This is a genomic window from Janibacter sp. CoH_79_TC_3 (genome assembly GCF_058197955.1).
The window spans coordinates 57672-173014 of record NZ_JBXWIV010000002.1 but is presented as its reverse complement, the minus strand read 5'-3'; the positions used below and the strand labels follow the sequence as shown (position 1 = coordinate 173014).

Genomic DNA, 115343 nt, shown 5'->3' with positions numbered 1-115343 from the left:
AAACCTGCGCAAGAGCTGATGGCAAAGATTTATTTGCGTCCGAGCAACAAAGAGGTGCTCGCGGCACATACAGGTACTTTAAAAGATATTCAAACCTTTGAGCCGGTTGCCGTGTTTGGAGATTGGGACAGTATCATGGAGACTTTCTTTGTCGATGGTGGGCGTTTTGATCAGTTGGCGCGGGTAAAGTAACGGACAGCGCTTAAGTCATTTATTAGCTGCTTTAACCCTTTTAAAGCTTTCTAAAGCAGTTTATAAATCGTTAAAGCGCTAAAGGACGATGAATAACGATGAATAAAAACCTTGAAAGCAAAGTCTTAATTTATAAAATTTTTAAGGTTATCTATTAATTATCGTATTTAAGTGATTGATAACCTTGTCTTTATAAACTCTATATTCCGTTTTGGCAATAACATACGCATATTCATCATTAAACATAATAAGCTGGCGCTGTTAGCATACTTGCATTCACTAATTAATCCCTTTTGAGGCTGCCATGACATCATATACCACAGGTTATAAATATAAAAACAAAACGCTTAGCGTACTAAGTATCGCCGGTGTGGCGCTCACTTTGGGTATCGCAGGCTGTAGCAATAGCGAAAAAGCTGAGCCAACTTCAAATACAGAAGGCACACCAGCCGCTACTGAAGGTCAAGATATTGAGCTGTTAAACGTCTCTTACGATGTGGCACGTGACTTTTATAAAGATTACAACCCATTATTCGTTGACCACTATAAAGCTGAGAACCCAAACAGCAATATCTTAATTAAACAATCTCATGGTGGCTCAAGTAAGCAAGCATTGTCGGTGGCTAATGGTTTGCAAGCCGATGTCGCGACCATGAACCAAGGCTCAGATATCGAGTTACTTGAGAAAAAGGGCTTGGTTGAGGCTGATTGGGAAAGCAAATTCCCAGACAACGCTGTACCTTTTACCAGTACCATCGTCTTCTTAGTGCGTAAGGACAATCCAAAAGGTATTAACGATTGGCAAGACTTGACCAAAGAAGGCGTTGAGATTGTCATGGCCAACCCAAAAGTGACGGGTAATGGTCGCTATGCTTTCTTAGGCGCTTATGGTTATGGTTTGCATGCCTTTAATAAAGATGAAACACAAGCCAAAAACTACGTCAAAGACATGCTTAAAAACGTCAAAGTCTATGAGAATGGCGGGCGTGCAGCGACAACGACTTTCGTTCAACGCGGTATCGGTGATGTCTTAGTGACCTTTGAGAATGAGGCCAACCTTGCCGCGACCGATTTTGGTTTGGGTAAAGTAGATATCGTTTATCCTAAATACTCTATCAAATCTGAAAGCCCAGTTGCTGTTGTGAAAACAGTGACCGATAAAAAAGGTACGACTGATGCGGCAAAAGCCTATCTTGATTACTTATGGAGCGAGCAAGCTCAGCAATTAGCAGCCAATTTATATCTGCGCCCAAGTGTGAAAAGTGTGCTTGATAAAAATAGCGATAAATTGCCACCTATCGATACTTTCCGTCCAAATGATGCTTTTGGCACGTGGGATGAAATCATGGCTACTTACTTTAGCGATGGCGGCGTGTTCGATCAGCTAGCCATTAATGCACCAAAGTAAGCCGCTAGTACGCTGACTGCCTAAACCATTTATGATTTTTCTTCAATAGCGTTTAAGCAGTCAGCTTTAGAGTAACGTCCAAGCACATAAAGGACATGGCGGCTACCCACGCTGTGTCCTTTAGCGCTTAAGTAGACCAATAATAAATACATTTGATATCACGTGGTACTTACGATCAGTAGTTAAGTGCCATCAGTTAGGCAATAGGACATCACTATGAGTGCAACAACTTCTCCTGCCAGCAAACCCGTCAATAAAAAAGGTTGGCTGACGCGTTTGCGCCAGCGTAATGTGTTACCAGGGTTTGGGCTAAGCATGGGCATCACTGTCTTTAGCTTATCATTACTGGTGGTGCTACCGTTTGCCATGATGGCCTATACCACGACACAGATGGGCTGGACGGGCTTTTGGGAAACCATTACTCAGCCGCAAGTCACCGCTGCTATCAAACTCAGTTTATGGATGTCGTTTTTAGCGATGCTGACCAATATGGTGTTCGGTACGCTAGTCGCTTGGGTGCTGGTGCGCTATGAGTTTTGGGGTAAGTCGTTGATTAATGCCTTGGTTGATTTACCATTTGCACTACCGACAGCGGTTACGGGTATTTCACTAGCGACGCTTTATGCTCCTAATGGCTTGATTGGCCAGTGGTTTGCTAAGTTTGATATTCAAGTCGCCTTTACGCCATTAGGTATTTGGCTAGCATTAGTGGTCGTCAGCTTTCCCTTTATCGTCCGTGCGGTACAGCCCGTACTCGCTGAGCTATCAGTTGAGTTTGAAGAAGCAGCGGCAGTATTGGGCGCCAATCGATTTACGACCTTTCGTAAAGTGATTTTGCCTGAGTTGTTACCAGCTTTACTGATGGGCGCTGGCATGATGTTTGCCCGCGCCACTGGCGAATATGGCTCGGTGATTTTTATCGCCGGCAATATTCCGATGCAGTCTGAAATTTTGCCATTAATCATTATCAGTAAGCTTGAACAGTTTGATGTTCAAGGCGCATCAGCCGTCGCACTCTTTATGCTACTGATCTCATTTGTGATTTTATTGACAATTAATATCGTACAGTGGAAGCTGTCGCGCCGCGTAGGAGCCCGCTAATGCAAATCTCTAATAGCTACGACTACCAAAGCAACCCAGCAACCAAAGACACGCCATGGATACGCCGTACCTTTATCACCATCGCCGTATTATTTATGGTCATCATGTTGGTCGTGCCACTGTTCGCAGTATTTTATGAAGCCTTTAAAAATGGTTGGCAGTTGTATATTGCCTCACTGGTTGACCCTGAAGCCTTACAAGCGATTAAATTAACCTTAATTACTGCTGCTATCGTCTTGCCGATTAATATGGTGATGGGTATTGCAATTGCCTGGCTAGTGACCCGCTATCAATTTAAAGGTAAGCAGCTGGTCACGACCTTGCTTGATTTACCGTTTTCGGTATCGCCGGTGGTCGCCGGTTTGATGTTTGTCCTATTGTTCGGGCTGAACTCTACGATTGGTGGCTGGCTTGAAAGCATGGGTTTTCAGGTGATTTACGCCGTACCAGGGATTATTCTAGCAACGTTATTTGTGACCTTTCCGTTTGTGGCACGTGAGCTGATACCACTGATGCAAACCCAAGGCGATAGCGAAGAGCAAGCGGCACTCACTTTGGGTGCGACGGGTTGGCAGACTTTTTGGCATGTGACGCTACCCAATATCAAATGGGCGCTGCTGTATGGCCTTATTTTGACCAATGCGCGGGCGATGGGTGAGTTTGGCGCGGTCAGCGTGGTATCCGGTCATATTCGCGGTGAAACTAACACTATGCCGCTACTGGTTGAGATTGCTTATAACGATTATAACTTTACCGCCGCCTTTGCCTTATCGAGCTTACTTGCTGCCTTGGCGCTGGTAACGCTGCTGATCCAACAAGTAATGACCAAGCTGCAAGATCGCAAATTTGCCAAGTCTGAGCGTTTAGCAAGTGCGCCTGAGCTGCCGGTTAGCGCCAATTCTGCAAACGCTACAAATGCTAAGAACGCTGATAAAGAGGCAACGTTGGCAGAAAGCACAGGTCGTCTATAAGTAATAGCTTCATAAAGCAGACATCATAAAACCATCTGCCGCCCACATTAAGACGTTAAGCCGAAAATATAATAAGAGAACCCATTATGAGCATCGAGATTCGCAACGTTAATAAAAAATTCGGTAACTTTACCGCTTTAGATGATATCAATATCACCGTGCCAACGGGCAAGTTGACGACCTTGCTCGGTCCTTCAGGCTGCGGTAAAACCACCTTGCTGCGCATCATTGCTGGTCTTGAGTATGCAGACTCTGGACAAATATTGTTTGATGAATTAGATGTCACCAATACGCCCGTGCAAAAGCGCCATATCGGCTTTATGTTTCAGCACTATGCGTTATTTCGCCACAAAAACATCGCCGATAATGTCGGATTTGGCTTGACCTTGCTACCAAAAAATGAGCGCCCAAGTAAGGCTGATATCAATAAGCGCGTTGCTGAATTGCTAGACTTAGTACAGTTGCCGCAAGTTGCCAATGCTTATCCGCACCAATTATCAGGCGGTCAGCGTCAGCGTATTGCGCTGGCACGTGCTTTGGCAGTAAAGCCAAAACTACTATTACTCGATGAACCATTTGGGGCGCTAGATGCCAAGGTACGTAAAGAGCTGCGTACTTGGCTAAAGAATATCCACCACGAGCTTGGTATTACTAGCATTATGGTAACCCACGATCAAGAAGAGGCTCGGGCGGTATCTGATGAGATTGTGGTGATGAATCATGGTCGCGTCGAGCAAGTAGGGACGTCAGAGGAGCTGATACACCAGCCAGCCAATGCTTTTGTGAGTGATTTTTTAGACTTGGTATAATGCCGAATTAAAGGCGTATTTTAAGACAAAGTTTGAAAACAAAAAAAGACCTATAAATGATAGGTCTTTTTTTATGCGCTGAATTATTTGTTATAAATATCTCTTAAGTCCGTGCTTTTAGTATTAAATTAAGCAGGCTTTGGCATATTGATGTCTTTGGTCGATATCTGTTTATAGGTGATTTCCAAAATATCTTGGCACCATTCTGGCAGATTATCAGACACCTCGTACCACATCCATGTTCCATCACGAACACAGCTTAAGATACCCAATTTTTTCAAATGATTCAAGTGACGCGAGATGGTCGGCTGCGGTTGATCCAGTATTTCTACCAGCTCACCAACACAGCGCGACTCTTTGTTAAATAAGATTTGAAAAATCTTTAAGCGCGTTGGGTCAGACAATACTTTAAATAACTCAAGCGGTTGTATCGTAGAATTATTATTAGACATAGAACAATTCCAATATAGATTTAGTTAATAGGGGGTCAATATAACAGCAGTCATCGGTAAAATCGATTAAAAAATGAGCAAATTTACAGTTCGTCGCCATTTTACTACCTTTGATACTTTGTGGTTACACCTAACGCTATATGCAGTTACATGGATTAAGTAAGCGTAATATAAATATTTAGAGGTAACTGCTATGACTGATGAATATTTTAAATACTATTGTAAATGGTAATAATTATCGTTATTATAAAGAATAACAAGTTAGATATTCACAGTAGGAGCTAGCACATGTACGTATGTATCTGTAACGACGTCAAAGAAAAACAAATTAAAGCCGCTATTGCCTCAGGCATTGATACGTTAGACGGTTTAAAAAATACCCTTGATGTAGCGACTTGCTGTGGCTGCTGCGAACCTATGGTCAATGATTATCTTGATGAACATCATGCCAAACTTGATGTTTTAGCCTACGCCGTTTAACTGGGTTCGATTCAGACCTCTAGCGTCTCAAATCATATTCTCTATTATTAACGACCAGATCGCTAACACGCCCTAACACCAATTATATTCACTATTGCGCACTTATCCTTTCATTATACCCAAAGGATAAGTTGTGAGCGTCCATATAACTTCAGTCATCCACCGACTGCAAGCATATTTAGCAGCACCATCAGTAATTTTGCCTATAGGCTGTGACGACTCATAAGGCGAGCTAATTATAGTTCTCAATTAGCATCTTATTCTTAGTTAATATCGTTACAAGCGATATAACGTCTGTATGCTACTATATCTGCCTAACTTTGTAAGACATTTCGTTGGTTTTAGTCCTTACTGAGTAGTTTACGAATAGTACTTTCTATATATGTATTATTGTGAATGTATCAGCAAATAAATGAAAATACAGGAGTATAGGTGATGATAGGCAGCCCAAAGGTAATTGACTATTTGAATTTTTTATTAGGGGGTGAGCTTGCGGCTCGTGACCAATATTTCATTCATTCTGAGATGTACGCCGAATGGCATTACGGTAAATTGTATGACCGTATCAGCCATGAGATGCAAGATGAAACGCTACATGCCCAAGCGATTATCCGCCGTATTTTGATGTTAAGCGGCACGCCTAAGATGAGCGTCGACGAGATTAAAATTGGCACAACGGTTCCTGAAATGCTCCAGCTTGATTTGGATTTAGAATATCAAGTACAGCAGCACCTTAAAGACGGCATTGCGCTTTGTGAAGCAGAGCATGACTATGTCACCCGTGAGATGTTGGTCGAGCAGCTTAAAGATACCGAAGAAGATCATGCTCATTGGCTAGAGCAACAATTGCGCCTAATTGACATGATTGGTCTACCCAATTATTTGCAAAGTCAGATGGCGGAAGTGTCCCCTGATATTGTTTAATGTTTTATTCGCTAAGCGCCTTTAACCGTTATTAAAAGTCATCGATAATAAAATAATATATCAATACAGGGAGATAAAAATGCAAGGGGATAAAGAGATAACGCGTGCCCTTAATAAAGTGCTGGGTCAGTCATTGATAGCCATCAATCAGTATTTTTTGCACGCACGTATCGTACGCCACTGGGGCTTAGAGTCGTTAAATGATTCGCTATATAAACAATCAATTGCTGAGATGAAATGGTCAGATGACCTCATTGCGCGTATTTTGTTGTTAGGCGGTCTACCAAATTTGCAAGAATTGGGTAAAGTCTTGGTTGGTGAAGATGTGCCAGAGATAATCGACTGTAACCTGCGTTTAGAGAAACAGAAATTCGATATCATCACCGATGCAATCACTTTGTGTGAGAGCAAGCGTGACTACGTCTCGCGCCAGTTGCTAATCACCCTAAAAGACGGTAACGAAGAATATCAAGACTGGTTAGAAACCCAAGAGGACTTGATTAAAGATATTGGCGTTGAAAACTATATTCAATCGCAAATGGATGATGATAAAGCGCCTTAAAATTATAAAAAAGTGCTCATACCTGCCAGCGTATCCTAAGATAAGTTTTGGATTAACTGACTTTAGGATACGCTGGCATTTTTATGTTTAATGCTTTTTTAATAGTTTCAATATCAACGATTAATATAAGCCGCGGCCATCTTCAGGTTTTAGGCGTAAAAAGTATAAGCCTGAGAGAATAGTCAAGATACCAAGTATCCAATACGTGGTCTGAAAGGCGACCAAAGTATCAAGCTCAAAGCGCTCACGTAGCAGATTCAATAATGCCGCACCAAAGGCGATGCCAAAGCTAATCGCCAATTGCTGATTGACCGCCATCAAGCTATTACCACTACTGGTTTGCGTGCCTTCTAAATCACCGATGGTGATGGTATTCATGGCACTAAACTGCATTGAGTTACAAGCACCCATCACAGTCAAGATAGGAATAAACCATATCCAATTTGCCGCATCATTAAACTGCGCCAAAATGATAATAAGCACACCTATCAAAAAGGTATTAGCCACCAACACCTTACGGTAGGTAAAACGCTGAATGATTTTACTCACCCAAGGTTTGATACCAATTGCACCAACGGCAATGGGCGCTAGCAGCCAACCGGCTTGCGACGGTGAGTATTCAAACACTACTTGTAGCAACAGCGGCAGTAAGAAGGGTACGGCGCTGATGCCTAAGCGGGTGAATAAGTTACCAGTAATACCAATACGAAAGGTGCGAATATTAAATAAGCTCAATGGAAATAATGGCGCAGCGCGGCGTTTGGCATGCCAAACGTAAGCGCCTATCAGGATACTGGAACCTAATGCGAGCAGCAAACTGTAAAGCCCTCGACCTGTCTGTGAGCCAAATTCTACCGCAAGGGTAAAACCACAAGCGGCGGCGGCAAACAATGCAAATCCTGTCCAGTCTAGACGCTTAGTATCTTCAAATAATGCTGGTACCAGTTTTTTGCCCATGATAAAACCAAAAACACCCATCGGTATATTGATCAAGAATATCCAATGCCAACTGGTATATTGCACAATATAACCACCCAATACTGGTCCAACTAGGGGCGCGATTAACGCTGGTATTACTGCGAAGTTCATGACGGTTAACAGTTTATTGCGTGGATAGGACTTGACCAATATCAAACGCGCGACAGGGGTCATCATCGCGCCACCAATGCCTTGTACGACGCGCGAACCAATCAAGAAATCTAACGTTGGTGAGGCGGCACACAGTAGCGAGCCAATACAAAATATGATAATGGCGTATAAGAATACGCGCCGTGTGCCATATTTGTCCGCTAAAAACCCACTAATAGGAATAAAAATTGCCAAGGTCAGCGCGTAGCTGATAACGGCCCATTGCATTTTTAACGGTGATTCACCGAGAGCTTGCGCCATCTGCGGCAGAGAGGTATTTAAGATGGTGGCATCTAAAATTTGCATAAATAACGCCACCGCTAGGACATAGGGTAGGTATTTATCTTGGGTTGGGGTTAGGGTTACCATATTGACATCACCATATCTTACGATCATTTTTGCTAAGAGCGGTTTTCTAAAAGTGTCTTTTTAAGAGTGCTTAAAAAAGCCGATTACAGCGTCTAAAAAGACTCTAAGTTGTGCGTAGTATAAAAACAACTGTCTTTGAGTTAAAGAGTAGCAAAGTAACGATATGCGCCCAGTTCTTATAAAATTACCTTTAAGCCAATTAGCCGCTCTTAAAAAACAGGTTACAAGACAGGGCTTTAATCAAAGCTTTAATCTTCGTTATAGTAGGTGGCTATCTAGTAAAAACCGATAAAGCAGAATGGTTTTAATAGGAAGTTTTTTTTGCAGAAACATAAGTGGAAATACAGCTAGCAAAGACTTCAGTTATTAAAGAGCATTCAAATAACAAATAATAAAACGACAAAAAAAGCAGGTAATCTTATGAGTAATGACAATAATCAATCAAACAAGACCAGCGCATATACTCCGCCTAAAGTATGGAAAAACGACAGCGAAAACGGTGGTAAATTCGCCAGTATTAATCGCCCAACGGCTGGCGCGCGCCATGAGCAAGCACTGCCCGTCGGCGACGCACCTTTACAGCTATACTCATTGAACACGCCGAACGGCGTGAAAGTAAATATTTTGTTAGAAGAGCTTGCTGAGCTGAATATTAAAGGGGCTGAGTACGACGCCTATCAAATCGATATCTCTGAGGGTGATCAGTTTGGCTCAGGATTTGTCGCTATCAATCCCAACTCAAAAATCCCTGCGCTGGTAGATTATTCTGCTACTGTAAATGGCTCAGATGCTGGCGAGCCTATTGCACTTTTTGAGTCGGGTGCTATCTTATTATATTTAGCCGAAAAGTTTGGCAAGTTTGTGCCGCTTGCTGATGGCTCGCAAAACAAAGCGCGGGCAGAGTGTCTCTCTTGGCTCATGTGGCAGATGGGCAGTGCGCCTTTCTTAGGGGGCGGTTTTGGGCATTTTTACGCCTATGCCCCTGAGCCGATGGAATATCCTATCAACCGCTATGCCATGGAGGTCAAACGCCAGCTTGATGTCTTGGATACTCATCTCGAAGACCATGAGTATATGTGTGGCAACGCTGAGTCTGACTACAATGTTGCCGATATGATTATCTGGGCATGGTATGGTCAACTGGTACTAGGTAAGCTTTATGATGCTGGCAAGTTCTTACAAGTAGATGATTATAAGCATGTAAAGCGTTGGGCACAAAAAATAGCTGAGCGTCCAGCGGTTAAACGCGCCGTAGATTTAGTGCTTGAGCCTATTGTTTAAGCCCATTACTGAATCTCATCACTTAAGCATGTATTTTAAGCTGTCTATTTCAACGATTATTGACGATAGCTCGCTCATAATATAGCTCAATAAAAAGGTTAATAGGCAATTTGCTTATTAATCTTTTTGCTTGCTATATTCCGTATAATATATTCTTTATTCCAAATATATTTATCGATATATCACTTTTTGACTATACTTTTGTCATTACAGAATGATACATTAGTATAACAGATAGAAACATTAGTACGTTAAGATAGCAGCCACCTCCTTGATGGGTAGGTGTTGATATTTCTTCTATTGATGAGTAATGACTATGAAGAATAATAAAACTACATCGTTACCTGTATTAAGTGAGATGGCTTTTTCGCTTCCACAGACCATTAGCCACTACCACTACCACTACCACTACCACTACCACAAGAAGTTTAATCTTCTAACAGACAACGCTCATATCAAAATACATTCTATAAAAATAAAAAAGTTGCCCTTATTGATGACAAAGAAAATTTTATTACCCTTATTTGCCGCCATTAGCACGGCTTTATTTGGTTCAGTGACACAGGCTGCCACGCCCGTTGATTTTAGCAATCAAGATTGGGAAGTCGCTTGCGATAATACGCGCACTTGTAGGCTGGCAGGTTACCAAGCAGAGAACAATAGTGATTTACCCGTATCTGTATTATTGGTACGCCGTGCAGGAGCCAATGCGACAGTCGATGGCAAGGTAAAACTTGGTGGCGCCAAAGAAAGCTCTGCCAAGGCACTGATGCAGCTTGGTAGTCGTCATCGTATATCCTTGTTTATTAACGATAGAGATTACGGAGAAACCAAACCTTACTCAGTATCAGGAGGTCATGCGGAGCTAACCTCAGCGCAGGTAAGCGCGCTACTTGAGGCGTTAACCAAATCAAGCAAAGTTGAGCTAGTGATTCGCAACACGCGCTGGCAACTATCGGACAAAGGTGCCAGCGCTGTCATGCTTAAAGCCGACGAAGCACAGGGACGAGTAGGGACATCGAGCGCCTTTATCCGTACTGGTAGTTCTAGCAAATCTAGTAGCAATGTCTTGTCACCACAAGCGGCACTGTCATTAAGAATGGTAATGCCCAACCCTAAAGCCATCTCTATCAGTAAGAAAAAATTTGCCATGCGTTCATCACAGTTATCAGAGCTGATGAAAAGCACCATGAGAGATGTAGAAAGCGACTGCCCAAACTTAACGGATAGCTCATCTTGGCGTGTCAGCCGTCTGAATAACAAGCAGCTGCTCGCTCAGCATGATTGCTGGACCGGCGCTTATAATGCCGGCACGGGTGTTTGGGTACTTAATGACACTAAACCTTATCAACCGACATTAGTGACGACCAGTGCGACAGACTATAGCAATGGCAAATTGACCTCGGTGCAAAAAGGCCGCGGGATTGGCGACTGCTTATCTAAAACTGACTGGGTATGGACGGGCCGAGCCTTTGAAAAAAGCCATGAAAGCACCACAGGCATGTGCCGCTTGATAGAGGCGGGCGGTGCTTGGCAATTGCCAACCTATGTGACGGAAGTAAAAGTGTCACGTTAATCATTAAATTTTCTTAAAGCTTTAGCTTCCTTAAAGGCTAGGTTTAATATCAGCTTTTAAGCATATATTAGCGCTTATACTGAATATTTTACTAATAAACAGAAAAATAGCTACAGCTTAGCGTTTTGTTGTGCTATACTGCGTCGCCACGTTAGCATAGACTAGCGTGAATTATGAGATTGATAACATCGCCTGCGATTTTGGGTCTAGGATGACCATAAGTAATTGTTGCCGATGATTTTGTGTACTTAAATAACCCTTCATATATATTGAAAAACACGTTATTTTTGACTCATATCTTATCTACTGACCCATGTATGGGCTAGATTGGTTGTTACCAGCCTTTATCTGCTTTGGACAAAGCATAGATAATGCGCTTTTAGCAAACAAGGATGAGACACTCGGCACTACCACCAAAATACGTCAGACAGCACGAACGCCTTTATAATATCGACAAGCTTTAAAGCTTGGCTTTTGATTGTTAAACCTTTTTAGGGTAAGACAATTATTTTATAAATGCAGCGTGGTGAACGGTTATCAGTGGTATGCATCAAGCTTGCTGAATTTACAGCAGCTTATACTTACCAAGGATTACTATGACTGACATCTTATCTGCTATCGCCGCTGAAAACGGCATCATCGAAAGCACTGATACTGCAAATACCGATACTAATAATCAAGCAGCTACTACTGACGCTGCTGAAGAAAACAAAATCACTTTTGCTGAACTTAATATTGCCAAGCCAATTTTAACCGCGCTTGATCGCAGTGGTTATACCCACCCAACACCTATTCAAGAACAAGCCATTCCTTTTGCTCTAGCGGGTCGCGACTTATTATTGTCAGCGCAAACCGGTAGTGGTAAAACGGCGGCATTTGTTATCCCAGTACTTGACCGTTTAAGCCGTGCCACTAGCTTTGACAAATTAACCAAAGCCCTTATTTTAACGCCAACGCGTGAACTTGCTCAGCAAGTACATGACAGTGTGCGTACGTATTCTAAAGATATGCGCGGTTTGTTTTGTGTGCCATTAGTAGGCGGCGCACCTTACAACGGTCAGATTACGGCTTTGAAAAAAGGCGTTCAAGTGATTGTTGCGACCCCTGGTCGTTTACTTGACCATATCAATGCCGGTCGCGTTGATTTATCAAGCCTTGAAATATTGGTACTAGATGAAGCTGACCGTATGCTAGACATGGGTTTTGCTGATGATATCAGTGACATCTTACGCGCCGCACCGACTGATCGTCAGACGATTATGTGTTCTGCAACTTGGGATGGTCCTGTTGGCAAGATTGCTGCCAGCTTCACTAAAAACCCTGAGCGCGTTTCAATCAAAGTTGAATCAGCGCACATCGAAGAAAAAGTGTATTACTGTGACGATTTTGATCATAAAAACCGTTTGCTTGATAAAATTGTTTGCGATAAAGAGATGGAACAAGTCATCATCTTTGCTGCGACCAAACGTAGTACTGAAAAGTTAGCCAAATCTCTACAAGAGCAAGGCCATAAAGCCAGCTTCCTACATGGTGACTTGCCACAAAGCAAGCGTAACCGTATCGTTCAAGACTTGCGTAATGGTAAATGTAAAATCTTAGTAGCGACTGACGTTGCTGCTCGTGGTCTTGACGTGCCAGCACTATCGCACGTCATTAACTATGACTTGCCACGTCAAACAGAAGACTACGTGCATCGTATCGGTCGTTGTGGCCGTGCCGGTCGTACGGGTATTGCTATCAGCCTATGTAGCATGGATGATCGTCCACAGTTAAACGCTATCAACCGTTATTTAGATCGCAAAATGGAAGTATCGGTCATCGAAGGTATGGAGCCTAAGAAGACTTATGTACCTAGCGAAAACAAAGGTAATGGTCGTGGCCGTGGTCGCGGACGCTCAAGTGGCGGCGGTAACGGTCAAGGCCGTGGTCGTTCAAGCGGTGGCTATCAAGGCAATCCTGCTAATGCTCGTGGTCGTTCAAGCGACAGCGCACCGACTGGTCAACGCGCGAGCAATGACAGCGGTTATCAAGGTAAGCCACGTGACGCGTCAGGCAAACCAAATGAGCGTTCAGGTGGCAAGCCATATCAAGGCAAACGCACTGGTGCTCCTAGCCGTGGTGATAGCACTGGCGTTCCACGCGGTGAGCGTGCTGCAACGGGTCGTGGTCGTCCAAGTGGCAGCCAAGGTCGCCCAGCTGGTCGTGCTGACAGCCGTGGTCAAGGTCGTTCAAGCGGCGGCAACCGTAGTAACAACTCGTAATATTGTTATCGTGACTGCTTAATAATGGTATTTTATCAAATGCCATTAGTCTAGCCAGTTAACCTAACATTAAAAGCCAGATACTTGTTATCTGGCTTTTTTGTGCGTCATGGTTTTATAGTAAGGCTTATCTATGCGTATGATAAAAGGTCGGGAATAGCTGATCGTTGCTTGCGCGTCTTTTTCACCTTGTCTATACTGACAAGCTTTTATTCATCATGTGCTGCGGAGCCATCTGATGCCCGACCTCTCTTATTTAGCAATTGACAGTCTGCCATTAGCATTTGGCATCATCATGGCCATTATCGGCTTGGTTTTTTATACCCAAGGGCTACCCGGTAAGTTTTGGCGACGCTTTTATGCGGTATTGCCGGGTATTGTGCTGTGCTGCTTTATCCCAGCAACGTTAAACAGTCTAGGTGTTTTCGCTGATGGCATCGGCTCACAGATTTATGGCTTTACCGCTACCTATCTGTTGCCCGCCAGTTTGCTACTAATGACCTTATCGATGGATGTCCCTAAAATCTTAGGCTTAGGCTGGAAAGCCATTGCGATGTTTTTTGCTGCCAGTATCGCTATCATCATTAGTGGTCCAATCAGTTTAGGTATCGCTAAGTGGATATCGCCTGAGATGTTTACCGACGATACCCTATGGCGCGGGTTTTCAGCGGTCGCGGGTAGTTGGATTGGCGGCGCCGCCAACCAAGCGGCGATGAAAGAACTGTTTGGCGTCAGCGATGATTTATTTGGCATGATGATTTTGGTTGATACTACCAATGCTTCATTATGGTTATTGGCTATTTTGGTCATGGCCAAGCATAGCGCTAAGATCGATCGGTTTTTACGAGCGGATAGCAGTAGCATTGATAAGGTTATTGCCGCGGTTGAGAGCTATGAGCGTGACCATGCGCGTCCAGCGACCTTAAATGATTTGATGGTGATGTTTGGCTTGTGTTTTGCTATGGTTGGGGTGGCACATTTTGTGGGTGGGCAAATTGCAGGTTTCTTTGCACCTTATAGTTGGGCCGTACAATACAGCTTTGCCAGCGCATTCTTTTGGATGGTGGTGATTATTACTATCATAGGTGTCATATTCTCTTTCACCAAAATTCGCCGTCTTGACCATGTTGGTGCCTCCAAATTCGGTACGGTATTTATCTTTATATTGATTGCTGCTATCGGTATGCAAATCAATCTCGCCGGTATTGTCTCACAGTGGCGATTGCTATTAATTGGTCTATTATGGATGAGTATCCACGTCGTGATTATTTTTGCGGTTGCTAGGATGATTCGTGCACCGTTTTTCTTTTTGGCGGTCGGCTCCAACGCCAATACCGGCGGCGCGTCTTCTGCACCGATTGTCGCCACGGCATTTCACCCATCACTCGCGCCAGTTGGCGTGTTCTTGGGTATTTTAGGCTATGCGGTAGGCACCTTTGGCGGTTATATCAGTACGCAGATGATGCGGCTAGTAGTGGGGTGATAGCATTTTTATCAGTATTGACAGCTTTTATTCAAATAATCACCCAACCACCTCAAAAACTCATCGCTTGTTGTTGATACATTTAGGCGTAGATGGGTTGAGGCGCGGGCATCTGGATAAAATAATTGCCCCGGTGCGACCAGCCAACCTTCGTTATAGGCATCTAATGCCAGTTGGCTGGTATCTTGCCCCGTGTCCACCCAAACAAAGATACCTGCTTGTGTATGCTCAGGGTAGATAAGTCCTATCCTTGATAATGCTTTGCGCATTCGTTCATGAGCGCTATATAAATGCTGCTGTACTTTTTTAATCTGCCGGCGATATTCACCATGCGTCCATAAATGATGACAAACCCGTTCGCCAAACTCTGGCGTGTTTGAATTGCTTAAGGTTTTAATACGCAATACATCATCGATATAGTTATCAGGACAGACCAACATCCCGACGCGCCAGCCTGACGCCATTGACTTTGAAAACCCTGTCGCATAAAAAACCCGTTCAAACTGATCAAGACTGGCATAACGCAGCACTTGACCACCTGGTACGAATGCAGCGTATAAATCATCCTCAAAAATATAAGCATCGTACTCATGAATAAGGTTAAGTACTTGGTGCGCACGCGCAGGATGCAGGTTACAAGAGGTCGGATTATGCAGCACGCTATTGGTTAAATAGAGCTTGGGACGATACGTCGCAAACAGCTTTTGCATCTGTTCAATATTAGGCCCTTGATGGTCACGTTCTACAGAGACGACGTTTAATCCTTGTTGTTGCAAGCAGCTCGATAGCCAATACCAGCCCGGCCCATCAACGACCACCGTATCCCCAGCTTGAGTAAGAAGCCGCGCAACCATGGTCACGGCTTGCGATACCCCAGCTGTAGTAATCACATGGTCGGCATGGGTTTGCATACCCAGTGTATGCAGATGTTGAACCAGCTGCTGACGTAGCGGCAGATAGCCGTGAACACTACCATAATCATAGATAAAGCTATCAGCTTGCTGAGTTACCTGCCGTATGGCCCATTCCATCTTCTCATTACGTACCCAGTCTCTCGGTAATGTTCCCACCCCTGGCGAACGATTATGCGGGATATCACTAAAAACTTGCTGTATCAGCCAGCGCGTATCTATTACTGGGTACTTAAATACCGTTCTTTTATCATCATTGGGCTGAACTAAACTTGCCTGCGTATTGACATAATAGCCCGAGCTGGGCTTAGCGATTAGCACACTGGTAGCCACCAATTGCTCATAAGCTTGTACCACCGTAAAGCTTGATACATCTAATAATTTCGCTAACTTTCGCACCGAGGGCACGCGCTGATTGGGCAGGTAAATCTGCCAGTCAATACGCTGCTGTAGCCATTCAGCGACGGCGGCAGTCTTGGTTAAATTGGAATTAAGCGTATAGGTTTCGACCATAATAAATGTGCTTATCTCTTCACTGTAATGATTAATTGTAACGTTAAAAGCGACTATACACTTTGTTCACCATTAGTGAAACTGTATCGGGTCTGTTATGGGTATTTAAACTATAGTTGAGTATATCTAACAATAGTTAGAATCATACGGATGGTAGACAGAATGAATTTAATCGCAAACTTTGACGGCAGCATAACGGCATAGGCTGTATTTATAATGGTCAATTCCATCACGTCCAAATACAACAATTTAATGTCAATAAATAATCATTATTTAGGATAATCCTATGACTCCAATCCACATTGCCTTAGCTGTATTGGTTGCCTTTATCTGGGGTGTAAACTTTACCTTTATCGCATGGGCGCTTGAAAGTTTTCCGCCACTGATGTTAACTGCACTACGTTTTTTCTTTACTGCCATGCCATTGGTTTTGTTCCTTAAACCGCCCAAATTCAACCTTACCTTATTTATCTATGCTATCGGTACTTTTGTTATTCAGTATGCCTTTGTATTTACCGCGATGCACCTAGGTGCATCGGCAGGGTTGACGGCGCTCTTGTTGCAAGTCCAGATTTTCATCACCGTCTTATTAGCCTATGTCATTTTGGGCGAGTCTGTGGGTCGCATGCAGATCATCGGTATGGTGATCGGTGTACTAGGGCTGGGTGTGATTGCCTTTAACCTTGGTGGTGACATGCCCTTGGTTGGCTTTATCTGCATACTGATTGCAGCCATAGGTTGGAGCTTTGGCAATATTGCTTCAAAACAGGCCTCAACGCAGAAAATTTCTAGTATGTCCGGTGCCTTGTCTGCAAATAACAACAACAAAGCATCGGCACTGTCTGCGCTATCACTAGTAGTATGGGGCGGTCTGATTGCCTGTATAGTTTTGACTCTATCTTCTCTGCTATTTGAAAATGAGGCATGGACGCTTGCAACATTCACACAGGCATCTTTCAAGTCTTGGTTATCGCTTGGATTTATCGTCTATATCTCAACCCTGATTGGTTTTGGATTGTGGGCGCATTTGCTTAGTCAAAATATAGCCTCTAAGGTTGTGCCATTTGCCTTACTGGTGCCCATATTTGGTATGGCGACTTCAGTGTTGTTCACAGGCGAAATAGTGACATGGTGGAAGATGCTAGCAATGGTGCTCATCTTATCTGGATTGATATTGGCTAATGTGAAGGTAGGACTGGGAAGAAAGGCTGCTCACGCATAGTAGTAAATAACTGATAAGCCAGATAAAGCGCGCTCTGAAAGTTAAGGATAAATGGTCATATAGACCGGAATATTATTTTATTGCCTCTATAGGTCTTATTACCTTATCTGTCGTACGTGGTCCCTAATTAAAAACCAAAAGCTACGTAACCATCGATGAAGTGGCGCATAGGGTCGGTTATAGCGACCAAGATTACTTTGCACGCATTTATAAGCAGCATTTCGGTTATACGCCGCGAGATACGCCAAGTACAAGATATTCATTGTTATGTACTCTGTCATGCAGTCGCTGTATGATTTGCCTATTAAGAATAATAACCACAGCGCAAGCATATATACTGGGATTAGAATTAGGGAAGCTGAGATGATAGATGCTATGAGTGATAAAACAGCAAAAGTAGAGATATATGAAAGCGCTGATGGACAGGCACAGATAGAGATACGCTTAGAACACGACACTCTATGGCTCTCACAAGCCCAATTAGCAACACTGTTTGAAAAAGACTCTGATACCATAGGATTGCATTTAAGGAATATTTATAAAGAAGGTGAGTTAGACTCACAAGCAACTACCGAGCAATCCTCGGTAGTTCGTCAAGAGGGAAATCGGCAAGTTCGACGCAACATTCGCTTTTACAATCTAGATGCTATTATTTCTGTGGGTTATTGGGTTAATTCTAAAAAAGGTACTCAGTTCCGTATATGGGCAACTCAGCGCTTACGAGAATACTTGGTCCAAGGCTATACACTCAATCAAGAGCGCCTTGATAAAAACTCGAGCGAGCTACAACAAGCGTCAAATTTAATTAGAAAAACTGCGCAAAGTCCCGAGCTTAAAACCGATGAAGGACGCGGGTTGGTTGAGATTATCAGCCGTTATACACAGACATTCTTATGGTTACAGCGCTATGATGAAGGTTTGCTTGATAATCCCGCAGGGCAAGAGGGCGGTATCTTATCGAGTCCGACTGAAGCTATGGCAGCACTAACGGATTTAAAAGCGCAGCTTATAGATAGATAGAGGCGACTGAGCTATTTTCTAAGCCTCGCGGTGATGGTTTGGACAGCGTGCTAGGTACTTTAGGGCAGACGGTGTTTGGTAAGCCTGCGTACCTGACCATCGAGAGTAAAGCGGCGCATCTGCTGTACTTTATGGTCAAAAACCATCCCTTTACCGATGGCAATAAACGCAGCGGCGCTTTTTTGTTTGTGGATTTTCTGCATCGTAATAATCGACTGCTCAATGATAAAGGTGACATGGTTATTAATAACACGGGGCTTGCCGCATTAACTTTGTTGGTTGCCGAGTCTGACCCCAACCAAAAAGAAACCTTGATTAAATTAATTATGAATATGCTGTCGTTAGAATCTTGATAAGTAGGCTTATTGTCAGCACCATTTAATCCCTTAAAACACATAACGCTAATAATAAAAAGTACAGTCTAACGACAAAATTAAAGGAAATTTAATATGTTTAGCATGATAAAAGACTGGCGCGAGCAGCGCATATTGGACAACAGCGAGTTTATCCATGCTGACTGGCTGCAAGCGGCTCAGCGTATTGTCATACTTGATAGGCTAAATAAAGATGAGCTAACACGCTTGTTTGAGCTGGCGACGTTGTTTTTGGCGGATAAGTCGATTACTGGCGCGCAGGGTTTCGAGATTACCGATGCGGTTAGGCAATCTATCGCCTTACAAGCTTGCCTGCCTATTTTAAACCTAAGTCTTGAGTGGTACGCTGGCTGGTCGGCCATTATTATTTATCCAGGTTCTTACAAAAGCGAAACCACCACTGTTGATGAGCTGGGTATCGTCCATGAGGGCAGTCAACACCGTAGCGGAGAAGCGTGGCTGCGCGGTCCTGTTATTCTGTCGTGGAAGGATGCCAAACACTCAGGTGAGCGCGATGGTCACAACGTTGTCATTCATGAGTTTGTACATAAGCTTGATATGCTAAATGGTCGCGCCAATGGCTTTCCGCCGCTGCAACCGGATATGGATCCTGTGCGCTGGACTGAGATTATGACGCGAGACTTTGAGGATTTTCAAAGCCATCATAAATCAGGTCTCGATCGTTATGGCGCCACCAATCCAGCGGAGTTTTTTGCGGTACTGAGTGAAGTATTTTTTGAGACGCCACAAAAGCTGGTCGATGCTTATCCTGATATTTACGAGATTATGGTGAAGTTTTTTCGCCAAACGCCACTTTAATCAAACGCTTTAATATTAATATTTATGTTAAATAATGAATATATAAGCAAAAAAGTTATGAAAAGGGCAGTGTATCGATTTAATTACACTGCCCTTTGTTGGTTCTTATGACTATAAATATCTGTTTTTATAGGTAAAACTCTTTAAACCGTCCATTGTTCGTTGACTATAGCCACCAAATAACGTTTGCCTTGGTACTCTTCAAACACCAAGCGCAGGATACGCCAGTCCATACCAGAGTATTGCTCTGAGCCTTTATGATAAAACTCAACAAACTCGGAATTTGGGTATGTCTCTTTTAAGTTATTAATCATATTACCGCTGTGTTTAAACTCATTAATGCTGATACTGGCATTGTTATATTTATCGCCATCAACCCATGTATCTAAATATTCTGGTAGTGGAATTACCAATGAATCGCCAGTGCCGTCCAAATCTCCCCAAGTAAAGCGGATTTTGGCTTGTTGTAAGTACTGAGCAAATTGCTCACGGCTAAAGACTTTATCAGTCTCAGGACGCACATAGGCATACATGGAAAAACGCACGCCGCGCGTCGGATGGATATCGTTGGTGATGCGCGCAAAGTCATTGTTCGCCAGCGCACGCTGGATACGCAATGCCTGCTGCCTGAGCGTCTGCTGGCTCATATCAGAGATAGTAGGCGCTGAAGTGTTACCACTTTGTTGACTGGGTATTTTGACCGTAGACTCAGCGGAAGATGAGCAGCCAGTCGCGACAAGTATGGAAGCAAAGCACGCAGCAGTCGTTAATTTATACAAACCTGACTGAAAAATATTAAAACGAGATGATGACATCATAAAAATATCCTTATCGTAGCTTATTAAAATCAGAATAACTTGAAACCTAGATAATTACTGGTTTACATCGGTGTTTGCTTATAAATAGCGATTATTCATGAATAGTACTAATAACTGTTCAACGTTCATAATGGTGCTGTGTAAACGGGATTTTTGCTCGATAAACCTAACCAACATAAGTATGCAGTAAAATAGTAGTTTATATGACTTTTTATGAATATAATACATAAAAAGTCATAGCAAATGGAGGACACCATGCAGAAAATGACATTTTCCATCATGATGTTAATCATAGGGTTTTCTGCTATGGCTGCGACCGCCAATCTAACAGAGACCTTGCAGACGACGTTTGCCATGAAAGTTAAGACAATCGCTGATATGTACCAGCAAGATGTGGATAATCAAGGTCAGGATTATCCGATGGTTTTGCAACAATATGGCAGCCAAGAGCTACAGGCGGCAATGCAGCTTGAGCAGGATTATTTTGCTAGAGAGCAAATGTCATGTCATATTGGTTATGACGTGTTATGGAGTTCGCAAGATCCTGACTATGAGCAAGATAAGCAGTTTTCAGTGACCACGCAAGGATTGGTGCAAGTCAGCTTAACGCAAGGCAATGCTGTCTATTATGAGTTGTCATGTAAGAGCATTGATAATGAAGTGGCTTGCCAAGTGACAGATGTCATTCTAGATGAGGACGGCAAATCTTTACGAGAGCATTTGCTAAAGAATTGTCGTTAGTTGAAATCTGAGATATTGGTATTGATATTAAAAGTATTGAGGTTAAATGTTGGTATAAGCGATATAGATATTTAAGTTCTACTAGAAACGAATGGAAAGATTCACAGATTAAAAATATTGCGTACTCAACTCTTAAGTCCGTTGGTTTGTTTTCGCATAATGTATATTATGTTAAAGGGACGGTACCCGATGATAAGTTCATAGTATATGTTTACCTCCTTGTATATCAAGTATATAAGAGTTAAATAAACTAAAGCTATCTTGCCATTATATTTATGAATCACCAATAGTAAGTGTTTAAGTTTGAGGTTCACTAGTTTCAGCTATATGATTGATGCCCATTCTAATCACTCATTTGCTTAGCTTATATGACTCTTACTTATCTTCCTCTCGATATAAGATATTTTTAGCTTCTACTCTAAAGTCCTGTTGATCCATCGTTGGCTGACTTATTACTACAAAGCGCGCACTATTACTTTCTAAGTCATGAGAATCTGAATCACGGAATAACGTATTTTGCGCCGCTCGTTTAAAATCATCTTCACTCAGCATTGTTTTAACCTTTATCATACCTATTTCTCCATCACTATTTTGCATCTCATTTTGAGTTTCAATAGACTGATTAATGGAATTAGGATTGGGTGCGGCTGTTGCATTCACTTGATTGGCTGATACACTATCAGTTGCTAGTGATATATTAGAATTTTTTGCGAGTAAATAATCGAAGGCAAATACAGCAAGTAAGAAAACAGCGCAAAAAACACTAATGACGCTGAGAAATTTGGCGTTATTAAACGACCTACTCTTGTTAGTTTGAGCGGCGTCGATATAGATCTGAGGTTTTGAGTCGTTTACAGCCTTTTGCGTGGTTTGATGCATCATTTGCTGCATATAGTGCTCGTATGGGCGACGCATACGCTTACGACCCTCGACATTTAAAATAACGTCATTACTATTAAGGCTACTACTAGGCAGCTTTGTAGCGATATCAGGATTCATGTCATTACTCGAAGGGCTCATCAGTACCGTATCCATATATGTTATTAGCAGTATATATCCGCGTCTATATCTGATGATACGTAACCTTCGATACGATGCAACGGTTTTTGGTATGAGCGTTAAGATTACCGGATAAACGGTATCAAAACACTGATTTAGGGCATTTTTAGTAAATTAGGCATGGTTAATCATTGGTCTCACGAAATAATGTACTTTGTGACTCTTCTCTAAAATCTTCATAGGTAATGGCAGGTTCAGACTTTGATTCATTCTCAGCGGTAGTCTTATCCTCATCGCTAGAGTTTTTATTATTGGTACTTGGCGCAGTGATTTTAGAGTCTACAGTCGATTGATTGCTACTATCAGCAGAAGCTTGATTAGGGTTTTTGTTTTCTTGTCCATTATTAGCAACAGGCGTCTCATTTGCTGTATTTACTTTATCGCTATTATTACTAACATCTGTATCAGTAGCATTAGGTGTGGTTGAAAGTACACCAGCAAATATGAGCGTCAATACCACTGCAGCAATCAATACCGAACCAACAACCATCCCAATGATAAGCGGTTTTTTGCTACTTGCCAGCTTAGTATTTTTTGCTGGGATAAGTTTGGTTGGGCTTTGTGCAGATAAATCATCGATGTTAATCTTTTCTTGATCGAGATCTTCAACGTTGTCATAGCTTTGTTTCGTACTATTTAAAGGCGCCTTATCTAAGGACTCTATAGGAGAAAACGACGCAGAATCTCTTGCTGTAGTGTTGTTAGCCTTATCTGCATAGTCATCATTTTCATCGGAGAAATCTAAATGAACGCTCGTACTTGAGGCGTTTGTTCCCTGTAGATTAGCCTCTTGTTGCCAATCATCTTTCTGGCTGGCAAATAATTCCAGTTCTGCGGCGCTCAACGGCTCGTATGATGACAGCTTATCAGCATTTTTTAGCGGTTTTAATGGCGCCAGCCTGCCCTCGCCATTAGCTTGTTCGCGATTGCCATCACTATCAGCACTATCTACATTTTCGACACGCGTGATAAAGCGCTCATAAATATTGTCTTTACGAGAGCGTCTTCGTGGCTTAGCATTAGCAATTTTCGCTAAATTTGCCTCTAGATCATTGCTTTTATTGCTTTTTTTATCGCTCATGAAGTGATACCAGAACAGTGAATGCCACGAAAAATAGATAATTGCTAAAATGAGGGTAAATGCAGCTTGTTTGCACGCTTTTTTAGCATGGCTAATTTACATCAATTGTTTGCTAAATTGTAACACTATCGTTACCACACAATATAGTGGGTCGCCTCCTCTCCTTCAAGTATAATTTTACGCTTGTTTCTCCTATTCATATAAAATAGCCACAATATTAGCTTAAATAAGCGTCATAGACAGATGAGCATGACAATATGGATTTAAAACAGCTCAATGCTTTTATTGCTATAGCTGATTGCAAAAGCTTTAGCGCCGCTGCCACTAATACTGGATTATCACAGCCGACGCTTAGCCGGTTGCTCAAGCAGCTTGAGACTGATATGGGTGTAGAATTGGTTGACCGTTACCATAGACCGCTTCATCTGACAGAAGCGGGTGTATTCTTTTACGATAAAATCAGTACGATACTCACAGAGATTGACACCGTCACCAGCATGACCCAACGCTTATCAGCGCCAAGCACGGCTTTAAATATTGGCTTTGTACCATCGGTGCTGTACGGCTTACTACCCGAAGTCATCGCTAAGCTCAAGCAATCTAATCCTGATATTGAGGTCAATCTCAAGGACATCAGCTCCTATCAGCAAATTGATGCCTTAAAAACGGGTGAGATTGACATAGGTTTTGGGCGCTTTGCCCATCAAGATCCTTGGATTCAGCAGATATTATTACGTCATGAGCGGTATTTGGTGGCGCTTCCCAAAGCGCATGCGCTCGCCCATATCACTGAACAACGCCTGATTGATTTGGCAAATAATCGTTTGATTTTATATCATCAAACTCACCTGCCTATATCGACGACAGCCCAACCTATTAACTCTTCTATTAGGAGTAGCTCTACTAATAACGCTACTAAGCCTCTAACTGCCAACGATAAAAGCCGTGACCAATATAAGCAGTCTTCTACCGAGCAGGCTTCTTTTGAGCCGGTAACTGAACCTTTGCTGCATCTATTTGCTCAATATGGCATCTCACCATTTATGACCACCACCGTCAGTGATTTACAAGTGGCACTCGGCTTGGTTGCCGCTGGTGAAGGCATTACCTTGGTACCTGCCAGCCTAAAAACCGTACGCACCGAGCAGATCGTCTATCGAAGCCTGCTGCATGAAAATGCCACCTCTCCTATCTACCTGCATACGCTTAAAGACTTTGTCCATCCTAAAATACCTGACTTGCTTGGCGCAATTTATCAAGTATATGAGCGCCGCGGTATCACTTATCGTAAGCAAAGTTTTACCTTACAGCGTTAAAGCGCATTAAACCGTTGTAAATGGCGCCAAGTGGCAGATATCGGTGGCGGATTGTGTTATAAAGAACCGGCAAAAAATACATAGCCCTAACCCTTGATATTTACAGCATATTATGCTAACTATCGAGAATAGGCATGCAAACTATTAGTAATAATAATTAGAATAATCCTTATCCTGTTTAGCAGCATTATGCTAAAGTCGATACAAGATGAATCGTTTTATAGTTTTCTTTTAAATATCCTATAAATCACTTCTCTCATGATCATTGGCAAGCTGACACAGGTAAGTGATAATTTGCCGTTTTAACCATTTCGAGGTATTCATGACCACACAACCACTTAACAACCTAGGCGCTACAGACGATGGCGCTACCGTTAATGCTGTCCCGCAGCAAGAAGGATTTAGCTGGCGAATTTTTGGACCCGGTATTTTAATGGCGACTGCTGCTATCGGCGGCTCACATCTAATCTCGTCTACGCAGGCAGGTGCACTATACGGCTGGCAGTTGGCAATTATGATTATTCTAGCCAACGTCTTCAAATACCCTTTCTTCCGCTTTGGTACTGATTACGTCTATGATACTGGCGAGAGTCTAATTGCAGGCTATGCCAAACGCTCAAAAGCCTATCTATGGGTTTATTTTATTCTATCCATTTTATCGGCGGTGATTAGTACTGGCGCAGTGACATTGCTTGCTGCAGTAATACTGGGTTTTATGCTCCCAGCTTCTGTAGGATTATCAAGTATTACCTTAGCTTTAATCATCGTTGCCGTATGTTGGTTTTTCCTGATAGCCGGTCATTATAAGCTGCTTGATGGTGTGACTAAGTGGATTATGATTGCGCTTGTATCTGCAACCGTGTTAGCCGTGATGATTGCTGCTGGCAAGCCGACGGTGATGGTTGCTGATTTTGTCCCAGCATCTCCTTGGAATTTAGCGACTTTGGGTTTCATTGTGGCATTGATGGGTTGGATGCCAGCACCACTTGAGTTCGCTGCCATCACATCGATGTGGACATCAGCCAAGAGAAAGGCTGACAACACAACGCATCGTCAGGGTTTGTTGGATTTTAATGTTGGTTTCTTAGTCTCTGCTATTTTAGCGCTGTTTTTCTTAGCGTTAGGTGTTTTCGTACAATATGGCTCTGGTCAAGAGATTCAAACCGCAGGTGTCGCTTATATTGATCAGCTTATCAATATGTATACCGCCACTATCGGTGAATGGTCAAGACTACTCGTCGCCTTCGTCGCCTTCATGTGCATGTTTGGCACCACCATTACCTGTGCGGATGGTTACGGGCGTGCCAATGCTGAATGCTGGCGTTTGATTAAAGGTGAAGACGAGATTAATAAGAAACAAATCGCCTTTTGGACCACTTATGCTATCGGTGGCGGACTGGTGATTATTAGTTTCTTTGCCGGACAGTTAGGCGCTATGCTGAAGTTCGCGATGATATCGGCATTTATATCCGCACCTATCTTTGGTTGGTTAAACTACTCGCTCGTGAAAAACCATAAAAAACTATCAGCCGGTATGAACGCTTATTCGATTGCAAGTCTGGTGTTTTTAGGGGGCTTTACCCTATTATTCCTAGCCAACCTTGCTGGTATCCTTGGTTAGTGCGGGTTAATTTTGATTAAAATCTCGTTATAAAGTCTTTTATCATAAAAGCCCTTTTAGCTAAGCTATCAGGGCTTTTTATTGCTGAGTGCTATGGTCAGCCTTAATAAAGGTGGAATAGGTTAAAATAGAGGTATTTGTAACTAAGTGTAAGTAATGGTAGGGTAAATATTTTATGAATTTAACTATATGAATAGTAATCTCAGTAAATCTCTAGAAAATGGATATTAATATTCATAATATGAATTATTTTATTAAAACTAATAAATATATTAAATATTATTAATTAATAGTAGTAAAACACCGCTTTGCAACCATGGATAAATGGGTATAATCAAACACAACAATCTTATCTTGCTTCATTTAATAAGATTATCCCTCCACGTAAGGACTACGACATGACCTCATCAGCTGGCGCTCGCTTTCGCAGTGCAATGAAACAAAAAAACGATAATAACCAACCACTACAGATTGCCGGTGCGATTAATGCTTATACGGCTATGATGGCAACCCAAGTCGGTCATCAAGCTTTGTACCTCTCTGGTGCGGGCGTAGCAAACGCTTCATTTGGTCTGCCTGATTTGGGTATGACAAGCCTTGATAACGTCTTAGAAGATGCGCGCCGTATTACCGATGCGGTGGATACGCCGTTATTGGTCGATATCGACACCGGTTTTGGTGGTGCATTTAATATCGCTCAAACGATTAAGAAAATGGAAAAAGCCGGCGTTGCAGCGGTGCATATCGAAGACCAAGTGGCGCAAAAACGCTGTGGCCATCGCCCAAATAAAGAAATCGTTAGCATCTCAGAGATGGTTGATCGCTTAAAAGCAGCGCTTGATGCCAAGACGGATAAAGACTTTGTGGTGATGGCGCGTACGGACGCCCTATCTGTAGAAGGTCTTGATGCGGCTGTTGAACGTGCCGTTGCTTTTCAAGAAGCAGGTGCCGATATGATTTTTGCCGAAGCATTGACCGATATCGAGATGTACCGTAAGTTTACCGATGTATTGGATATTCCAGTCCTCGCAAATATGACTGAGTTTGGTCAAACTGATTTATACACCACCGAGCAGTTATATGCGGTTGGGGTTAACATGGTACTTTATCCATTATCCGCCTTCCGGGCGATGAACAAAGCGGCATTAAACGTTTATCAGCATCTGCTTGATGATGGCACGCAAGAAAAAGTCGTCGATACCATGCAAACGCGTATGGAGCTTTATGACTTCTTAAACTATCATGAGTTTGAGCAAACGCTAGATAAACTATTTGCTGATAACAAGTAAAGCACTATATTTACAACAGTTGTTCAAGTAAAGAATTAAAGCTTAAAGCGTTGGCTTTGTCATAGATGACTACAACCAGCGCTTTATTTAAAAACTATCAATACCGTGCAACACTTCTTATCTAACCAAAGCTACCAACAAAAGGAATTTATCATGGCAGCACAAAACCAATCAGCAAAAGTATTGTCAGGCGCAGGTCTACGCGGTCAAGTCGCAGGCAAGACGGCTTTATCTACCGTTGGCAAATCAGGCTCTGGTCTGACTTATCGCGGTTATGACGTATCAGAACTTGCTGACAAATGTATTTTTGAAGAAGTCGCTTACTTATTGCTATATGGCAACTTGCCAACCCAAAGCGAGCTTGATGCTTATCAGACCAAATTAAAAAGCTTACGTGGTTTGCCACAGCCATTAAAAGAAGTGCTGGAACGTATACCTGCTGCAGCGCACCCAATGGACGTGTTGCGTACCGGTTGCTCAATGCTCGGTAACTTAGAAACTGAAATGAGCTTTGATGAGGAAAACGACCAAGCAGATCGTATGCTGGCGGCATTCCCATCAATCATTAACTATTGGTACCGCTTTAGCCATGACAATGTCCGTATTGAAACAGAAACGGATGATGACACGATTGGTGGTCACTTCCTGCATCTGCTTAAAGGTGAAAAGCCAAACGAGCTCCATACCAAGGTCATGAACGTTTCTCTTATCCTCTACGCTGAGCATGAGTTTAACGCCTCAACCTTTACCGCTCGCGTTTGTGCCTCTACCCTGTCTGACATTCATTCTTGTATTACCGGTGCGATTGGCTCACTACGTGGTCATTTGCATGGCGGCGCGAATGAAGCGGCGATGGATATGATTGAAGGCTTTAGCTCACCTGACGAAGCCGAAAAAGAGATGATGGCGATGCTGGCGCGTAAAGACAAAATCATGGGCTTTGGTCATGCTATCTATAGTGAATCAGACCCACGCAACGTCGTCATTAAAGGCTGGGCTGAAAAACTAGCTGCTGACGTTGGTGATGAGGTGTTATACCCAGTATCAGTACGCTGTGAAGAAGTGATGTGGCGCGAAAAGAAACTGTTCTGTAATGCTGATTTTTTCCATGCTTCAGCCTATCACTTCATGGGTATTCCAACCAAACTGTTCACGCCAATCTTTGTTTGCTCGCGTCTAACTGGTTGGGCAGCACATGTGTTTGAGCAACGCGCTAACAACCGTATCATTCGCCCAAGTGCGGAATATATCGGTGAAGAGTTGCGCCCAGTACCAGAGATAAGTGCGCGTTAATCTATATAACCTATATAGATTAACTATATGGCATAAGGACTTACGCCATATAAACCGTACTTAGTATAGAGAATTTAGCGGTTAAGTCAGCTATGTTGACTGGCTTAACCGTTAAACCTTCTTATAAGTTTAGACTGACTTTTATTCTAGTCTAGTCAAATCCCGTTTTTTTAGTAAAGCTAAGTTTTTCGCGTTTAATAATAAGTGCTAGGTAGCGCATAGATAATGCTTTGCTAAAAGAACCGCCCTTTTATAAAAAAATTATCAACAATCCTTTTATAAATAGCCCTCATTGCAACCAGCCAATAGCCAAAGGTGACTTATGGACAACGCCCTCGTACAACCGATGAATGAACAATTCAAAAAGCCATTACCTGGCACAGATTTGTATTACTTTGATACCCGCGAAGCGATTGAAAGCATTGAAGCGGGTGCCTATGACAAACTGCCGTTCTGCTCAAAAGTATTGTGTGAAAACTTGGTACGTCGTTGCCTTCCAGAAGACTTAACGGCGGCGTTAGAACAGCATATCTATGGTAAACAAGATTTAGATTTTCCTTGGTACCCTGCCCGTGTCGTTTGTCATGATATTTTAGGTCAGACGGCGTTTGTTGATTTAGCAGGTCTACGTGATGCCATCGCTGAGCAAGGCGGTGACCCATCAAAAGTCAATCCTATCGTGCCAACGCAATTAATTGTTGACCATTCATTGGCCGTTGAACATGCAGGCTTTGAAGAAAACGCTTTTGAGAAAAACCGCGCCATTGAAGAGCGTCGTAACGATGACCGCTTCCACTTTATTAACTGGTGTCAGTATGCCTTTGATAACGTCAACGTCGTACCGCCTGGTAACGGCATCATGCACCAAATTAACTTAGAAAAAATGTCGCCGGTTGTGCAAGTGGTTAAAAACAAAGCCGGTGAAGAAGTTGCCTTTGCCGATACCTTAGTAGGTACCGACAGCCATACGCCGATGGTTGATGCGTTAGGCGTTATCTCAATCGGTGTTGGTGGCTTAGAAGCTGAAAGCGTGATGTTGGGTAACCCATCATACATGCGCCTACCGGATTACGTTGGTGTTAAGCTAACGGGTAAACTACAAAAAGGCATTACTGGCACCGATTTGGTACTCGCGATGACTGAGTTCTTACGTGATGCTGGTGTGGTTTCAACCTATATTGAATTCTTTGGTGACGGTGCGCGCCAACTGAGCGTCGGTGACCGTGCATCTATCTCAAACATGACACCAGAATATGGCGCAACGGCGGCGATGTTCTATATCGATGAGCAAACCATCGACTATCTACGCCTAACTGGTCGTAGTGAAGCGCAAATCAAACTGGTTGAGCAGTATGCCAAGCAAACCGGTCTATGGGCTGATGGCATGGAAAATGCGGTTTATGACCGTGTGCTTGAGTTTGATTTGTCAGCAGTCGTCCGTAATATGGCAGGTCCTTCACGTCCGCATGCTCGCGTTTCAACCACAGACTTAGTTGCCAAAGGCATTGCTCACGCTCCTGAAGATAAATTACCAGAACCAAAAGATGGTCTGATGCCAGATGGCGCGGTTATTATCGCCGCAATTACCAGCTGTACTAATACTTCCAACCCTCGCAATATGGTTGCAGCGGGCTTGGTTGCTCGTAATGCTAATGAGAAAGGCTTATTACGTAAGCCTTGGGTGAAATCGTCTTTAGCGCCTGGTTCTAAAACGGTAAAAATGTACTTAGAAGAAGCTGGTCTGATGTCTGAGCTACAAGAAATCGGCTTTGATGTGGTTGGCTTTGCTTGTACCACTTGTAATGGTATGAGTGGTGCGCTTGATCCTGACATCGAGAAAGAAATCATAGATAACGATCTGTTTACTACTGCGGTATTATCTGGCAACCGTAACTTTGATGGTCGTATCCACCCGTATGCCAAGCAAGCATTCTTAGCATCACCGCCATTAGTGATTGCCTATGCTATCGCCGGTAATATCCGCTTTGATATTGAAAAAGACTCGTTAGGTAAAGACCAAAACGGCAATGACGTTTATCTAAAAGATATCTGGTTCGATGATGATGAAGTTGATGCCATCGTTGCTAAAGCCGTGAAGCCTGAGCAATTCAATGCTGTCTATATCCCTATGTTTGATGAAGCCAAAAAAGACACAGGTAAAGCATTAAGCCCGCTCTATGACTGGCGTGAGCAGACTACTTATATCCGTCGTCCGCCGTATTGGGAAGGCAAAATGGCAGCGATGAATAAGCTAAAAGGTATGCGTCCATTGGCGGTATTAGGTGACAATATTACTACTGACCATTTATCGCCATCTAATGCGATTTTGGGTGATTCGGCGGCTGGCGAGTACCTTGATACCATGGGTTTACCGGCGGAAGACTATAACTCTTACGCAACCCATCGCGGTGATCATTTAACGGCGCAGCGTGCAACCTTTGCCAACCCTAAGCTATTGAATGAGATGGTACGTGACGAGAAAGGTGAAGTCATCCAAGGTTCACTTGCTAGAGTAGAGCCAGAAGGTCAAGTCATGCGCATGTGGGAAGCCATTGAAACCTATATGAACCGTGAACAGCCGCTGATCATCATCGCAGGTGATGGCTATGGTCAAGGTTCAAGCCGTGACTGGGCTGCCAAAGGTGTGCGTTTAGCTGGCGTAGAAGTCGTCGTCGCAGAAGATTTTGAGCGTATCCATCGTCAAAACTTGGTCGGTATGGGCGCACTACCTTTGCAATTTAAAGAAGGTGTCAATCGTAACACCCTAAATATCGATGGTACTGAAATATTCGATATCGAAGGCGAAGTGTCTGCTGGTGGTGAGATGACATTGGTCATTAACCGCACAGATGGTACTGTCGATAAAGCCCTAGTGAAATGTCGTTTAGATACCGCTGATGAAGTTAAAATGTATAACGCTGGTGGTATGCTCCAGCGCTTTGCCAAAGAGTTTATCGATGGCACGTTAGATATCGCGTAATCATCATGAGTTTTGAATAATCGAAGAGCCGATGTTGTATAGAGTGTCTATATAGCATCGGTTTTTTAATCTTTAGCTATGACGAATAATGATCTTAGCGCTTTATCACGATAGTCAAAGTATTAATTTAACATCACGATAAAAATTCTCATGTGTGCCAATCATTAATAAGGTGAGGACAAGCTGACCATTATCAATTTGATAGGCTAATAAGGTTAGCTGCTTTAACATCTTAAACTTATGGATACGTACAGAGGATAAATCACCTACTTTCTGTATCCCTAAATTAGGATTATCTATTATGGTACGTACAGCAGCATCTAGATCGGCTTTCTGATTTTTATGTAATTTTTTAACGGCTTTCTTAAAGCTATGTGATTGAATAACACTTAAAGGCTGGGTCATCATCTATCCAAATTCGTAAGGCTCGACCATACCGGCATCGACTTCTGCTTGTGCTATCAATAGCTGACGAACAAATTCATAGGATAGATCAGGATTGTCTTCCATAATTTGGCCAATGGTTGCCCAATGTTCTATTTGCTTTGGCGGGGTACGATGTTGTGCTTTTGAGATTGCATAGGCTTTATCAACCAGCGCTTTATTAAGACGTATGCTTGCGGTGGACATAAGATTCTCCATATTCAAAAATATTAACCTTTGTGGTATTTTACCACAACTCTAGAGTATTAACGAATATCATTCAGATAACTCGATATAAGGAATAAAAAATGACCCAGAAAAAACCAACATTCGCTCCACAAATCTCTGTCCCTGCTACCTATATGCGTGGCGGCACCTCAAAAGGCACCTTCTTTAAGCTCTCCGACCTACCAGAACGTTGTCAAGTTGCTGGCGAGTCGCGCGATAATTTCCTATTGCGTGTCATCGGTAGCCCTGATCCTTATGGTAAGCAAATTGACGGCTTAGGTAATGGTAGCTCTAGCACTTCTAAGACGGTGATTCTCTCCCAATCTGACAAAGCAGACCACGATGTCAATTATCTGTTTGGGCAAGTGAATATCGCCAAACCAATGATTGATTGGGCAGGTAACTGTGGTAATTTAACCGCCGCCGTTGGCGCTTGTGCGATTAACATGGGTTTAATTGATGCTAATAAAGTCACTAATAGCGCAGAAAGTGGTATATGCGAAGTGCGTATTTGGCAAGAAAATATCAGTAAAACTATTATTGCCCATGTGCCTGTCTATCTAGACGCACAAGGCAAGGTACAAGTGCAAGAAACGGGCGATTTTGAATTAGACGGCGTGACCTTCCCAGCTGCCGAGGTTAAGATTGAATTTATTGATCCGGTAGACTCGTCCAGTGATATGTTTCCGACAAACAATCTAGTCGATGACTTTGATGTGTCTGGCTGTGGTCTAAACACTGATAGCGTCAAAGCAACCTTTATCAGCGCTGGTATCCCAACTATTTTTATGAAAGCAGAAGATTTGGGCTTTACGGGTACGGAAATGCAAGGCGATATCAATAGTAATAGCGAAACCTTAGCTAAGTTAGAGGCAATCCGTGCCAAAGGTGGCGTTGCGATGGGACTGTTTAAAGACGTCAGTGAGGCGCAAAGCAGTCAGCATATTCCAAAGATTGCTTGGATTGCTCCTGCGCAAAGTTATAACGCCTCAAGTGGCAAAGCCGTTAATGCAGCAGATATTGATTTAGTGGTACGCGCGATGAGTATGGGTCAATTGCATCATGCCATGATGGGCACAGCAGCGGTGGCGATAGCAGCAGCAGCGACTACTCAGGGAACGTTAGTTAATGAGGCAGCAGGTGCAGGCGAGTTAGGTGAAGTACGTTTTGGTCATCCATCAGGGACCTTATTGGTTGGCGGTAAAACCGAACAAGTCGATGGACGCTGGCAAGCCAAGAAAGTCTCGATGAGCCGCTCTGCTCGCCGTATTATGGTTGGTGAAGTATTCGTAGCAGCAAATGCTTTTTAAGGTTAAGTAATACCCGTTAAATAATGTTGATTATAATCTATAATATAAGCTAAAAATTGAACCAGAATTTAAATTAGGTTTTTATATTAGGTTTCTATGCCAACAACTCCCCAGCTTAGTAAATCCCCACTTGATAAGAAGCCGCCGCTCAAAAAAACGGAGCGGCGGGCTTTGCTGTGGGATATCCTCAAAAAGCTTGCCGTCTTTGCTCAGCCTTACCGCTTAATAATCATTGCTACCTTGATATTGACGGTGCTTGGCTCCTTTACAGCTCAGGTTAATGCCTTCGTGCTGCGCTATGCTGTTGATACCTTGACTGAAATCGCCACCCTTACCGAGCCTTGGGAAGCTGGCGTGCGCATGCTCACTATTATCAGTGTGGTATTGCTGACTAAAGAGATATTGTCGATATTCATCTCGTTTGGACAGCGATTTTATGGTGAAAAGATTCGTATCAACCTCTCGCGTGATTTATCGCAAAAAATCATCGAGCGTATCTTAACTTACCGTATGGCGTTTTATACCAGTAGTGAGAACGACAGTGGCAAACTGCAAACCCGTATTGATTATGGGGTTAGCAGTCTTACAAGCCTAGTACAGAACTTCTTTATCGATATGCTACCGCTGTTTGCCAGTGCCATTGTATCGCTGATTATTATGTTTTCGACCAACGTTTGGATCGGCTTAGTTGGTCTGATTATCATCCCGATTTACTTTTTTATCAGTCAAAAACAAGCAAAGCGTTTGCAGGGTTTTCGCCGGCAGATGCGCGGCTTTAGAGAAGCCAAAAGTGGTCTTGTCATCTCGCTGATTAACTCAATCAGTGTGGTAAAGTCCTTTGTGCGTGAATCTATCGAGGCTGAAAAGCATTTAACCATTCAAAAAGATATGACTGATAACCAGCTACGTATTCGTAGTATTGGTTTTATTTATGATGCAATAAAGACCTTTATAGAGCAAATAGGCGTGGTGGCGATTATTCTACTGACCTCCTACTTTGTGCTAAAAGGTCAAATGACCATTGGTATGATTTTATTTCATGTCATGCTGTTTCAAAACGTCGCTGCCCCTATCCGTCAATTACATCGCATATATGACCAAATTAACAATGCGCTTACCTATGCCGAAGGCTTTTTTGAGATTTTAGAGGATGACGAACAAGTTGAAAATATCACTGGTATAAGTAGCAAAAACCTAAAAGGTCATATTGAGCTTAAACATGTCGATTTTACCTATCCTAATGGCACTCAAGCGCTAAAAGACGTCAGCTTTACCATCAGACCCAATCGCATTACGGCGCTGGTGGGCTTAAGTGGTGCTGGCAAGAGTACGATTATCAATCTGTTGGTAAGGTTTTATGAGCCTGACGCCGGCACGATATGGTTAGATGGTCAGAATCTAGCCGACTACGATACCCATGAGCTGAGGCAAAATATCGGTTTGGTATTACAAAGCAACCATATTTTCTCGGGGACGATTAGCGAAAATATCCGTTATGGCGATATGAATGCAAGTGAGGATGATATTGTGGTTGCAGCTAAGAAAGCTTCGATTCATGAGCAAGTCATGTCTCTAACAAAAGGCTATGAAAGTAGTGCAAAGTCCCTATCAGGCGGACAGCAGCAACGTATTGCATTGGCAAGAATGTTTTTAAAGGATCCACCGATTGTGTTTTTGGATGAACCAACGGCGAGCCTAGATGCCATTGCCAGTCAACAGGTGAAGAAAAGCCTAGACTTGATTAAAAAAGATCGCACCGTAATTATGGTCTCGCACAATATCGCCCAAATCATCGATGCTGATGATTTAGTGGTGATAGAAAATGGTCGCGTGGTTGAGACAGGTACTCACGAAGCACTATATGAGCAGCGCGGTAAATACTTTGAGATATTCAGTGCGATGTCAGATAGTTTGAATTTGGATAAAATCACTCAAACCTTAAATAGTTAATGTAGGGTGAAATCGTTATAATGCTCAGGCATTGATACATTATTTCTGTATTTAAAATATTTAAAATATTTAGAATATTTATAATTTATGTTGTTACCCTATATAAGCCGTTTAAATTGTTAGAAGCTATTTAACTATGACCTGTGAATTTTCTATAAAAACCTTTGATGAGCTGACCACCGTTGATCTTTATCATATCTTAAAAGCCCGCTCACAAGTATTTGTGGTGGAGCAAAACTGCCCGTATCAAGATATGGACGAGGTAGACTTTGACTGCTTACATCTGGTCGCCCATCAAAACGAAGCCTTGATTGGTTATTGCCGGATTATCCCGCCTCAATTTAATCATAAAAAATCCTCGGTCAACCCTTCAGGCCCCATACCAGCGATTGGCAGGGTTCTGGTGTTAGCAGAGCACCGCGGCAATGGTGTCGCCCGTCAAATAATGCTTGAGGCCATCAAGTACTGCCGCAAAAAGTATGGTAAAAAAACCATTATTATCTCCGCACAGACTTATTTGCTAAACTTTTACGAATCACTTGGGTTTATCGTTGAGGGTGAACGCTATCTTGAAGACGGTATCGAGCATGTCATCATGGTTTTACCCGTCATTAAGAAAGTAAAAGTACAAAAAGAAAGCTCAGGGATGATGAGTAGTATTCTCAGTTTTTTACTCTTAATACTGGCGCTTTTATTTATTGTTGGTTTGGTTTATCTCATGGTTTAAATCATTAAACGATAAAACAGTCTTACACGACTTCACTGTTGTTCGATATTGAGTATGCTATTTTTGATGTGCGGCTGATGAATAAATGTCTAAGACGACTTTATTAATCACTCAAATATTCGACTCAAGGAAGAGGTAACGACTATGTCTACAACTCAAAACGCCACGGTTGAGAGCAATATTCGTCCAGAGTATGACGATGAAATTCAAAAAATCGCCGACTATGTGCTTAACTACTCTATCGATGCAGACTCGCCCAATAGTACTGATGCTTGGAATACCGCCCGCTACTGTTTGATGGATACGCTAGGGTGCGGATTATTAGCACTGCGCTTTCCTGAATGTACCAAGCACCTAGGAGCCGATTGCGCTGATCAAATCACCCCTAACGGCGCGCGCGTACCCGGTACACCCCATAGACTCGACCCTATTAAGGCCGCTTTTGATATTGGCTGTATGGTGCGCTGGCTTGATTATAACGATACGTGGCTTGCGGCTGAATGGGGTCATCCTTCGGATAACTTGGGTGGTATTTTGGCAGTGGCAGACTATATCAGTCAGAAAAATGTCAGCCAAAATAAAGCATCGCTCACGATGCACGACGTACTAGAAGCGATGATTATGGCGCATGAGATTCAAGGGGTGCTTGCCTTAGACAATTCATTCAACCGTGTAGGCCTTGATCATGTGTTCCTAGTCAAATTAGCCTCAACGGCGGTGGTCGCTAAACTCTATAAATTACCACGCGAGCGCATCATGGCGGCGATCTCGCAAGCGATTGTGGATGGTCAAGCGCTGCGTACCTATCGTCATGCACCTAATGCTGGTAGCCGTAAATCATGGGCGGCAGGCGACGCCACCAGTCGTGCGGTACGCTTAGTCGATATTACTCGTCGCGGCGAGATGGGCATCCCTGGGGCATTAACCGCTCCGCAATGGGGCTTTTATGATGTGTTGTTTAGCCATACCAATAAAGATTTGGCACTCAAACCTGAAGGTGAGCGCCGTTTTACCTTTCAGCGCGAGTTTGGTAGCTACGTGATGGAAAATATTTTGTTCAAGATAAGCTTCCCTGCCGAGTTTCATGCCCAGACTGCTTGTGAAGCAGCAGTCATTTTGCATCCACGTATCGATGATAGAATTGATGAGATTGAGAAAATCGTTCTGACTACTCATGATTCAGCCATTCGAATCATCTCGAAAGAAGGTGCGCTTGCTAATCCTGCTGATCGCGATCATTGTTTGCAATATATGGTTGCAGTGCCTTTATTGACCGGCGACTTGATGGCAGAGAATTATGAAGACGATTACCACGCGCAGCATCATATCTTGATTGATGGGCTGCGCCGTAAGATGGTTGTTGTCGAAGATGCCAGCTATTCGAAAGACTACCATGACCCAAGCAAACGCTCGATTGCCAATGCCATTCAGATATTCTTTAAAGACGGCAGCAGTACCGATAAAGTCGCTGTCGAATATCCTATTGGTCACAAACGCCGCCGCGCTGAAGGCATCCCTGTATTAGAAGCGAAATTCCGAGCAAGTTTGGCGACGTGCTTTATTGACAGTCGCTGTGCGGATATTTTTGCTCTATGTGATGATCAAAAGCGTTTGGAGCAAACCCCTGTTAATGAGTTTATGGATTTATTCATCACTAATTAGTTTTAAAGCGTATCAATAATTCAGGCGCCTTTTTGCTTTTATTAATAGTGTTTTTACCAATCTTTTACCAAGAAATGGACTCACCTGCCCAATCGACGAAACAACCAGATTGGGCGGCAGTTATACTATTAAGCACTTCTATTAAATGTTCAGCGCTATAGGCTGGCGAGAATAAATTTTCGTCAGCCACATTGCTTTGAAAGGGTGATGATAACTGGGTATCAACCGTACCGGGTTGCATGACGACCACGCAGACATCCTTTAGCGACCGACTCCATTCAATACTCAAATTTTTCATACCCATATTCAGTGCCGCTTTACTCATACGGTAGCTGTACCAACCGCCAAGCTCATTGTCACTAATACTACCCACACGAGCCGATATAGTTGCAAAGACTGCAGGGTTGTCAGCGTCACGTTCAGCTTTTGCAAGTAGTGGCTTGATATGCTTGGCAATAAGCAGACTGGCTAAGGCATTAATCTGCATATTCTGTAAAAAGAAGTCAGTCTCTAGTTGTCGTAGCGCTTTTTCTGGTTGATTATTTGGCGTATGCAATAACCCCACACAGTTAATCACCCAATCGATATGAGTGGCTTGCTGCTTAATCTCAGTAACGGCTTGTTCAATGCTTTTCTCATTGCTGACATCCATCGGTAACCAGTGCAAATTATCGGCGGTAAAGTCAGGCTCATTTGTATGATAAGTGGCAAATATTTTTCCGTTGCCACTGCTTTTATTATTAGCAGTCATCTCTATTAGCTGTTTAACAATCGCTTGACCGATACCACCGTTAGCGCCAACGATTAAGTAGTTTTTTTTATTCATAAAGCACTCCTTATTGCTATCTGTATTATGAGCTGTTGCTAACCTGCATTCATTTTGGCGTATTTACTTTACATTTACTATGCTAAAACGCTAAGAATAATAGAAGTTATCGCTATTCTATATAGGCTACAATAATCACTGACGGGTAAATACTCGACATCTATCAATTGAGATGTCTAAATGCCGTTAACCTTTTAACTTTAACAAACGCCTTTATACGGATATCATCGCCCTATGCTATCGCCCCAAGACCAATTGACCGAGCTGGTACGGACGCTTGAGACGCAGCAACATGTCTTTGCCACTGACCCGCTACTCATCACAGAAAAGCTGCAAGGTGAGGATGGGAAACCCATTCAAAAGTTGCATCGCCGCGCCTCGCGTATAGATAGTAACGGTGCGCTGGCACGTGTGCTCGGTAAAATTGATGGTCGTATCAAAGGCATTATGCTGATTATGAGCGTGGTGTGGTGTATCTCGGGGTTTTTGGGATTGTTTACCCTACTACAGACCAATGTAGTGAATTTCTTTTATGTGCTGGTCTGTCTGCTTGGGTTTCATACGATTATGCTCTTAGGACGGCTAGTCATGACTTTGATTAATCAAGGTAAGCAGTCGTCAAATTGGTTTGCCAATTTTGTCAGTCCTAGCTATCTTATCCGTGGTAAGGATGATGTTACCAAGGCAGCAGTTGACTTGTACGAGCGTCAATTACAACATAGCGGTATGCGTTGGTATCTAGGACGCTTTAGCCATCAATTATGGCTTGCTACCTTGACCGGTATGCTGCTGGCGATCATATTTTTGTTGATTGTGCGTCAGTATAGCTTTAGCTGGGAGTCGACATTACTCTCTGATCAGGCGCTTATCACTTTGACTCAAGTACTCGGCTGGTTGCCAAGTATGGTAGGATTTACGGTGCCGGACAGTGCCGCTATCGTTCAGAGCCGTTTAGTGACTGACGCTACTATGCCCTTATCGATGGCGCGGCAATGGGCCGGCTTATTGGTCGGTAGCTTGCTGATGTACGGTATTGTACCAAGGGCGATTGCTTGGGCATTTTGCGCATTGATGTTCCGCCGTAAAAAGATGCGCTTGGATATCAAGCAGCCGTATTACCAAAAGATTCTGAACTTTTGGCAGCGTCATGTGGTCGATGAAGATGATTTTAAGGCAGCGCCCGCTCCTATCGCGCCAAAAGCGACGGTTAGTATTGGTAAGAAACTGGTTGCTTTACTTGAATACCCATCACAGCAGGATAATTGGTGGCAATCAGGACTTAATACCGATATTAGTAACGTTAGTAATGTTGAAAACTTCGGTATTCTTGACGACCGTGATGATATGGATCGATTAACGACTTACTTGGATAGCCATCCCGTTCAAGTACTATTAGGTATTCATAGCAAGGCTTTACCCGACCGAGGTACGCTGCGTAAACTTGATCGTATTGCCGAACATGCCGCAGACGGCCTTATTGTACAACTGCTCAGTGATATCAACACTGCTAACACTAACTTGCAAGAGCAAGACTCGGAAAACCAAGACGTTCGTTATCAGCAATGGCAAACCGCCCTTGCCGCTCGGAAAATTGGTCTAGTGACGTCCTCTAATATCGATACTCAATAATATTAATAATAAGATTCTATTATGAATAATCAAAATAATAACGATCAAAACAACAATCAAGATAATGCTAAACCTGGCGGTCTCTTTGCCGATAAAGCCTATGAGCCAACACCCGACTCAGAAAACGATTCAAAGAATACTAATACAGAGCTATCGTTGAATAAACAGACATTGGAAAAACAAGTATCAGATGAGCAAGCGCTACCTGTTAATACTGCCTCTAAAAAAACCATTGCCAGTGGCGAAGCACTGAAACTAGCAGTCGTTGGTCATACCAATACGGGTAAAACGTCACTATTACGCACGTTACTACGTGATGTTTATTTTGGGGAAATAAAAAACGAAGCAGCAACCACCCGCCATGTAGAGCGAGCAAAATTGACCGACAGTCAAACGGGCGAAGTATTGGTGGTGCTTTATGACACACCGGGTTTAGAAGATGCTTCAGGGTTAATGGATTGGCTAGAAGACAACACTGCCAGTCGCCGTGATGGTATTGAGCGTTTACAGCAGTTTTTGGCAGCCGATATTGCCCAAGGCGGCGATGCGCTAACTAGCAATGAGGACTACAGCCAAGAAGCCAAAGTTATCCGTCAGCTGCTGGCAAGTGATATGGCCATCTATGTCGTCGATGCGCGTGAGCCAGTACTCGGTAAATATAAAGATGAGCTGGCTATTTTATCTTGGGCGGCGATACCTGTTATGCCGGTATTCAATTTTACCGACAGTCAAGATGCCAATATCGACGAATGGCAGACGATGCTGGCAAGACGTAATTTGCACATCTCAACGCGTTTTGATTCCGTGGCTTTTGAGTTTAAAGATGAGATGCGCTTATGGCAAAATCTTGCCACTATGCTTACCCATTCTGAGATGCTTGAGCAATTAATGGCACGCCGTACGGAAAACTGGGCGCAGCTCTATGAAGAGGCCAATATCATCATTGCGGATTTTTTATTAAATGTCGCATCATTTGTGCGTGAAATTAGTGAAGATGATGACCCAATGCCCGTACTTGCACAAATGCAAGAAGCGGTCAGACAGAGTGAACGGGCAATGCAGCACAATCTGCTTAACTTATATAAATTTTATGATAACGCCGTGGCAGCTACGCCGCTTGAGTTACAAGCCTATCAGCAAGACCCTTTTGACCCTGAACTGCTCAAAAGCTATGGTATTCGCACGACATCGGGTGCAGCAGCGGGCGCATTATTAGGCTTGGGCATTGATGCTGCAGCATTGGGTACCACTTTAGGTTTGGGCGCTGCCATAGGTGGTATCGCAGGCGGGCTATTATCGAATACCAGTAGTATCGCTGATAGACTCACTGGGATAAAACGTTTGTATATCGACCCTGCTACCCTAACCTTGCTCGCCACGCGAGCGATAGATTTACTCACCGCCTTGCGCCATCGTGGTCATGCGGCAACCGATGCCACCCAACTGATATATAGCGGCGCAAAAAATGATGCTGAAATGTCAACTAACGACAATGAAGCTAATGTCCTGACGCCATGGCCGCCACATAAATTACCAAGTGAGCTTAAAAAAGCTCGCGGCAAACCGCAGTGGTCGTCGCTTAGTAGCGGTAAGTCCGAACAGGCTCAGCTACTGCGTACAGATATGGCATGGTCGCTGGCAAGTAAATTACAATTATATAAGCCTGAGCATTAACAGTCGATTTATTATATTTTTCAAATAACCTTTACGATGATGGGCGTAATAGCATACTTAATGCTTCAGTACCGCGTACGTCTGTTTGCTGCAAGTAGATTGGATACAGTGGATAATTGGTAAACGTGTTTTCAATATCCTGCAGCAATTGCTGTTGCCGCTCGGCACGAAGACGCCAAAAATCATCTGACTGCGCGGGTGCTATCAGCTGATTGATGACTACCGCGGCTGGTGTGAGTTTACTCTCTTCCAGTTGTTCGATAGCGCGTTTGGTTTCTGCTAATGGTAATATGTCGGCAGTCATCACTAAAACAATCGCTGTCTTTGTACGGTCATGGAGTAATATACCTGCTTGTCGAAACAGCTGTTTACGTTTTTCTAGAACTGCTACCGCTTGCTCCCAGCGGTCAAGCTTTTTTGGGGCAAACGGATTGGCTATATCATACTTCTGATTGCTGCTCTGATTTTTATCTCTTTGGTTATGAGTATCTAGATGGTTTGCGACTGAGCGTAATTTTGCCTGTCGCCGTTGCTGTGCTAGCAGCCCATCTGTCCACGCGCCCATCATCTCTGGCAATACGAGCAAGCGCAATGTATGCCCAGTTGGTGCGGTATCAAATATGATATGTTCATAATTGGCATCTGCTGCCTTGATTAAATGCTGACACATAGATTCGAGCATAGCTGCTTCTTGTGCGCCAGGTGCCGACTTTGATAGCTTTAGGTGCTCACGAATTTTGGGCATCATATCTGGATTGGCATAAGATTTAATGGTGGATTCAACTTGAGAAAAATGCACATCGACGATGACATCGGGGTTGAGCTCAATTGCATCAAGATACGGCGTGATGGCAGTTTTTTCGTTATTGAGCCGTATATTTAACACATCACCCAAGCTATGCGCTGGATCGGTTGAGACAATCAAGGTCTTTTTTTGCTGGCTCGCATAATAACTGGCCAGTGCCGCGGCAGTCGTGGTTTTACCGACTCCGCCTTTGCCGCCAATAAATATGATAGGTTGCGTCGATAGTTGGTCTACTAATCCATGTAGAGGATGTAATGCCATATTGGTATCTCAATTTTAATTCACATGACTTTTAATCATTTATCTTTTATCATTTTTTTCTATAAAGCGTACTAACAGCAACCGACGTGGTCAAAGGGGCATTTGTCCATACCCATGCGTGTATGCCATTCATGGAAGTTTTCTAAAAATAGCGGCTGTAACTCTAAGGTATAAAAGCTGGCAGGATTATCAATGCCTAGGCTCTCTGCAAACATCAGCAGCATAAAGAAATCTTCTTCATCACGTGCCGCGCGTGCCATCGTCTGGCGATAAGGGGCATGATAAAACTCATTTAATCCTGCCGCAAAACGTTGCCACCATGGTGCTTTGTCTTCTAATTGCTTTGCCTTGCCTTCTAGCTCTTTTGGTATCGGGTTATCTTCCATCATTTACTCACTTCTGCTTATTTCTTACCATCTATCATGCCTACCTCATACAAAAAACGCCAGCAATTGCTGCTAGCGCTTTTTATTGATACAAGTGTATATGATATCTTTTAATCTCAATTAGGAATCCGTTTTACCTTTATGTAATGTCCATTCTTTACGCAGTACAGATAGACTCTCGAACGTTACTAGAATCGTTGCGATCAAGATAATAATGTCCATAATGATAAGCAGCCAATTGCCATCTGTAAAAAAGGTTTTTAGCTGAATCAATAAGGCAAAGACAGTCATAACGAGCAAGAATGATAAGGGCGCTAAGGTGTACCAAACTGGCTTACCTTTACGTAATAATATAACCGTGACAATCATGAGGGTTAAAGCCGCCATGAGCTGATTGGTAGTACCAAATAATGGCCAAATAATCATGCCGCCCGCGCCATCAATACCACCGGCGCCAAATGCTAATAATAGACAGCTTCCGACGGCAAGAAAAGTGGCTACGACACTCTTACTTAGCACTGGAATATTATAAAACTCACCAAACTCTTGGAATATATAACGTTGTAAACGGACGCCAGTATCCATTGTGGTGCCGGCAAATAAGGCGGCCATGACAGTCAGCATCGTTTGTGAAAGTACCATATCGATACCAACGCCTGCATTTAATATGGTCGCACCACCATCAATAAAGGCACCGATAGAACCGTCGCCAAATTTTTGATAAACCGCTTGCCAATCGCCAAGTGTCGCAAAACCTGCGGTGGCCGCAAGAATGGCACCCAATGCGAGCATGCCTTCACCCATGGCACCAAAATAACCAACAAAGCGCACATCGCCTTCTTTATCAATCTGTTTAGAAGTCGTCCCGGTCGCCACTAAGCCATGGAATCCTGAGATAGCGCCGCAAGCAATAGTAACGAACAATAATGGCATTAATGAAGGCGTACCGATGGGCAAATCGTGATTAATCGCTGGCGCAACAATGTTTGGCGTCGCAATAAATACGGCTGCATACAATAAAATCAAACCAACAAATAATTGTAGCCCATTAATATAATCGCGCGGCTGCAGTAGCATCCATACTGGTAATAATGAGGCAATCGCGGCATAGGCAAATAAGATAATAATCCATATGGCGTTATCAGGTAGTCCCATAAAGGTCTCTGGTAACACTACTGGAAACATGGGACCGAGATAGATAAGCCCATATAAAGCGACGACGCCAATGATGGATACCCAAACCAGATTCATCTTATAACGATAAATACACTGACCGATAATAAAGGCTACAACCAATGCGCCCCAGACAGGTAACACAGAAGACGGCGTTTTTATCATCATATTGGCAATAGCGACGCCAAATACCGCGTTCACCATTAATAATAATAGAAAAATAACCACCATCATTAAGCTACGCACACGTGTGCCCATGACGGTACCAGCAATCGAGCCAATAGATTGACCTTTATTGCGCATACTGGCCCAAATGGCTGACATATCATGTACGCCTGCCATAAAAATGGTGCCTAAAACTACCCAAATAATGGCGGGCACCCAGCCCCAAATAACCGCAATCGCAGGACCGATAATTGGTGCCGCTCCTGCTACAGAGGTAAAATGATGCCCCCACAATACATATTTATTGGTGGGAATATAATCTACCCCATCTTTCATCGTATGGGCTGGCGTGGGACGACTGTTATCCAAGGCCAAAATCTTAGTGGCGATAAATTTTGAGTAAAATAGATAACCGCAAAGCATTGCGGCCACACCAACCACCAGTACAATAGCACTATTCATCTTATCTCTCCCTAGACAAGTATTAGATAGCCTTATAAGTTCAAGCTTTTTAAATCAAAATCTTAAAAATATGCTAGATTAGTGAGCAGTGAGTGACTCGGCTCACTGTTTTTCGAGAAACAGTTGTTAAGAAAACAGCTATTAAGGAAATAACAGCACATCTTCTTATCATTAACGGCTAACAAAGCATTGCATTTTAAGATTCAGAAACCTGGCTAATTAGCCATAAAGTATGATGAGTCTTTACTTATTCTGTGGTTTAAATAGTAACTTATTTAACAGTGAATGTAACGTTGGTGAAACATTAAAAACAATAAATACAGGGATTAAAATGACACATTATTTTGGATTCGTACCTTCAGATGAACTAAAAGCATTGATTATTGAGGCAGAACAAGTCGTTGAATCAAACGACAAAACAGATTATTACCCATATCGTGACGCCCTTACCCATCAAACGGCGCGCGACCTTACGGATAAATTATTGGTTGGACTGGTAGATATTATTCCAAATCCTGAGCGCCAAGCCTCTATGCGTAAAATCGTTGGTACGATTGAACGGGCGACGGATACCCTACTCAATATTCTATTGGGTAAAGAAAACAACGAAGAAGTGATGCCAAGCTTTCATTTTTTGAGAGATCAAGCGACCTTTATTGATAACGAAGGTGTGAAGCGTATCGGTTTTAAATTGTCAGATGCAGACGCTAAAATCATTGATGACGGTTTTGCAGCGATTACACCCGAACACGTTGACAGAGTGGCATTTAAAAAAGCACTTGAGACCGTAAATGAAGACACATTAACGCATTTTATCAGTCGCTACTCTGAAACGTTGAAACTTGGCATGATTAAGCGTAAGTCTGTGCCAATGGCAAAGGCAGCTATCGATAAAGGTATGAGCATGGCATTAAATAAACTGCTACCTGACCTACCTGATGCATCACTAAACCGTTTGGCGAATTATTATCGCCCTTTTATCGTAAAAAAGCCTGAATAACGACTATTATGTTTTTATTAAGACTGTAGTGTTGGGCAAATTTGCTAAAATTTGCTAAAATAGGCGGCACTTTTATCAAAGGCGCAACTCATGACCCAAATTAGTAATCAAGAAATCGAAAAAACCCTGCGCAACTCAGAGTGCCTAATCAGCAGTATCGAAGTAGCCGCTGCTTATGAGCGCCTTGCCGCCCAGCTCAACCTACATTATGCCGGTTTAAACCCAATCGTGATGGTGGTTATGAACGGTGGGCTTATCCCAGCCGGTCAACTACTGACTCATCTAACGTTCTACCATCGCATGCATTATATCCATGCGTCGCGCTATCGTGATAACGCCGGTACCAATGAGCTTGATTGGAAATTCAAACCTGATGTGAGCATCGAAGGCGAACACGTCTTATTGATTGATGATATTTTTGACGAAGGTATTACCCTAAAAGCCATCGTTGAAGAATTGGGTAAAGAAAATCCGTTATCTATTGAGTCTTGTGTGCTGCTAAATAAAGAGCACGATCGCAAGGTTGCAGACTTTGATGTTGATTTCGTTGGTATCAATGTCGCAGACCGTTATGTCTATGGCTGTGGTATGGATTTCCATGGTTACTTGCGCCATTTGCCTGGTATCTATGCTATTAAAGAAGACAAAATGTAAATCTGAAAATTCAAGTTTAAAAAAGCATCCAAATCGGATGCTTTTTTTTACGCTATTTTTTTACCTTTTTATAACCTTCAACTAACTGATAATCTTAAACGGTAGAATCAACCGCCTACTCTAGCAGTTTTTCAAACTGTAAGCTTAGTCCAGTTTGACGCATCGTTGGTGTTGATAATGCAGAGGTCAATGCCGAGGCAGTGCTAAAAATGGAAACTTGTTTTTTAGCGCGTGTGACAGCCGTATAAATTAACTCTTGGCTTAATAAGCGTGCATTATTATCATCGAAGCTAATCGCTACATGGTCAAATTCCGACCCTTGGGATTTATGAATGGTCATCGCATACGCAGTCGCAATCATCTCATCACTTAGCATATTGATATTAACACCCTGCTTTTTGTTCTCAAAAAACACCTGTAGTCGTCCCTTTTCCACTTGCAGGCATATACCGATATCACCGTTAAATAGCCCTAGCTCATAATTATTTTGCAATACCATGACTGGACGACCGTGATACCAAGTTGATTTGGAAAGTGGTAGCTTTAACTGAGTCTTATGCTGCTCGCTCAGATAATTATTGATGTAATGATCACCGCAGCGGCCATGATGCCCAGCCGTTAAAACTCGAAAACGATTAAGTAGTTCTATAAGCTCACCAAACTCAGTAAGATATTCTTTAGTTGGTATGGATTTCGCTACTTTAATTTTAGTTAGTATTTTGCTGGTTTGGCTGAAGTATTTAAGGTAATTATTGGATAGTATTTTTAGAAACTTATAATTGCTTAGGCTATTTTCTATCTTATTATTAATTCTACTGCTGTTAGTTTCTTCATTATTGCCCGCTGTTAGATGATAAAAACTTAATGCGTCATCCTTTTGAAAAAGCTGCCACACAGCGTCCATATTTTCGCTGCGGTTCTGACTCCTATCTGTTTGATTAATCAGTTTAGCAAGCTTACCAATGCCTGAGTCCTCTTTAAACCGGCGACTGGCGATTAAACGTTGGTGCACGTCTTGTAGCGCCTCTATACGGCACAAATCTGCCAATACAGCCCCCGCATCGACCGCTGCTAGCTGATTGGCGTCACCAAGTAATATCAGCCGCGCATTGGGCTTTATGGCGCTCACTAGATGATTGGCAAGCTCTACACCAAGCATCGAAGCTTCATCAACGATGACGATGTCTTCACTGAGTGGATTATCTTTATAGTAGCGTGGGCGCCCGCCCTGCCCGATGCCGAGCAAGCGATGTATGGTTTTCGCCTCTGGCAGTTGCATAGAGACACCTGCTTGCTGTATGGCATTCTGCAACGACTCTTGCATACGTTGCGCCGCCTTACCCGTCGGAGCTGCTAATGCTAAATTGGCCTTTGACTCACTACCTTGCTCGTCTGCCGCTTGTTCTTGCTGTAGTGCCATGACTAACTGGGCAACGGTAAAGGTCTTGCCGGTCCCTGGCCCACCAGTAATAATACTAAATGCCGAGCGATTGGCCATATGGATAGCATCTTGCTGCTCATCAATTAGCGACGAACTTAGTTTAATCGGTAGCTCAATAAGGCTTTGATTTTTAATACGTAGCACATGCTGCGCCAGAGCGAATTCTGCTTGCCAAGTACGATGCAGCCATAAGGTTATTTTTATAGATTGATTGTCTAAGTCCTCGTTTATCTGAAAGACAATGGGCCTTATAATATCGTTTCTATCTTTTGTGTTGTTGTTAAAAAGTGGGTGTTTATTTAATAATTCACTAAAAATGCTTAGGCTATTTTTTATTGAGTCAGTACTACTAGCTATACGTTTTAGCGAATGATAAAGCTTCACGCAGGCTTTTCGGCGCTGTTTTAATATTCGTTTTTCATAGGCTGACAGTGTGGATTGACGCATCGCTGTCTCCCATAATGACTCGTCTTCTAGCAAATCTGCAGCCGATATTTCTGCCATATTTGTGTTGGCGAATGCCGACCACAGTGGCTGTACTAAAGGTTGTAATAGCTGTTGCTGCCAAGCAAATAGCCCATTATCGGCATTCATAGCCTCACCGCTTGCGACGTTATTAAAAGCATCAAGTACTAGGACGGTATGCCCTTCCTCTAAACGCTGCACCAGCACTTCAAATAGCGTCTCAAACAACCAATCTTGCATATCACCCGACTCATCTGAGCTATTGGGTAGCAGCTGACTTTGATAGGCAGTCTGCGTTTGTGCACGGCGCTGCAATAAATACTGGCTAATCGTCGTCGCCCAACTATTGCCAGCGTCATCACCGACAGTATTTTGAGCACTACTGGTTGCTTTTGCTGGCCTGTTCACGCTGTTCATACTTTTAGCATCGCTCATTATTTATCCATTTTTATCATTATTTTAAGATTATTAATTTAAAAATTATAAAGCGCTAGGGCTACCAAACATCTCATCCAACGCTTTGACCAGCTCAAACGGTATTTGCCAATGAATCCGGCCATAATTCTGTGCACCTTGTGAGTCAATACCACGCAAGAATACATACTCTATTGCGCCTAAATACTGTGTTTCATTACCGACGTAATCCTTTAAACGCAAGCGTAAAAACCGATGCAAAGCGACTTGATAAATGGCGGCTTGCAACCAGTAACCTGCTTTATTCATAGCGGCGCTTAGATTTTCGTTATTATAATTATTTAGGCTATTTCCTAAATAGTTACTTTTATAATCAACCACGTAGTACTTGCCAGCGTACTCATAAACGAGGTCAATCTCACCGCGTAAGTACCGATAAATATGGTTAGCATACTGCGGAGTGAGCTCAATATGTTTCTCTGGCTCATCAGGTAAATACTGCGCAAAGATGCGGTTGATACCTTCAGGAGTAAAGTCTTCTGACAATCCCATGTTAAAGCCAAGCTCAGCGATACGGTTTTTAGGCGCTATTGCTTGTAAAGGCTGTCCGGAGGCCAATAATGGAGCGGCCAATACATCAGCTACCCAAGCCATTAGCTCTTCATGAGCAACACCTAGCTGACTTGTCTCAGTCAAATCGATATTGTCGGCATCAGGCTCGACAGGCAATGTCTTGCCTTGTTGTAATCGCTGCTGAGCGCTAGCGCTGGCATAACTGATTGGTAGCTGATACTGACGAATACTTTGATCAATAATAACGGACCATTTACTATTATCCGTAAAGTCTATCTTTTCAAAAACCTCATGCAAAAATGTACCGGCATTCGCCCCCTTAACAAAGCGGAAGCGAATGTCGTCACTGGATATTAGATTGCCCTCATCATTGATACTATCGGTTAGGTCTAAGTCATCCTCTATCGCATCATCAAACACCGCTAATGCTTGACTTTTTTCACCAAGCTGACGCGATAGTGCGGTAAAGCTGGTCTTAGCCCAGCCTTTAAAAGAGTTTAGTTGTATCTGGGCATAAGCGCTTTGGTAATCGATACGTCGCGCTGTATCGGTAATCGATATAGATTCAGTAACGTCAGATTTGGCAATCTTGCTCATATCGGTCAGCGTTTTAGCAATAGGCTCGATAGCGGCGTATTCTAGCCAGCCGACATAAGGCTGCAGTCTATCCGGTAGTACAAACTTATGATCGGCACAGCTTAGCCATTGTAGGCTTGGCTTACGCTCGGCATCGGTTTTGTTATAGCTATCTTTCAACACCATATATAACTGTTCACTGGCACGCGTAAAGGCAACGTAGCCCAGTCGTCTGAGTTCTTCATAGTTTTCTGTGGTTTCAAACTGGGCATAATAGTCAGTTAGTTTTTCGCCTTTAGCAGATTTACTATAGCGCTTGCCCTTACAGGCAGACATGCGGCGTTCTGTCATGTTTTCTTGTGATTCATGGTCATATAAAAACAAATTATGATTACTACGACCGCCCGCTTTAGGGCTAGCGCTATCCATACCAACGACATAGACAATCGGGAACTCAAGGCCTTTAGATTTATGAATGGTCATAAGCTGCACACCTGACTCTGTCGGTAGTGGCTGCTGCTGCGCCCATTCTGGCGTACGGCTACTATTGATATTTTTCTTATACCAAGCGAGCAGCTCATGCTCACCGATATGCATACCATGCTGCGCTAAGATGTCGAGCAAATGACGCAAGTCCATCAAGTAGCGAGCACCGTCTTCTAGGTCAGCAAGCCCCACCCACACATTTTGGCTCTTTGCTTGTCTATCGGATGACAAGCTATTTGCGCTAACCATAGGGTTGCGAGCAAACAAATAATGCAATGCCGATAAAATACCATTGTGCTGCCAATGCGAAGCCGCAGTCTTTAAATATAACTGGAAGTCTTGATAGCGTTGTTTTAATTCTGCTTGCTCGGTATCTGTTTTTCTGTCCGTTTGAGCAACATTAGTAAGAGCATCGCTTTCACTGCTTTCACTGCTTTCGTTTCTTTCATCGTCATCGAGCATCAAAGCTTGTACGTCATTGAGACTCATCTGATAAAAATTACTGGTCAATACGCGGTTAATGATGTCACGGCGATGTGGTCGCAGCATGGCTTCTAACAAGGCGGCTAAGTCAGCAGCGATAGGCGTATCAAAGACATTTTTTTCAGCGGTTTCTAGCGTTGGGACACCAAGCTTGCTGAGCATATCTTCAACTTGCTTTAGCTCATGCTTACGGCGACCCAACACACCAATATCACTTGGCTTAATAGGTCGTCCTTCTATCGTTTGCTCACTTGCCAGCAATGCCGCGATATGCAGCGCGGTAAGCTCAAATGCATTATGCTTGGCTTGTTTGTCATAAGGTAGATGAATCACACTAACAGGGCTATTAGATAAGATATCAGTATTTTCCGCTTGCGCCTTTACCTGCCCTTCTATAGACGCTTGCCATGAAAGTCGGGCGTTAGTATTAGCGGCGGTTATATGCTGGTAGTAGATACTCTTACCCAACTGCGCCAATTGACTGGCCTTATCAAAGCTTGCATCTTGCAATTCTGAAGTCGGTCTGCCAAACCAGTGGTTCAGGGCAGTAATCAAGCGCTCATTAGAGCGGCGATTGACATCAAGCGTCATAATCCTGTCTTTGGCAAACATGGACTTCATCGCATTATAGTTGGCAACGTCACCACCACGAAACCCGTAAATCGCTTGTTTTGGATCACCAACGAGCAATAGGAAGCCGCGATTGTTACTCTGGTTCACACTATCACTACTCTTAGAAAGATAAATACGCTCAATCATGCGCGCCTGCTCACCATTGATATCTTGTGACTCATCAATCAACGCCACCGGATAATGATGGCGAATATAACGTGCTAGCCGTTCGCCTTGCTTACCTGACAATGCTTGGTTTAAGCGTACCATTTGTAGAGCAAAAGTAGTCTCACGACGCGCTTCTAATATCGATGGCAGTTTTTGGCGCACTTTGAGGGCGATGTCGCGGTTAAGGCTTTCGACAAGCGAGTCAAGATACATCTCTATCTGATTGGCGTAATCACAGACTGTTTTTAAGGCTTGAATACTAGGTAAACTGATAAACGTTGCCCGCTCTTGTTCTTTATTGGCATTAAAACCTTTACCACCTTCTTCTTTGGTTAAAAAAGCGAGGGGTAACGCATCATAAAACTTCTGTGTATCCTCATCTAAATGCGCAAAAAACAAGGTGCCGTTTTTTTCAATAACAGACTGAATATGATAAATCCTATCAATTTTAGCACCAAGACCCGCGGTACCATGAAACCCTTGTGCCTTGCGATAGTCTTTGCTGAAATATGGCTCGACATCCTTTAAATCACAATTTTTAAACGCATCTAACGCTTGCTGATAAGCGCTAAAGTCTATCTCCTCACCCATATCAACATTCTCGATAGGCGTTGAGATAAATTGCATGGATTTTTGCGCGACGCCAATGTGATCAGCAGGCGCAGTCAAACGATTGGTATGCTGCAATAACTGATAAATCTCGTGCTTTTGGTTAAACAGATAGCTGTGATGTGCGCGTACGGCGTCATGAATTATGCTTTCTATCACTATTTGCTCTTGGTCGCTTATCTGTACGCCTTGTTGGTACCCAGTTTCGGCACTATATTCAGACAGCCATTTTTGTGACAAGCTATCCAAAGTACCAACAAACAGTTTATCTAATGTCGTTAGTACTAATGCACAGCGCCTCATAGCATCTGCTAATGGATAATCTTCGGTATGATCTAATAAATATGTCAGCAGGTGGCTATTGATAGAATCTGCCATCAAGTCGGCGTTACCTGAAAGCTTAGCCTTCTCTTCTAACCATTCTTTACGTGCCTGACGTTGCTCTGCACTAACTTTTTCATGCGACTGCTCGTTCTTTAACGAGCTATTATCTGATGCTTCCGTATCAGTAATGTCTTTACTAATAAAAAGCTGCGGGTAAAGAATAGAATGCGTGCTTGGGTTGGCTTGGACGTTATTGAGCCATTGTAATAATTGATAAAAATCAACCAAGCGGTCATGGATACGTTGGCGCATCTCCGCAGCAGCGGCGCGAGTAAAAGTGGTGGCAATAATATGCTCAGGCGCACGTTTTGCTTCGATAAGTAGCCGCAAAACAATACCCGTCAAAGTCCACGTCTTACCCGTACCCGCTGAGGCTTCTATCAAATACTTACCGTTTAACTTGATACGAATCGCAGGTGGCTCTTCTGGCTTATTAGTACTCTTTTCAGTTAAATCACTAACTAAATAATCGGGGCTAGCATGACTATAATCATCATCATTATTATAATCACTACTATAGCCATGACCGACATTATCTAAGCCATTAGCAGTATTGATAGCGTTGTTATATTGATCCATAAAAATCACTTGTTCAAAGTCGTACGATTAACATCATTATTATTCATTAGTCATGAAACGCTTAGCACTAAACGCCTTTATAATGCTATTAGCGCTTCGTCCATTGCCGCAAATAAAGGCGCTGATAAGGCTGGTAGAGCATCTTTTAACTTGGCAAAAACATCTTGTTTATAAAGAATATATTGCCATAGCTCATGCTGTGAGCAAGTGTCATAGATAACATCGCTGTTAAAGCTCGGCCATAACCAACTTTCAAAGTCACTACGCTTCGGCTGATAATCGCTATCTTTTGCTTTGGCTTCATTGAGCTTATCAAGGTAAGAAAGCGCATAAACAGGCAGCACCGTCATCGGTATCTTGCCAGCCATATGTGCAAACCTTACCCATTTAAGCAATTCTGCCAAAGCTGTATCATAAGCAATAGGTGCAAGCTCAAAGGTGGTTTTACCTTTAAACTTTTTATACTCATCGCTGCCTTTATTGAAGCGCCAAATACTTCTACCGTCGCTAGCAGCAACTTGCGCGTCAGTGGTATGGCGTGCAACCTGCCAATAAACATGCGCCAACCAAAAATGCAGTAAATATTGCGTACGCGCGCTATTAGACCGAATATTTAACCACAGCTCAGGCGAAGATGACTGGTATTGTGATTTATCAGGGTTAGAATCAAGGCTAGAATTATGATTATGATTGGCAACGGGCACCATACCTTTAATCTGTAATTTGCCTTGTGGATTTATATCTGGGGTCACAACCGTGGTCATGGTCTCAGCACAAGGACTTAGTAAGACTCTACTATTACTAGCACTACCATGAGCCTCTATCCCTAATGACGATAGCTGGTCGGCAAACTCTTGGCATTGCTGTTGCAGTTTAAGCTGCTGATACTGTAGCGTTGATTGCCGCGCCACGCCAGCTGGCATGACTGGGTCGTATAGTAGTTTGCTGAGAGGTTTCTTAGTCTGGCTACTGATACTTGCTTTATCATCTACCTTATCAGTAACGATATCGCTCTCTCTATTCAATTCATCAAGCAGCTGCGTATTCACGGCATAAGCGCTTAGACCTGATAATGACAAAGGCTCTTGATGCGCCATTTCATCTTCAGGTAAGACCACGTGTACCTGTTGCTCGCGTAAAAACTGCTTGGCAGGATGACGAACTTGGTAGTAGAGCGACTGCATATCGACTTGGTTAATTTCAAACCGCTCTTCTATACCCGCTACCGCGTCATGTGGCGAAGCGCTATTTAAAACAATACGTTGAGCAATATGTCTATAATCCTCGCTACTAGGTAGATTAACCTTGATGGCTGGCAAGCTGGCGTCATCGTGAGTATGCAAGCGCTCAAACACCTCATGCCATATTTTGGCTGGGGCGTTGATACTTTGTTGGTACAGCTTTTCTTTTTGCATAGCGCGAGCCAGCAAATCCATCAATGCTTGGCCATCCTCTTCGCTAGCTGTTAGGTCATCTGAGCCAACGGCATCAGCCGCTGATTGCACAAATACTTCTTCGGCAAAAGGCAACGCGGGATGACGGGTCACTAACCACTGTTCAATCAGCTTGGGCAGATAACGCTGTACTTGCGCTGCCAACGCCGATTGTTCATCACCATTAGCAGTCGTTAAATATTTACTCTTAAGCTGCTCAGTTTTTAGCGGATCCCACTGCCATTGCACTTCACCTTGTAAAAACTGCAATAACTCACTTACCGGATTGGCAGGCAAGTGCTCATGAGCATCGGTCAAGCGCTGACCATTATAAAAAATCCAGCAGGCATTGCGCGCACACAATAAAGCATCCAAAAACGCCCCATTATCATCATCTTCGCTAAACCTATCGCCGCGACGTGCCAGCCCAGACTTCATCAAATCATAACGGTTGTCACGGTCACGGTTGGGGAACTCAGCCAAATCCATATTCAGCATCACCACCAATCCAAACGGTACGTTACGCAATGCGCCAAAACGCCCAAAGGTAATCACGCCTGTCGGCTCGGCACTAACCTGTTGGCTCTCTAGCTCGTCTTCAATACTATCGAGCATAAAGCTCAGTTTTAATGGCAGATTGCTGACTTGCGATAATTTTGATTCTACTTGGCTGGCTTCGAGTTGTAATGAGCTTGATAGATTCTCTGGCGTTTCATTGTCGACTGTCGTATGCGGCTGATTGTCGTTTTCGCTATGGTAGCGCTGATAATGACGGTTGGCACGTAAACTACTTTTAAAACCGTTCATGGCATTAAAGATAGCGCGCATCGGACGCGTTTGATCAAGGGCGCCAAAATACGGATGGATGATATGGTTTTCAATATTATTGAGCCATTTCTCGGCATTATAACGGGCTTCAAACTCGTAACGGCAGTGATGTAAGCCATTATAGACGCGGCATAAGGCTTCAATAATCGCCGCATCTGCCAAACTAATCGCTGACATAGGCACGGTTTTTTCCGCTAAAGCATTGTCTTGCCAGTTATCAGGATAGAGGCAATCGCTAATCTGCGCCTCGGGCATGACCAAACCTAGTGCCACTTTATCTAACGCATGAGCAAAGCTAAACCGATAATCATAATCGTCCACGTCAAGCGTTTGCTGCAAATGCGCTTCATCAAAACCGCGTACGAATCCTGCTTGCTCTAATAAATCACAGGCGCGGCTCATCTGTTCATGCGTTAAGCCGAGGCTTTCATATAGCGGCGGCAGCATCAACCAATCAAAAACTGCAGCCGCTTCAAAGCGAGCGCTATCGCTCCCTAATAGGCCATAAAAACCTCGTATCGCCTCCCATAACTGGCGAATCGACTTATCGACGACACCGGTGACTTTAGCCGGTAGCGTCAGACCATCTTGCCCTTCGCCATTAACAAATACCGAATTAATCAATTCATGATGACGATCGACATCAGGGAGTAATACCACGACATCAGACAGATGACGCGTGCTACCATCTTCGTTCGGCTCATTTAACCAACGTCCAATCATACCGCGTAACACTTCAAGCTGACGCTGCAAATTATGGCAAGAATGAATGCTTAGGCTATTATCATATTGCAATAATTGCCATTGGCGCGGCTGATCATAACGCTTGCCTTTTAAGCTATCATCGCTATACCATGAGTTAGAATTATTATATTTGCTTAGGCTATTATTATCACTAGTCTCTTCATTGCTCGAAGTGCTATTAGTATTGGTATTTGAATCATTCTGCATTTGCTTGCTCAGCGCAGCACTTAAACGCCCAGCAGTCGTTTGCTGCGTTGCGCTTTCATCCAGCATAAGGACATCTTGTTGCAGGTGCGCGAGTAGACTGAGCGGACGCTCGGCTTGTGCGTCAGTTTTAGGCTGATAGCCGACATCAAACTTATCTTGCCAATCAAGCTTAAAACCTTTTTTGTCTTCATTACCCGATAGGCTTGCCAGCATGGCAAAAGTCTCACGCGACTGCTTACCCAAACGTGACAATAGCGTGTGCCCATAATCTCGTAGAAACACGCTTTCAGGGTTAATCACTTGCTGACGCTGTAGCCACTGTTTATCAACGATATCTGCCCAAAAAAGTTGCGACGGATTGTAATGCAATAAAGTAATATCCATGTAAGTGGACAAACGCTGCAAGAAGTTCAGCTCGTTTTGCGGCAATTGTTGAATGGTAAAAATGTGCAGTTGGGTTGGCAGTATCGCTTGTATATCTACTCCACTATCGGCTTTATCTTGCGACATAATCTGCCAAAAGCGCGTCTCAATAGAGGCGCGATGCTCATACACCGAAGCAAACAATAACCGCCATAAGTGCCGCTGAGCGACTTCAAGCTCGGTATAATGCGCAACCAACCATTCAGGTGTCTTGCCAGCATTTTTATCAAACTCTATGGTTAGCTTATCTTTTTCAGCGACGAGCAGCTCGACATCAACCGCTTTATTATCAGACCATAAGGTCAGCCAGTCCTCACGGTGTGTCAAATAACGGCTAAATACCCGCGAAAAATCTGTCGCTAATGACCACAATCGCACATCTTGCTGACTACGATCAGCCCCTTCATCGAGTAACGCTGATAGCAGCGGATACAAAGGATGCTTATCATCGGCCATAATCTGCGCTTGATAATAGGTAAAGTAACCAAACAGCCGCCACTGCATCACAGCCCCAGTCAATACCGCAACCTCAGGTACCGTCACAATCTCTTGCGCGCGTTGATTGGCCTCAAGCCAGACATTATGCTCAGCCAAGACCTTTTGCATCAAGGTCCACTGATACTGACCCCAAAACTTGGTGGTCACCAAGGTACTGATACCCGCTTGACTGGCAATCGATTTGTCCAGCCAATCGCCCAATACCATCGATGGCACAATGACAATAAACTCTTCGAAGATAGGCAGGTTTTTAGACTGATAAGCAGTCAGTAATTGCTCAACTAAGTGTTCGGTACGGTGCGACTGAATAATGGTAAACATAAAGGATAGTCTGATTGAGTTGATAAGGTGAATGCTAAGAGGAAAACTTATACCCTCAGAACGCTATTTTGAACTGACTATAGATTCTTAATGCATATTGATAGTTATTAAGAAACACACTAAAGGATACTCACCAATCCATGTTTCGCAGTCGTTACTACTCTGTATTTCTGCTAGCATAATGACCGTAATTCAATACTAAACATCTTAAATACTAAGCATCTTAAAATAATGCTAACAGCTAACGATGACTGGCTCATTACTTATAAGCTTGAGAGATTATAAAACAAGCAAATATGAGTGTGCCATTGATACTGGCTATTTACCAGTTTATTCACTGCGCTAGCATGACCTCACGACAGTAGGTGTCGCGCTGTTATACCGCTTATCGTTGCTGAAAGATTATTGAGCTGCAAAACAAGGTAATGTTATTTTCATTATGTCGCAGTTTGCCGTTGTTGCTACTTAAGCGTTCAATCATTTTCTATATTAACGAGATATTATAATACTATGCCTTTGCGTCCCATTGATGCCATCTTCGTTCATCCTAAACGGCGATTATATGTTGTATATTATCGCGGTGAGCTGTGGGAATTACCACGCATGAAAATTGATGATAAGTCTTGGCAAAATAGGCAGCCCTATACTGATAATAGCAGTTCGCTTTATCTAAGCATTCATCAAGCGATTAGTGACCCCGTGCTCGCACAAAAACTACGTACTTTGAACTTGCCAGCGGCAGTTCGCGGCAGCACGTTACCACGCTTTGAGGCCTGGTGGGAGACAAATGGTTTTAAGTGGCTCAAAGACAAGCTTGCGACAGGTGAATCGCCATTAGCCGCTCACCAAACGATAGCGCCTAAAATAGCGGAAACAAAAGCGATTGACAAGCAGACGGCTTCCCCTTCAAACTACCAACCTGCGCCATTAAATAACGATAGCGCCATTAAGCAAAATAGCACCATCGAACAACAAGGTAGTGAGCAACCAACAGCGGCTGTAGAAGCGACAGATATTTTTGCTGATATGCTCGCAGATTTGGCGGACGAAGTGTTAAATCAACACGAATAAATCTGCTACCATTCATCCTCTATACAAATCATTGATGACATTAACCAAGAAAAGAACGATAACCTATGAAAGATTACAAGCTGCTATTAGCGGGGCTTATTTTACTGCTGTTGATTATTTTTATTGCCATCTTTACTTGGTTATGGACCAGTAACCGCAAAAACATGGATCCTCTGCCCATTTTGGCAAACAACAATGATTCATCGACTGCGGATAATGACGAAAATGCCATTGCTAAAAGTACCTTGCATATACAAGCAGAAGACAAGCTAGAAGCGCCTCTAGACGCCGTTATCGCAAGCTTTCAATCACGCTATCCGCATGTGCAGATAGCGACTAACTATGTCTCTTCTGCTGCCATTCTTACTTTATCTGATAGTGACTTTAGCGACAGTAATCGCACTGACGATGAGCGTGCGTCTTATGTCATTAATACCGATTTGATTATTGCCAATGGCAAGCTGTCAAAAGAGCGCTTATCACCATTGCAAGAAAAAATAAAGACGGCTCAAGATAAGCACAATCGAAGCAAAGTGAATAATAGTATGGTAGAAGACGGGGTTGGTGAAAATGGTAAGACTGATGCTGATGCTGAAGTTGCTGCTCAAGCCAAAAGCGATAATACTAATACCCGTAGCATTAGCTCTTTTAGCTATGCCTTACAAGATACGCAAACAGTAGATGGCGTTGTATTAACGCAGAACCCTGCTGCGATTAACTTTAGAAACTTTTTGCTCTCAAGTACCGGTCAAGATATTTTAAGTCAGTATAACTATAACAATATCGACGGTTATAAGAACGATATGGCTGATTTATTCAAACCCAGCTCACGTGCCAAACAAGCAACAGGTAAGCACTCAGTAGATATGAGCGACGCGCTTAGCAATGGTAAATAATCATAAAGCCCGATGCCTAATGATTACTCATTGCTTTTATAAATCATTTTTTCTACAATGGCACTCCATTATGCGCTTATAGCTCAACAGGATAGAGCAGTTGCCTCCTAAGCGATCGATCGGGGTTCGAGTCCCTGTAAGCGCACCAATCATTGTATTTAGACATAACCTCGCACTACCTCAATCCTTCGATTACCTCTTGCGTTGCTTCCTCTTATTTTGCGATACCTTGTTATCTGCTTTTTCATATTTAGCTATATATCCTCCTAAGCTTAAAACAAACCCTACGGTTCCTCACACACCATAGTCAAACTCTTACCAAATAATGTTTTATTCAGTTTTTGCTGATTGCTAAATACTTTTTGAGAGTCGGCATGATAAATCTGGTCATTTAAGCAGTTGCTAAAGCCAAAGGTCAGCAAGCTTATTTTGGCATAGTTGGCAGGGTCGCTGGCTCTTTCTTCCTGATAACGCTCTGTCTTTAGAGTGCGATAAGACTGACCTCGATCACTACTGATACGCTCTTGCTCCTGAATTTGCTCCTCCACAAACTGTTGCCATTTGCGTTGTACGGCGGCCTCGCCTTTAAAAAAAGGCGCAAGGTACTGCTTACACATCGGTGGACTCTGCCTCATCGCTTGTACAGGAGCCAGATAAGCCAAAACAGATAATTTATCGTGGAAGTATTCGCCGTCGATAGATTTTAACAACTCACGCTTATAGGGTTGCGCTTCTATTACGACCTTTAAGGATTCCACTTTACGCTTGCGCAGCTTATACTCTTGATCTAAGTTATCTAAATCTGCCGTTGTTACCTTATCTATATCTCTGAGGTTCATAGGGGAAGAAGTGCTATTTAACTGTACACTAGTTAAATTATTTAACATGAAATGGGCGTTTTCGATTTGCTTGGCGGTGTATTTTTTATTATCGAAATTGCCTTGGATATCGCATAGCTCATCTTGCCATTTATAGACCTCTGCTTGTGCGATAGTGGGCACTGCCATTGAAGCCAGTAGAGATGCTATGGTAACTGCTTTCATTACTTAAGTCCTTTTAAGTATTTAGATATTTATTGATGAAACAGTAATACGCTTGCCAGTCTTCATAGAGGTTTTTTTAAACACACATTAAACGCCACCACATTTCTGCAGCATGTACTGCCTTACATAACCCTTACTTGCGTAATAGTAACATCACTTGCAATGGCAACAAGTGACAATTCTGATATCAGGCTAAAAACCATCATCTTTTGAGTTACATTATGTCTTAACACTAGGAACCGCATCGTACTTCGTCTTGACCAATGTTACTATGATAATTGTTGTAGTGGTCGTTAATTTAAATGACTATAAAGGAATATAGCGATGACTAAAAAAAATGGCCTTTATCAATGTATTGTCTGTGGACAAAATTATCCTATAAAAACCCTTACCCCTATAGGAACAGTAAGGAAAACCATTACCGAAGAAATTTTACATGATTTTCCCGAATGCTTGCCTAAAGATTATATTTGCCAAACCGATTTAAGCAAATATCGAACGAAGTATGTCAAATCATCGCTAAGTTCTGAAAAAGGCGAGGTGACAGATCTTGAATCTGAATTGATTAAAAGTATGCAACAGCATGAACTTATCACCAAAAATATTGATACAACCCTAGAGCAAGAATGGACACTTGGTGAACGATTGGCAGATAGAATTGCAACCTTTGGTGGTAGTTGGACATTTCTCATTTGTTTTGCCATTTTTCTAGCCATTTGGATTATCGTTAATACCGTGATAATGGTTGCTCGTCCTGCGGATCCCTACCCGTTTATTCTATTAAATTTAATACTGTCCTGTATCGCTGCTATTCAAGCACCTGTAATTATGATGAGCCAAAATAGGCAAGAAACCAAAGACCGATTGCGCTCAGAAAATGATTATCAAATTAATTTAAAAGCTGAGCTTGAGATTCAACACTTGCATGAAAAACTGGATCACCTTTTAATGCATCAATGGGATAGATTGGCTGAAATACAAGAAATTCAACTCGATTTATTATCTGAAATGAGCAAAAAGCATTAGGACAATCTCTATATTTTCTATAAATAGAGTTATCAAATTAGTCGTCAAGTATGGTCGTCAAATATAAATTTCACGTGATACTAAAGAGATTGCCGGATATCCCCACAAAAAACCGGTTAAATAATAAAAGCTATAACTCTCCCGAAAACTGATAACGCTCACCTGCGTGCCACATTTTGACAAAGGTCAATACTTGACCTGCTGAGTAGGTTTGGCGACAAAGCACCAATGTCGGCGACTGCGGGGCAATCTGTAGTAGCGATGCTATCTCATCGGGCGCAGCTAGTGCTCGAATGGTATAGCTACCACGTTCCAATGGGCTTTTGGCAATGAGGTAATCGCTAGTATTAACCACGCTAAAATCTTGCTCGATAAACTTAGGAACCTTTAAGGCATCCACCCAACGCTCTTCAAATTGTATTGGCTGACCATCAGCAAAATGAATAATCTTAACCTCGTATAAAACAGCAGCTTCGCTATCGTCATTCTCGATACTTTCAATATCAGCAACGTCTTTTAACTCAGAGGATTCAATCACCTTCTCAAGACCAAATTTACGCCGTAGCTCATCATTGAGCTTAGCAGCAGTAATGCCACGCTTACTGACAACTTGTGCTTGATAATCACGATTGGCAGACTTTAAGTCTTGCGCGATATTACGCACTTCTACAAAGGTATGATTAAACTGCTGCTGGGCAACAAACGTCCCCGACCCTTGGCGGCGCTCCAATACTCGCTCTTCACTCAATTCCTTTAAAGCGCGGTTGACCGTCATACGAGAAACACCAAACTCTTCTGCCAACGCCATTTCTGTAGAAATCGCATTACCCGCCTGCCATTTACCCGAATGAATATTGTCCAGTATTGCGTTTTTAATCCGCTGATATGCTGGAATTGCTTTTGTCATGTCACGCTTCACCTTTGTCATGCTTGTCTTCAACTGTCTATTTCAACTATGCAACTATGCAACTATAAAAGTGCTGACATAATATCACGACCATTATCATAATCACCATGAGATAGCCTTTTCAACCCATCAACCGCCTAAATAATTCGACGACTTATAAAAAAATGCTTGCATGAAAAAATAATCTTTGATAATTTGTATATACAACTTATTGTTTACACCAAATAATACTACCAACAACATAACATTAGCAAGCTGTACAGATAATCAAAAGGATATGAGCATGACTACTGATAATGGATTGAACAAAACCCCTGCATATACTCGCCGTGATGAGAGTCGCAATATCGCCGCGCCAACTGGCAGCACACTACATTGTAAAAGCTGGCTGACCGAAGCCCCTTATCGCATGCTGCAGAACAACCTGCATCCTGATGTGGCTGAAAACCCAAAAAGCTTGGTCGTCTATGGTGGGATTGGACGCGCAGCCCGTAACTGGGAAAGCTATGATCAAATCCTAGAGTCACTCAAAGAATTAGAAGACGATGAGACATTGTTAGTGCAATCTGGTAAGCCTGTTGGCGTCTTTCAAACTCATGAAAATGCGCCGCGCGTATTGATTGCCAACTCTAACCTTGTACCGCGCTGGGCAACGTGGGAGCATTTCAATGAGCTAGATCGTAAAGACTTATTTATGTACGGTCAGATGACTGCGGGTAGTTGGATCTATATCGGTACCCAAGGCATCGTTCAAGGGACTTATGAAACCTTCGTTGAAGCCGGTCGTCAGCATTATGATGGCAGCTGGGCAGGACGTTGGATTTTGACTGCTGGTCTTGGTGGTATGGGTGGCGCGCAGCCACTAGCGGCTACCTTTGCCGGCGCGACCTCTTTAAACATAGAATGTCAGCAATCTAGTATTGATTTCCGCTTGCGTACCGGCTACGTCGATAAACAAGCTGATGATTTAGACCATGCTTATGAACTCATCAAGCAACATACCGCAGCTGGTGAAGCGGTTTCTATCGCCCTACTTGGCAATGCCGCCGATATCTTGCCTGAGATGGTCAAGCGCGCCAATGCAGGTGAAATCAAACCCGATTTGGTCACTGACCAAACCTCAGCACATGATTTGATTAACGGCTATCTACCAAGTGGCTGGACGGTTGAAGCATGGAAAGCCGCACAAGAAGACCCAGAGCAACACGCTGCCTTAACCAAAGCCGCTGCTCAGTCTTGTGCCGTACACGTACAGGCGATGCTAGATCTACAAGCCATGGGTATCCCAACAACCGATTATGGCAATAACATTCGTCAAGTTGCTTTTGATGAAGGGGTTAAAGATGCCTTTAATTTCCCAGGTTTTGTCCCTGCATATATTCGTCCGCTGTTTTGTCAAGGTAAAGGTCCCTTCCGCTGGGTCGCATTATCAGGGGATCCAGAAGATATTTATAAAACTGATCAAAAAATCAAAGAGCTGTTCCCTGAAAACCAGCACATTCATCGCTGGCTTGATATGGCAAAAGAACGCATTCAGTTCCAAGGTCTACCGGCACGTATCTGCTGGTTAGGTCTTGGTGAGCGTGATAAAGCAGGTCTTGCTTTTAATGAGATGGTCAAAAATGGCGAGCTTAAAGGTCCTATTGTCATCGGTCGTGACCACTTGGATACCGGTTCTGTTGCCAGCCCAAACCGCGAAACAGAAAGTATGAAAGATGGCTCAGATGCGGTGTCAGATTGGGCATTATTGAACGGTATGCTAAATGTCGCAGGCGGTGCCACTTGGGTATCCTTGCATCATGGCGGTGGCGTAGGTATGGGGTACTCGCAGCATTCTGGCATGGTCATCGTCGCTGATGGTACTGATGCGGCAGCCAAACGCTTGGCAAGGGTATTAGTCAATGATTGTGGTTCTGGCGTTATGCGTCATGCAGATGCAGGCTACGAGCTGGCGATTAAAACTGCCAGAGATTATGGCTTAAAGCTACCGATGATTAAATAACTTGCCCTTGTCCTTAAACGATATCAGTCGACATAAGGACATCATCAATACTTTATCAAGGATGATAATATGTCTAACCAAGATCTTATGCCACCAGCTAGTCCAGTACCTGACATACTACTAAGCATTCCAACACCTGATATGACGCCGCCTGAAAAGTTGCTATCAAAGCCTATGGCGCTGATACAGCTTATTGTATTTAGTGCCATTGGTCTGGTGATGTTTTTTGTTCCTTTCACCATTGGTGAAAAAAGCACGATTTTGTTCGATCACGGCGCAACTTATCTCGTCAATCAGCAACATACTTTATCTGTTATTTTACTGTTTATGCTGATGATATTTGGCGTAAGTAAGCCATTTATCGATGGCTCATGGCGCAAAAATATCACCCACAAAATCCTAACCGTTTTTAAAGTGCTGGGACTGATATTAGCAGTGATGTATATCAGTGGTAACGCGCCCGCCTTTATGATGGAAAAGGATATGCTGCCGTTTCTGTTTGAAAAACTGGCGCTACCGGTTGGCATGATTGTCCCGCTTGGAGCATTGATTCTGGCATTTTTAGTCGGTTTTGGCTTGCTTGAGATGGTTGGTGTGCTGATGCAACCGATTATGAAGCCTATCTGGAGAACACCTGGCGCATCAGCCATTGATGCGGTTGCTTCTTTTGTTGGTAGCTATTCAATTGGGCTATTAATTACCAACCGCGTTTATCTACAAAAGCAATATTCTGCGCGTGAAGCTATCATTATCGCTACTGGCTTCTCTACAGTATCGGCAGCGTTTATGGTAATTGTTGCCAAAACACTGGGGCTGATGGAATTTTGGAATCTGTTTTTTTGGTCAACGTTGGTGATTACTTTTATTGTCACCGCTATTACTGCCCGTATTCCACCGATTAGCCGGTTTGATAATGAGCTGGACCGTCCAAATTTAGACTACAAAAGAGGCACGCGTCTAAAAGCGGCGTATGAGCTGGGTTTATCCACCTCACGCCGTGCATCGGATTTTAAACAAATTCTATGGTCTAATTTTCGCGATGGTTTGACGATGGCAGCGGCTATTGTGCCTTCTATCATCGCCGTTGGACTTACTGGTTTATTACTAGCCAAGTACACGCCGGTATTTGACGCTCTAGGGCTGCTGCTCTATCCCTTTACTTGGTTAGGCGGTTTGCCAGAACCGCTCGTCGCTGCTAAGGGAATGTCAGCTGGATTGGCTGAGATGTTCTTACCTGCCTTATTGCTCAGTGAAGCGGATATGTTGACCCGTTATGTCGCCGGTGTCATCTCTATTAGTAGCGTGCTGTTCTTTTCTGCCATGATTCCTTGTGTACTAGCAACCGAGATTCCTATCTCTGTTGGCAAAATGGTCATCGTTTGGTTCCAGCGCGTGGCACTTAGTATCTTATTAGCAGCTGCCTTTGGACATTTAGCGATGTCTCTTGGCTGGATAAGTTAAGAAAACTCAAATAACATCACTATATATAGTGTATAGACAACCAATAATATAATTAATATAGCACCTAAAGTTAGGATTACCCTTATGACTGATATCAAAAAAATAATACTACAGCCACGTCAATTAAGCTTTGCGATGCTGCGCGATATTTACGAGCAACCTGTTGTATTGACGCTACCTGACAGCGCTTATGAAGCGATAGATGCCTCACACGAAGATGTACGCACCATCATTGCGCGTGATAAGAGCGCTTATGGTATCAATACCGGTTTTGGTCTATTGGCAAAAACTCGTATCAGCGATGATCAATTAGAATTACTACAGCGTAACCTTATCGTCTCTCATTCGGTTGGTACTGGTGAAGCATTACCCGCCAACGTGGTTCGATTGATTATGGTCATGAAAGTTGCCAGTTTGGCTCAAGGCTTCTCTGGCGTACGCCGTGCCGTGGTTGATAGCTTACTGGGCTTAATCAACAACCAAATTACCCCAAATATTCCTGCCAAAGGCTCAGTAGGTGCTTCTGGTGACCTCGCACCTTTATCGCATATGACATTGGCAATGATGGGCGAAGGCGACGTCTATGTCGCTGGTAAAAAAGTACCCGCCGCTGATGCATTAGCGCAGCATGGTCTTGAGCCCATCACCCTAGCAGCAAAAGAAGGTCTGGCACTTATCAATGGCACTCAAGTATCAACCGCGCTAGCATTGCGTGGTTATTTCTTAGCACGTGATTTGCTTGAAACCGCAACTATCGTCGGCTCACTATCTATAGATGCTGCTAAAGGCTCAGATGCGCCATTTGATGCGCGTATCCACGAAGTACGTGGTCATCATGGTCAAATCGAAATTGCTCAAGCGCACCGTCAGCTGATTAAAGGGAGTGCCATTCGCGCCTCACATGATGGCGAGCAAGATGATAGAGTACAAGATCCTTACTGCCTGCGTTGCCAGCCACAAGTGATGGGTGCTTGCCTTGATATCATCAATCAAGCAGGCAAGACGCTATTGATTGAATCGAATGCCGTCACGGATAACCCACTTATCTTTAACAATGAAGACGGTCCAGTAGCTATCTCAGGCGGTAACTTCCATGCTGAGCCAGTGGCTTTTGCTGCTGATATTTTAGCCTTGGCAATTGCTGAGATTGGTTCTATGTCTGAGCGCCGCATCGCTTTGCTAATCGATGCTACTTTATCAGGTGGCTTACCCCCATTCTTAGTTGACAATGCAGGGTTAAATTCAGGCTTTATGATTGCTCATGTCACCGCAGCAGCGCTTGCCTCAGAGAATAAATCTATCGCCCATCCTGGTAGTGTCGATAGCATTCCAACTTCTGCCAACCAAGAAGACCATGTGTCGATGGCAACGTATTGCGCACGACGCTTGTATGAAATGGCACAAAACACTGCCACTATTATCGGTATTGAGTTATTAGCTGCCGGTCAAGGAATCGACTTCCATCGCGGATTAGATACCTCAGAGCCATTGACGACTGCGCATCAGAAATTGCGTGAGCAAGTGACCTTTTATGATAAAGACCGCTACCTAGCGCCTGATATCGAAGCGGCAAAGCAGTTAGTATTAGCTGGCACGCTTGCTGAACATTGGCAGTCATTGCGTAGTAATTGGTATGATTCTAAATAAAGGCTAATTGATAAAAGCTGATCGCATAAAGACGGATTTAAAAAGGAAGCTGGCAATGACATCTTTGACAAATGAAGCAGCGATTACGCTTACTCATACAGAAGCCGTGAGCTATACGGCAGCTGATATGAGTCGATGGACAGGACGTGCAGAGCCGTTTGAATCTGATCGCGCCTGCTACTGGTATCAACTAGCGCAGCCTTATGCGTTTGATGATGCTATACCAAGGGTAGGACAGCATATTGGGCTAGTCGGTTTCGCTTGTGACCAAGGTGTCAGACGTAATCAAGGACGTGTCGGCGCAAGAGCAGCACCGCCATTTATTCGTCAGGCATTTGCTGCGCTACCAGTCATCGCTGAGCTACAACAGCGCTTTGATAATCAACTGGCAACCTTATTAGGTGACGCTGGCGATATTCATTGCCATGATCATGATGATTTTGCTGAGAATACTTTAGAACAAGCACAAGTAAAGTACGCCAATACAGTGAGTCAGATTATCGAGCAAGGCGGCTTACCCATTGGTCTTGGCGGTGGTCATGCCATCGCTTACGGTAGCTTTTTAGGATTATGGCAAGCATTACAGCAAAAAAATGCTACCAAGGATAAAGACTCACAGCCGCGTATTGGCATTATCAACTTTGATGCTCACCTTGATATCCGTCAGTCTAATGTTGCCACCTCGGGTACGCCATTTCGACAAATTGCCGAACACCTTAATGAGCAAGGTCAGCCATTTAACTATTGCTGTATCGGTGTTAGCCGGTTTTCTAACACTGCAGCACTCTTTGATCGTGCTGAGCAATTAGGTGTACATATCATCAGTGATGAAGATTGTACCAATAAGAAATGGAAAAAAATTGCTACTCAAATAACAAGTTTCATCGATAACGTTGATATTGTTTATTTAACCATTGATATGGACTGCTTGCCATCGAGTGTTGTTCCGGGTGTTAGTGCGCCAGCCGCCTATGGTATTGAACTCAGTTTCGTTGAGCGCGCGGTCAAACTTATTTTGTCTTCTAGCAAGGTAAAAGTAGCGGATATTGCTGAGATTAACCCAACCTTTGATATTGATTCGCGTAGCTGCAAAGTTGCGGCAAGACTATTAGCGACTATTGTAGAACAGCATTTACTGAACTTATAGATAAAGGATGATAAATCAAACTTTAAAAATGAATTTGATATATTTACCTGATAATCATCATTAAGCAGGAGCTTATTATGAACAACTCTAGCAAACAGATAATTGACGACGACTCTATCAATAATACAGACGCTATGGATAGCTTGATAGACTTTGACCACATCATTATCAATGCCAATCTCGCAACCTTTTCAGCGCAATATGGGTTTAATATTAATAATGACAACCAAAACGACAGTCAAAACACCAATACACCTTATGGTCAATTAGAAAATGCTGCTATTGGTATTAAGGGCGGAAAAATTGCATGGATTGGGGCGCATACGCAAATAAAACCCCATCTCACGCATTATCAAAACCAACAAATCACAGACGCTGATGGTCATTGGGTAACGCCTGGATTGATCGACTGTCATACTCATATCGTCTATGGCGGCAATCGCAGCAATGAGTTTGAAGCGCGTCTACACGGTGCCAACTATCAAGATATCGCCGCTCAAGGTGGCGGTATTGTCTCAACGGTTCGTTCCACTCGTAGTGCCAGTAGCGATGAGTTATTTGCACAAAGTGAGAAACGCCTGCTTGCTCTTATTAAAGAAGGCGTAACCACTATCGAGATTAAGTCGGGCTATGGCTTAGATTTAGATACTGAACGTAAAATGCTCATAGTCGCGCGCAAGCTTGGTGAAAAACATGACATTCATGTCAGCACCACTTATTTAGCCGCTCATGCCTTGCCACCTGAATATAAAGACCGTGCTAGCGACTATATCGAGCAGGTCTGTGCATGGCTACCGATTTTACATGCGGAAGGTTTGGTCGATGCCGTCGATGGCTTTTGTGAAAACATTGCTTTTAGTACTGAGCAAATCAAACAAGTCTTTGAAGTTGCGCGCTCGTTAGACTTACCGGTAAAACTGCATTCTGAGCAGCTATCAAATATCGGTGCTAGCGCTTTGGTAGCAGAATATAAAGGATTATCAAGCGATCATCTTGAACATTTAGTAGAAGACGATATCAAAAAAATGGCAGCAAGCAACACCGTTGCCGTACTATTACCGGGCGCGTTTTATACGCTGCGCGATACCAAGTTGCCACCGATTGAAGCATTGCGTAAACATCAAGTGCCTATGGCGATTTCAACCGATTGTAATCCTGGCACCTCACCGCTCACGTCGCTATTATTAGCAATGAATATGGGCTGTACACTATTTTATTTAACCCCTGAAGAAGTATTGGCTGGGGCAACCGTTCATGCGGCACAAGCATTAGGTCTTGTCCAAAAAGGCAAAATAGAAGTGGGTTACGATGCTGATTTGGCATTATGGGATATCACCCGCCCTGCTGATCTTGCTTATCAAATGGGATTAAATCCTATCGCAGGTATTATGGTTCAAGGCCAATGGCATACTTAAGCAGGGCAAGAATTTAACTTATAACCCCTCCTCATCAAAACTGTCTTTAAAAAAACAACCAATATACTTGCATTCTTATTCTCTATAAACGCAGAAAAGAACATCAAGCATATTGATTTTTTCGTTAACGATTAGGAAGGTTATTAAGTGCTAGTAGTTTTAAGTGTTATTAATAGCATCATCAAAGGACTCAGCCAATATCACATCGCCATCTTCTCGCGTAATCATCACCGTCGCTGAGCGTGGGGTACTGCCGCCGGCGACGGCGCCCCAGCTATTGCCTGGATGCTGAATATTGATAAACAACGTTTTGAAATCTGGCGTCATCGTAATACCAGTCACCTCACAGCCCTCAGGACCGACGAAAAAGCGTTTGATATTGTCATTACTGGCAGGCATGCCTACTCGGGTTTGTTGCCCTACCGAAGTGGTTTTAAGGGTGCCATCGCTGACTTTTCCCGGTAGTGCCGCTAATAACATACAACTGCTGGTATCCGTATAAGCACCATCATCTGTCTGAATCCACAACACCCCACGTGGATCAAAATACAGTCCGTCTGGCGATGATAAATCGTTGTTGTCATTTAGCTGCGATAAGTTCTCTGCTGACAAATCACTTGGCGAAGCAAACAAATAAATATCCCATTCAAAACTTGTTGCCGCATGATCGCCGCCTGTTTCTGCCCAGCGAATGATATGACCATTATCATTACCAGCCGCCTTGCCGCCGACTTGATAGCTGCGTGGGTTGGACGCTGAAAGCGGTTGATCATCACTTACGCCGCGATACTTGTTATTGGTCAAGGTCACATATACCTCACCAGTTATGGGGCTGACCGACACCCATTCGGGTCGATCCATCTTGGTTGCACCGACTACATCGGCAGCGGCACGGGCGAAAACCAAAACTTCATCTTGTCCATGAAACGGCAATATACTATTAGAGGTATCCAGTCCATTTTTACCATGGATCAGCGCTTTCCATTCACCGCGACCATTTTCATGGAATATCGCGACATATAGTGTGCCCTCATTCATATATTTATCACCCGCTTTTAAGCCACCACCGATATCCGCATTTGACCACGTGGCTTTGGAAACGAACTTATAAATATATTCGCCGCGGGCATCATCGCCCATATAAAAGACCACAGGTTTGCCTTGCTCAACAGGTGCATAGGCACAATTTTCATGGGCAAAACGACCTAGTGCGGTACGTTTTTGAGGTACAGAGTGTTGGTTAAAAGGGTCGATTTCGGTGATATAACCAAAGGTATTAAAGGCATGACGGTAGTCATCGGCAGCACTGGCACCGACGGCTGTTATATCCCAACGTGAAAACTCGTCGGGGATGGCAGCATCTTTGGCGTCAGGTGTATGCCACAGATATTCAAAGCCAGGGAAATTCTCCGTTGCCCCGTAGCGCTCGCGACCGTAGTTATGTGCAGCACTCAATTGAGGGGCATCTTGCCCACGGGCAAATACGCCTAAAAAATTCTCTTCGGTAGTCAGATAGGTGCCCCAAGGTGATAATCCAGCACCGCAGTTATTATTAATACCGCGAGTCTGAAATCCTGTCGGATCAAACTTGGTCTTAACCAAATCAGAGCCAGCAACAGGGCCTGCTAATTGGGCAGTCGTACTGCTGGTGATACGGCGATTGTATTTCGAATTGGGCACCATCTCATAACCCATACCGTCAGCGCGTCGGCTCATCTCAACCACAGCAACTCCATGACAGTTGACCTCGCGGCGCACGTCGCTCGCGAGGCGACGGTTTTGGAAAATTGGCGCGGCACTATTATCTTGGATGACATGGTAACCAAATGGGCTAAGCTCACTACTGTTTACATATTCGTGGTTCATCACCAACAGACCATTTTCTGAGGCCTTGGCATCGTACGTATTGCCCTTTTTGCCAAAGAACCACATACCATCATGGTTGTCACCCATACGCCATTCAAACGACTCAGCGGATTGCTCACGATTGTCCTCCCAATCCTCGATACCAGATATCAGCGGCGTGCCTAGTGGTAATATCATCTCGGCTTTATAGCCTGCTGCTACGCTCATCGTCTCAGCCGTTGAATGCGGCACTGCTGTAAACTTTAAGGTTTCGGGGCGTTTTAAATCGCCTTGGGCGGGAATAGCAGCGCTGTTATCGTCGCTAGGATTAACAGGCAAGCTGCTATCATCATCGTCACTACAACCAACTAAAGGTAATGCACCAAAAAACGCCGCCGCCGTCAATCCTGTGCCGCCTTTTAAAATACTGCGGCGATTCATACGGCGATTCATACGGCGATTGATTATAGTTTGAAAGTCGATATTATCAGTTGGGTTAGAGTCTTCAACAAATTCGTGCGTTAGCGTTTGCTTGTTATTCAATGAGGTCATGTTCAGTCACCTTTTAGGCTGGATTGGCATAAAAAATATCACGGCTTTATCGTTACAACCACCAAAATACGATTTACGCTTGAGTCTACTGAAACTCCATGACAACTTGATGACAAATTTTTAGATAATAATCGATGAAAGATTATCCTATTTCTAATATGAACTTGAAGCTACACACTGTTTATCTTTACGCCTTAAGAGCAACCTTCGACCAGATAGATTGCTTCTGGTATACCGATATCAATAGTTTCTACCTCACCTCTTAATAAGCTTAGCCTGTCTGCCGTCCACTCTGTTGCCTTTATTTTATAGCCATCAAGCTTTTGACCGCCCGTGATATGATATTCAATTTGTATGGGCAACTCATCTTCTTTATTATTCATTTTAATATTTTCAGTTTTTAACGACTCTCCGAGTTGGGACTCTTTTATCACCTTAAAATTAACGTTAGCAATCAAGCTATAGTAGTCGCCATCAAGCGCATATTTATCGACCTCATAAGTCAGCTCGTTATTATGCGCTTTCATGACTTCTGACACTAAATCGCCAACATAGATATCTGTATAAAATGGTATGTTTGGAGCTTGAATAGCAATAAGAGCAACTTTGTTATTTATGATTTGATATAGCACAGAGGCACGTTTACCGTACTCTTTATCCATATAGCTCAGTGCTGGATTATTGACGTAATAGCACTGCTCGTTGTCAGTTTCTTCCTTGATTAATCCTAAATTATTTAGTAATTCAGGAGTAATGCTTTGTCCAAAACTTAGCTTTTGGTAGCCTGATGGATTGACAGTTTTATCATTAGACGGCGCTGCTATTTCGTTAGCCTGTGCTCTATCCGCAGTAGCGGATTTTATGGGTGTAGGATTTATAGGGGTTTTATTATCTTCAGGCTTGCTTTTATGTACATCATCCGTTTGCGCCGTGACGTTACTATCTGAAAGTGAAGACTGCGAGTCACAGCCTGTTATTAGTTGCGCCGTAGCGAGCAAGACAGTGGTAAGTAGTACCGTTTTAATAGTTACTAAAGATAAATCTTGGGTAAAATTTAACATAGCAACTCTCCTAAATTTGGATTATCTATATTAATAAAGCGTACAAGTCTATCACTACAAAACTGGCGTACCCTGCGTACTAAAAGCAAAGCCTTTATTGCTAAAATTACCAATCATCACCGCCTCAATAATGGGCTTGACGGTTTCATCTATGCCTTCAACTTCAATGATAAATTTTGCCCCAGAACCCCCTTTATCCTCTTCTTTTTCGACGATGTAATTTAACGTCGCCATGGCGGGCAGCTCAATAGTCTCTGTTAAATATGATTTTACTAGGTCGCCATCGGTACTGTAATAATCTATCTTATTAATATAGAGCGATTTTTTTAAAGTGGTGTTGCGCACGCTTAATGTCGCTGACAGTAAAACCTTACGATTATCTCTATCGGTATAGATATCTGAATAAATCGGTACATAAAAGGTTTGTTTATAACCAAACTGGCTGTGATCGACTTTTTTAGACCGCTTCTCAAGTTCTTGAATCGGGTCTTGGTGCTTCTCTGAAAACATAACATTTGGGTTTTGTTTCGACTCATCACAGCCGCTGAACAGCATGAGACTGGCAAGACATAGCACGGATATGCAGCACTTATTCATAACGTTATCCCTAGCGATTAGTGTACTTTAACCCCTACACTACGTAAAAAATTATTGATATGTTTGTTAGCGCCATAAACCACCAATACATCATTTTCTTGCAGTACTTGCTCTGGTGTGGCCAATCCCTGAATACTAGGTTTGCTCTGCTGACGGCCAAAGCTGTCTTGGTAATGCTCATAGTGCATGGTACTCAATAGCTTAATATTAAACCTATTTTCTAGCTGTAATGTCGCTATTTGTTTGCCAATTAAAGGAGTAGGAATAGCAATCTCGACAATACTAAAGTTGTCAGTTAATTCAAAAGAGTCAACGAAATAACGCAATGATAGCCGTTTTGCCCAGCGCATGGCCGATTCTTTTTCAGGATGAAAAATATCGTCGACCCCAATCGCTTGTAGTACTTTTTCATGTAAGGGGTTGATACTACGGCTGATTAGACGCTTGGCTTTTAGGGTTTTAAACAGCGCCGTTGCCATAATATTGGCTCCTTCGTTTTCCCCAATCGCTACAACCACTATATCGGTATCCATAATAGGCAAGCCATTGACGGTATATTCGTCGGTGGCATCCATGCAGATAGTATGAGTAATAGCTTCTTTATACGCTTCAACTTTTTGCATGCTGCTATCAATGGCGATGACTTCATGACCTTGGCTCGTCAGCGCCATGCCTAACGAAGACCCAAAACTGCCCAAACCTGCAATGATGTATTTCATAATATTCCTTGTCACTCATGCCACCATAAAATCAGCAATTGCGACGTATTTAGTTAATACCTGTTTAGTTAAAAAAACTAGTTATAAGTTATTTTTTTAATTAACCTTAAGTTAATTGATAGTAATCTCTTCAGTCGGATAACGATAGTTACGCTGGTATCTGTTTTTAAGTAAGGCGACAAATATGGTCAACATCCCCACCCGCCCAACAAACATAATCACTGAGACAACAAGCTTATTAAAAGTCGATAGCTCAGCGGTTAAATTTAAACTCAAACCAACCGTACTATAGGCAGAAAAGCATTCAAAAATCACTTTAATCAAATCAAGCTCGGGCTGATCGTAGCTGATAAGGGTAACACCCATGCCAATGACAAATAACGACAGCCACATAATGGAAAACGCCCGACGAATAGAGATATCAGCAATCTCGCGCTGAAACACTTCAACCTTGGTCTGACCACGGGCTAAGCTCAAGGTATTTAACACCGCAATGGCAAAGGTGCTGGTTTTTATACCGCCGCCGGTAGAGTTTGGTGAAGCACCAATCCACATCAAAAAAATCGTCAGCATAATGGTCGGAAATGCGAGCGCATCCATATCGGCAATATTAAAACCTGCGGTACGCGGTGTGGCTGCTGTAAACAACCCTGTGATTAGCTTCGCGGAAAAACTCTGATGCTCAGCAAGTATGCCGTTGTATTCAAACAGCATTACCCCAATCACACCAATTAACAATAAAGCGCCAGAGGTAATTAACGTAATGCGGCTATTGATACTCAGCAGCCACGGCTGATAGCCATAACGTGGATCATTCTGAAAAATCGCCCTTTGGGCACGGTGACGCAGATAGCGCAATAGATTGACGACAATAATAAAACCCATACCGCCAAATAAGAAAGTGGTGCTAATAATGAGCTGTAAAGGATAGTTAAAGCGCAGTGACTCATCGTATAAGCCGGCACTAAAGGTAGAAAACCCTGCATTACAAAAAGCGGAGATGGCATGAAATATCGCGAAAAACAGCCTTTGTGTAAAGCTCATCCCCGGTAAATCATAGATACTTATATAAATTAAAATAGCAGCAAGCGCCTCAACCCCAAAAGTCACATATAAAATGGACTTAAGGGTAGTGACCATATCGCCCATCCGTCGTGAGATGTTCATTTCACTGATACTAAGCTGCGTCTCATAACTGACGCCGCCCTTAAAAAAGTAACTAAAGTAGGTCACAAAGGTCAAAATGCCCAAACCACCAATTTGAATCAGCCCGATGATAATCAGCTGGCCAAACGTGGTAAAACGGGTCGCCGTATCCACGACTATCAACCCTGTCACACAAACCGCACTGGTGGCCGTAAATAGCGCATCGACAAAGGATATCGGCTCAGTGGTAGCATTAGGCATCATCAGCAGCAAGGCTCCGACCAATACCACAGATAAAAAACTTAAGATAAAAAATTGACCCGGATTCAAAAAAGTCCGATTAAGACTGAAATTATTGTCCGATATCTCACGGATAAAGGTGACAAAAACGGCAATCTTAATCGCAATAAAACCATCTACCGGCATTGATAATCCGGAGCGCGCCAGCTCAAAGAAATGCACCGCCAATAATATAAAAATAGCGACACTGGCTAGCAAATCGAAAACGGCGACTTTGTTAACAGACAATCGCGACTTTGAGCGAATATAGCGCCCTACCGTGGCCACAAACCCCAATAGAATAATCGCCAAATAAAAAATATGAAAAATATGCTGTAGCCACGTCGTGAGCGTAAAACCACTATCGACTAAGGCAATCCCAACGCCAATGGCGCCAATAACAATCGTGAACTTATTCAACAGCCGATACGGTAGGGCTGGATGCATAGCCTAATTCCATGAGAGGAGTAACGATAATACTTATACGCCTTTTTTTTGCCATCCCCTAAAAATTTTTTAAAAGAATCGTAACCAGTTATGATGATTTTAATGTTAAGAAACTTTAAGTATAGAACGAGCTAACGCAGTGCTTTATGCCTGCTATCTAAAACCAGCTGAACTATGCTATCGACTCAGCAGCTATTAGCTTTAAAGCGCTTAATCAAAAATTCTTATGAAACGTCGTTACAGCAGTAAGTAAGCTGTCAACGAATAAAGTCGGTAATACTTATAATCTTTCATTTACAGTGCAATAATCGTTCAAAATTAATATGGTGTCATTCCAGTCTTATCTCTATACAATCGCTTTATCTTCGTTTAGCAAAACTATTGTAAGAAACTTTGAGATATATCAGTGGGGTTATCTATTAACCTTAGAGACGTTAAATATAAGATAGGCACTTAAACCCTAGTAATCATTATTCTAATTCAATAGTAAAGATATTACCTTCCCCCTAAACCTTTTTAACAGAGAGTATTCAATTCAATGATAGAGCTTCTAAGCGATCCTTCGATATGGCTTGGTTTCTTCACACTGGTTAGTCTTGAGATTATTTTAGGCATTGATAATCTCGTTTTCATTGCCATTCTCGCTAATAAGCTCCCCCCGCACCAACGTAGTAAAGCGCGCAATCTTGGTCTTGGGCTCGCGCTCATTATGCGCTTAGGACTATTATTCGTTATGTCATGGCTCATAACTTTGACTGAACCTGTGATCAGCTATGGTCAGTTTGATTTATCGGTCAGAGATTTGATCTTAATTGTCGGCGGATTCTTTTTATTACTCAAAGCAACGCTTGAGCTACATGAACGCTTAGAGGGCAAGCTTGAGACCAATAACAATAGCAAAGTCTATGCAGGCTTTGCCGCGGTCGTTGCGCAAATCGTTATCCTAGATGCCGTATTCTCGTTTGATGCGGTTATCACCGCAGTCGGCATGGTCAAGCATTTAGAAGTGATGATGGCGGCGGTTATTGTGGCGATGGCGATGATGGTTTTGGCAGCCAAAACCTTAACGGAATTTGTCGGTAAGCACCCGACTGTCGTTATCTTATGCTTAAGCTTCTTACTTATGATTGGCTTTAGCTTAATCGTTGAAGGCTTAGGCTTTCACATTCCAAAAGGCTACTTATATGCCGCCATTAGTTTCTCTATTATTATTGAAGCCTTTAATCAATTCATGCAGCGTAACCGTACGAAATATGAAAGCGCCATTCCGCTCCGCGACCGAACCGCAGATAATATCTTAAGACTGATGGGCGGCAAAACCGCTAATCATCAGGAAGAATCTCTCACAGAAGATGATATTTCAGTACAGACTATCCCTTTTGCAGAAGAAGAGCGCTACATGATTAGTGGGGTGCTCGCGCTTGGCGAACGTGATGTTGAAACCATTATGACGCCGCGCTCAGAGATATCTTGGGTCAATATCGAGGGCAGTCTAGACGAGATTCGCGAGCAAGTATTATCCACGCCGCACAGCTTATTGCCTATTTGCCAAGGGCAGTTAAACAAGGTGCTCGGCGTCGTACGGGCCAAAGATATCTTAGCGGCACTCGACAAACAATCTAACGATATTCATCTGGCTCTAGCGCCATTATTCAGCAAGCAGCAGCCTGTTTTTGTCTCTGATACCATTGATAATTTACGTCTTATCAATTTACTCAAAAATGCCAAAGGTAACTTGGCAATCGTAGTCGATGAATATGGTCAAGTGGCAGGACTGGTGACGCCTTTAGATTTATTTGAAGCGATTGCCGGTGAATTCCCTGATGAAGATGAGACGTTAGTGATTTTTAAACAAGAAGACCATTGGATAGCTGAAGGTACTATTAGTTTGGATCAGTTGCGCCTTGAGCTAAATGAGCCAAACCTCTTAGCAGATGCCGAGCAGCTGACCATCGGTGGTTATATCAATTTTAAACTCGATGGCATCGCGCAAGTGAATGAACACGTCAGCAGCGAAGGTTATACCTTTACTGTGTTAGAGACGCTGTCCGCAAGAATTCTGTTGGTAAAAATCACAAAAGCGCTCAGTTAATAACATTGTCCAGAACATTGTCAATAACAGTCATGATTTATATAGCTAGTACTAAGCGTGCTAGCTATAACCTTTATCACAGAGGCTACGAAAAATTCATCGCAGTCGCACTGTATCTGTTTTAAAGTGAAGCCACTATATCAACTTCCGGCAAATATATTGCTAGCCTATAGCAATATCCGCACTCTAAAAAACATCTAAACGATGCCTTAAAAACTAAGGCTTTCTGCTCTTCTCACGTTTTAACACTCCCCATCTTTATACTTTCTTTATACCCCACCGCGTTATCTTGACAACACTTTTATACCCCTCTCGGCATACTGTTGCTATTAATAAGTAAGCAATAAAGAAGTAATAAAAGATCAGTCTAACCATCACTGATCTTCATTATTCATGGTTCATTGTGCGTTTTTGGAGAGTGTCATGGAAGTTTTTGCAGGGTTTCTAGCCTTCGGTTTATTCATCTATTTGTTATATGTACTGATTAAACCGGAGGCATTTTAATGACAATATATGCGCTATCACAGCTGGTTATTTATCTAATCGTTCTATTTACTTTAGGATATTTTTTATCAGGTTACCTGCTGCAAAGGATGCAAGCCCCTGTTTCTCGGCTTGAATCCCGTATTTTTACGACGCTGGGTATGATCGGTCAAGATACCAAAGGCAAGCCTGCTTTTGGTATGAATTGGAAGCAGTACGCTGGCGCCATTGTGCTATTTAACCTCATTGGACTATTGGGGTTATTTGTTTTGCAACTGGTGCAAGGACACTTGTCGCTAAACCCTGCCAATATGTCAGGCGTCACGTGGGATTTGGCGATGAATACCGCCATCAGTTTTATCACCAATACCAATTGGCAGGCTTATGGCGGCGAAAGTAGCATGAGCTACCTGACCCAAATGATGGGTATGTCGTTGCAAAACTTCTTATCAGCGGCAACCGGTATCGTGGTGGCTTTTGCTCTAATGCGTGGTCTGGTATTTAAAAAGAGCGCGCATCTGGGTAATGCTTGGATAGATTTATGGCGCTGTAATCTTTATATTTTGCTGCCGATAGCGGCAATTATAGCGGTGCTATTGATGAGCCAAGGCGTGATACAAACGCTATCCATGTATACCGATGTGCAGACCTTACAAGGTGAATCGCAAACGATTGCTTTGGGCCCTGTTGCCTCGCAAGAAGCGATTAAGATGCTCGGTACCAACGGCGGTGGCTTTTTTAATGCCAACTCTGCTCACCCGTTTGAGAATCCCACGCCCTTTTCTAACTTTATCCAAATGCTAGCTATCTTTCTTATCCCAACGTCGCTTTGTTTTTGTCTTGGCAAAATAAGCGGCAATCTCAAACAAGGTATCGCTATCTTAAGTGCTATGACGGTCTTGTTTATAGCGATGTATTCTTTGACCGTCAGCAGCGAGCTTGCCGGCAACCCTTGGTTGGCGTCACAAGTTCAAGGCCTTACCGATGCCAGTGTGAGCGGCAACATGGAGGGCAAAGAAGTGCGTTTTGGCATTGTTGCCACCTCACTATTTGCCACGATTACCACTGCCGCTTCGTGCGGTGCCGTCAACGCCATGCATGATTCATTTACCCCCCTCGGTGGACTGAGCACCATGTTGCAAATGCAATTGGGCGAAGTGGTCTTCGGCGGTGTGGGCGCAGGTCTCTACGGTATGCTGCTATTTGCCATCTTGGCGGTATTTATATCGGGGCTGATGATTGGGCGTACTCCCGAATATCTTGGCAAAAAAATCGAACCGTTTGAGATGAAAATGGTGGTTTTGGGCTTATTGGCCGCGCCAACGATGGTGCTAGTAGGCACAGCTATCAGTGTGATGACGACCAGTGGGCAAGCCGGTATCTTCAATCCTGGTGCTCATGGTTTTAGTGAAGTGCTCTATGCCTTTAGCTCGGCGGCCAATAATAATGGCTCTGCCTTTGCAGGCTTGGGTGCCAACTCTGTGTTTTATAACTCTATGCTTGGGCTGGCGATGTTGGTTGGTCGCTTTGGGGTCATCATTCCGGTACTGGCTTTAGCAGGATCGTTGGCTAAAAAACCCAGATTAGAGGTTAATAGTGGCACCTTGCCAACCACCACGCCATTATTTGTCGGGCTTTTGGTCGGCACAGTGCTGATGATTGGTGCTCTGACCTTTGTCCCTGCTTTAGCGCTCGGACCCATCATAGAGCAGATTTGGATGTTGGGAGGCTAGCCGATTGAGTACAGGCAAGCATTAGACGAGTCGTTATTTAGTTAGTTAATTTATTACTAATAACGTGACTCGCTACCTAATAGTGAATCGACCCATTTTATGATTACGTGAGGAATACAAACATGAGCGTTTTATCAGACACTAATACACAGGCTGCAAATTTGCCGTCGCAGCAAGACCCCAATCATGCAAACTTACCCGAAAAACCAGCACAAGGCCTCCTTGACCCTGCTTTGATCAAGCCCGCCCTAAAAGACGCTTTACTTAAGCTTGATCCCAGAGTGCAATGGCGCAATCCGGTGATGTTTGTGGTTTATATTGGCTCGCTACTGACCAGTATCTTAGCCATTACGATGTTGATTCAAGGGCAAGCTGGCATTGTTTTTACCCTATCCATTACCTTTTGGCTATGGTTTACCCTACTATTTGCAAACTTTGCAGAAGCGTTAGCCGAAGGACGTAGCAAAGCCCAAGCCGCCAGTCTAAAACAGGCACGTCAAGACGTGCAAGCTCGCAGGCTTACCGGCACTGACAGGCATTCTGTGCCGACTATGATTCAGGCAACAGAGCTTAAGCAAGATGATATCGTTCTGGTCAATGCGGGCGAGATTATTCCTGCTGACGGCGAAGTCATAGAAGGTTTAGCCTCCGTTGACGAATCTGCAATCACCGGCGAGTCTGCACCCGTTATTCGTGAAAGTGGTGGCGATTTCAATGCGGTGACAGGTGGCACTAAGGTGTTATCTGACTGGTTAATGATACGTATCACCCAAGCTCCCGGACAAGGGTTTTTGGATCGTATGATTGCCTTGGTAGAAGGCGCCAAACGCACTAAAACGCCAAATGAGATAGCGTTGACCATTTTGTTGGTGGCGCTAACGCTGATATTTTTACTAGTATGTGTGACCTTATTGCCTTTTTCACAGTTTGCCGTACTGTCTTCGGGCAATGGCGAGCCGATATCGATTGTGGTCTTAGTGGCGCTGTTGGTCTGCTTGATACCAACGACCATTGGCGGTCTGTTATCAGCGATTGGCGTAGCGGGCATGAGTCGTATGATGCAGGCCAATGTCATCGCGACCTCTGGACGCGCGGTAGAAGCGGCAGGCGACGTTGATGTTTTGCTACTTGATAAGACTGGCACGATTACCTATGGCAATCGACAAGCGTCACAATTTATACCCGCAAACGGAGTGACAGAAAATCAGCTTGCGGAAGTGGCGCTGATCAGCTCATTGACCGATGAAACGCCAGAAGGTCGCAGTATCGTCAAGCTTGCCCAAAACCGATTTGATATTGATGAAAATACATGGAAAGCAAAGCCGTTTGATACCATCGAATTTACCGCGCAAACACGTATGAGTGGCACCGATATTGATCAGCGCCATATCCGTAAGGGGGCGTTTGATGCCATCGTAAAATGGGTAGAAGCACAAGGCGGCATCTTACCTAATAATCTACAGCAACAAGTAGAGGAAGTCGCGCGCCGTGGTAGTACACCGCTACTGGTCGCCGATAGCCAGCAGTTGCTCGGCGTCATCGAGCTTAAAGACGTGGTCAAATCCGGCATAAAAGAGCGCTTTGCCGAGCTGCGCAAGATGGGCATTACCACCGTGATGATTACGGGCGATAATCCTCTGACAGCGGCGGCCATTGCTGCCGAAGCAGGCGTCGATGATTTTATGGCGGAGGCAACCCCTGAGCAAAAGCTTGAAAGAATACGCAGCTATCAGCGTCAAGGTAAGCTAGTCGCCATGACCGGCGATGGCACCAATGATGCACCGGCACTGGCGCAAGCAGATGTGGCTGTCGCTATGAATAGTGGTACTCAAGCGGCTAAAGAAGCCGCCAACATGGTCGATTTGGACTCAAATCCGACCAAGCTGATTGAAGTGGTGCAAACCGGCAAGCAGATGCTCATGACTCGCGGCGCACTGACGACATTTAGCTTAGCAAACGATATCGCCAAGTACTTTGCCATTATTCCAGCCGCCTTTGCCAGCACCTACCCTGCGCTTGGGGTATTGGACATTATGCGACTAGGCAGCCCTCAAAGCGCGATTTTATCGGCTATTATCTTTAATGCGTTGATTATTGTGTTTCTCATTCCACTGGCGCTGCGCGGCGTGACTTATAGACCTGATTCTGCCATCAATCTATTGCGCCGCAACTTGCTGATATACGGCTTGGGTGGACTCATTCTTCCCTTTGTCGGTATCAAAGTAATCGACATGCTCATTAATGCCTTGCACTTGGTATAACCAACGATACGGATGACGACTATGCAACCGAATAAATCTACGCTACTTAATAACTCTGTGCAATCTAACAACGCTATACAATCTGTTCCTGTTGACTCTAAATACCACCAGGCGGATAAAAACAACCTTTCTGCATCGGACAATTCTATATTGGACAATAGTACTGCCCGTATGCCCATGCTCAAACCTGCGCTATCATTATTTATAGCCTTGGCACTCATTTTAGGTTTATGCTATCCCTTATTAATGACCGGCGTTGCCCAAGTGACCATGGCGGATAAAGCCAATGGTAGCTTGGTAGTACACAATGGCAGCTTAGTGGGCTCTGCGCTTATCGGTCAGCGCTTTGATCAGCCAGAATACCTATGGACGCGCCCATCAGCAGCGGGAGACGGTTATGATGCCGCGCAATCTTCGGGGAGTAATTTGGGACCTTTGAATCCTGAATTAGTGACTGCTGTCGAGGCACAAGTACAACGACTAAAAGCCGCTGATCCACAAAACACCGCGCCTATCCCTCTTGATTTGGTCACGATGTCAGGCAGTGGTTTAGACCCGCACATCTCACCAGCGGCAGCTGAATGGCAAGTCAGCAGAGTGGCGCGTATACGTGGCATCAGCGCTGAACAAGTCCAAACAACCATCGATGAGCATACAGAAACGCGACAATTCAATCTGCTCGGCGAACCGCGCGTGAATGTATTGGCGGTCAACTTAGCCTTAGATGAGATGGCAGTCGTTAAATGAGTCAACCCATTAATCAGCAGTGAGCATCCGCATGAGTGAGCAGCGCCCCAATCCAGAAGATTTACTGCAGCAGATAAAGCAGCAAGAAAATACGCGCAGCAGAGGTAAACTAAAAATCTTCTTCGGGTCATCGGCGGGCGTTGGCAAGACCTATGACATGCTCTCTGCCACCCATCGAGACCAAGCACATGGACTGGATGTCTTAGTCGGCATCGTAGAAACTCATGGCCGCAGTGAGACAGCAGCATTATTAGATGGATTGACAATACTCCCGTTACGTCAGGTTGAGTATCGAGAGCAAACCTTGGCGGAGTTTGATATTGACGGGGCTTTGGCGCGGCATCCAGATATTTTATTGGTTGACGAGCTGGCACATAGCAATATTCCAGGTTCCAGGCACCCAAAACGCTGGCATGACGTTGAGGAGCTATTAAAGGCAGGTATCAGCGTCTATACCACAGTGAATGTTCAGCATTTAGAAAGCCTGAATGATGTGGTGAATCAAATCACCGGGGTCGTGGTACAAGAAACCATTCCCGATTGGTTCTTTGATCAAGCCAATGAGGTGGTATTGGTCGACCTGCCAGCCGATGAGCTATTGGCTCGACTGCATGATGGTAAGGTCTATATCCCCAGTCAAGCCAAGCATGCGATAGAGAACTTCTTTCGAAAAGGTAATCTGATTGCCCTACGTGAGCTGGCATTGCGTCGAACTGCTGACCTAGTCGATGCCGATATGCGAGATTACCGCAATCAATCGCGTATTTCATCCATCTGGAATACCACCGATCAGCTATTGGTGGGTATCAGTACGCGCGCGCATAGCGAACGCCTTATTCGTCATGCCGCCAGACTCGCCAGCAGCTTACACTCGCAGTGGTATGTTATCTATGTAGAGACGCCGCGAAATGCCTATGAGCTGTCCAAAAATAAGCAAAGTATCTTAGAAGCACTACGCTTAGCAGATGAGTTGGGTGCCAAGACAGAAATCATCAGTGCCATTAGCGTCGCTGAAGGATTAGTCAGTTATGCCCATCAATTTAATATTGGGCGTATTATCATCGGGCAGAATCACTCTAGGTTTTATTATGATCAATCATTGGTCAAGCAAATCTCACAGCAGGATATCAATTTAGACTTGATATTGGTCAATCAAGCCAAACAGACAAAAAGCACCCGTAGCAAACGACAACTGCCTACTTGGGATATAAATGCCCTAGCCTCTAAAGACAATCGCATCGGTTATCTGATGGCCGTTCTAGGTTGTACGCTCGTCACTGTCAGTCTAGTCGCCCTAACTCGCTGGTTTGATTTAGCCAATGTGGTGATGCTGTATTTGTTAGTCATTGTGTTCATATCGGTTCGCTTTGGGCGCGCCCCTGGTATCTTTGCAGCGCTCTTAAGTGTCATCAGCTTTGACTTGTTTTTTGTGGACCCTAAGCTTTCTTTTAGTGTTAGCGATGTCCAGTACTTAGTCACCTTTGCAGTGATGATTGTCGTCTCATTGATTATCAATAACTTAGCGGTTGGGCTGCGCTTTCAGGCGCAAAATGCCCGTAGACGTGAGCAACAAGCGATCTCTATGAGTCATTTGGCACAAAGTCTCAGTGCGGCGCGCAAAAACGAAGAAATCATCAATCAAGCCATTATTTGGCTGACCAAACATATCGCTAGTAAAGCGCTTATAGCGATGCCCAATGCTGACGGTAAATTGACTGTCGTCTCAGAATCAAGTATTCCTTCAGAGTTCAATTGGAATGTGACGCAATGGGTATTTGATCATAAAGAAAGTGCGGGTCTAGCGACACATACGCTGGCCGCCAATCCTATGCAATATCGAGCGCTTGCGACCTCAAGTCAGGTACTGGCGGTATTGGCACTGATGCCAACCGACATCGATAATTTTAATCAACCAGAACAACAACGTACACTCGATGTAGCGATTGCCCAAATCACCTTGGCGTTAGAGCGTGTTTATTACGCCAAAGTTGCACAAAATGCCCTCATCAAAGTAGAGTCAGAACGCCTGCGCGGCTCGCTGTTATCCGCGTTGTCTCATGATATTCGCACACCCATTACCGTGCTATCAGGATTGGCGGCTTGTCTTGCCAGCCAAAATTTAGCACCTGCTGAACAAAAGCAGCTGGCTATCGATATCGAACAGCAAGCCAATGTCATTCAGCGCTTGGTCATCAATATTTTAGATTATGTGGCACTGCAATCTGGCGGTATGAAACTCAATAAACAATGGGTAAGCTTGGAGGAGATTATCGGTAGTAATATACGCCAACTTGAACCGTATCTACAGAATCGACAGGTCAAGATAGATGTGGCCAGTGCTGTCGATTTTATTTATACCGATGAATTAATTTTGGCGCGTATTTTAAATAATCTGCTGACCAATGCCATTAATTACACTCCAGACAACGCAGCTATCACCATTCAAGCGACACTCACTAATCAGCAAAATACTCAAAACCTGCAGAATCATAAAGCTGTGCAAAGCTACCAAATAACGGTAACCGACAATGGTCAAGGACTGCCAGTAGGGATGGAAGCGCAAATATTTGAACGTTTTACCCGTGGTGATAGTGAGAGCAATACAACAGGACTAGGATTGGGACTGGCGCTCAGTAGAGACTTGGTCCAGCACTTAGGCGGCACACTAAGGGCGAGCAATATACAACCGCACGGCGCGCAATTTGTTATAGTGCTACCGTGGCAGCCTTTAGAAAATCTAGATATATTTGATGATAAATTCACATCAAATACGAATCAGATAGATGAAAGCATAGATACAAATATAGTTGCAAACATAACCACAAACACAACTACCAGCTCCGAAAGCTTATAAAATAAGTTTATCCAACATTGTTGGAAACTTGGGCACTGTCGTTATTTCATTACCTCATTACTGCCTCAAGCTTCCCCTATAAGTAGTAAATACCCTACTATGAAAACCATCTTAATCATTGAAGACGAAGCCCATATCGCAAGATTTATCAAATCAGCGATGGAGCAAGAAGGCTATCAAGTCTACGCTGCCGATAGCTCGCAACGCGGGTTGATTGAAGCCGCCTCTCGCCGCCCAGACTTATTAATATTAGACCTAGGTCTCCCAGATGCGGATGGTTGTGATGTCATCTCAGATATTAGAGCTTGGTCATCATTGCCAATTTTAGTACTGTCGGCTCGCAGTAATGAGCAGGATAAAATAAAAGCTTTAAATTTAGGTGCCGATGATTATTTGGTAAAACCCTTTAGCATGGGCGAGCTAATTGCTAGGGTCAACGCCCAGATGCGCCGCTGGCAAGTCGGTTATGAGGCACCGGTTGTATTAGCATTAGGCAATGTCAGTATTGATTTGGCACAACGGCAAGTTAAAAAAAACGGTGAAGACATTCATTTAACGCCGATTGAATATCGCCTATTGACCGTACTAATTAAAAACGCCGAAAAGGTCATGACGCATCAGCAACTGCTGAATGAAGTCTGGGGTAAAGGTCACAACCACCAAGAGCATTATGTGCGCATATTTATGTCAAATTTACGCCAAAAACTAGAAGACAATCCTTCTAGACCTAGTTATTTCTTCACTGAAATCGGCGTTGGTTATAAGCTGCACATTCCTAAAAGCTAATCTAAAATGCAAATCTTAAAAAACACAAGGTTAAAAAAATACCAGACTAGAAAACAATATCAGCGTTAACTTTATTTATTCTTATAAATATCAATAACGTTGCTACTTATAACATTTATCAAGATCAGATATCACTTCACGAATGGTTAGCTCGACTTATAAATAAACCGCTTTGTTTTCTACATATTTAAAATATTGTATCGGGAAAATCTTGTCGTAAGCCCAGTTGTAAGAGAGGTTATAAAATAAGTAAAACCCTACTAATGACGCATCCATGATAAAAGCTTGCCATAGACTAATGCCGAGATACCAAGCCACCATTGGTAGATACAGCATTAGCAGACCACTCTCAAATAGCAGTACATGCAGCACCCTTATTGCTGGCGTCTTAAATGTACTGCGTTTAAACCTCACCATCCCTTTATCAAAGACAATATTGAAACCGTAGTTCCATATAGTCGCCATGATAGAGCCTACGATGGCAATAACACCGATATCTTTAATATCAAAACTAAAAAAGAAGCTCATAATGGGAATGGATAATATTAGTGCAATGATTTCAAATCCAACAGCGTGACGTATACGATCTCTATGAGTTCGCATCATTAATCCTTATAGAATATACATTCATAATACTTAGTTGACTCTATTGTATCTGTTAAACTAATAGATCAAAGTTACTATCTATAGGAAAAACCGATACATGAATTTTTCTTTAGAGCAGCTGCAAGCATTTGTGGCAACGGTAGAGACGGGCTCGTTTTCAGCAGCAGGACGGCGGCTTGGCAAAGCACAATCATCGGTTAGTGCGGCGGTGGCAAATTTAGAAATCGACTTGGATAACGTGTTATTTACTCGAAATAGTCGCTATCCTGAATTGACGGAAGAAGGTAAACGTTTGCTAGCTGAAGCGTATTTAATATTAGAGCGCTGCGAGCATTTCTTTGGGGTGGCTAAAAGCTTAAGTGAAGGGGTTGAGAGCCGATTGGTGCTGGCAGTCGATGACCTTTATCCATCAGAATGGCTGGCGCGATTGCTTGATGAGTTTGATAACTTGTTTCCTACTGTGGAGTTAGAACTGCTGCTGCCCATCATGGAAGATGTCAGTCGTTTGATTTTAGAAAAGCGCGCAGATTTGGGTATTATGTGGAGCCAAGAAGATTTACCGTCAGCCATTAGCTTTCATACCTTAGGCTGGATTCCGCTTAAAATCGTGTGTGCGCCTGAACATGAAATAGCAAACAAAGTGATCAGCTGGGAGGACTTAAAAAGATACCGTCAGCTCATTGTGGCGACGCGCAATGAAAGTAAAGAAAAATCACGTCTACGGGTGGCCGCAGATGTATGGTGGGTTGAGAGTCAGTGGGTGATTATTGAGCTTGTCCAGCGTAACCTTGGTTGGGCGTTGGTGCCTGAGCATATTATTGTTGATGCGTTAAAGGATGGCTCTTTGGTATCACCAAAGCTTGATTTTGATAAGCACAGTTGGCCGGTTGCGGTTGAGCTGATTTGGCATAAAGAAAAACCGTTAGGTAAGGCGGGTACTTGGTTAAAACAGGCAGTTATTACTTTAGACCAGCAAGCATAATGGGGTTTATTTATCGTTATCAATTATTCGTTCGTTACAATCGTAAAAAGCCCTCTTCGCTATTTTTATATAACGTAGAAGCCTTTAAGTAGGTAGATCATTAGGTACACGGCTTTAAACAGAGCGTTACTTTATAAGTTAACCTTTGCCACAAATAAATTAAGACAAATGCTAAATACAAAAAAACCTCTTAAAATCCACTTTAGCAGCGATTTAAGAGGTTTTTATTTTTAACGCTTCTTTATCGGTACTTTTGAAAACTAAAAGGACGTACGACGATAATTACGGTATTTAGGTAACCAGAAGTTGGCTTTTAAACGACGTTCTAAATTTTCTATCGTTATAGGTAAGGCCAATTTATCTTCAACCGCTTGTAATGCAACGGCATAAGCTATCTCTTCACTGATCTCTCTAATCACCCTAATTGGCGGTAATATTGCGCCCGGAGCTTTTATATATTTCACTGATATATCCGCCAGTGCTTGGCTTGCCGCCATTAACATATTATCGCTGATACCCGTCGCACGTGCTGCTAATACACCTAGGCCAATGCCTGGGAATATATAGCTGTTATTACATTGAGACACTTCAAAAGTTTGTCCTTCAAAAGTAGTATCAGGAAAAGGACTGCCCGTTGCAATAATGGCTTTTCCCTTGCTCCAATTGGTCACTTCCTGAGGCGTTGCTTCAACGCGAGAGGTTGGGTTTGAAAGCGGCAATACAATGGGATGTTCCGTATTAACACATAAGGTTTCAATCACCTCTTGGGTAAACAAACCTTTTTGCCCACTGACACCAAACAATACAGTGACTTTCCCTTGTTTAACCACTTGCGCCAAACCGAGTTTTTGACTCTTATCCCATGCTGCAAGCGCGGATTCTTTTTGGACCAAGGGTACTTGGAATTTTTGCAACTCTGTCATGCTATCGGTAAGCAAACCATAACGATCCACCATAAATACTTGGCTACGCGCCTGCGCCTCACTCAAACCTTCACGCTGCATTTGGCGAATAATATGTTCAGCGATACCACAGCCCGCTGACCCTGCACCCAAAAAGGCGATTCTTTGTTGACTGAGTTTTTCACCTTTGTTTAAACAGGCCGCAATCAATGTGCCGACTGAAACCGCCGCGGTGCCTTGAATGTCATCATTGAAGCAGCATAATTCGTCACGATATCTATTTAGTAATGGGGTCGCGTTTTCCTGTGCAAAATCTTCAAATTGCAATAGCACCTCTGGCCAACGACGTTTAACCCCTTGAATAAATAAATCTAAAAACTCATCGTATTCAGCACCAGAGATACGCGGATTTCTCCAGCCCATGTACATAGGATCATCAAGTAGCTGTTTATTATTGGTGCCCACATCTAATAGAATCGGTAAACAATAAGCCGGGCTGATGCCGCCACAAGCCGTATATAAAGACAATTTACCAATCGGGATGCCCATGCCGCCAATACCTTGGTCACCTAAGCCCAATATGCGTTCACCATCGGTGACTACGATTACTCTTACCTTTTGTTTGGTGGCATTTTGCAAAATGTCATCGATTTTATGACGCTCAGGATAAGAGATAAACAAACCACGTTTACGGCGATAAATTTTGGAGAATTGTTCGCAAGCTTGCCCGACCGTTGGGGTATAGATGAGCGGCATCACTTCCTCGATATGCTGCTCAATCAAATGATGAAACAATGTCTCATTGGTATCTTGGATATTACGCAAATAAATATGCTTATCCATATCACTGCTAAAGGAGCTAAGCTGATGATAAGCGCGTAATGACTGCTCCTCGATGGTCTCGATGTTGTACGGTAATAAACCGGTTAAATTAAAGCTATCACGCTCATCCGAGGTAAAAGCGCTACCCTTATTCAATAAAGGCATCTCTAACAATATGGGTCCAGCAAAAGGGATATATAAAGGACGTTCGTTTGGCATAATTAAATCTTCTTAATGAGACGTGTGGTGGTATAAAAAGCAGTCGTTTGAATACTTAGTATTTTTCTTTCGTGTTTTAAACAAAACACAGCTAATGATTATTAGCTATTAGCTATTAGTTAGTTAAGTGATGGCAATTTGAGCACGTTTTAGATAATGAAAACCATCTGTCAATTTTGATAAGCTGTTTTTCATACCATTCTTCTTTATAAGCAAGCCTAGAAGTACTAGCTTAGAAGCGCAAGCATAAAAGTAAAGGCTAACCATGAGCTATCTGACATGGATTCTCTATTATACTATAAAACTCAAGCACGCATTTGCCCTACCACCTTAGAGCCAGCGGGTTTCTTAGTAATACTGTTAAATTCAGGTATTTGGTCTATTAATTTCAATGCCAAAATCACTAATATCCATCAAAAAAAGCCCGCTGACACGATATCAACGGGCTTGTATTATTTATAAAGGACTTTTACAAAGGTCTGTTACCCAGGTTGTCCAAATTTACCGCTGTGAAAATCCTCAACTGCTTGACGTATTTCTGTCTGAGTATTCATCACAAAGGGTCCCATACGCGCCACTGGCTCATTAAGCGGTTTTCCAGCGATTAATAAAAACCGTGCGCCATTAATATTGCTGCTCACTGTAATATTATCGCCTTTGCTTAGGGCCGCTAAGTTCTTCGCTTTGACAGTATTATTGGCTTTACCTTGTGCGCTACCTGTAGAGTCCTGAACAGAAACCTCACCTTCTATCACGTAGATAAAAGCATTATGATCGTTCACTAGCCTCTGATCGAAAGTAGTATTGGCAGGTAAGCTGACATCCATATAAGTGGGATAAGTATGAGCATTAATGACTGGACCAACGGTACCTTGGTTGGTTTCACCGGCAATCACTCGAATTTCAATACCATTATCACGCTGTTCAAGCGGCGTTGATTCAGGCAAAAACTCTTGATATCCAGGCTCACTCATTTTGGCTTTGGCAGGCAAGTTAACCCACAACTGAAAACCCTTTAACAAACCCTCTTGTTGCTCTGGCATCTCTGAATGCAAAATGCCTTTGCCAGCCGTCATCCACTGTACACCGCCCGGCTCGATTACCCCTTCATTACCAGCATTGTCCTTGTGACGCATACGACCATTGAGCAAATAAGTCACCGTCTCAAAACCACGGTGCGGATGTGTCGGGAAGCCAGCCACATAATCATCAGCATCGTCACTCTCAAAACAATCAAGCATCAAAAAAGGATCTAGCATATCTAAGTGCGGCGTACCAATAATACGAGTTAATTTCACTCCAGCGCCGTCAGAAGTTGGCATGCCAGGTAGTTGCTGCATAACCGTACGATTTTGCAATGGGCTGAGCTTATTATTGATGTCTTGAGGTTCATTGGTGTTATTTATAATACTCATCGTCCTACTCCTATCTTTTAGTTGAACTTATAATATTACTATATGCGGCGATAAATGATCTTATAAACAGAGATAACGGCAAAACACAGTTCTTAATTTGAGAACAATTGATCACATTTCAATCAGCTTTTGATGACTTGATAAAAAACGACATAATCAGTCCGTAAACGGCTAAGACGATGCCTAAAATAAAGGCTATTTGTACCCCAGCAGCTAATGAAGTACTCACTAAAAAGCGATTAGCCTAGACCGCCCAGAAGTCGAAGCACGCGGCGTGATTCCAAAAGCGAGCTATGAGTTTGTATCGGGCGGCGCTGGTGACGAGTGGACGCTACGCGAAAACCGCCGCGCTTTTAACGATTATCATATTGCTACCAAACGTTTGGTCGGCTTGACCAAAGACAACATCGATATCTCTACGCAACTGCTAGGCTTAAATATACAGTCGCCTATCATGGTCGCTCCTATGGGCGCGCACGCCATGGTTCATGACCAAGGTGAAAAAGATACCGCACGCGGTGCTGGTCTTGCCAACACATTATATTGCTCATCGGGCGCATCTAATGCAACGCCCGAAGAAATTGCCAAAGCAACGACGGGGCCAAAATGGTTTCAGCTCTATTGGAATAATGATTTACAAGTCACGCGCTCACTCCTTACTCGTGCTAAAGAAGAAAGCTACAGCGCTATTATTTTGACAGCTGATGCGCTAGGTCCAGGACAGCCGGATGCCTTTAAAGCTATGGGCAGCCCTTTCCGTCATGACCGCAACTTTGTTAATCATGATCCTAAAAAAGGGGGCTTTGGTAACTTTTTTTATCAAAAGACATCTTTGACTACGGCTGACATTCAATTTATTAAGAAGCTGACAGGATTACCTGTGATCGTGAAAGTTATTTTGCGTCCTAGTGATGCCGATAGATTTATTCGTGCTGGCGCTAATGCTATTCAGGTTTCTAACCACGGTGGTCGTCAAATCGATGGCGTGCCTGCCAGTATCACAGCACTACCGCCTATCGTTAAAGCGGTCAATAAACGTGTTCCAGTTATTTTAGATGGTGGTATTCGCCGAGGTATTGATATTATTCGTGCTATCGCGATGGGTGCAGATGCCGTAGCAGTCGGTCGTCCGATGCTTTATGGCTTAGGATTGGGCGGCGCGCAGGGTTTCGAGTCAGTCATTAACTTCTTAAATAATAACCTCAAGTCGACCATGCTTTTGACAGGTGCAGCAAAGTTGTCTGATTTAAATCCTAACTATATTGAAATCGTCGGTCAAAATGAGGAATACAGTACTTCTCAAGGCTGATACGCTTAAAGTGAGCACCCTATAAACTTAGTAGCCTACTCGTTTAAATATTTGACAATTAGCCATCAAAAACTGGTCTCATAGGCTAGTTTTTTCATTTAACAAAATATCTTTTGTTCTGATATTGTTATCATTAACAATAGCTTGGGCATTTTCAATTGCATCTTTTAAATAACCTACCATTCATTAAAATCCGTATGAAGATAAGCTCTTAAATATCACTTAATTTAATGATTAAATTTTGGCTGTGTTAATATTTTTTAGACATGACAATATAGATACTGTCTATTATTAAGAATAGCGCATTACTGTAGCAACAGTGTTAATACTGAATTTTTGTTTTGCAATTTCAAAAAATTTTACCTATTATTACGTTTCTTACTAGAAATTAACAATAGGTAAAGATATGAAAGTCAGTAAGCTATACACAGGCATTTTATTAGCAAGCACCTTAATAGTAACAGGCTGCGGAAGTGATGATTCAGACTCAACTATTATTACTGATAATAATACTGGCCCCATAGTTAATAACGAGCTGAACTACACAGCATTTGATTCTTTTACTGATGTTTCAAATGGTTTATACAAAAAAGGTTGGGGTAAAATCACATTTAAGATTAATAACAACGGTTTGACTCGTACCACCTCTACCGTAGTTGGCAGCTCTGACAATGCTTATCAAATTAGCATAGGCGATGAAAAAGGCCATCATGACTACTACGTCGCTGATAAGACATTCGCAAAAGTCAAAGATGGATTTGACAACTCATTCTATAAGGTTAATTTTATTGATAGCGACACCTTTAAGTTAAAAATTCAGACCGATAACCGCTCCATAGATGCAGTTTATGATATCAAGACGTTAGATCTCAGCGGCGTTAAAAAGTTAGCTGTCAACGCAAAAACTGGTATTAATACTGATTTAAGTTACGATGGCTTCCAAAGCAATGTTGCTTTCCCTACAGGTTCGCAGTGTTATATCTTACAAGAAACACCTTCTCAGTCATACTATACTTTTTATGATTTAGCCTCTAGAGAAGATATTACTATTAACGAATGGCTTGATGAACAAAGAAAATATAATACTGTAACTAATATAATCAACGAAAAAGTCGGTCGTAATAATGAGCTGACAGCGGTCAGATATACCGATGAAAATGGTGAAATCGAGGCAGCAGTTCAATATAATGGTTTAGTTTATAATGCTTATTATTATCAAAAAGATGTACAAGAAGACTCTGATACTGACTTCACTAAAGGTGTAGTAGATTGCGATCTTTATAATAGCGTTGCAACTAAGTTTTTAGAAACACAGATCAAAACCAACTATAAATGGTAACCATATATAGTTAAGACCTAATCTTAATGAGAGATGATGTCTACCAGTCATTGATTATTGTCTTTATTACGAGAAACAAAAATAGCGCCTAGAATGGGCGCTATTTTTAAATGGTTAATATTTTATCAAAAACGATATCTATGATTATTTTCACTTGAATCTTGATATTGCTTTCAATCATTCACTAACGCAACTCATCCACGACCGCCAACATCGCAACTAACAAGGCCTCGCCGAGCTTAATTGAACGCTCTGGTGACCAGCCTGTATCCTCAAACGGAAGATTGGCATTGTCTTTAAATGGCATCTCTAAAGTATTGGCCAAGCAATCAAAACGTTCAGCCACCCAGTGGGTGGCGATGGTCATGTTTGCGGTGCCCGGCGCATCAACGTCATAACCAAATTCAGACTGAAAATCGGCACTAGCTAATTTTAAGACGTCTGAAAATTTATCACGTAGACCTGCAAGACGGTCATTATAACTTGGCGTTCCTTGTGAGCCCGCTAAGAACACATAAGGCAGCGCTTCATCACCGTGCATATCATAAAATAGATCAACGCCTGTTTCTTCCATTTTATTGATGACATGGAATACCTCAGGGCTTTTCTCTAAGCTTGGATTCAACCATTCGCGGTTTAAGTTAGTGCCTACGGCGTTAGTACGCAGATGTCCGCGCACACTACCATCAGGGTTCATGTTCGGCACAATATAGATATTCGCTTTATCTAATAACAACTTAGCCGTGGCATTGTCATTATTTAGTAGGCTATATAACAACCCTTCAATTAGCCACTCCGCCATTGTTTCACCTGGATGCTGACGCGCGGTGATCCAAATATTACGTTTATTCACATCACTATTGCTATCGCCATTACCGACTTTTACTAAGGTTAAGTCGCGCTTATCAAGCGTTTCGCCTAAATGCTCTAATGTCACCAATGGGTGCGTTTGTACAGCTGCCAATAAGTCTTGATGACGCTCATAACTGTAAGGGGCAAAATACGCAATTTGAATCGTATCGCATTCAAGCTCTGCCACTATCGTTAATTTGCCGTCTTTATACGAAGTCGGCAGGCGGAACCAATACTCCCGATCATAAGACGCAACCGCTTGGTAATTATCCCAACCTTCAAGATAGGACGCTTGCCCTGCATTCACAATATTGAGCACATATTGCTCGCCAACCTGACCTGTCAGGCGAAAGTTAAACCACTGGAAAAATTCGCCGCCAACGTCTGGGCGAATTGCCAATTGAATATTTTCTTTATCTTCTAAACTAATAACGTCAATATTACCTGCGTCAAAATTTGCAGTGATATGCATAATCTTTCCTTAATGGTTTTTTGTAGATTTAAAGACTGGTGTTAAAAACACTTATACTAAACTCAATAGGTTGTCCATCATAGTGTAACGGAGTTTATGGCACACTCGTGTTCAAGCTTGGTTGCTTATTATAGCGCTTGTTTCTTTATTCTTGATTTGATTCTTGGTTTTCGTATAACTAGAAAGTAAGAGAGCACTGAAAAATCGCACATTCTCGAACGTCAAAAATCGCATTATAATTGACAGTAATTTTTTTAAAATCCTGCTAATGGCTACGAATTTAGCATTAACTCATAGGAGCAGCTCGAATATGAGTGGCTGGGAAAACGGCACTAAATGTCGAGCCTTTGCCTTCTGACGATTCAATTTGCAGAGTCGTATCATATTGATATAACACATGCTTTACAATCGCCAGCCCTAGCCCTGTGCCACCTGTCGCACGACTACGTCCGCTGTCCACTCGATAAAAACGTTCGGTCAACCGCGCGACATGCTCCGGCGCAATACCAATACCATCATCGGTGACGGCAAACCGACAGCCTTCTGCAGTTTTTGCCCAACTGATGACGATATTACCTGCTTTTGGCGTATATTTGATGGCATTGATCACCAGATTGGATAAAGCACTGTTTAGATACATCTCCGAGCCATATAGACCATCATAGGTGTCTATCTGTAAATGCAGCGTATGGCCATATTCTTGGTTATAAGCCTGCGCGTCATCATAGACATGCGTGAGCAGCTTAGTCATATCAATATAGTGCAGCTCATGTGTCTCTTCGATTTCAATTCGAGACAATAGCAGTAAGTCATTGACCACTCTATTCATGCGCGCAGTCTGCTGCGTCATTAACTCGAACCCGCGTCGCCATTGCCGCGGCACATCTTCCTGATCTGAAAAATTCTCCAAATAGCCCATTAGGACGGTCAGTGGCGTTCGTAGCTCATGAGAGACATTGGCAACAAAGTCGCGGCGCATTTGCTCTAGATGTTGTAAGCGGGTCACATCATAAATAATCAGCAGTTTTTCATCGCCAAAAGGCGTAAGCTCGCACTTGAGATAACGGTTAGGGTCGCGCCATGATTTCATATGCACACCATCATTGGGTGCCACCATGGTCTGATAGTATTGTTGGAACTCGGGGACGTTAATAAAATCAAAAATACTTCTGCCATGATCCGCTGACTGCAGCAATAATAAATCTTCGGCGGCCTGATTCCACCACTCCAAACCATCATCGTCATTTAGCAAGATAACTGCATCTCGCAGTGCGCGTAAGGCACTTCTGATTTTTTTAAGCTGATCGGTGGAGTATTGCTCTATCTCCTCTTGCTCTATGTCCCTAGGCGTTATCATGTTTTTCTCTCTTCTCTATTAACAGTATGATGCTTAGCACTTATTATTAGTATTTATGGTTTTTAGTTCTTATAATTTTAAATATTTATGCCTCTTAGCACTGAATCTTCTTACCGCTGTTTCGCTGCCTTATAAATAATGGGCTATCTTTCTAAATATCGATAGCGTCATTCAACCAGACTAGAAAAGCGATAACCGGTACCGCGAACCGTTTGAATCAATGTACTGCAATCATAAGGCTGTAGTAATTTGCGCAAGCGTCTGATGTGCACATCAATCGTGCGGTCTTCGATATAGACATTACCGCCCCAGACCTGATCTAGCAGCTGGGTGCGCGTATAAGCACGCTCCGGATGACTCATAAAAAATGCCAGCAATCGATATTCTGTCGGACCGATATCGATGACTTTATTATCAGCGGTGATGCGTTGGCTTTTAGGATCGAGACTAAGCTTGCCTATTTCAATTAGTTTATCGCTACTAAGTGCACGACTACGACGCAACACCGCTTTGATTCTGGAGATTAATTCACGCGTTGAAAAGGGTTTGGTCATATAGTCATCAGCGCCCGCATCAAGTCCATGAACCTTGCTATCCTCTTCACTTTTGGCGGTCAGCATAATCACCGGTATCTCCGCCAACATCTCATCGCTTTTGAGCATGCGGCAAAAATCAATACCGCTTTTATCGCCTGGCAACATCCAATCTAGCAAAATCAAAGCAGGTCTGTGGTCAACCACTTGCTGATGCGCCTCTGCGACGTCAGCCGCTTGTAAACTCTCAAAGCCCGCCATCTCTAGCGTCATTACTACCATCTCACGAATTGCAGGTTCATCTTCGACAATCAAAATTTGTTCATTGCGCATACCATCGCCTCATTATTGAAAGACAAAAAATTAGAATACTAAGCACTTATCAACGCCTGCCCATTAAACGGCTTAATTATGACAGTTTGATGACACTGTGACTCGATACTTTAAATGCTTTGCCTTAAACACTGCGCCTCAAACACTGTAATTTAAATACGACGCTTCAAACAGGGCTTTTTAAAGACTGCACTTTAAAAATGTTACTTTAAAAACTTAACCTTAAATCCTTACGCCCCCAAAAACTAACGGCTCATCATAACGAATTTTGCTCTAGATATCAGCTGCAATCCGCTTAAATGACCGCTCTATTAAGCTGTTTCTTTAATTGACCGACTTTTTTCATAAAAGTGTCTTATTTCATCAAACTGTCATATTTGCTCGGCACAATATGCTCATTGACCACCAAGCGTCTTTGCAGCAAAACGTTGCTAACCAAACATCGTTAGCAATACATTACTAAAAACCTGGGCATCGACATTGTTATTCATAAACGCCCCATACTTAAATCTGATTACTTTTTAGGAGAAATAATGCGCTATTCATTAATGGCTTTAGCAGTCGCGAGTACCTTTACCTTAGCTGCTTGTAATCAAACCCCCAATAGTAATGAAAGCAATGAGCCAGCTACTTCGGCGCAATCAACCACCGCGACGACCGACACCGCAAACGTTCAATCGACAGACAATGTATCGATGAATATTACCGGCGCTGGTGCTTCTTTTCCGCAGCCTATCTATGCTAAATGGTCAGATGCCTATAATAAAGCAACAGGCGGTCAAGTGAACTATCAGTCAATCGGCTCATCTGGTGGTATCAAACAAATCGTCGCAAAAACTGTGGATTTTGGGGCGTCTGATGCGCCAATGACGCCAGCTGAATTAAACGAAGCCGGTCTGATTCAATTCCCAACTGTTATCGGTGGCGTAGTACCTATCGTCAACATCGATGGCGTTGCGCCTGGTCAATTAAAGCTCGATGGAAAAATGCTAGCTGACATCTATCTTGGCAAAATCAGCAAATGGAATGACCCTGCCATCGCAGCCATGAATCCTGATTTAACCCTTCCTGACGCGGCCATTACCACGGTGTTCCGTTCAGACGGTTCGGGGACAACGTTTAACTTTACTGATTATCTAGCCAAAGTCTCAAACGACTGGAAAGACAATGTTGGCGTCGACAAAACCGTCAAATGGCCAACCTCGGCAACCGGTGCTGGTGGTAAAGGTAACGAAGGCGTTTCAAGCTATGTGAATCGTATGAAAAACTCTATCGGCTATGTCGAATACGCCTATGCTAAGCAAAATGGTATGTCACACGTTGCCCTGAAAAATGCTGCCGGCAATGTCGTTCAACCATCTGCGCAAACATTCGCCGCCGCTGGTGACATCGATTGGTCAAAGCAAGAAGGTTTTTATAAAGTCATCACCAACTCTGAAACGGCTCAAGCATGGCCTATCGCCGCCGCGACCTTTATCCTAGTCCATAAACAACCAAAAGACGCCAAGCAAGTGGCGGGTGTCCTTAACTTCTTTGACTGGGCTTATGCTCAAGGCGATGATGATGCGATGAGCCTCGATTACGTGCCTTTTTCTGATACGGCCGTGGCTTTATTTAAAGCGAAATGGAACGAGGTGGTAGATAGCGAAGGTAAGCCTGTTTATACCCCAGCGCCATAAGCCGAGACCTAGTAAATCGAACACAAGCAAGTCAAGAATCAGCCAACTAATGCCACCAAGCAAATACTGAAAAGCGTGTTTGCTTGGTGACGTCTTAGCCGTAGTGAACTTAATAGATGGTTGTTAGATAACACAGTTTATTACGGTAAGACGCTAAGCTTTCACACAATCAAGCGTTAATACGATTAATCATTAACACAATTAAAAGTTAGAGCGATAAACAACAGAGGCTTTTATGGCAGACCTAAAATCCCAACTGGCAAAACAAAAACGCTACGATGCGGTTTTTGTCAACGCCACCAAAGCATTTGCAATATTGGTGCTCTTGTCGCTTGGCGGCATCATGCTGTCATTGATTGTCGGTGCGTGGCCAAGTATCACCGAATTTGGCTTAGGATTTTATACCAGCAATAACTGGGATACGGTGAACGATCAATACGGTGCGCTTGCACCCATTTACGGGACGGTGGTCACCTCTCTTATCGCTATCTGTATTGCCGTGCCAGTCAGCTTTGGGATTGCTATCTTTCTAACGGAACTTTGCCCCAATTTCTTGAAAAAGCCACTGGGAATTGCTATCGAGCTGCTGGCAGGTATCCCTTCTATCATCTACGGCATGTGGGGCTTGTTTGTCTTTGCGCCTTTTTTTGGTGATCATATTCAGCCTTGGTTTATTGAAAACATTGGCCCCCTACCTATTATTGGCAAGGTTTTTACCGGTGCGCCGATGGGATTAGGGATGTTTACCGCCTCGTTAATACTGGCGATTATGATTATTCCCTTTATTGCCGCTACCATGCGCGATGTTTTCTCTGTGGTGCCAGACCTGCTAAAAGAATCAGCATACGGCATGGGCGCCACTACGTGGGAGGTGATGTTTAAAATCATCTTACCTTATACCAAAGCAGGTGTGGTTGGTGGCGTAATTTTGGGGCTCGGACGAGCGCTTGGCGAGACGATGGCTGTTACCTTCTTGATTGGTAATGCCTTTAATATCAGCCCAAGCCTATTTACATCTGGAGTGACCATTACTTCAGCGCTTGCTAATGAGTTTGCCGAAGCGTCAAGTGAGCTGCACTTAGCGTCATTATTACATTTAGGATTAATACTCTTTGTCATTACCTTTATCGTTCTATCAATATCTAAGCTGATGCTCATGCGTATTGACCAAAAAGCGGGCAATTAAACACACTATTTTAATAGCCAACAAAGCAAATCAAAACAAGACAAACTAAACACGTTATTTGCAGCCATTATTTGACCTAAGAAGGACAAACACTTCATGACTTTAGCACCAGTCACTACTCAAACGACCCAGACAAGCCAGCCTTCTGCAAGCTTTGAAGACCGTTACAACAAGCGTCTTTATAACAAGCGCCGTTTTATCAACAGACTGGGACTTGGTTTTGCCTTATCAGCGATTGTATTTGGTTTGTTTTGGCTGATTTGGATTTTGATTACGCTGTTTATTGAAGGCTTTCAAGGTTTAATCGAGATGCCTGTCTTTATGGCAGATACCCCGCCACCGATGGGCGAAGGTGGTCTACGTAACGCTATTGTTGGCTCAGTGATGTTGGCCTTTTCGGGCTTGGCGATTGGTGCGCCAATAGGCATGATGGCCGGTATTTATTTAGCAGAGTTTTCACATGGCAGTATGTTAGGTAAGGTCACCCGCTTTTTAAATGATATTTTATTGTCTGCCCCATCTATCGTGATTGGTCTGTTTATTTATGCCTTGATGGTCAAAGGACAGAGCTTTTCGGGTTGGGCCGGTGCATTGGCATTGGCGCTGATTGTGATTCCTATCGTCGTACGTACGACAGAAAACATGCTAAACCTTGTGCCTAACACACTGCGTGAAGCCGCTTATGCACTGGGTACGCCAAAATGGAAGCTGGTCAGTACGGTGACGCTGAAAGCTGCCAAAGCTGGTCTGACTACCGGTGTGCTGCTCGCTTTTGCTCGTATTACCGGTGAAACCGCGCCCTTGCTATTCACGGCGCTAAACAACCAATACTTTAGTACCGATATGAGTCAACCGATGGCCAACTTACCCAATACGATTTATCAGTTTGCCATGAGTCCTTATGACAACTGGCATGCACTAGCTTGGGCAGCGGCGCTACTGATTACCGCGACAGTATTATTCTTAAATATTGCGGCGCGCTTTATCGGGGGCAAAGATCATAGCAGATAGTTTAAGGCTAACAGAAGCACAGCTAATAGCAAAAAAACACCCCCATTTAATAAAACTTTAAAACAGATGGATACCATTATGACTGATTTATTAGAGAGAAAAGCGACTAAGCCGATGACAGATACCAGCAGCAAACGCCGTTTACTGGATGACGCTAGGTTTAACAATGGTCAGCATAAACAACCAGATATTGCCCATCTTATCAAGCAAACCATGGCAGACATGCCTGACAACATGCCGCCTGCCAAGATTACCATTCGCGATTTAGACTTTTACTATGGCGACTTCCAAGCATTAAAAAATATCAACATCGATATTCCAGAAAAAAAGGTCACGGCTTTTATTGGTCCTTCAGGCTGCGGTAAATCAACGCTGCTACGTACCTTTAACCGTATGTATGACTTATATCCAAGTATGCATGCTGAAGGTCAAATCACCCTTGATGGCCAAAATATTCTGGCAAAAGACATGGATGTTAATTTGCTGCGTGCGCGTGTCGGCATGGTCTTTCAAAAGCCCACACCCTTCCCGATGTCCATTTATGACAACGTCGCATTTGGCGTCCGTCTCTATGAAAAGCTCAGCAAAGCGGAGCTAGATGAGCGTGTCGAATGGGCATTGAAAAAGGCAGCGTTATGGCTGGAAGTCAAAGACAAACTAAAAGCCTCAGGATTGTCACTATCTGGCGGTCAACAGCAGCGACTATGTATCGCCCGCGGGGTAGCAACGAAACCTGAAGTATTGCTATTAGATGAGCCAACGTCAGCGCTTGATCCTATCTCTACTGGCGCTATTGAAGATTTGATTACTGATTTAAAAAACGACTATACGATTGCTATCGTGACCCACAACATGCAGCAGGCTGCACGTGTCTCCGACTATACCGCTTATATGTATTTGGGAGATATGGTAGAAATGGGTGAAACAGATCAAATATTCACCAATCCCGCACAAAAAGCGACTGAAGATTATATTACCGGTCGTTATGGCTAAGTGGCTGTTTGTTTAAAGCAATCATTTCTAGCAGTCATTTATCACGCTATTCATTTTGGCAATATTTTTATGAGCAACATCAATACGATTAAGGAAGTAAGCATGGCGATAACGGCAAAGCATTTATCAAAGAGTTTTGATAATGACTTACATGACGTGATTGAGCTGTTTATGAAAATGGGTCACCTAGCAGCAGAGCAAGTCATGGTTGCGACACGCGCCTTGATAGCTGCAGATGAAGCAACTGCAAAAAAAGTGATTGCAGACGACCATCTAATCAATCAGCTAGAGATTAAAATCGACGAACAAATCATTTTATTAGTCACCAAACGCCAACCAGCCGCCAATGATTTGCGCTTAGTCATGGCGCTTAGTAAAGGCATTGTTGACTTTGAACGTGTGGGCGATGAAGCAGAAAAAATTGCCCGTATGGCATGCAAACTGATTAAAGATGGCGCCTCTCCAAGAGGCTATTCAGAGGTTCAGCATTTATCCAATCAGGTGCGCCTGATGCTGCTTGATGCGATTGACGCCTTTTCACATATGAATCCTCAGCAAGCGTTTTCGGTATTGCAAAGTGATACAGCGGTTAATGAAGAGTACCAATCTGCCACTCGAGCCTTGATGACCTATATTATGGAAGACAGCCGCCATGTGTCCAAAGTGATTAACATACTTTGGGTATTACGCGCCTTAGAACGGGTGGGTGATCACGCTAAAAACATTGCTGAACTGGTCATTTTTTGCACCAGCGGCAAAGATGTGCGGCATACAGATTTTATGCAAGTCGAACAAATCGTCCAGCAAACAACTGATGCTAGTATGAGCAATAATAGTAAATAGCTTATTTGCGCCATTTATCATCAAGATGATTGATATAAAATGGCGCCGCCTCTACCCTTGCTTTATCACTGCTGCCGTTTTGCTTATAGGTAGCAAAGCACTTGGCTGTATATACCTATTGAATGGTCTTTTTTTATGAGATATATTTTGGAGGTATATGTTTTCGTAACCTATATTTTTCTAGTATATCCACTATTTATGATAGAGGGCTTATTGCAAATAGTTTATTGCAAGTAACCGTTCTCAGCCGTAATATTGGGTGGCAGCTCAGTTTCGCCCAAAGCTTCCAGCAAATTAATCTCAATAGTACGTGATAATGCTGTCAGCGGCAATTGGTTGGCAGCCAAACCAAAAGGCTCCTCCAACTCTTCACTTAACGCGTCCAAACCAAAGAAGGTATAAGCAATAACCCCGCAGATTAGGGGCGTCACCCAGCCTAAAGAAGAAACCAAACCAAAAGGCAGCATGAAACAATACAGGTAAGTCGTACGATGCACCAATAGCGTATAAGCAAACGGCAAAGGCGTGCTATGGATACGCTCGCAAGCCGACAAAACCACCGTCATCGAATTCAGGCGTTCATCCATGTTTTGCACCATATGCTCTGACGTCAAGCGCTGCTGCCGACAATAGCCAAGCTCTTCACCTAACAGTCGTAGCAGATAATTTGGCAGATTTTGTGTTTGCCTCATGCTGGTATGATGGATGGGCTCTACAAAATGCTCCACATCTTGCCAGGGCGAACTGTCTCGCAGTCGATGACGCAATGCATGGGTAAAAGCGATGCTCAAATAAACCAGTCGTCGCTGACTGTCTCGTCCTTCCTCACTGTTTTCCTCTATATAAGACAACACTTGACGGGTAAAGCTGCGCGTATCGTAGACCAATTGACCCCACAACCCCCGAGCTTCCCACCAACGCTGATAGCTGGCATTGTTACGAAAGCCTAAAAACAACGATAACGCAATCCCAAGTAAGGTAAAGGGCGCGACGCTATAAGAAGAAAAAGAGCTGGGGAATCCGTGCTGAATATTGGTAATGAAGGCACTAATCAGGCTAATCAGCAAAATTTGTGGATAGACCTTTGGAAGGATAGAACCACGCAAGGTAAAAAGCAGTTTGATAGCGCTGGGCTTTTGCTTGACGATCATTTTAACGTCCTAACGACTGGTGCTTATAAAAAATAACTGAGTTTTTGCAGGACGAAATGATAACAGACTAAAGAAGCATGAGCAGCAAAAATGCTTATTTATCATGTTTTAATTGGCTAGCAGTTTTTATCGCTCATTTATTCAATAAATTTCTACAAAATAATCGGTTGTTATAATGATGTAAGGATAGCAGGCGCAGGCATACACAGCAGATGTTATCGTTTAAAAATTCGACTATAGTAGATAGGTCTATAACTTATTAAATAAATTGCAGTTAAATAAATCGAGGAAATAAACCATGAAAAAATTAGGATTACTTGTCGCTGTATCGGTAGGCTTAAGTGCTTGTGCAGGCGGTATGAACGGTGGCACCATGCCGGGCAATTCAAACAACATTGTCACTCAATATCCCGTTGAAGCAGCCATGCTCAATATCTATACCAAAGCTCGTAGCCAGAGCTTAGTGGCGAACGTCGGCAATCAAACAGCCTCTGCAGATATCAAAGTGACACCCAAAGGCAGCATGGTATTTAATAATAAACAAGTACAAGGCGCTGAAGTAAATACCATCAATAAAGTCAACAATCAAGTCACTGATCAATCAGTCGCTATTAACTACTTTACTCTTAATCCATTGGTATTCCATGGCTTTACTGATAGCTCAGGTAAATATTCACTGTCGAATCAGACCACAAGCATTCCCAAAATGGCAACGGTTGGTGCCTCTAGCAAACTGATTAAAGAGGACGTCTATGCTGATAGAAGTATGCGTCAAAAAATAGGCACTTATAATCAAGATTGGTCTTTGACCAGAGACAGTAATAATACCGCGTGGTTTTGTATAGAGACTTCAGCTAACTTACTACTCAGTAACGATCCTAATGGCAGCTCGTCAGAATGCTATAAAATCAATGCGCGCGGCGATATTTTAGACAGCAAAGTAACGATTAGTCAGCCATCTACTAATGGCTCTAAGACCATCACCTTTACCAGTCGCTAAATATCTCGCACTTAAAAGCTATCTCGAATAATTATCATTCGAATATAAGCATAAACATACATATAAACACAATCATTCTTAAAAACCGGTCTGCTAACAGATCGGTTTTTTTAATGGCGAAATCAATACTATTACACCGTAAAACCCTACCTTCTCTCGCCTAGTCTGGCTTATTTGATATCTATACGACTTTATTCTATAAAGTTTTGCCAAACTTCCTTTAATACCTTTTTACTTACTTTCATCTAGCCTATTTTATGATTGTTATCTAAATCAGAACTTATATTTGCGATAACGGTTATTTATCTCATTAAGCTGACCCTTTACCATGTATATAACTTATGGTCCTGCTACTAAAGACCCAACCTATTAAGTAGCGGCGCATTGGCTCACTTGATAGCCATATTGCTGAGCATCTGACAGATAAGTTAAGACCATCAAAGTTGATAGAAATCCGTCAGTAAATAGAGAAACTTTATAGGAGAACGGCATGGCTAATCCAGAGGCAAACGATAGCATGAAAGACAAAGACTCAGCGGCGAAGCTCACATTTTGGCAGCGCTATCAGATTCCAGTCATGTTGACCACCGTGGGAGGCGCGATTGATACCATTGGTTTTATCGGCCTACTCGGCTTCTTTACCAACCATGTCACAGGTAACTTGGTGATGGCTGGTGGTGGTTTGGTCAAAGGCGGCGATGGTTTATGGGTCAAACTCGGCGCATTGCCGGTATTTTTGATTACCGTGATTATAACCAAACGTATGATCAATATCACCAGTGCCAATAAGCCCATTTTAAGTAACTTACTGTTCGCTGAGGTGATATTTTTATTGGCTTTCTTAGCCTCTGCTGTTTACTTTGGACCTTTTGAGCAGGCAGGTACATTAGAGGTCGCCTTTACCGGTTTCTTAGGTTTGACCGCCTTTGCGATTCGTAATACCGCTGGCAAAAGTGTGATGGGTAAAATGAAACCAACGCTTTTGATGACGGGTAATACCACGCAGCTAGGTATTGATTTATCAGATTATGTCTTCGACCGCAATAATTGCAATATGGACAGCCTCAGACACAGCTTCACCTTGGTAGCCAGCTTTACGATAGGCGCATTTGTTGGCGCCGTGCTATATATCTATATTGGTTTATGGGCGATTGCACCTTTTATCCTGCCAGTGCTATATGCAGCGATAAAAATGCGTGATAAGCAGGCATTAAAAGAAGCGACTGGTACTTAAGACATATCCTTACTGTAATCTTCACTTATTAAAGAGCACGCGGGAGCCTATGGCGTCGGAGTAAAGTACTACTATAATCCACCGAAAGAAATCGTTAAAAACGTCTAAAATCTTGATAATTTTATCGTCCAAATAATAGAAACGCCATGCTGGTTAGTATGGCGTTTTTTTATGGCTTCTTTTTATTTTTATAATGAACTGTTCTTTAAATGAGAAATTACATTTGTAAATAATGCTATTTATCCGCCTGCCATCAACAGCTAATATATCTTTATTGATAATTATCAATGATTAAGTGTAGTTAACTTCAGCCCATTAAAAGGAATGTCGAGATGTCTAAGAATCTTCTAGAGTTGTTGAACCCACAAAACAGCCAAATCATCTTTATTGATCAACAGCCACAGATGGCATTTGGCGTACAGTCAATCGATCGTCAAAGCTTAAAAAATAACGTCGTTGGCTTAGCAAAAGCGGCTAAAACTTTCAATATTCCGGCGACTATCACGGCAGTTGAAACAGCCAGCTTCTCTGGTAATACCTTCCCTGAACTGTTAAGTGTTTTTCCTGAAAATGAAACCCTTGAACGTTCTTCAATGAACTCTTGGGATGATCAAAACGTCCGTGATGCCTTGGCAAAACATGCTGCTAATGGTCGTAAAAAAATCGTGGTATCTGGCCTATGGACTGAGGTCTGCAATTTATCTTTCGCATTATCATGCATGCAAGACACTGATTATGAAATCTATATGGTGGCGGATGCGTCTGGCGGTACTTCTGTTGAAGCCCACCAATATGCGATGGAGCGTATGATGCAAGCAGGCGTGATTCCAGTGACTTGGCAACAAGTGCTATTAGAGTGGCAACGTGATTGGGCCAATAAAGCCACTTATGATGCGGTGATGGACATCGTCAGAGAGCATTCTGGTGCTTATGGTATGGGTGTTGATTATGCATATACGATGGTACATAAAGCCCCTGCCCGCGCTCAGTCTATCGGTAGTATCGGTCCGAACCCTGCGCTGCTAAAAAAATAATATTGGTTTTAAAAACTAATAGCAACTCAGCTTGGTTAAGATTTAATTTTGTCTTAACCAAGCAAAAATTAAAACCGATTAAGCCGATATTAGAGGCTATAACCCTTCATTAGAAACGTTAAGCATATGAAAATTTATATTATCTCATTGGTTGTCGGTATTCTTGCAGGCTTACTTTATGGGGTGCTACAGGTACGCTCACCTGCGCCACCTGTTGCTGCATTGATTGGATTATTAGGAATGTTAATAGGCGAACAAATGATACCGTTTGGCAAGCAGCTGGTTGCTGACAACCCTTTTAGCGCTGAGAAGATAGCAACGCCAATTGACACACCTGCCACTCGACACCCTAAAATCGTATCGATTGCAAAAGACATAAAAAACGATGAATCGCTTTTAAAATGACAAGACGCTGAGAAGTGGCTTTGTGGAAAACAAGACGTTAAGTAATAGCACGTTGAGCAATAGGACTTTAAAGATAGCGCCAATTTCTTGCTTGCTGATACTGGCAAAAAAGACCAACTGCTGTGATAAGGAATTCTCTTACCTTTACTAGGATAATATTATGACAAGCCCTGACATTATTTATTATAACGGCAAAATGACGACGTTGGATCGCGCCAAACCTTCTGCTAGTGCGGTGGCGATTAAAGATGATCGCTTTATTGCCGTTGGTAACGACAAAGACATCAGAGAACTGGCTGGTGCCAATACCAAGGTCATTAACCTCAATGGTCGTAGCGTGATACCGGGTCTGTTCGACAACCATACGCACGTGATTCGTGGTGGTCTCAACTATAATATGGAGCTGCGCTGGGATGGGGTACGCTCATTAGCAGACGCCATGTCTATGCTAAAGGCACAAGTGGATAAAACACCTTCGCCGCAGTGGGTACGTATCGTTGGCGGTTTTACCGAAAATCAATTTGTGGAAAAGCGCTTACCAACGTTAGACGAAATTAACGCTATTTCACCAGATACGCCGGTTTTCATTCTACATTTATATGACCGCGCCCTACTTAATGCCGCAGCGCTGCGTACCGTTGGTTATACCAAAGACACGCCAGAACCGCCAGGTGGCCAGATTCAGCGTGATGCCAATGGCAATCCGACAGGCCTGCTGCTCGCTCAGCCGAATGCTACTATCTTGTACGCCACCCTAGCCAAAGGTCCAAAGCTGCCATTTGACTACCAAGTGAACTCTACGCGTCATTTTATGCGTGAGCTAAACCGCTTGGGTGTCACAGGTATCATTGACGCTGGCGGTGGTTCACAGAATTTCCCTGACGACTATGAAGTCGTACAAAAACTCAATGATGACAATCTGCTGACCGTACGCATGGCTTATAACTTATTTACCCAAAAGCCAAAAGAAGAGAAAGAAGACTTCTTAAATTGGACGCAAACCACTAATTACAAGCAAGGTGATGATTACTTCCGTCATAATGGGGCGGGTGAAATGTTGGTATTTTCAGCAGCAGATTTTGAAGATTTCCGCCAACCACGCCCAGAGATGCCGCCAGAAATGGAAGGCGACCTTGAAGAAGTGGTGCGGATTTTGGCACAGAATAAATGGCCATGGCGCATGCATGCCACTTATGATGAAACCATTGAGCGCTCGTTAAATGTGTTCGAAAAGGTACATCAAGATATTCCTATTGATGGTTTAAACTGGTTCTTTGACCATGCCGAAACCATCTCACAGCGCAATATCGACCGTATCGCTGAGCTTGGTGGCGGGATTGCTGTCCAGCACCGTATGGCCTATCAAGGTGAGTATTTCGCCGAGCGCTATGGCACAGCGGCAGCGGCCAATACCCCACCTGTTAAGCAAATGTTAGATAGCGGTGTCAATGTCTCTGCCGGTACCGATGCCACACGCGTCGCCTCTTATAACCCTTGGGTATCGTTAGCATGGTTAATTACTGGCAAGACTGTTGGCGGTATGAAACTTTATGAGCAAGACAATCTCGTTGATCGCGAGACGGCACTACGGATGTGGACCGAAAAGGTCGCTTGGTTCTCTAACCAAGAAGGCGAACGCGGTCGCATCGAAGTCGGACATTTAGCGGATTTTATCGTCCCAAGTAAAGATTTCTTTAGCGTAGCAGAAAACGAGATTGCTTACTTAACCTCAAATATGACGGTTGTTGGTGGCAAGATTGTCTATGCCGATGGTGAGTTCTCAGGTTATGACACCCCACTACCACCGGCGATGCCGGATTGGTCGCCAGTCAATCAATATGGTGGTTACGGTGCATGGGGCGAGCCTGAAGGCGCTGGTAGAAACTCCCTAGCGCCACTTATGAATCAAGCAGCAATGTCTTGCGGCTGTGCCAGTGCTTGTACGCTGCATGGTCACAACCATGCAAAAGCCTGGACTTCGAAAGCACCGGTATCTAACTTTAAAGACTTTTTCGGCGCTTTTGGTTGTTCTTGCTGGGCAGTCTAAGTTCAGTCAAATGCAGTCCAGACATGAGTGTCTGCTATATAAATAAAAAGCCCACTGATTTTGTCAGTGGGCTTTTTATTTTACTTAGTTTTTTATTTTCTTTAACTGTTATCTTTAAAGCCTATGATTGAATAATATCGCTATAACATCCAATAATACCCAACATTTCGAGTTCAGATTAATAGCTATTCAATTGTTTACTGCACACCATCTGCAGGTGTTTGGTCTAAATTTGAATTATTTTCATTGACAGTGACGGTATCATCGGCTTTTTGCTCACCGTCATTATCCGACGCTGCCATGCCATCTGCAGTCATGCCCGTTTCGACAACTTCATTCCCTTCATTAATATCATTGCCTGCTTCGCTCTCTTCAACAACCGCAACTTCATCTGTCACTTCGGTCGAATCTGCCACCACATCTTCTCTTTCATTGCTACAAGCCGTGACGCCGAGAATACCGGCGAACAATGCTATCCATAATGCCTGTCGCGCTTTGGTTAATCCTACATTTTCGGGTATTCTTTTCATCTTAATCTCCTTGACAGCTATCTAAACATTAAATGCTTAATGGGGTTTTTTGCTAAAAAACCATTTTGAAATATGAATAGTCTAAAATAAGCACAATTAAGACGACCTTATGATATAAATCTGATAGTAAATAGGAGCTTCTTGTTTGTTTTTATTAACTGTTTATTAAAATAAACCAAACATCATAGGTTGGATTTGATACGAATAAAAAGAATTAGAAATGTTTGAACCACCTTATTTGCCTACTTTCATAGCAATCATTTTGCTAAATTGCATTCGTTGAGAATTCCCAAAGCTTATAGCCCTTAAACCAATACCCTCCTTCTAGCACACCAAATCGCAAAAATACCTAGCTAAATCTATAACTCACCAGTATAAAAAGCGTGAATAAATCTTACAGAAATAATTCGCTTATTTTTAAACATTCATTTAAAATACATCTTATGGAAGCCAGTTTAAAAGCTCAATATCTTTATAATTTTATTGTTTAATCTTATTATTTTAACAGTGTTTTTTGCTTTTCTTCACAATTAACATTAGGATGACGAAAGCGATAAAAATCGAGCTTTGTTAAATGAGCCACTTATTTTCAATTTTTGGAGAGCCTTATGCGCCTTTTTAATTCAACATCTTTTCATCAGCAATCACTTAGCTACTCTAAACTTGCTCTAGCATGTCTACTCGCTCTTGGTACAGCAGGGATGGTCGGTTGTGATAAATCAAACCCTGATGAAGCCAGCGCAACCAAAGCAGAAACCACTCAAGCTACCAAAGATAGCAAGGCGCCAAATACTAAAGATGGTGAGTTACCAGTGATTGACGCTATTATCACCCATGCGCCTGACGTACCTCCGCCCATCGATCGTGACTATGCGGCAAAAGTCATCGTAAAAATGGAAACTGTGGAAAAAACCATGCGCTTAGCGGATGGCGTTGAGTATAATTTCTGGACATTTGGCGGTCAGGTGCCAGGACAATTTATTCGCGTACGTCAAGGTGATGAAATTGAGTTTCATTTGTCAAACCATCCTGACTCTAAAATGCCGCACAATATTGACTTACATGCCGTGACTGGTCCAGGGGGCGGTGCCGCTTCTTCGTTTACCTCTCCTGGTTATACCTCTGAGTTTAACTTTAAAGCGTTAAAACCGGGCTTATACGTTTATCACTGTGCGGTAGCGCCCGTTGGTATGCACATCGCAAACGGTATGTATGGTCTGATTTTGGTTGAGCCAGAAGAAGGTTTACCAAAAGTTGATCGCGAATTCTATGTGATGCAAGGCGATTTCTACACCAAAGGCAACTATGGTGATAAAGGGCTGCAACCTTTTGATATGGAAAAAGCGGTAAAAGAACAAGCTGACTACGTGTTATTTAACGGTTCAGTAGGTGCGCTAACAGGTGAAAACTCGCTTAAAGCGAAAGTTGGTGAAACGATTCGTCTGTTTGTTGGTAACGGTGGTCCTAACTTGGTTTCATCATTCCACGTCATCGGTGAGATTTTTGATAAAGTAAATATGGAAGGCGGTAGCGCTGAAAACCATAATGTTCAAACCACGCTTATTCCAGCAGGTGGCGCGGCTATTACCCAGTTTAAAGTAGATGTTCCAGGCGAGCTTGTGATCGTTGACCACTCTATTTTCCGAGCATTTAACAAAGGGGCGCTTGGTATCATCGATGTTCAAGGTCCTGAAAATGCAAAAATTTACTCTGGAAAAGTGCGTGAAGAGGTCTATTTACCTGAAGGCTCAGCGGCGCAAAGCCTCGGCAAAACCAATGCACCGGCTCCCGTAGTGACCGCTGCCAACAAGCAAGAAAGAATTAAAATGGGTGAGTCTGTTTATGCCAGTAACTGTGCAGCTTGTCACCAATTAAATGGTGTTGGTATACCAAAAGCCTTCCCACCATTGGCCAAATCAGACTATCTTAACCAAGACCCCAAACGTGCCATCAATGCTATTTTGCATGGCTTAACTGGCAAAATTACCGTTAACGGTGAAGAGTACAACAGTGTGATGCCAGCGGTCGCCTTAGATGATGAAAAAGTCGCTAACGTCGTCACTTATATCATCAATAGTTGGGGTAATAAAGGTGGTGAAGTCACGCCAGCAGATGTCAAAGCCGCTCGTAAATAATAGGGTTTAGACAGATACTATGGACTGTTCGGTGAAAAGGTTTTTAGCGACCAGTCGCTATTGAAAAGCCATTTTAATTAAATAATCAAATATTCTATCGTTAC

Annotated in this window: 89 protein-coding genes, 1 tRNA gene and 2 pseudogenes (1 of these 92 only partly in view); 61 read left to right on the top strand and 31 right to left on the bottom strand. The window is 43.1% G+C overall.

Features of this window, described 5'->3' with window-relative positions:
* The 5 genes from AC2FA3_RS02860 to AC2FA3_RS02840 all read left to right on the top strand — a co-directional run.
* Positions 1–192, top strand: partial view of a sulfate ABC transporter substrate-binding protein gene (locus tag AC2FA3_RS02860; RefSeq protein WP_490508218.1) — the 3' portion only. Its footprint begins 990 nt before the window's first position; only the last 192 of its 1182 coding nucleotides appear in the window; the start codon falls outside the window, past its left edge; its stop codon occupies positions 190–192.
* A 304-nt stretch (positions 193–496) separates the two neighbouring features.
* Complete coding sequence (locus AC2FA3_RS02855; RefSeq protein WP_490508217.1) at positions 497–1600, top strand: sulfate ABC transporter substrate-binding protein; 1104 nt, start codon at positions 497–499, stop codon at positions 1598–1600.
* A gap of 216 nt (positions 1601–1816) precedes the next feature.
* The gene (gene cysT / locus AC2FA3_RS02850; protein WP_183618248.1) at positions 1817–2701 is read left to right on the top strand and encodes a sulfate ABC transporter permease subunit CysT; all 885 of its coding nucleotides are present in this window, start codon (positions 1817–1819) and stop codon (positions 2699–2701) included.
* Positions 2701–3672 carry a sulfate ABC transporter permease subunit CysW gene (gene cysW / locus AC2FA3_RS02845; protein WP_490508216.1) on the top strand — a complete coding sequence of 324 codons (972 nt, stop codon included), beginning with the start codon at positions 2701–2703 and terminating at the stop codon, positions 3670–3672. The genes cysT and cysW overlap by 1 nt, the downstream gene beginning before the upstream one ends.
* A gap of 86 nt (positions 3673–3758) precedes the next feature.
* Positions 3759–4481 carry a sulfate/molybdate ABC transporter ATP-binding protein gene (locus AC2FA3_RS02840; RefSeq protein WP_183618246.1) on the top strand — a complete coding sequence of 241 codons (723 nt, stop codon included), beginning with the start codon at positions 3759–3761 and terminating at the stop codon, positions 4479–4481.
* A gap of 128 nt (positions 4482–4609) precedes the next feature.
* Here AC2FA3_RS02840 and AC2FA3_RS02835 read toward each other — a convergent pair whose 3' ends face one another.
* Positions 4610–4933, bottom strand: a complete 324-nt coding sequence (locus AC2FA3_RS02835) for an ArsR/SmtB family transcription factor (protein WP_201546454.1) — start codon at positions 4931–4933, stop codon at positions 4610–4612.
* Positions 4934–5221: 288 nt separating this feature from the next.
* Between AC2FA3_RS02835 and AC2FA3_RS02830 the strand changes: the two genes are divergently transcribed.
* The 3 genes from AC2FA3_RS02830 to bfr (AC2FA3_RS02820) all read left to right on the top strand — a co-directional run bounded on the left by AC2FA3_RS02830 (position 5222) and on the right by bfr (AC2FA3_RS02820) (position 6899).
* On the top strand, positions 5222–5413 hold the full coding sequence (locus AC2FA3_RS02830) for a (2Fe-2S)-binding protein (RefSeq protein ID WP_201612170.1): 192 nt from the start codon (positions 5222–5224) through the stop codon (positions 5411–5413).
* Between the two features lie 435 nt (positions 5414–5848).
* Entirely contained in the window at positions 5849–6337 is a 489-nt protein-coding gene (gene bfr / locus AC2FA3_RS02825; protein ID WP_490508215.1) for a bacterioferritin, read from the top strand.
* A 79-nt stretch (positions 6338–6416) separates the two neighbouring features.
* Positions 6417–6899 carry a bacterioferritin gene (bfr, locus tag AC2FA3_RS02820; RefSeq protein WP_490508214.1) on the top strand — a complete coding sequence of 161 codons (483 nt, stop codon included), beginning with the start codon at positions 6417–6419 and terminating at the stop codon, positions 6897–6899.
* Between the two features lie 120 nt (positions 6900–7019).
* On the opposite strand, the gene AC2FA3_RS02815 is transcribed toward bfr (AC2FA3_RS02820), so the two are convergent.
* Entirely contained in the window at positions 7020–8396 is a 1377-nt protein-coding gene (locus AC2FA3_RS02815) for a DHA2 family efflux MFS transporter permease subunit (protein WP_490508213.1), read from the bottom strand.
* Positions 8397–8816: 420 nt separating this feature from the next.
* Between AC2FA3_RS02815 and yghU the strand changes: the two genes are divergently transcribed.
* The 4 genes from yghU to AC2FA3_RS02795 all read left to right on the top strand — a co-directional run bounded on the left by yghU (position 8817) and on the right by AC2FA3_RS02795 (position 14997).
* Positions 8817–9677 carry a glutathione-dependent disulfide-bond oxidoreductase gene (gene yghU, locus AC2FA3_RS02810; protein ID WP_490508212.1) on the top strand — a complete coding sequence of 287 codons (861 nt, stop codon included), beginning with the start codon at positions 8817–8819 and terminating at the stop codon, positions 9675–9677.
* A 496-nt stretch (positions 9678–10173) separates the two neighbouring features.
* Positions 10174–11253: a DUF1176 domain-containing protein gene (locus AC2FA3_RS02805; RefSeq protein WP_490508211.1), complete on the top strand. Its 1080-nt coding sequence runs from the start codon at positions 10174–10176 to the stop codon at positions 11251–11253.
* A 596-nt stretch (positions 11254–11849) separates the two neighbouring features.
* A complete protein-coding gene (gene csdA / locus AC2FA3_RS02800; protein WP_490508210.1) occupies positions 11850–13514 on the top strand; it encodes a DEAD/DEAH box helicase CsdA in 1665 nt (554 codons plus the stop codon).
* Between the two features lie 238 nt (positions 13515–13752).
* Complete coding sequence (locus tag AC2FA3_RS02795; RefSeq protein ID WP_490508209.1) at positions 13753–14997, top strand: DUF819 family protein; 1245 nt, start codon at positions 13753–13755, stop codon at positions 14995–14997.
* Between the two features lie 11 nt (positions 14998–15008).
* Here AC2FA3_RS02795 and AC2FA3_RS02790 read toward each other — a convergent pair whose 3' ends face one another.
* Positions 15009–16421, bottom strand: a complete 1413-nt coding sequence (locus AC2FA3_RS02790) for an aminotransferase-like domain-containing protein (protein WP_490508208.1) — start codon at positions 16419–16421, stop codon at positions 15009–15011.
* A gap of 286 nt (positions 16422–16707) precedes the next feature.
* Between AC2FA3_RS02790 and AC2FA3_RS02785 the strand changes: the two genes are divergently transcribed.
* From AC2FA3_RS02785 to AC2FA3_RS02765, 5 genes and pseudogenes are all read left to right on the top strand, one after another.
* On the top strand, positions 16708–17643 hold the full coding sequence (locus AC2FA3_RS02785) for an EamA family transporter (protein WP_490508207.1): 936 nt from the start codon (positions 16708–16710) through the stop codon (positions 17641–17643).
* Between the two features lie 148 nt (positions 17644–17791).
* Positions 17792–18010, top strand: a pseudogene (locus AC2FA3_RS02780) (AraC family transcriptional regulator); the annotation flags it as partial.
* A complete protein-coding gene (locus AC2FA3_RS02775) occupies positions 18007–18663 on the top strand; it encodes a virulence RhuM family protein (protein ID WP_490508206.1) in 657 nt (218 codons plus the stop codon). The pseudogene AC2FA3_RS02780 and the gene AC2FA3_RS02775, both read left to right, overlap by 4 nt.
* 38 nt (positions 18664–18701) lie before the next feature.
* Complete coding sequence (locus tag AC2FA3_RS02770; RefSeq protein WP_490508205.1) at positions 18702–19016, top strand: type II toxin-antitoxin system death-on-curing family toxin; 315 nt, start codon at positions 18702–18704, stop codon at positions 19014–19016.
* Positions 19017–19112: 96 nt separating this feature from the next.
* Entirely contained in the window at positions 19113–19856 is a 744-nt protein-coding gene (locus AC2FA3_RS02765) for a M90 family metallopeptidase (protein WP_490508204.1), read from the top strand.
* 143 nt (positions 19857–19999) lie between these two features.
* Here the strand turns inward: AC2FA3_RS02765 and AC2FA3_RS02760 are convergent, their stop codons facing one another.
* The gene (locus AC2FA3_RS02760; protein WP_490508203.1) at positions 20000–20674 is read right to left on the bottom strand and encodes a hypothetical protein; all 675 of its coding nucleotides are present in this window, start codon (positions 20672–20674) and stop codon (positions 20000–20002) included.
* Positions 20675–20929: 255 nt separating this feature from the next.
* Here AC2FA3_RS02760 and AC2FA3_RS02755 point away from each other — a divergent pair, with 255 nt between their 5' ends.
* Positions 20930–21415: a hypothetical protein gene (locus tag AC2FA3_RS02755; protein ID WP_490508202.1), complete on the top strand. Its 486-nt coding sequence runs from the start codon at positions 20930–20932 to the stop codon at positions 21413–21415.
* Positions 21416–21790: 375 nt separating this feature from the next.
* On the opposite strand, the gene AC2FA3_RS02750 is transcribed toward AC2FA3_RS02755, so the two are convergent.
* Both AC2FA3_RS02750 and AC2FA3_RS02745 read right to left on the bottom strand, forming a co-directional pair.
* Positions 21791–22435, bottom strand: a complete 645-nt coding sequence (locus tag AC2FA3_RS02750) for a hypothetical protein (protein ID WP_490508201.1) — start codon at positions 22433–22435, stop codon at positions 21791–21793.
* A 163-nt stretch (positions 22436–22598) separates the two neighbouring features.
* A complete protein-coding gene (locus AC2FA3_RS02745) occupies positions 22599–23555 on the bottom strand; it encodes a hypothetical protein (RefSeq protein WP_490508200.1) in 957 nt (318 codons plus the stop codon).
* A 257-nt stretch (positions 23556–23812) separates the two neighbouring features.
* Between AC2FA3_RS02745 and AC2FA3_RS02740 the strand changes: the two genes are divergently transcribed.
* The 5 genes from AC2FA3_RS02740 to acnD all read left to right on the top strand — a co-directional run bounded on the left by AC2FA3_RS02740 (position 23813) and on the right by acnD (position 32054).
* A complete protein-coding gene (locus AC2FA3_RS02740) occupies positions 23813–24871 on the top strand; it encodes a LysR family transcriptional regulator (protein WP_490508199.1) in 1059 nt (352 codons plus the stop codon).
* Between the two features lie 322 nt (positions 24872–25193).
* Entirely contained in the window at positions 25194–26492 is a 1299-nt protein-coding gene (locus tag AC2FA3_RS02735) for an NRAMP family divalent metal transporter (RefSeq protein ID WP_490508198.1), read from the top strand.
* A gap of 398 nt (positions 26493–26890) precedes the next feature.
* A complete protein-coding gene (gene prpB / locus AC2FA3_RS02730; protein WP_201612467.1) occupies positions 26891–27781 on the top strand; it encodes a methylisocitrate lyase in 891 nt (296 codons plus the stop codon).
* A gap of 153 nt (positions 27782–27934) precedes the next feature.
* Positions 27935–29074 carry a bifunctional 2-methylcitrate synthase/citrate synthase gene (gene prpC, locus AC2FA3_RS02725; protein ID WP_201612468.1) on the top strand — a complete coding sequence of 380 codons (1140 nt, stop codon included), beginning with the start codon at positions 27935–27937 and terminating at the stop codon, positions 29072–29074.
* Positions 29075–29396: 322 nt separating this feature from the next.
* Positions 29397–32054 carry a Fe/S-dependent 2-methylisocitrate dehydratase AcnD gene (acnD, locus tag AC2FA3_RS02720; protein ID WP_490508197.1) on the top strand — a complete coding sequence of 886 codons (2658 nt, stop codon included), beginning with the start codon at positions 29397–29399 and terminating at the stop codon, positions 32052–32054.
* 114 nt (positions 32055–32168) lie between these two features.
* On the opposite strand, the gene AC2FA3_RS02715 is transcribed toward acnD, so the two are convergent.
* Complete coding sequence (locus AC2FA3_RS02715; RefSeq protein WP_490508196.1) at positions 32169–32459, bottom strand: type II toxin-antitoxin system RelE/ParE family toxin; 291 nt, start codon at positions 32457–32459, stop codon at positions 32169–32171.
* 3 nt (positions 32460–32462) lie between these two features.
* Positions 32463–32684, bottom strand: coding sequence for a TA system antitoxin ParD family protein (locus tag AC2FA3_RS02710; protein ID WP_068404729.1), 222 nt, complete (start codon positions 32682–32684; stop codon positions 32463–32465).
* 101 nt (positions 32685–32785) lie between these two features.
* On the opposite strand from AC2FA3_RS02710, the gene prpF reads away from it, so the two are divergent.
* The 4 genes from prpF to AC2FA3_RS02690 all read left to right on the top strand — a co-directional run bounded on the left by prpF (position 32786) and on the right by AC2FA3_RS02690 (position 38354).
* Entirely contained in the window at positions 32786–34015 is a 1230-nt protein-coding gene (gene prpF, locus AC2FA3_RS02705) for a 2-methylaconitate cis-trans isomerase PrpF (RefSeq protein WP_490508195.1), read from the top strand.
* A gap of 96 nt (positions 34016–34111) precedes the next feature.
* Positions 34112–35965, top strand: coding sequence for an ABC transporter ATP-binding protein (locus AC2FA3_RS02700; protein WP_490508194.1), 1854 nt, complete (start codon positions 34112–34114; stop codon positions 35963–35965).
* 136 nt (positions 35966–36101) lie between these two features.
* On the top strand, positions 36102–36692 hold the full coding sequence (locus AC2FA3_RS02695) for a GNAT family N-acetyltransferase (protein ID WP_490508193.1): 591 nt from the start codon (positions 36102–36104) through the stop codon (positions 36690–36692).
* A gap of 144 nt (positions 36693–36836) precedes the next feature.
* Positions 36837–38354, top strand: coding sequence for a bifunctional 2-methylcitrate dehydratase/aconitate hydratase (locus AC2FA3_RS02690; protein ID WP_490508192.1), 1518 nt, complete (start codon positions 36837–36839; stop codon positions 38352–38354).
* 64 nt (positions 38355–38418) lie between these two features.
* Here the strand turns inward: AC2FA3_RS02690 and AC2FA3_RS02685 are convergent, their stop codons facing one another.
* Complete coding sequence (locus tag AC2FA3_RS02685; protein ID WP_490508191.1) at positions 38419–39180, bottom strand: SDR family oxidoreductase; 762 nt, start codon at positions 39178–39180, stop codon at positions 38419–38421.
* A gap of 234 nt (positions 39181–39414) precedes the next feature.
* Here AC2FA3_RS02685 and AC2FA3_RS02680 point away from each other — a divergent pair, with 234 nt between their 5' ends.
* Together AC2FA3_RS02680 and AC2FA3_RS02675 are read left to right on the top strand one after the other, a co-directional pair.
* The gene (locus AC2FA3_RS02680) at positions 39415–40809 is read left to right on the top strand and encodes a DUF2868 domain-containing protein (protein ID WP_490508190.1); all 1395 of its coding nucleotides are present in this window, start codon (positions 39415–39417) and stop codon (positions 40807–40809) included.
* A 21-nt stretch (positions 40810–40830) separates the two neighbouring features.
* A complete protein-coding gene (locus tag AC2FA3_RS02675) occupies positions 40831–42483 on the top strand; it encodes a DUF3482 domain-containing protein (RefSeq protein WP_490508189.1) in 1653 nt (550 codons plus the stop codon).
* Positions 42484–42514: 31 nt separating this feature from the next.
* Here AC2FA3_RS02675 and AC2FA3_RS02670 read toward each other — a convergent pair whose 3' ends face one another.
* The 3 genes from AC2FA3_RS02670 to AC2FA3_RS02660 all read right to left on the bottom strand — a co-directional run bounded on the left by AC2FA3_RS02670 (position 42515) and on the right by AC2FA3_RS02660 (position 45735).
* The gene (locus AC2FA3_RS02670; RefSeq protein WP_490508188.1) at positions 42515–43549 is read right to left on the bottom strand and encodes an ArsA family ATPase; all 1035 of its coding nucleotides are present in this window, start codon (positions 43547–43549) and stop codon (positions 42515–42517) included.
* A gap of 71 nt (positions 43550–43620) precedes the next feature.
* On the bottom strand, positions 43621–43938 hold the full coding sequence (locus AC2FA3_RS02665) for a cory-CC-star protein (RefSeq protein ID WP_490508187.1): 318 nt from the start codon (positions 43936–43938) through the stop codon (positions 43621–43623).
* Positions 43939–44055: 117 nt separating this feature from the next.
* Entirely contained in the window at positions 44056–45735 is a 1680-nt protein-coding gene (locus AC2FA3_RS02660) for a carbon starvation CstA family protein (protein ID WP_490508186.1), read from the bottom strand.
* A gap of 331 nt (positions 45736–46066) precedes the next feature.
* Between AC2FA3_RS02660 and AC2FA3_RS02655 the strand changes: the two genes are divergently transcribed.
* Together AC2FA3_RS02655 and AC2FA3_RS02650 are read left to right on the top strand one after the other, a co-directional pair.
* The gene (locus AC2FA3_RS02655; RefSeq protein WP_490508185.1) at positions 46067–46735 is read left to right on the top strand and encodes a hypothetical protein; all 669 of its coding nucleotides are present in this window, start codon (positions 46067–46069) and stop codon (positions 46733–46735) included.
* Positions 46736–46825: 90 nt separating this feature from the next.
* On the top strand, positions 46826–47389 hold the full coding sequence (locus AC2FA3_RS02650) for a hypoxanthine-guanine phosphoribosyltransferase (protein WP_201542913.1): 564 nt from the start codon (positions 46826–46828) through the stop codon (positions 47387–47389).
* A 115-nt stretch (positions 47390–47504) separates the two neighbouring features.
* Here the strand turns inward: AC2FA3_RS02650 and recD are convergent, their stop codons facing one another.
* The 3 genes from recD to AC2FA3_RS02635 all read right to left on the bottom strand — a co-directional run bounded on the left by recD (position 47505) and on the right by AC2FA3_RS02635 (position 58633).
* Positions 47505–49730 (bottom strand): exodeoxyribonuclease V subunit alpha, encoded by a 2226-nt coding sequence (gene recD / locus AC2FA3_RS02645; protein WP_490508183.1) that lies wholly within the window; start codon positions 49728–49730, stop codon positions 47505–47507.
* A gap of 45 nt (positions 49731–49775) precedes the next feature.
* The gene (locus tag AC2FA3_RS02640) at positions 49776–54179 is read right to left on the bottom strand and encodes a UvrD-helicase domain-containing protein (RefSeq protein WP_490508182.1); all 4404 of its coding nucleotides are present in this window, start codon (positions 54177–54179) and stop codon (positions 49776–49778) included.
* A 77-nt stretch (positions 54180–54256) separates the two neighbouring features.
* Positions 54257–58633: an exodeoxyribonuclease V subunit gamma gene (locus tag AC2FA3_RS02635; protein WP_490508181.1), complete on the bottom strand. Its 4377-nt coding sequence runs from the start codon at positions 58631–58633 to the stop codon at positions 54257–54259.
* Positions 58634–59143: 510 nt separating this feature from the next.
* Between AC2FA3_RS02635 and AC2FA3_RS02630 the strand changes: the two genes are divergently transcribed.
* The 3 genes from AC2FA3_RS02630 (at position 59144) to AC2FA3_RS02620 (ending at position 60748) form a co-directional block, all read left to right on the top strand.
* Positions 59144–59704 (top strand): hypothetical protein, encoded by a 561-nt coding sequence (locus tag AC2FA3_RS02630; RefSeq protein WP_490508180.1) that lies wholly within the window; start codon positions 59144–59146, stop codon positions 59702–59704.
* A 65-nt stretch (positions 59705–59769) separates the two neighbouring features.
* Positions 59770–60600, top strand: coding sequence for a hypothetical protein (locus tag AC2FA3_RS02625; RefSeq protein WP_490508179.1), 831 nt, complete (start codon positions 59770–59772; stop codon positions 60598–60600).
* Between the two features lie 72 nt (positions 60601–60672).
* A tRNA-Arg gene (locus tag AC2FA3_RS02620) sits at positions 60673–60748 on the top strand.
* Between the two features lie 136 nt (positions 60749–60884).
* Here AC2FA3_RS02620 and AC2FA3_RS02615 read toward each other — a convergent pair.
* On the bottom strand, positions 60885–61643 hold the full coding sequence (locus AC2FA3_RS02615; protein WP_490508178.1) for a hypothetical protein: 759 nt from the start codon (positions 61641–61643) through the stop codon (positions 60885–60887).
* 324 nt (positions 61644–61967) lie between these two features.
* Here AC2FA3_RS02615 and AC2FA3_RS02610 point away from each other — a divergent pair, with 324 nt between their 5' ends.
* Positions 61968–62669, top strand: coding sequence for a DUF1003 domain-containing protein (locus tag AC2FA3_RS02610; RefSeq protein WP_490508177.1), 702 nt, complete (start codon positions 61968–61970; stop codon positions 62667–62669).
* Between the two features lie 130 nt (positions 62670–62799).
* On the opposite strand, the gene AC2FA3_RS02605 is transcribed toward AC2FA3_RS02610, so the two are convergent.
* The gene (locus AC2FA3_RS02605) at positions 62800–63576 is read right to left on the bottom strand and encodes a UTRA domain-containing protein (protein ID WP_490508175.1); all 777 of its coding nucleotides are present in this window, start codon (positions 63574–63576) and stop codon (positions 62800–62802) included.
* Positions 63577–63853: 277 nt separating this feature from the next.
* Here AC2FA3_RS02605 and hutU point away from each other — a divergent pair, with 277 nt between their 5' ends.
* The 5 genes from hutU (at position 63854) to hutI (ending at position 71248) form a co-directional block, all read left to right on the top strand.
* Positions 63854–65578: a urocanate hydratase gene (gene hutU, locus AC2FA3_RS02600; RefSeq protein ID WP_490508174.1), complete on the top strand. Its 1725-nt coding sequence runs from the start codon at positions 63854–63856 to the stop codon at positions 65576–65578.
* A gap of 69 nt (positions 65579–65647) precedes the next feature.
* Complete coding sequence (locus AC2FA3_RS02595; protein WP_490508173.1) at positions 65648–67039, top strand: YjiH family protein; 1392 nt, start codon at positions 65648–65650, stop codon at positions 67037–67039.
* Positions 67040–67123: 84 nt separating this feature from the next.
* On the top strand, positions 67124–68686 hold the full coding sequence (hutH, locus tag AC2FA3_RS02590) for a histidine ammonia-lyase (RefSeq protein WP_490508172.1): 1563 nt from the start codon (positions 67124–67126) through the stop codon (positions 68684–68686).
* Positions 68687–68741: 55 nt separating this feature from the next.
* Positions 68742–69833, top strand: a complete 1092-nt coding sequence (gene hutG, locus AC2FA3_RS02585; protein WP_490508171.1) for a formimidoylglutamase — start codon at positions 68742–68744, stop codon at positions 69831–69833.
* Between the two features lie 77 nt (positions 69834–69910).
* Positions 69911–71248 (top strand): imidazolonepropionase, encoded by a 1338-nt coding sequence (hutI, locus tag AC2FA3_RS02580; RefSeq protein ID WP_490508170.1) that lies wholly within the window; start codon positions 69911–69913, stop codon positions 71246–71248.
* Between the two features lie 159 nt (positions 71249–71407).
* Here hutI and AC2FA3_RS02575 read toward each other — a convergent pair whose 3' ends face one another.
* The 5 genes from AC2FA3_RS02575 to AC2FA3_RS02555 all read right to left on the bottom strand — a co-directional run bounded on the left by AC2FA3_RS02575 (position 71408) and on the right by AC2FA3_RS02555 (position 77894).
* Entirely contained in the window at positions 71408–73645 is a 2238-nt protein-coding gene (locus AC2FA3_RS02575) for a PhoX family protein (RefSeq protein ID WP_490508169.1), read from the bottom strand.
* Positions 73646–73839: 194 nt separating this feature from the next.
* Complete coding sequence (locus AC2FA3_RS02570) at positions 73840–74706, bottom strand: hypothetical protein (protein ID WP_490508168.1); 867 nt, start codon at positions 74704–74706, stop codon at positions 73840–73842.
* Positions 74707–74760: 54 nt separating this feature from the next.
* Positions 74761–75303, bottom strand: coding sequence for a DUF3124 domain-containing protein (locus tag AC2FA3_RS02565; protein ID WP_490508167.1), 543 nt, complete (start codon positions 75301–75303; stop codon positions 74761–74763).
* A gap of 17 nt (positions 75304–75320) precedes the next feature.
* Positions 75321–76022 carry a potassium channel family protein gene (locus tag AC2FA3_RS02560; protein WP_201542955.1) on the bottom strand — a complete coding sequence of 234 codons (702 nt, stop codon included), beginning with the start codon at positions 76020–76022 and terminating at the stop codon, positions 75321–75323.
* 111 nt (positions 76023–76133) lie between these two features.
* The gene (locus AC2FA3_RS02555; protein ID WP_490508166.1) at positions 76134–77894 is read right to left on the bottom strand and encodes a TrkH family potassium uptake protein; all 1761 of its coding nucleotides are present in this window, start codon (positions 77892–77894) and stop codon (positions 76134–76136) included.
* A 538-nt stretch (positions 77895–78432) separates the two neighbouring features.
* On the opposite strand from AC2FA3_RS02555, the gene AC2FA3_RS02550 reads away from it, so the two are divergent.
* The 7 genes from AC2FA3_RS02550 to AC2FA3_RS02520 all read left to right on the top strand — a co-directional run bounded on the left by AC2FA3_RS02550 (position 78433) and on the right by AC2FA3_RS02520 (position 88850).
* Complete coding sequence (locus AC2FA3_RS02550; RefSeq protein ID WP_490508165.1) at positions 78433–79986, top strand: TerC family protein; 1554 nt, start codon at positions 78433–78435, stop codon at positions 79984–79986.
* Between the two features lie 393 nt (positions 79987–80379).
* Positions 80380–80490, top strand: coding sequence for a K(+)-transporting ATPase subunit F (gene kdpF, locus AC2FA3_RS02545; RefSeq protein ID WP_081501593.1), 111 nt, complete (start codon positions 80380–80382; stop codon positions 80488–80490).
* The gene (kdpA, locus tag AC2FA3_RS02540) at positions 80490–82202 is read left to right on the top strand and encodes a potassium-transporting ATPase subunit KdpA (RefSeq protein WP_490508164.1); all 1713 of its coding nucleotides are present in this window, start codon (positions 80490–80492) and stop codon (positions 82200–82202) included. Before kdpF ends, kdpA begins: the two co-directional genes overlap by 1 nt.
* 122 nt (positions 82203–82324) lie before the next feature.
* Entirely contained in the window at positions 82325–84463 is a 2139-nt protein-coding gene (gene kdpB, locus AC2FA3_RS02535; RefSeq protein ID WP_490508163.1) for a potassium-transporting ATPase subunit KdpB, read from the top strand.
* Positions 84464–84484: 21 nt separating this feature from the next.
* Positions 84485–85210 carry a potassium-transporting ATPase subunit KdpC gene (gene kdpC / locus AC2FA3_RS02530; protein WP_490508162.1) on the top strand — a complete coding sequence of 242 codons (726 nt, stop codon included), beginning with the start codon at positions 84485–84487 and terminating at the stop codon, positions 85208–85210.
* 31 nt (positions 85211–85241) lie between these two features.
* A complete protein-coding gene (locus AC2FA3_RS02525; protein WP_490508161.1) occupies positions 85242–88064 on the top strand; it encodes a DUF4118 domain-containing protein in 2823 nt (940 codons plus the stop codon).
* 99 nt (positions 88065–88163) lie between these two features.
* Positions 88164–88850 (top strand): response regulator, encoded by a 687-nt coding sequence (locus AC2FA3_RS02520; RefSeq protein ID WP_490508160.1) that lies wholly within the window; start codon positions 88164–88166, stop codon positions 88848–88850.
* Between the two features lie 156 nt (positions 88851–89006).
* On the opposite strand, the gene AC2FA3_RS02515 is transcribed toward AC2FA3_RS02520, so the two are convergent.
* On the bottom strand, positions 89007–89453 hold the full coding sequence (locus AC2FA3_RS02515; RefSeq protein WP_201542961.1) for a PACE efflux transporter: 447 nt from the start codon (positions 89451–89453) through the stop codon (positions 89007–89009).
* Between the two features lie 100 nt (positions 89454–89553).
* Between AC2FA3_RS02515 and AC2FA3_RS02510 the strand changes: the two genes are divergently transcribed.
* Positions 89554–90438 (top strand): LysR family transcriptional regulator, encoded by an 885-nt coding sequence (locus AC2FA3_RS02510; RefSeq protein WP_490508159.1) that lies wholly within the window; start codon positions 89554–89556, stop codon positions 90436–90438.
* Between the two features lie 260 nt (positions 90439–90698).
* On the opposite strand, the gene AC2FA3_RS02505 is transcribed toward AC2FA3_RS02510, so the two are convergent.
* The 3 genes and pseudogenes from AC2FA3_RS02505 to AC2FA3_RS02495 all read right to left on the bottom strand — a co-directional run bounded on the left by AC2FA3_RS02505 (position 90699) and on the right by AC2FA3_RS02495 (position 93796).
* Complete coding sequence (locus AC2FA3_RS02505; RefSeq protein ID WP_490508158.1) at positions 90699–92381, bottom strand: NAD-dependent malic enzyme; 1683 nt, start codon at positions 92379–92381, stop codon at positions 90699–90701.
* 115 nt (positions 92382–92496) lie between these two features.
* Positions 92497–92592: pseudogene (locus AC2FA3_RS02500) on the bottom strand (zinc ribbon domain-containing protein); the annotation flags it as partial.
* Positions 92593–92863: 271 nt separating this feature from the next.
* Complete coding sequence (locus AC2FA3_RS02495; RefSeq protein ID WP_490508157.1) at positions 92864–93796, bottom strand: pirin family protein; 933 nt, start codon at positions 93794–93796, stop codon at positions 92864–92866.
* A 274-nt stretch (positions 93797–94070) separates the two neighbouring features.
* On the opposite strand from AC2FA3_RS02495, the gene AC2FA3_RS02490 reads away from it, so the two are divergent.
* Both AC2FA3_RS02490 and AC2FA3_RS02485 read left to right on the top strand, forming a co-directional pair.
* A complete protein-coding gene (locus tag AC2FA3_RS02490; RefSeq protein WP_490508156.1) occupies positions 94071–95105 on the top strand; it encodes an alpha-hydroxy-acid oxidizing protein in 1035 nt (344 codons plus the stop codon).
* Positions 95106–95511: 406 nt separating this feature from the next.
* Positions 95512–96444 (top strand): hypothetical protein, encoded by a 933-nt coding sequence (locus AC2FA3_RS02485; protein WP_490508155.1) that lies wholly within the window; start codon positions 95512–95514, stop codon positions 96442–96444.
* A gap of 184 nt (positions 96445–96628) precedes the next feature.
* Here AC2FA3_RS02485 and AC2FA3_RS02480 read toward each other — a convergent pair whose 3' ends face one another.
* The 3 genes from AC2FA3_RS02480 to phoB all read right to left on the bottom strand — a co-directional run bounded on the left by AC2FA3_RS02480 (position 96629) and on the right by phoB (position 99991).
* Positions 96629–97768: a M14 family metallopeptidase gene (locus tag AC2FA3_RS02480; protein WP_490508154.1), complete on the bottom strand. Its 1140-nt coding sequence runs from the start codon at positions 97766–97768 to the stop codon at positions 96629–96631.
* A gap of 286 nt (positions 97769–98054) precedes the next feature.
* The gene (gene phoR / locus AC2FA3_RS02475) at positions 98055–99125 is read right to left on the bottom strand and encodes a phosphate regulon sensor histidine kinase PhoR (RefSeq protein WP_490508153.1); all 1071 of its coding nucleotides are present in this window, start codon (positions 99123–99125) and stop codon (positions 98055–98057) included.
* 167 nt (positions 99126–99292) lie between these two features.
* Positions 99293–99991: a phosphate regulon transcriptional regulator PhoB gene (gene phoB, locus AC2FA3_RS02470; protein ID WP_490508152.1), complete on the bottom strand. Its 699-nt coding sequence runs from the start codon at positions 99989–99991 to the stop codon at positions 99293–99295.
* A 533-nt stretch (positions 99992–100524) separates the two neighbouring features.
* On the opposite strand from phoB, the gene pstS reads away from it, so the two are divergent.
* From pstS to phoU, 5 genes are all read left to right on the top strand, one after another.
* The gene (pstS, locus tag AC2FA3_RS02465) at positions 100525–101670 is read left to right on the top strand and encodes a phosphate ABC transporter substrate-binding protein PstS (RefSeq protein ID WP_490508151.1); all 1146 of its coding nucleotides are present in this window, start codon (positions 100525–100527) and stop codon (positions 101668–101670) included.
* 235 nt (positions 101671–101905) lie between these two features.
* Positions 101906–102856: a phosphate ABC transporter permease subunit PstC gene (pstC, locus tag AC2FA3_RS02460; RefSeq protein ID WP_201565610.1), complete on the top strand. Its 951-nt coding sequence runs from the start codon at positions 101906–101908 to the stop codon at positions 102854–102856.
* A gap of 96 nt (positions 102857–102952) precedes the next feature.
* Positions 102953–103867: a phosphate ABC transporter permease PstA gene (gene pstA, locus AC2FA3_RS02455; protein ID WP_490508150.1), complete on the top strand. Its 915-nt coding sequence runs from the start codon at positions 102953–102955 to the stop codon at positions 103865–103867.
* A gap of 234 nt (positions 103868–104101) precedes the next feature.
* Complete coding sequence (gene pstB, locus AC2FA3_RS02450; RefSeq protein WP_490508445.1) at positions 104102–104860, top strand: phosphate ABC transporter ATP-binding protein PstB; 759 nt, start codon at positions 104102–104104, stop codon at positions 104858–104860.
* A gap of 69 nt (positions 104861–104929) precedes the next feature.
* Positions 104930–105703 (top strand): phosphate signaling complex protein PhoU, encoded by a 774-nt coding sequence (phoU, locus tag AC2FA3_RS02445; protein ID WP_490508149.1) that lies wholly within the window; start codon positions 104930–104932, stop codon positions 105701–105703.
* A gap of 224 nt (positions 105704–105927) precedes the next feature.
* Here phoU and AC2FA3_RS02440 read toward each other — a convergent pair whose 3' ends face one another.
* Positions 105928–106854: a bestrophin family protein gene (locus tag AC2FA3_RS02440; RefSeq protein ID WP_490508148.1), complete on the bottom strand. Its 927-nt coding sequence runs from the start codon at positions 106852–106854 to the stop codon at positions 105928–105930.
* A gap of 298 nt (positions 106855–107152) precedes the next feature.
* Here AC2FA3_RS02440 and AC2FA3_RS02435 point away from each other — a divergent pair, with 298 nt between their 5' ends.
* The 5 genes from AC2FA3_RS02435 to AC2FA3_RS02415 all read left to right on the top strand — a co-directional run bounded on the left by AC2FA3_RS02435 (position 107153) and on the right by AC2FA3_RS02415 (position 112574).
* On the top strand, positions 107153–107854 hold the full coding sequence (locus AC2FA3_RS02435; protein WP_490508147.1) for a hypothetical protein: 702 nt from the start codon (positions 107153–107155) through the stop codon (positions 107852–107854).
* 490 nt (positions 107855–108344) lie between these two features.
* Positions 108345–109088, top strand: a complete 744-nt coding sequence (locus AC2FA3_RS02430; RefSeq protein WP_490508146.1) for a YoaK family protein — start codon at positions 108345–108347, stop codon at positions 109086–109088.
* A gap of 332 nt (positions 109089–109420) precedes the next feature.
* Positions 109421–110122, top strand: coding sequence for a hydrolase (locus tag AC2FA3_RS02425; RefSeq protein WP_201542974.1), 702 nt, complete (start codon positions 109421–109423; stop codon positions 110120–110122).
* 126 nt (positions 110123–110248) lie between these two features.
* Positions 110249–110527 (top strand): DUF1427 family protein, encoded by a 279-nt coding sequence (locus tag AC2FA3_RS02420; protein WP_201609931.1) that lies wholly within the window; start codon positions 110249–110251, stop codon positions 110525–110527.
* A gap of 160 nt (positions 110528–110687) precedes the next feature.
* Positions 110688–112574 (top strand): amidohydrolase, encoded by a 1887-nt coding sequence (locus AC2FA3_RS02415; RefSeq protein WP_201542976.1) that lies wholly within the window; start codon positions 110688–110690, stop codon positions 112572–112574.
* A 197-nt stretch (positions 112575–112771) separates the two neighbouring features.
* Here the strand turns inward: AC2FA3_RS02415 and AC2FA3_RS02410 are convergent, their stop codons facing one another.
* Positions 112772–113104 (bottom strand): hypothetical protein, encoded by a 333-nt coding sequence (locus AC2FA3_RS02410; protein WP_490508145.1) that lies wholly within the window; start codon positions 113102–113104, stop codon positions 112772–112774.
* Between the two features lie 608 nt (positions 113105–113712).
* On the opposite strand from AC2FA3_RS02410, the gene nirK reads away from it, so the two are divergent.
* A complete protein-coding gene (nirK, locus tag AC2FA3_RS02405) occupies positions 113713–115239 on the top strand; it encodes a copper-containing nitrite reductase (RefSeq protein WP_265088389.1) in 1527 nt (508 codons plus the stop codon).
* Positions 115240–115343 lie beyond the last annotated feature (104 nt).

Excerpts from the sequence above, each read along its gene's own strand:
- AC2FA3_RS02805 (WP_490508211.1), top strand. The coding sequence starts at position 10,174 with ATGACAAAGAAAATTTTATTACCCTTATTTGCCGCCATTAGCACGGCT.
- AC2FA3_RS02505 (WP_490508158.1), bottom strand. The coding sequence starts at position 92,381 with ATGCCAAACGAACGTCCTTTATATATCCCTTTTGCTGGACCCATATTG.
- AC2FA3_RS02670 (WP_490508188.1), bottom strand. The coding sequence starts at position 43,549 with ATGGCATTACATCCTCTACATGGATTAGTAGACCAACTATCGACGCAA.
- hutG (WP_490508171.1), top strand. The coding sequence starts at position 68,742 with ATGACATCTTTGACAAATGAAGCAGCGATTACGCTTACTCATACAGAA.
- AC2FA3_RS02835 (WP_201546454.1), bottom strand. The coding sequence starts at position 4,933 with ATGTCTAATAATAATTCTACGATACAACCGCTTGAGTTATTTAAAGTA.
- AC2FA3_RS02480 (WP_490508154.1), bottom strand. The coding sequence starts at position 97,768 with ATGCATATCACTGCAAATTTTGACGCAGGTAATATTGACGTTATTAGT.
- kdpB (WP_490508163.1), top strand. The coding sequence starts at position 82,325 with ATGAGCGTTTTATCAGACACTAATACACAGGCTGCAAATTTGCCGTCG.
- AC2FA3_RS02555 (WP_490508166.1), bottom strand. The coding sequence starts at position 77,894 with ATGCATCCAGCCCTACCGTATCGGCTGTTGAATAAGTTCACGATTGTT.
- AC2FA3_RS02560 (WP_201542955.1), bottom strand. The coding sequence starts at position 76,022 with ATGAAATACATCATTGCAGGTTTGGGCAGTTTTGGGTCTTCGTTAGGC.
- kdpF (WP_081501593.1), top strand. The coding sequence starts at position 80,380 with ATGGTTCATTGTGCGTTTTTGGAGAGTGTCATGGAAGTTTTTGCAGGG.
- AC2FA3_RS02615 (WP_490508178.1), bottom strand. The coding sequence starts at position 61,643 with ATGAAAGCAGTTACCATAGCATCTCTACTGGCTTCAATGGCAGTGCCC.
- AC2FA3_RS02675 (WP_490508189.1), top strand. The coding sequence starts at position 40,831 with ATGAATAATCAAAATAATAACGATCAAAACAACAATCAAGATAATGCT.
- AC2FA3_RS02745 (WP_490508200.1), bottom strand. The coding sequence starts at position 23,555 with ATGAGCGATAAAAAAAGCAATAAAAGCAATGATCTAGAGGCAAATTTA.
- AC2FA3_RS02790 (WP_490508208.1), bottom strand. The coding sequence starts at position 16,421 with ATGGTCGAAACCTATACGCTTAATTCCAATTTAACCAAGACTGCCGCC.
- cysW (WP_490508216.1), top strand. The coding sequence starts at position 2,701 with ATGCAAATCTCTAATAGCTACGACTACCAAAGCAACCCAGCAACCAAA.
- AC2FA3_RS02760 (WP_490508203.1), bottom strand. The coding sequence starts at position 20,674 with ATGATGTCATCATCTCGTTTTAATATTTTTCAGTCAGGTTTGTATAAA.
- AC2FA3_RS02415 (WP_201542976.1), top strand. The coding sequence starts at position 110,688 with ATGACAAGCCCTGACATTATTTATTATAACGGCAAAATGACGACGTTG.
- hutI (WP_490508170.1), top strand. The coding sequence starts at position 69,911 with ATGAACAACTCTAGCAAACAGATAATTGACGACGACTCTATCAATAAT.
- AC2FA3_RS02740 (WP_490508199.1), top strand. The coding sequence starts at position 23,813 with ATGGATTTAAAACAGCTCAATGCTTTTATTGCTATAGCTGATTGCAAA.
- pstC (WP_201565610.1), top strand. The coding sequence starts at position 101,906 with ATGGCAGACCTAAAATCCCAACTGGCAAAACAAAAACGCTACGATGCG.
- pstB (WP_490508445.1), top strand. The coding sequence starts at position 104,102 with ATGCCGCCTGCCAAGATTACCATTCGCGATTTAGACTTTTACTATGGC.
- AC2FA3_RS02680 (WP_490508190.1), top strand. The coding sequence starts at position 39,415 with ATGCTATCGCCCCAAGACCAATTGACCGAGCTGGTACGGACGCTTGAG.
- AC2FA3_RS02785 (WP_490508207.1), top strand. The coding sequence starts at position 16,708 with ATGACTCCAATCCACATTGCCTTAGCTGTATTGGTTGCCTTTATCTGG.
- pstS (WP_490508151.1), top strand. The coding sequence starts at position 100,525 with ATGCGCTATTCATTAATGGCTTTAGCAGTCGCGAGTACCTTTACCTTA.
- AC2FA3_RS02660 (WP_490508186.1), bottom strand. The coding sequence starts at position 45,735 with ATGAATAGTGCTATTGTACTGGTGGTTGGTGTGGCCGCAATGCTTTGC.
- AC2FA3_RS02510 (WP_490508159.1), top strand. The coding sequence starts at position 89,554 with ATGAATTTTTCTTTAGAGCAGCTGCAAGCATTTGTGGCAACGGTAGAG.
- AC2FA3_RS02840 (WP_183618246.1), top strand. The coding sequence starts at position 3,759 with ATGAGCATCGAGATTCGCAACGTTAATAAAAAATTCGGTAACTTTACC.
- AC2FA3_RS02655 (WP_490508185.1), top strand. The coding sequence starts at position 46,067 with ATGACACATTATTTTGGATTCGTACCTTCAGATGAACTAAAAGCATTG.
- AC2FA3_RS02610 (WP_490508177.1), top strand. The coding sequence starts at position 61,968 with ATGACTAAAAAAAATGGCCTTTATCAATGTATTGTCTGTGGACAAAAT.
- AC2FA3_RS02815 (WP_490508213.1), bottom strand. The coding sequence starts at position 8,396 with ATGGTAACCCTAACCCCAACCCAAGATAAATACCTACCCTATGTCCTA.
- csdA (WP_490508210.1), top strand. The coding sequence starts at position 11,850 with ATGACTGACATCTTATCTGCTATCGCCGCTGAAAACGGCATCATCGAA.
- AC2FA3_RS02795 (WP_490508209.1), top strand. The coding sequence starts at position 13,753 with ATGCCCGACCTCTCTTATTTAGCAATTGACAGTCTGCCATTAGCATTT.
- AC2FA3_RS02735 (WP_490508198.1), top strand. The coding sequence starts at position 25,194 with ATGACCACACAACCACTTAACAACCTAGGCGCTACAGACGATGGCGCT.
- AC2FA3_RS02605 (WP_490508175.1), bottom strand. The coding sequence starts at position 63,576 with ATGACAAAAGCAATTCCAGCATATCAGCGGATTAAAAACGCAATACTG.
- AC2FA3_RS02855 (WP_490508217.1), top strand. The coding sequence starts at position 497 with ATGACATCATATACCACAGGTTATAAATATAAAAACAAAACGCTTAGC.
- AC2FA3_RS02515 (WP_201542961.1), bottom strand. The coding sequence starts at position 89,453 with ATGCGAACTCATAGAGATCGTATACGTCACGCTGTTGGATTTGAAATC.
- AC2FA3_RS02690 (WP_490508192.1), top strand. The coding sequence starts at position 36,837 with ATGTCTACAACTCAAAACGCCACGGTTGAGAGCAATATTCGTCCAGAG.
- bfr (WP_490508214.1), top strand. The coding sequence starts at position 6,417 with ATGCAAGGGGATAAAGAGATAACGCGTGCCCTTAATAAAGTGCTGGGT.
- AC2FA3_RS02570 (WP_490508168.1), bottom strand. The coding sequence starts at position 74,706 with ATGTTAAATTTTACCCAAGATTTATCTTTAGTAACTATTAAAACGGTA.
- AC2FA3_RS02410 (WP_490508145.1), bottom strand. The coding sequence starts at position 113,104 with ATGAAAAGAATACCCGAAAATGTAGGATTAACCAAAGCGCGACAGGCA.
- pstA (WP_490508150.1), top strand. The coding sequence starts at position 102,953 with ATGACTTTAGCACCAGTCACTACTCAAACGACCCAGACAAGCCAGCCT.
- AC2FA3_RS02430 (WP_490508146.1), top strand. The coding sequence starts at position 108,345 with ATGGCTAATCCAGAGGCAAACGATAGCATGAAAGACAAAGACTCAGCG.
- recD (WP_490508183.1), bottom strand. The coding sequence starts at position 49,730 with ATGAGCGATGCTAAAAGTATGAACAGCGTGAACAGGCCAGCAAAAGCA.
- AC2FA3_RS02565 (WP_490508167.1), bottom strand. The coding sequence starts at position 75,303 with ATGAATAAGTGCTGCATATCCGTGCTATGTCTTGCCAGTCTCATGCTG.
- cysT (WP_183618248.1), top strand. The coding sequence starts at position 1,817 with ATGAGTGCAACAACTTCTCCTGCCAGCAAACCCGTCAATAAAAAAGGT.
- AC2FA3_RS02525 (WP_490508161.1), top strand. The coding sequence starts at position 85,242 with ATGAGTGAGCAGCGCCCCAATCCAGAAGATTTACTGCAGCAGATAAAG.
- hutU (WP_490508174.1), top strand. The coding sequence starts at position 63,854 with ATGAGCATGACTACTGATAATGGATTGAACAAAACCCCTGCATATACT.
- bfr (WP_490508215.1), top strand. The coding sequence starts at position 5,849 with ATGATAGGCAGCCCAAAGGTAATTGACTATTTGAATTTTTTATTAGGG.
- prpC (WP_201612468.1), top strand. The coding sequence starts at position 27,935 with ATGGCAGCACAAAACCAATCAGCAAAAGTATTGTCAGGCGCAGGTCTA.
- AC2FA3_RS02685 (WP_490508191.1), bottom strand. The coding sequence starts at position 39,180 with ATGAATAAAAAAAACTACTTAATCGTTGGCGCTAACGGTGGTATCGGT.
- kdpC (WP_490508162.1), top strand. The coding sequence starts at position 84,485 with ATGCAACCGAATAAATCTACGCTACTTAATAACTCTGTGCAATCTAAC.
- AC2FA3_RS02630 (WP_490508180.1), top strand. The coding sequence starts at position 59,144 with ATGCCTTTGCGTCCCATTGATGCCATCTTCGTTCATCCTAAACGGCGA.
- AC2FA3_RS02695 (WP_490508193.1), top strand. The coding sequence starts at position 36,102 with ATGACCTGTGAATTTTCTATAAAAACCTTTGATGAGCTGACCACCGTT.
- phoR (WP_490508153.1), bottom strand. The coding sequence starts at position 99,125 with ATGATAACGCCTAGGGACATAGAGCAAGAGGAGATAGAGCAATACTCC.
- prpF (WP_490508195.1), top strand. The coding sequence starts at position 32,786 with ATGACCCAGAAAAAACCAACATTCGCTCCACAAATCTCTGTCCCTGCT.
- AC2FA3_RS02710 (WP_068404729.1), bottom strand. The coding sequence starts at position 32,684 with ATGTCCACCGCAAGCATACGTCTTAATAAAGCGCTGGTTGATAAAGCC.
- hutH (WP_490508172.1), top strand. The coding sequence starts at position 67,124 with ATGACTGATATCAAAAAAATAATACTACAGCCACGTCAATTAAGCTTT.
- AC2FA3_RS02755 (WP_490508202.1), top strand. The coding sequence starts at position 20,930 with ATGCAGAAAATGACATTTTCCATCATGATGTTAATCATAGGGTTTTCT.
- AC2FA3_RS02665 (WP_490508187.1), bottom strand. The coding sequence starts at position 43,938 with ATGATGGAAGATAACCCGATACCAAAAGAGCTAGAAGGCAAGGCAAAG.
- AC2FA3_RS02520 (WP_490508160.1), top strand. The coding sequence starts at position 88,164 with ATGAAAACCATCTTAATCATTGAAGACGAAGCCCATATCGCAAGATTT.
- AC2FA3_RS02775 (WP_490508206.1), top strand. The coding sequence starts at position 18,007 with ATGATAGATGCTATGAGTGATAAAACAGCAAAAGTAGAGATATATGAA.
- AC2FA3_RS02765 (WP_490508204.1), top strand. The coding sequence starts at position 19,113 with ATGTTTAGCATGATAAAAGACTGGCGCGAGCAGCGCATATTGGACAAC.
- AC2FA3_RS02650 (WP_201542913.1), top strand. The coding sequence starts at position 46,826 with ATGACCCAAATTAGTAATCAAGAAATCGAAAAAACCCTGCGCAACTCA.
- AC2FA3_RS02625 (WP_490508179.1), top strand. The coding sequence starts at position 59,770 with ATGAAAGATTACAAGCTGCTATTAGCGGGGCTTATTTTACTGCTGTTG.
- yghU (WP_490508212.1), top strand. The coding sequence starts at position 8,817 with ATGAGTAATGACAATAATCAATCAAACAAGACCAGCGCATATACTCCG.
- phoU (WP_490508149.1), top strand. The coding sequence starts at position 104,930 with ATGAGCAACATCAATACGATTAAGGAAGTAAGCATGGCGATAACGGCA.
- AC2FA3_RS02700 (WP_490508194.1), top strand. The coding sequence starts at position 34,112 with ATGCCAACAACTCCCCAGCTTAGTAAATCCCCACTTGATAAGAAGCCG.
- AC2FA3_RS02435 (WP_490508147.1), top strand. The coding sequence starts at position 107,153 with ATGAAAAAATTAGGATTACTTGTCGCTGTATCGGTAGGCTTAAGTGCT.
- nirK (WP_265088389.1), top strand. The coding sequence starts at position 113,713 with ATGCGCCTTTTTAATTCAACATCTTTTCATCAGCAATCACTTAGCTAC.
- AC2FA3_RS02715 (WP_490508196.1), bottom strand. The coding sequence starts at position 32,459 with ATGACCCAGCCTTTAAGTGTTATTCAATCACATAGCTTTAAGAAAGCC.
- AC2FA3_RS02750 (WP_490508201.1), bottom strand. The coding sequence starts at position 22,435 with ATGAGCCCTTCGAGTAATGACATGAATCCTGATATCGCTACAAAGCTG.
- acnD (WP_490508197.1), top strand. The coding sequence starts at position 29,397 with ATGGACAACGCCCTCGTACAACCGATGAATGAACAATTCAAAAAGCCA.
- AC2FA3_RS02635 (WP_490508181.1), bottom strand. The coding sequence starts at position 58,633 with ATGTTTACCATTATTCAGTCGCACCGTACCGAACACTTAGTTGAGCAA.
- kdpA (WP_490508164.1), top strand. The coding sequence starts at position 80,490 with ATGACAATATATGCGCTATCACAGCTGGTTATTTATCTAATCGTTCTA.
- AC2FA3_RS02830 (WP_201612170.1), top strand. The coding sequence starts at position 5,222 with ATGTACGTATGTATCTGTAACGACGTCAAAGAAAAACAAATTAAAGCC.
- AC2FA3_RS02425 (WP_201542974.1), top strand. The coding sequence starts at position 109,421 with ATGTCTAAGAATCTTCTAGAGTTGTTGAACCCACAAAACAGCCAAATC.
- AC2FA3_RS02420 (WP_201609931.1), top strand. The coding sequence starts at position 110,249 with ATGAAAATTTATATTATCTCATTGGTTGTCGGTATTCTTGCAGGCTTA.
- AC2FA3_RS02595 (WP_490508173.1), top strand. The coding sequence starts at position 65,648 with ATGTCTAACCAAGATCTTATGCCACCAGCTAGTCCAGTACCTGACATA.
- AC2FA3_RS02640 (WP_490508182.1), bottom strand. The coding sequence starts at position 54,179 with ATGGATCAATATAACAACGCTATCAATACTGCTAATGGCTTAGATAAT.
- phoB (WP_490508152.1), bottom strand. The coding sequence starts at position 99,991 with ATGCGCAATGAACAAATTTTGATTGTCGAAGATGAACCTGCAATTCGT.
- AC2FA3_RS02440 (WP_490508148.1), bottom strand. The coding sequence starts at position 106,854 with ATGATCGTCAAGCAAAAGCCCAGCGCTATCAAACTGCTTTTTACCTTG.
- AC2FA3_RS02575 (WP_490508169.1), bottom strand. The coding sequence starts at position 73,645 with ATGACCTCATTGAATAACAAGCAAACGCTAACGCACGAATTTGTTGAA.
- prpB (WP_201612467.1), top strand. The coding sequence starts at position 26,891 with ATGACCTCATCAGCTGGCGCTCGCTTTCGCAGTGCAATGAAACAAAAA.
- AC2FA3_RS02495 (WP_490508157.1), bottom strand. The coding sequence starts at position 93,796 with ATGAGTATTATAAATAACACCAATGAACCTCAAGACATCAATAATAAG.
- AC2FA3_RS02550 (WP_490508165.1), top strand. The coding sequence starts at position 78,433 with ATGATAGAGCTTCTAAGCGATCCTTCGATATGGCTTGGTTTCTTCACA.
- AC2FA3_RS02485 (WP_490508155.1), top strand. The coding sequence starts at position 95,512 with ATGAAAGTCAGTAAGCTATACACAGGCATTTTATTAGCAAGCACCTTA.